Origin of the sequence: Geminicoccus roseus DSM 18922 (assembly GCF_000427665.1) — a bacterium.
In the GTDB taxonomy this organism is placed as follows: Bacteria; Pseudomonadota; Alphaproteobacteria; order Geminicoccales; family Geminicoccaceae; genus Geminicoccus; species Geminicoccus roseus.
Window position 1 is genome coordinate 2,202,300 of sequence record NZ_KE386572.1, and the last position, 115,343, is coordinate 2,317,642.

General features: G+C 65.0%; 93 protein-coding genes and 1 tRNA gene (2 of these 94 cut by a window edge). 43 read left to right on the plus strand and 51 right to left on the minus strand.

What is annotated here, in order from left to right; translation table 11 throughout:
• Positions 1-1,718, plus strand: partial view of a fimbria/pilus outer membrane usher protein gene (locus tag GEMRO_RS0111365; RefSeq protein ID WP_027134081.1) — the 3' portion only. The gene continues 715 nt to the left of window position 1, outside the view; only the last 1,718 of its 2,433 coding nucleotides appear in the window; its start codon lies beyond the left edge, outside the window; the stop codon is at positions 1,716-1,718.
• A complete protein-coding gene (locus GEMRO_RS0111370; protein ID WP_157505548.1) occupies positions 1,715-2,647 on the plus strand; it encodes a hypothetical protein in 933 nt (310 codons plus the stop codon). Before GEMRO_RS0111365 ends, GEMRO_RS0111370 begins: the two co-directional genes overlap by 4 nt.
• An 81-nt stretch (positions 2,648-2,728) precedes the next feature.
• On the opposite strand, the gene GEMRO_RS0111375 is transcribed toward GEMRO_RS0111370, so the two are convergent.
• The 12 genes from GEMRO_RS0111375 to GEMRO_RS0111430 all read right to left on the minus strand — a co-directional run bounded on the left by GEMRO_RS0111375 (position 2,729) and on the right by GEMRO_RS0111430 (position 16,723).
• Complete coding sequence (locus tag GEMRO_RS0111375; protein ID WP_027134083.1) at positions 2,729-4,357, minus strand: GMC family oxidoreductase; 1,629 nt, start codon at positions 4,355-4,357, stop codon at positions 2,729-2,731.
• 59 nt (positions 4,358-4,416) lie between these two features.
• Positions 4,417-5,451: a LacI family DNA-binding transcriptional regulator gene (locus tag GEMRO_RS0111380; protein WP_027134084.1), complete on the minus strand. Its 1,035-nt coding sequence runs from the start codon at positions 5,449-5,451 to the stop codon at positions 4,417-4,419.
• Between the two features lie 174 nt (positions 5,452-5,625).
• Positions 5,626-6,831 carry a glycoside hydrolase family 88 protein gene (locus GEMRO_RS29130; RefSeq protein WP_035485169.1) on the minus strand — a complete coding sequence of 402 codons (1,206 nt, stop codon included), beginning with the start codon at positions 6,829-6,831 and terminating at the stop codon, positions 5,626-5,628.
• Between the two features lie 20 nt (positions 6,832-6,851).
• A complete protein-coding gene (locus GEMRO_RS0111390; protein WP_035485171.1) occupies positions 6,852-7,880 on the minus strand; it encodes an ABC transporter permease in 1,029 nt (342 codons plus the stop codon).
• Complete coding sequence (locus GEMRO_RS0111395) at positions 7,880-8,899, minus strand: ABC transporter permease (RefSeq protein WP_205624954.1); 1,020 nt, start codon at positions 8,897-8,899, stop codon at positions 7,880-7,882. The genes GEMRO_RS0111390 and GEMRO_RS0111395 overlap by 1 nt, the downstream gene beginning before the upstream one ends.
• Positions 8,896-10,425, minus strand: coding sequence for a sugar ABC transporter ATP-binding protein (locus tag GEMRO_RS0111400; protein WP_035487081.1), 1,530 nt, complete (start codon positions 10,423-10,425; stop codon positions 8,896-8,898). Before GEMRO_RS0111400 ends, GEMRO_RS0111395 begins: the two co-directional genes overlap by 4 nt.
• A 72-nt stretch (positions 10,426-10,497) precedes the next feature.
• A complete protein-coding gene (locus GEMRO_RS0111405; RefSeq protein ID WP_027134088.1) occupies positions 10,498-11,475 on the minus strand; it encodes an ABC transporter substrate-binding protein in 978 nt (325 codons plus the stop codon).
• A gap of 86 nt (positions 11,476-11,561) precedes the next feature.
• Positions 11,562-13,169: a GMC family oxidoreductase gene (locus GEMRO_RS0111410; protein WP_027134089.1), complete on the minus strand. Its 1,608-nt coding sequence runs from the start codon at positions 13,167-13,169 to the stop codon at positions 11,562-11,564.
• A gap of 46 nt (positions 13,170-13,215) precedes the next feature.
• A complete protein-coding gene (locus tag GEMRO_RS0111415; protein WP_240476668.1) occupies positions 13,216-14,214 on the minus strand; it encodes a dihydrodipicolinate synthase family protein in 999 nt (332 codons plus the stop codon).
• Positions 14,211-15,011, minus strand: coding sequence for an SDR family NAD(P)-dependent oxidoreductase (locus tag GEMRO_RS0111420; protein ID WP_240476670.1), 801 nt, complete (start codon positions 15,009-15,011; stop codon positions 14,211-14,213). The genes GEMRO_RS0111415 and GEMRO_RS0111420 overlap by 4 nt, the downstream gene beginning before the upstream one ends.
• On the minus strand, positions 15,008-15,460 hold the full coding sequence (locus tag GEMRO_RS0111425; RefSeq protein ID WP_027134092.1) for a MaoC family dehydratase: 453 nt from the start codon (positions 15,458-15,460) through the stop codon (positions 15,008-15,010). Before GEMRO_RS0111425 ends, GEMRO_RS0111420 begins: the two co-directional genes overlap by 4 nt.
• Before the next feature lie 51 nt (positions 15,461-15,511).
• The gene (locus tag GEMRO_RS0111430; RefSeq protein WP_027134093.1) at positions 15,512-16,723 is read right to left on the minus strand and encodes a CaiB/BaiF CoA transferase family protein; all 1,212 of its coding nucleotides are present in this window, start codon (positions 16,721-16,723) and stop codon (positions 15,512-15,514) included.
• A 287-nt stretch (positions 16,724-17,010) separates the two neighbouring features.
• Between GEMRO_RS0111430 and GEMRO_RS0111435 the strand changes: the two genes are divergently transcribed.
• A complete protein-coding gene (locus tag GEMRO_RS0111435; RefSeq protein ID WP_027134094.1) occupies positions 17,011-18,210 on the plus strand; it encodes a CaiB/BaiF CoA transferase family protein in 1,200 nt (399 codons plus the stop codon).
• Positions 18,211-18,605: 395 nt separating this feature from the next.
• On the opposite strand, the gene GEMRO_RS0111440 is transcribed toward GEMRO_RS0111435, so the two are convergent.
• A tRNA-Ser gene (locus tag GEMRO_RS0111440) sits at positions 18,606-18,699 on the minus strand.
• A gap of 163 nt (positions 18,700-18,862) precedes the next feature.
• Here GEMRO_RS0111440 and GEMRO_RS0111445 point away from each other — a divergent pair.
• The 5 genes from GEMRO_RS0111445 (at position 18,863) to GEMRO_RS0111465 (ending at position 23,931) form a co-directional block, all read left to right on the plus strand.
• Positions 18,863-20,221 (plus strand): MATE family efflux transporter, encoded by a 1,359-nt coding sequence (locus GEMRO_RS0111445; RefSeq protein ID WP_051328966.1) that lies wholly within the window; start codon positions 18,863-18,865, stop codon positions 20,219-20,221.
• 31 nt (positions 20,222-20,252) lie between these two features.
• Positions 20,253-21,359 (plus strand): S-(hydroxymethyl)glutathione dehydrogenase/class III alcohol dehydrogenase, encoded by a 1,107-nt coding sequence (locus GEMRO_RS0111450; protein ID WP_027134096.1) that lies wholly within the window; start codon positions 20,253-20,255, stop codon positions 21,357-21,359.
• Between the two features lies 1 nt (position 21,360).
• Positions 21,361-21,939 (plus strand): histidine phosphatase family protein, encoded by a 579-nt coding sequence (locus GEMRO_RS0111455; RefSeq protein ID WP_027134097.1) that lies wholly within the window; start codon positions 21,361-21,363, stop codon positions 21,937-21,939.
• Between the two features lie 187 nt (positions 21,940-22,126).
• Positions 22,127-23,110: a sulfotransferase domain-containing protein gene (locus GEMRO_RS29135; protein WP_084506832.1), complete on the plus strand. Its 984-nt coding sequence runs from the start codon at positions 22,127-22,129 to the stop codon at positions 23,108-23,110.
• A gap of 437 nt (positions 23,111-23,547) precedes the next feature.
• Positions 23,548-23,931, plus strand: coding sequence for a hypothetical protein (locus GEMRO_RS0111465; RefSeq protein WP_157505549.1), 384 nt, complete (start codon positions 23,548-23,550; stop codon positions 23,929-23,931).
• 35 nt (positions 23,932-23,966) lie between these two features.
• Here the strand turns inward: GEMRO_RS0111465 and GEMRO_RS0111470 are convergent, their stop codons facing one another.
• The 4 genes from GEMRO_RS0111470 to GEMRO_RS32615 form a co-directional block, all read right to left on the minus strand.
• Entirely contained in the window at positions 23,967-25,628 is a 1,662-nt protein-coding gene (locus GEMRO_RS0111470) for an ArnT family glycosyltransferase (RefSeq protein WP_027134099.1), read from the minus strand.
• Between the two features lie 70 nt (positions 25,629-25,698).
• Positions 25,699-26,841 (minus strand): glycosyltransferase family 4 protein, encoded by a 1,143-nt coding sequence (locus GEMRO_RS0111475; protein WP_027134100.1) that lies wholly within the window; start codon positions 26,839-26,841, stop codon positions 25,699-25,701.
• 400 nt (positions 26,842-27,241) lie between these two features.
• A complete protein-coding gene (locus GEMRO_RS33440; protein WP_084506834.1) occupies positions 27,242-28,201 on the minus strand; it encodes a sulfotransferase family protein in 960 nt (319 codons plus the stop codon).
• 823 nt (positions 28,202-29,024) lie between these two features.
• Positions 29,025-31,100, minus strand: coding sequence for an ATP-binding protein (locus tag GEMRO_RS32615; protein ID WP_169728364.1), 2,076 nt, complete (start codon positions 31,098-31,100; stop codon positions 29,025-29,027).
• Between the two features lie 929 nt (positions 31,101-32,029).
• Between GEMRO_RS32615 and GEMRO_RS29145 the strand changes: the two genes are divergently transcribed.
• Positions 32,030-33,034, plus strand: a complete 1,005-nt coding sequence (locus tag GEMRO_RS29145; RefSeq protein ID WP_051328968.1) for a crotonase/enoyl-CoA hydratase family protein — start codon at positions 32,030-32,032, stop codon at positions 33,032-33,034.
• 54 nt (positions 33,035-33,088) lie between these two features.
• On the opposite strand, the gene GEMRO_RS29150 is transcribed toward GEMRO_RS29145, so the two are convergent.
• Entirely contained in the window at positions 33,089-35,605 is a 2,517-nt protein-coding gene (locus GEMRO_RS29150) for an ATP-binding protein (protein ID WP_169728365.1), read from the minus strand.
• A 419-nt stretch (positions 35,606-36,024) separates the two neighbouring features.
• On the opposite strand from GEMRO_RS29150, the gene GEMRO_RS0111505 reads away from it, so the two are divergent.
• Positions 36,025-36,741, plus strand: a complete 717-nt coding sequence (locus tag GEMRO_RS0111505) for a ribonuclease activity regulator RraA (RefSeq protein ID WP_027134102.1) — start codon at positions 36,025-36,027, stop codon at positions 36,739-36,741.
• Positions 36,738-37,541, plus strand: a complete 804-nt coding sequence (locus tag GEMRO_RS29155) for a FadR/GntR family transcriptional regulator (RefSeq protein WP_084506836.1) — start codon at positions 36,738-36,740, stop codon at positions 37,539-37,541. The genes GEMRO_RS0111505 and GEMRO_RS29155 overlap by 4 nt, the downstream gene beginning before the upstream one ends.
• Before the next feature lie 202 nt (positions 37,542-37,743).
• On the opposite strand, the gene GEMRO_RS0111515 is transcribed toward GEMRO_RS29155, so the two are convergent.
• Positions 37,744-39,465, minus strand: a complete 1,722-nt coding sequence (locus GEMRO_RS0111515) for a dihydroxy-acid dehydratase (protein ID WP_027134103.1) — start codon at positions 39,463-39,465, stop codon at positions 37,744-37,746.
• 348 nt (positions 39,466-39,813) lie between these two features.
• Between GEMRO_RS0111515 and GEMRO_RS0111520 the strand changes: the two genes are divergently transcribed.
• The gene (locus GEMRO_RS0111520; protein WP_035485175.1) at positions 39,814-40,773 is read left to right on the plus strand and encodes a phosphate acetyltransferase; all 960 of its coding nucleotides are present in this window, start codon (positions 39,814-39,816) and stop codon (positions 40,771-40,773) included.
• 85 nt (positions 40,774-40,858) lie between these two features.
• Here GEMRO_RS0111520 and GEMRO_RS0111525 read toward each other — a convergent pair whose 3' ends face one another.
• The 4 genes from GEMRO_RS0111525 to GEMRO_RS0111540 all read right to left on the minus strand — a co-directional run bounded on the left by GEMRO_RS0111525 (position 40,859) and on the right by GEMRO_RS0111540 (position 44,107).
• On the minus strand, positions 40,859-41,623 hold the full coding sequence (locus tag GEMRO_RS0111525; RefSeq protein WP_027134105.1) for an SDR family NAD(P)-dependent oxidoreductase: 765 nt from the start codon (positions 41,621-41,623) through the stop codon (positions 40,859-40,861).
• Positions 41,624-41,625: 2 nt separating this feature from the next.
• Entirely contained in the window at positions 41,626-42,933 is a 1,308-nt protein-coding gene (gene hisD, locus GEMRO_RS0111530; protein WP_027134106.1) for a histidinol dehydrogenase, read from the minus strand.
• Between the two features lie 156 nt (positions 42,934-43,089).
• Positions 43,090-43,635, minus strand: a complete 546-nt coding sequence (locus GEMRO_RS0111535) for a TetR/AcrR family transcriptional regulator (RefSeq protein ID WP_027134107.1) — start codon at positions 43,633-43,635, stop codon at positions 43,090-43,092.
• A 4-nt stretch (positions 43,636-43,639) separates the two neighbouring features.
• Positions 43,640-44,107, minus strand: coding sequence for a nuclear transport factor 2 family protein (locus tag GEMRO_RS0111540; protein WP_027134108.1), 468 nt, complete (start codon positions 44,105-44,107; stop codon positions 43,640-43,642).
• Positions 44,108-44,574: 467 nt separating this feature from the next.
• Here GEMRO_RS0111540 and GEMRO_RS29160 point away from each other — a divergent pair, with 467 nt between their 5' ends.
• Positions 44,575-46,173: a galactose oxidase early set domain-containing protein gene (locus GEMRO_RS29160; RefSeq protein WP_157505552.1), complete on the plus strand. Its 1,599-nt coding sequence runs from the start codon at positions 44,575-44,577 to the stop codon at positions 46,171-46,173.
• Positions 46,174-46,365: 192 nt separating this feature from the next.
• Here GEMRO_RS29160 and msrA read toward each other — a convergent pair whose 3' ends face one another.
• Both msrA and msrB read right to left on the minus strand, forming a co-directional pair.
• Positions 46,366-46,887: a peptide-methionine (S)-S-oxide reductase MsrA gene (gene msrA, locus GEMRO_RS0111550; RefSeq protein ID WP_027134109.1), complete on the minus strand. Its 522-nt coding sequence runs from the start codon at positions 46,885-46,887 to the stop codon at positions 46,366-46,368.
• Positions 46,884-47,333 (minus strand): peptide-methionine (R)-S-oxide reductase MsrB, encoded by a 450-nt coding sequence (gene msrB / locus GEMRO_RS0111555; RefSeq protein ID WP_027134110.1) that lies wholly within the window; start codon positions 47,331-47,333, stop codon positions 46,884-46,886. Before msrB ends, msrA begins: the two co-directional genes overlap by 4 nt.
• A gap of 393 nt (positions 47,334-47,726) precedes the next feature.
• Here msrB and GEMRO_RS29165 point away from each other — a divergent pair, with 393 nt between their 5' ends.
• The 4 genes from GEMRO_RS29165 to GEMRO_RS0111575 all read left to right on the plus strand — a co-directional run bounded on the left by GEMRO_RS29165 (position 47,727) and on the right by GEMRO_RS0111575 (position 54,021).
• Complete coding sequence (locus GEMRO_RS29165) at positions 47,727-48,629, plus strand: sigma-70 family RNA polymerase sigma factor (protein WP_035485177.1); 903 nt, start codon at positions 47,727-47,729, stop codon at positions 48,627-48,629.
• Positions 48,630-48,696: 67 nt separating this feature from the next.
• Positions 48,697-51,411: a DNA polymerase I gene (gene polA / locus GEMRO_RS0111565; RefSeq protein ID WP_027134111.1), complete on the plus strand. Its 2,715-nt coding sequence runs from the start codon at positions 48,697-48,699 to the stop codon at positions 51,409-51,411.
• Between the two features lie 497 nt (positions 51,412-51,908).
• Positions 51,909-52,706, plus strand: a complete 798-nt coding sequence (locus GEMRO_RS29170; protein WP_035485179.1) for a gamma-glutamyl-gamma-aminobutyrate hydrolase family protein — start codon at positions 51,909-51,911, stop codon at positions 52,704-52,706.
• Positions 52,681-54,021, plus strand: coding sequence for a glutamine synthetase family protein (locus GEMRO_RS0111575; protein ID WP_027134112.1), 1,341 nt, complete (start codon positions 52,681-52,683; stop codon positions 54,019-54,021). Before GEMRO_RS29170 ends, GEMRO_RS0111575 begins: the two co-directional genes overlap by 26 nt.
• On the opposite strand, the gene GEMRO_RS35245 is transcribed toward GEMRO_RS0111575, so the two are convergent.
• Positions 54,018-54,419, minus strand: coding sequence for a hypothetical protein (locus tag GEMRO_RS35245; protein WP_240476860.1), 402 nt, complete (start codon positions 54,417-54,419; stop codon positions 54,018-54,020). The two genes, GEMRO_RS0111575 and GEMRO_RS35245, sit on opposite strands and share 4 nt — an antisense overlap.
• On the opposite strand from GEMRO_RS35245, the gene GEMRO_RS0111580 reads away from it, so the two are divergent.
• The 6 genes from GEMRO_RS0111580 (at position 54,324) to GEMRO_RS0111605 (ending at position 61,076) form a co-directional block, all read left to right on the plus strand.
• Positions 54,324-55,649 carry an aminotransferase gene (locus GEMRO_RS0111580; protein ID WP_240476799.1) on the plus strand — a complete coding sequence of 442 codons (1,326 nt, stop codon included), beginning with the start codon at positions 54,324-54,326 and terminating at the stop codon, positions 55,647-55,649. The genes GEMRO_RS35245 and GEMRO_RS0111580 overlap by 96 nt on opposite strands.
• A 15-nt stretch (positions 55,650-55,664) precedes the next feature.
• Positions 55,665-56,138: a heme-degrading domain-containing protein gene (locus GEMRO_RS0111585; RefSeq protein WP_027134114.1), complete on the plus strand. Its 474-nt coding sequence runs from the start codon at positions 55,665-55,667 to the stop codon at positions 56,136-56,138.
• A gap of 165 nt (positions 56,139-56,303) precedes the next feature.
• A complete protein-coding gene (locus tag GEMRO_RS0111590) occupies positions 56,304-57,083 on the plus strand; it encodes an MBL fold metallo-hydrolase (RefSeq protein ID WP_027134115.1) in 780 nt (259 codons plus the stop codon).
• 364 nt (positions 57,084-57,447) lie between these two features.
• Complete coding sequence (locus tag GEMRO_RS0111595) at positions 57,448-58,938, plus strand: SulP family inorganic anion transporter (RefSeq protein ID WP_027134116.1); 1,491 nt, start codon at positions 57,448-57,450, stop codon at positions 58,936-58,938.
• 12 nt (positions 58,939-58,950) lie between these two features.
• Positions 58,951-59,808 carry a universal stress protein gene (locus GEMRO_RS0111600; protein WP_027134117.1) on the plus strand — a complete coding sequence of 286 codons (858 nt, stop codon included), beginning with the start codon at positions 58,951-58,953 and terminating at the stop codon, positions 59,806-59,808.
• A gap of 80 nt (positions 59,809-59,888) precedes the next feature.
• Entirely contained in the window at positions 59,889-61,076 is a 1,188-nt protein-coding gene (locus GEMRO_RS0111605) for an acyltransferase family protein (protein ID WP_027134118.1), read from the plus strand.
• Positions 61,077-61,082: 6 nt separating this feature from the next.
• Here the strand turns inward: GEMRO_RS0111605 and GEMRO_RS29175 are convergent, their stop codons facing one another.
• Positions 61,083-62,534 (minus strand): class I SAM-dependent methyltransferase, encoded by a 1,452-nt coding sequence (locus tag GEMRO_RS29175; RefSeq protein WP_157505553.1) that lies wholly within the window; start codon positions 62,532-62,534, stop codon positions 61,083-61,085.
• Positions 62,515-62,787, minus strand: a complete 273-nt coding sequence (locus tag GEMRO_RS29180; protein WP_035485183.1) for a hypothetical protein — start codon at positions 62,785-62,787, stop codon at positions 62,515-62,517. Before GEMRO_RS29180 ends, GEMRO_RS29175 begins: the two co-directional genes overlap by 20 nt.
• A 214-nt stretch (positions 62,788-63,001) precedes the next feature.
• Here GEMRO_RS29180 and GEMRO_RS0111620 point away from each other — a divergent pair, with 214 nt between their 5' ends.
• Positions 63,002-64,600: a sulfatase-like hydrolase/transferase gene (locus tag GEMRO_RS0111620; RefSeq protein ID WP_084506838.1), complete on the plus strand. Its 1,599-nt coding sequence runs from the start codon at positions 63,002-63,004 to the stop codon at positions 64,598-64,600.
• 41 nt (positions 64,601-64,641) lie between these two features.
• Positions 64,642-65,010 carry a 4a-hydroxytetrahydrobiopterin dehydratase gene (locus GEMRO_RS0111625; protein WP_027134120.1) on the plus strand — a complete coding sequence of 123 codons (369 nt, stop codon included), beginning with the start codon at positions 64,642-64,644 and terminating at the stop codon, positions 65,008-65,010.
• Between the two features lie 283 nt (positions 65,011-65,293).
• Here the strand turns inward: GEMRO_RS0111625 and GEMRO_RS0111630 are convergent, their stop codons facing one another.
• The 7 genes from GEMRO_RS0111630 to GEMRO_RS0111660 all read right to left on the minus strand — a co-directional run bounded on the left by GEMRO_RS0111630 (position 65,294) and on the right by GEMRO_RS0111660 (position 73,578).
• Positions 65,294-67,075, minus strand: coding sequence for a hydantoinase B/oxoprolinase family protein (locus GEMRO_RS0111630; protein ID WP_027134121.1), 1,782 nt, complete (start codon positions 67,073-67,075; stop codon positions 65,294-65,296).
• An 11-nt stretch (positions 67,076-67,086) separates the two neighbouring features.
• Positions 67,087-69,159, minus strand: a complete 2,073-nt coding sequence (locus GEMRO_RS0111635; RefSeq protein WP_027134122.1) for a hydantoinase/oxoprolinase family protein — start codon at positions 69,157-69,159, stop codon at positions 67,087-67,089.
• Positions 69,160-69,297: 138 nt separating this feature from the next.
• Positions 69,298-70,272 carry a 5-oxoprolinase subunit C family protein gene (locus GEMRO_RS0111640; RefSeq protein WP_027134123.1) on the minus strand — a complete coding sequence of 325 codons (975 nt, stop codon included), beginning with the start codon at positions 70,270-70,272 and terminating at the stop codon, positions 69,298-69,300.
• Positions 70,262-71,137, minus strand: a complete 876-nt coding sequence (locus tag GEMRO_RS0111645; protein ID WP_027134124.1) for a 5-oxoprolinase subunit B family protein — start codon at positions 71,135-71,137, stop codon at positions 70,262-70,264. Before GEMRO_RS0111645 ends, GEMRO_RS0111640 begins: the two co-directional genes overlap by 11 nt.
• Positions 71,138-71,140: 3 nt before the next feature.
• The gene (locus tag GEMRO_RS0111650; RefSeq protein ID WP_027134125.1) at positions 71,141-72,523 is read right to left on the minus strand and encodes an acetyl-CoA carboxylase biotin carboxylase subunit; all 1,383 of its coding nucleotides are present in this window, start codon (positions 72,521-72,523) and stop codon (positions 71,141-71,143) included.
• Between the two features lie 6 nt (positions 72,524-72,529).
• Positions 72,530-72,772, minus strand: coding sequence for an acetyl-CoA carboxylase (locus GEMRO_RS0111655; RefSeq protein WP_027134126.1), 243 nt, complete (start codon positions 72,770-72,772; stop codon positions 72,530-72,532).
• Between the two features lie 20 nt (positions 72,773-72,792).
• Positions 72,793-73,578: a 5-oxoprolinase subunit PxpA gene (locus GEMRO_RS0111660; RefSeq protein ID WP_027134127.1), complete on the minus strand. Its 786-nt coding sequence runs from the start codon at positions 73,576-73,578 to the stop codon at positions 72,793-72,795.
• 238 nt (positions 73,579-73,816) lie between these two features.
• On the opposite strand from GEMRO_RS0111660, the gene GEMRO_RS0111665 reads away from it, so the two are divergent.
• Positions 73,817-75,856 (plus strand): hydantoinase/oxoprolinase family protein, encoded by a 2,040-nt coding sequence (locus tag GEMRO_RS0111665; RefSeq protein ID WP_027134128.1) that lies wholly within the window; start codon positions 73,817-73,819, stop codon positions 75,854-75,856.
• A 2-nt stretch (positions 75,857-75,858) separates the two neighbouring features.
• Entirely contained in the window at positions 75,859-77,820 is a 1,962-nt protein-coding gene (locus GEMRO_RS0111670) for a hydantoinase B/oxoprolinase family protein (protein ID WP_027134129.1), read from the plus strand.
• A gap of 52 nt (positions 77,821-77,872) precedes the next feature.
• Here GEMRO_RS0111670 and GEMRO_RS0111675 read toward each other — a convergent pair whose 3' ends face one another.
• From GEMRO_RS0111675 to GEMRO_RS0111695, 5 genes are read right to left on the minus strand one after another with little or no spacing between them, the layout of a single operon-like run.
• The gene (locus GEMRO_RS0111675) at positions 77,873-78,265 is read right to left on the minus strand and encodes a hypothetical protein (protein ID WP_027134130.1); all 393 of its coding nucleotides are present in this window, start codon (positions 78,263-78,265) and stop codon (positions 77,873-77,875) included.
• A 32-nt stretch (positions 78,266-78,297) separates the two neighbouring features.
• Positions 78,298-79,386, minus strand: coding sequence for a branched-chain amino acid ABC transporter permease (locus GEMRO_RS29185; protein WP_051328972.1), 1,089 nt, complete (start codon positions 79,384-79,386; stop codon positions 78,298-78,300).
• Positions 79,383-80,297: a branched-chain amino acid ABC transporter permease gene (locus GEMRO_RS0111685; RefSeq protein WP_027134131.1), complete on the minus strand. Its 915-nt coding sequence runs from the start codon at positions 80,295-80,297 to the stop codon at positions 79,383-79,385. The genes GEMRO_RS29185 and GEMRO_RS0111685 overlap by 4 nt, the downstream gene beginning before the upstream one ends.
• The gene (locus tag GEMRO_RS0111690; RefSeq protein WP_027134132.1) at positions 80,294-81,034 is read right to left on the minus strand and encodes an ABC transporter ATP-binding protein; all 741 of its coding nucleotides are present in this window, start codon (positions 81,032-81,034) and stop codon (positions 80,294-80,296) included. Before GEMRO_RS0111690 ends, GEMRO_RS0111685 begins: the two co-directional genes overlap by 4 nt.
• Positions 81,034-81,834 (minus strand): ABC transporter ATP-binding protein, encoded by an 801-nt coding sequence (locus tag GEMRO_RS0111695; protein ID WP_051328973.1) that lies wholly within the window; start codon positions 81,832-81,834, stop codon positions 81,034-81,036. Before GEMRO_RS0111695 ends, GEMRO_RS0111690 begins: the two co-directional genes overlap by 1 nt.
• 220 nt (positions 81,835-82,054) lie before the next feature.
• Between GEMRO_RS0111695 and GEMRO_RS0111700 the strand changes: the two genes are divergently transcribed.
• Positions 82,055-83,260, plus strand: coding sequence for an ABC transporter substrate-binding protein (locus GEMRO_RS0111700; RefSeq protein ID WP_027134134.1), 1,206 nt, complete (start codon positions 82,055-82,057; stop codon positions 83,258-83,260).
• Between the two features lie 71 nt (positions 83,261-83,331).
• On the opposite strand, the gene GEMRO_RS0111705 is transcribed toward GEMRO_RS0111700, so the two are convergent.
• The 5 genes from GEMRO_RS0111705 to GEMRO_RS0111725 form a co-directional block, all read right to left on the minus strand.
• Complete coding sequence (locus GEMRO_RS0111705) at positions 83,332-85,266, minus strand: hydantoinase B/oxoprolinase family protein (protein ID WP_027134135.1); 1,935 nt, start codon at positions 85,264-85,266, stop codon at positions 83,332-83,334.
• Positions 85,267-85,282: 16 nt separating this feature from the next.
• Complete coding sequence (locus tag GEMRO_RS0111710; protein WP_027134136.1) at positions 85,283-87,319, minus strand: hydantoinase/oxoprolinase family protein; 2,037 nt, start codon at positions 87,317-87,319, stop codon at positions 85,283-85,285.
• A 43-nt stretch (positions 87,320-87,362) separates the two neighbouring features.
• Positions 87,363-88,289: a branched-chain amino acid--2-keto-4-methylthiobutyrate aminotransferase gene (locus tag GEMRO_RS0111715; RefSeq protein ID WP_027134137.1), complete on the minus strand. Its 927-nt coding sequence runs from the start codon at positions 88,287-88,289 to the stop codon at positions 87,363-87,365.
• 26 nt (positions 88,290-88,315) lie between these two features.
• Positions 88,316-90,127 carry a hydantoinase B/oxoprolinase family protein gene (locus GEMRO_RS0111720; protein ID WP_051328974.1) on the minus strand — a complete coding sequence of 604 codons (1,812 nt, stop codon included), beginning with the start codon at positions 90,125-90,127 and terminating at the stop codon, positions 88,316-88,318.
• A gap of 153 nt (positions 90,128-90,280) precedes the next feature.
• Positions 90,281-92,341 carry a hydantoinase/oxoprolinase family protein gene (locus GEMRO_RS0111725; protein WP_027134139.1) on the minus strand — a complete coding sequence of 687 codons (2,061 nt, stop codon included), beginning with the start codon at positions 92,339-92,341 and terminating at the stop codon, positions 90,281-90,283.
• Positions 92,342-92,524: 183 nt separating this feature from the next.
• Here GEMRO_RS0111725 and groEL point away from each other — a divergent pair, with 183 nt between their 5' ends.
• The 7 genes from groEL (at position 92,525) to GEMRO_RS32620 (ending at position 101,029) form a co-directional block, all read left to right on the plus strand.
• On the plus strand, positions 92,525-94,102 hold the full coding sequence (gene groEL, locus GEMRO_RS29190) for a chaperonin GroEL (protein ID WP_169728367.1): 1,578 nt from the start codon (positions 92,525-92,527) through the stop codon (positions 94,100-94,102).
• Between the two features lie 285 nt (positions 94,103-94,387).
• Entirely contained in the window at positions 94,388-95,452 is a 1,065-nt protein-coding gene (locus GEMRO_RS34195) for an ABC transporter ATP-binding protein (RefSeq protein WP_027134140.1), read from the plus strand.
• Between the two features lie 54 nt (positions 95,453-95,506).
• Entirely contained in the window at positions 95,507-96,724 is a 1,218-nt protein-coding gene (locus GEMRO_RS0111740) for a type 2 periplasmic-binding domain-containing protein (protein WP_157505555.1), read from the plus strand.
• 65 nt (positions 96,725-96,789) lie between these two features.
• A complete protein-coding gene (locus GEMRO_RS0111745; RefSeq protein ID WP_027134142.1) occupies positions 96,790-97,710 on the plus strand; it encodes an ABC transporter permease in 921 nt (306 codons plus the stop codon).
• The gene (locus GEMRO_RS0111750) at positions 97,707-98,579 is read left to right on the plus strand and encodes an ABC transporter permease (RefSeq protein ID WP_027134143.1); all 873 of its coding nucleotides are present in this window, start codon (positions 97,707-97,709) and stop codon (positions 98,577-98,579) included. The genes GEMRO_RS0111745 and GEMRO_RS0111750 overlap by 4 nt, the downstream gene beginning before the upstream one ends.
• A gap of 109 nt (positions 98,580-98,688) precedes the next feature.
• Positions 98,689-100,119, plus strand: a complete 1,431-nt coding sequence (locus tag GEMRO_RS0111755; protein WP_205624955.1) for an aminotransferase — start codon at positions 98,689-98,691, stop codon at positions 100,117-100,119.
• Positions 100,120-100,279: 160 nt separating this feature from the next.
• Positions 100,280-101,029: a GntR family transcriptional regulator gene (locus tag GEMRO_RS32620; RefSeq protein WP_051328976.1), complete on the plus strand. Its 750-nt coding sequence runs from the start codon at positions 100,280-100,282 to the stop codon at positions 101,027-101,029.
• Between the two features lie 14 nt (positions 101,030-101,043).
• Here GEMRO_RS32620 and GEMRO_RS0111765 read toward each other — a convergent pair whose 3' ends face one another.
• Complete coding sequence (locus GEMRO_RS0111765) at positions 101,044-101,802, minus strand: SDR family NAD(P)-dependent oxidoreductase (RefSeq protein ID WP_027134145.1); 759 nt, start codon at positions 101,800-101,802, stop codon at positions 101,044-101,046.
• A 47-nt stretch (positions 101,803-101,849) separates the two neighbouring features.
• Positions 101,850-102,344 carry a PCC domain-containing protein gene (locus GEMRO_RS34655; RefSeq protein WP_169728369.1) on the minus strand — a complete coding sequence of 165 codons (495 nt, stop codon included), beginning with the start codon at positions 102,342-102,344 and terminating at the stop codon, positions 101,850-101,852.
• Between GEMRO_RS34655 and GEMRO_RS34660 the strand changes: the two genes are divergently transcribed.
• Complete coding sequence (locus GEMRO_RS34660) at positions 102,336-102,725, plus strand: hypothetical protein (protein WP_169728370.1); 390 nt, start codon at positions 102,336-102,338, stop codon at positions 102,723-102,725. The genes GEMRO_RS34655 and GEMRO_RS34660 overlap by 9 nt on opposite strands.
• Before the next feature lie 74 nt (positions 102,726-102,799).
• Here GEMRO_RS34660 and GEMRO_RS0111775 read toward each other — a convergent pair whose 3' ends face one another.
• The 3 genes from GEMRO_RS0111775 to GEMRO_RS29200 are packed head-to-tail and all read right to left on the minus strand — an operon-like array spanning position 102,800 to position 106,445.
• On the minus strand, positions 102,800-104,422 hold the full coding sequence (locus GEMRO_RS0111775) for an acyl-CoA synthetase (protein ID WP_027134147.1): 1,623 nt from the start codon (positions 104,420-104,422) through the stop codon (positions 102,800-102,802).
• A complete protein-coding gene (locus tag GEMRO_RS0111780; protein ID WP_027134148.1) occupies positions 104,419-105,588 on the minus strand; it encodes an acetyl-CoA acetyltransferase in 1,170 nt (389 codons plus the stop codon). Before GEMRO_RS0111780 ends, GEMRO_RS0111775 begins: the two co-directional genes overlap by 4 nt.
• Positions 105,585-106,445 (minus strand): IclR family transcriptional regulator, encoded by an 861-nt coding sequence (locus GEMRO_RS29200; protein ID WP_205624956.1) that lies wholly within the window; start codon positions 106,443-106,445, stop codon positions 105,585-105,587. Before GEMRO_RS29200 ends, GEMRO_RS0111780 begins: the two co-directional genes overlap by 4 nt.
• A 281-nt stretch (positions 106,446-106,726) precedes the next feature.
• Here GEMRO_RS29200 and GEMRO_RS0111790 point away from each other — a divergent pair, with 281 nt between their 5' ends.
• The 3 genes from GEMRO_RS0111790 (at position 106,727) to GEMRO_RS0111800 (ending at position 109,573) form a co-directional block, all read left to right on the plus strand.
• On the plus strand, positions 106,727-107,689 hold the full coding sequence (locus GEMRO_RS0111790; protein ID WP_051329601.1) for a DctP family TRAP transporter solute-binding subunit: 963 nt from the start codon (positions 106,727-106,729) through the stop codon (positions 107,687-107,689).
• Between the two features lie 77 nt (positions 107,690-107,766).
• Positions 107,767-108,255: a TRAP transporter small permease gene (locus GEMRO_RS29205; protein ID WP_035485191.1), complete on the plus strand. Its 489-nt coding sequence runs from the start codon at positions 107,767-107,769 to the stop codon at positions 108,253-108,255.
• Positions 108,248-109,573 (plus strand): TRAP transporter large permease, encoded by a 1,326-nt coding sequence (locus GEMRO_RS0111800; RefSeq protein WP_027134150.1) that lies wholly within the window; start codon positions 108,248-108,250, stop codon positions 109,571-109,573. Before GEMRO_RS29205 ends, GEMRO_RS0111800 begins: the two co-directional genes overlap by 8 nt.
• On the opposite strand, the gene GEMRO_RS0111805 is transcribed toward GEMRO_RS0111800, so the two are convergent.
• Positions 109,544-111,223: an alcohol dehydrogenase catalytic domain-containing protein gene (locus GEMRO_RS0111805; protein ID WP_027134151.1), complete on the minus strand. Its 1,680-nt coding sequence runs from the start codon at positions 111,221-111,223 to the stop codon at positions 109,544-109,546. The two genes, GEMRO_RS0111800 and GEMRO_RS0111805, sit on opposite strands and share 30 nt — an antisense overlap.
• 210 nt (positions 111,224-111,433) lie before the next feature.
• On the opposite strand from GEMRO_RS0111805, the gene deoC reads away from it, so the two are divergent.
• The 4 genes from deoC to GEMRO_RS0111825 all read left to right on the plus strand — a co-directional run.
• Positions 111,434-112,123: a deoxyribose-phosphate aldolase gene (gene deoC / locus GEMRO_RS0111810; RefSeq protein ID WP_027134152.1), complete on the plus strand. Its 690-nt coding sequence runs from the start codon at positions 111,434-111,436 to the stop codon at positions 112,121-112,123.
• 177 nt (positions 112,124-112,300) lie between these two features.
• Entirely contained in the window at positions 112,301-113,269 is a 969-nt protein-coding gene (locus tag GEMRO_RS0111815) for a sugar ABC transporter substrate-binding protein (RefSeq protein WP_027134153.1), read from the plus strand.
• A gap of 100 nt (positions 113,270-113,369) precedes the next feature.
• Positions 113,370-114,881 carry a sugar ABC transporter ATP-binding protein gene (locus tag GEMRO_RS29210; protein WP_051328979.1) on the plus strand — a complete coding sequence of 504 codons (1,512 nt, stop codon included), beginning with the start codon at positions 113,370-113,372 and terminating at the stop codon, positions 114,879-114,881.
• A protein-coding gene (locus tag GEMRO_RS0111825) for an ABC transporter permease (protein WP_027134154.1) crosses the window boundary here: on the plus strand, positions 114,878-115,343 show its 5' portion. 524 nt of this gene lie beyond the right edge of the window; only the first 466 of its 990 coding nucleotides appear in the window; it begins with the start codon at positions 114,878-114,880; its stop codon lies beyond the right edge, outside the window. Before GEMRO_RS29210 ends, GEMRO_RS0111825 begins: the two co-directional genes overlap by 4 nt.

Consider the following 115,343-nt stretch of genomic DNA (forward strand, 5'->3'; position numbering starts at 1 on the left):
TCTCGGTCAGCCGCAGCTATGCCGACCTGCAGCCGACCCGCAGCGTGCGTCCGACCGGTGCCCGCAGCCTGAGCATCGACCGTCCCTCCAATGTCGAGATCTACCAGAACGGCCAGCTCACCCGGCGCCTGCGCCTGCCCCCGGGCAACTACCAGATCGAGGACATCACCGCGCAGCTTGGCGCTACCGACATCCGGATCGTGGTCGAGGACGATGCCGGCCTGCGCCAGGAAATCGACTTCTCCCTGTTCTCCGACCTTTCCCTGCTGGAGGCGGGGATCGACGAGTTCGACCTGACGGTGGGTGTCCTGTCTGATCAGGTGGACGGCAGCCTGGAGTATGGGGAGGACGGCTATGTGGCGAGCGGGTTCTACCGCCGCGGCATCACCGAGAACCTGACGGCCGGGATCGAAGCCCAGGCGGACCGGGAGGTACGCCAGCTGGGCGCGGGACTGGTCCAGGCGACGCCGCTCGGCATCTTCGGGGTGGATCTGGCGGGCAGCCTGGCCGACGCAGGCGAGGCCGGCTACGCGCTGCGCCTGGACTATCGCAGCTTCCAGGATACGGCGGCCGACAGCATCAACCAGAGCCTGCAGGCATCCTTCGAGATCAGGTCCCGCGATTTTCGCACGATCGGCCTGTTTGGTAGTGCGCCCGAGGGCGACGAAATGCAGGCCGCCTTTTCCTATGGGCGCGCCCTCGGCGACCGGCTCTACGGCTCGCTGTCCGGTCGCTACAGCGCCCAGGTTGACGGCGGCGACGAAACCTATGGTGCCGACGCCACGCTGAGCTGCTCGTTCGGCCGGGCCTGGTCGCTGACCACCACGCTGGGCTACGGCCACGGCGATGACGATCCGGGGTTCCGGCTGTTCGCGTCGCTGATCTACAATTTCGACTACCGGACGCAGCTGCGCGCCGATCATGACACGAGGAGCGGCCGCTCTAGGCTCGCCTTCACCCGCAGCGGGACCGGCAATGTCGGCAGCTACGACCTCGATCTCGAAGCCGAGCAGGTCGACGACGAGGCAGGCCTGGTCGGCAGCATCTCCTACTATGCCAATCGCGGGGAGGTCGGCGCCAGCCACCGCATCGCCATGCTGCCCGAGGGGGACGGCTTCGACCAGCGGACGTCGCTGCGCGCCGCTACCGCCGTGGCGTTCGCGGGCAGCACCTTCGCCGTCGGCCGGCCCATCGCCAACAGCTTCGCGCTGGTGGAACTGCATCCCACGCTGGACGGGCGGACCGTGGCGATCGGGCCCTCCCAGGAGCAGGTCGACGCCACGGGCGATGCAATGATGCCGGCGCTCGTGCCATCGCTGTCGTCCTATGCGCCGCAGCGGCTCGTCTACGACGTCGACGACCTGCCGCTCGGCTATGACCTGGGTGCCGGCGTGTTCGACCTGTTCCCGCCCTACCGCGCCGGCTATGCGGTGACGGTTGGGTCGGACTACACCATCACCGCGCTCGGCACCCTGCAGGATCGTGAGCAGGTGCCGGTTGCACTGGTGTCGGGGCAGGCGATCGAGTTGGCCGAGCCGGATCGGCCGCCGGTGCCGTTCTTCACCAACGCCACCGGCCGGTTTGTTGTCCAGGGGCTGCGGCCAGGGCGTTGGCGCCTGCAAGTGGATGGCAGTGCGGGAGTGGCGGCGGAGATCGTGATCCCGGAGGGCGGCATGGGGCTGGTCGAGCTGGGCGAACTGCAGGCGGGACTGCCATGACCAGCACACGAGCAATCTTTCGGCAGGCAGCGGCGGCTGGCGCGGTGCTGTGTCTGGCCGTGCTGGCTGGATCGCCCGCCGCGACCGCCTGTGAGAGCACAGTCCAGATCAATCCGAGCGTTCGGCCATTGCCCTATGACCCGTTCGAATCCGGCGACACGGTGATGCAGGCCTCGATCCTGGTGCGCCAGGATGGGCCGGAGCCCTGCCCATTGCGGCTGGGATTCTACCGGTCGCCGGATGTCGACATCTCGATGCGGCAGACATCCGGGGCATCGTCCGGCAATGGCCCGCTGCGCTACGATCTCACCAGCAATGGGCGGAGGCTGATCGCCGACTGGCCGCAGAACAGCAAGCCGCCGATCTTCGTGATCGTCCCGCCCGTCGGACACAGCGGGCAGGGTGCCGAGGTGACCTACCAGTTGCGTATTCCACGCGGGCAGCTGGCAGCGCCGGGAAGATACACGGACGAGGTCGAACTGCGCGTCTACGAGGTCAACGGCAAGGACCTGCTTGCCCTGCGCGTCCTCATCCTGGAGGCAGAAGTCAGTTCGGTCGTCAGCCTGAACCTGGTGGGCGCCGACGTGTCCAGCCCGTACAGCTACACCATGGACTTCGGCACGCTGGAATCCGGCGAGCGCCGCTCGATCGGCATCGAAGCCCGCTCCAACGGCCGCTACCGGCTGGAGGTGCGGTCGCGCGAGGGGGGCGTCCTGCGGCTGGCCCCACCATTCGACGACTGGACCGTCGACTATGCGGCCTCCATCGCCGGCCAGACAGTGAACTTCCCCGCCAGCCTCGGCAGCTTTTCGCCCACCGCGGCAAGCGGGGCGGTTCTCCCGCTCCAGGTCGTCATCGGCGACGTCGCCCGCAAGCGCGCCGGCGTCTACCGCGACGAGATCACGGTCTCGATCGAACCAGCACCCTGAGGGGCTGCGTCGCCTTTCACCTCCGCAGGATGCTCCTGCACTGCCGGGGCGACCGCTGCCCAGCCGCCTCCGGTGACGCGCTCAGTGGCTCGTCGATTTCATGATGAAGTCGACACAGCGGTCGCCGAGCATCATGGCAGGGGCATTGGTGTTGCCGGCATTGATGTCCGGAACAGCCGACATGTCGCAGACCCGCAGCCCTTCGACCCCACGCACCCGCATCCGCGAGTCCAACACTGCCATCGGGTCGCCATCGGCGCCCATCCTGCAGGTGCCGGCAGGATGGTAGTTGGTCTTGACGAAGCGCCGGCAGTGGCTGCGCAAGGCCGCGTCGTCCGGCTCCGGCATGTCCGGCAGGGCCACGCGCTCGATCCGCTCGGCGACCGGACTGGTCTTGAAGGCGCGCAGGAAGAAGCGCTGGCCGGCCACCATGGTGCGCATATCCTCTTCGTCCTTCAGCAGGTGCGGCGAGACCAGCGGCATGTCGGCCGGGTCGGCCGACCGCAGCTTCACCGTTCCCCGCGACTTCGGCTTCACCACCACGGTCGTGATGGTGAGGCCGTAGGTGTCCTTGATGGTGTTGCGGGTGTCCCGGTCCAGGTAGACAATCGGCACGCAGAAGGCCTGGATCGTCGGCGGCGCCTCCGGGTCCTCGGGGTTCACGAAGGCGCCCGCCTCGACGCCGGCGGATGTCACGGGCCCGCTGCCGAACAGCTTGAACTGCAGGCCGTTGCGCAGCATGCGCCAGCCCACCCCTTCCTTGAAGTAGCCATGGCGACCGTTGGCGATCGCGGTGATGGGCACTTCGGGATGGTCGATCAGGTTGGCACCCACGCCCGGAAGATCGACCTGGCAGCGGATCCCATGGCCCTCGACATGCTCCGCCGGCCCGATCCCGGACAGCATCAGGAGCTTCGGCGTGACCAGCGCGCCCGCGCTGGCGATGATCTCGCCGGAGGCGTACGCCGTATGCTCCTCGCCGTTCTGCCGGTAGACGACCGCGACGGCCCGGCCATTCTCGACGATGATCCGCGAGACCTCGGCATTCAGCTGCACCGTCAGGCGCGGGTCGCGCATCAACGGCTCGATGAAGGCATAGGCCGCGCTGCTGCGTTTCCCGCTCCGGTTCGTGAACTGGTAGAGGCCGACGCCGCGCTGGCTCGGGCCGTTGAAGTCGTGGTTGTAGGGAACGCCCATGGACTGCAGCGCCTGCAGGAACCAGCGGGAGAACTCGTTGACGTGGCCAGGGTCCGAGACGAGGAGCGGGCCATCGATGCCGTGCCGCTCGTCGCACAAGCGATTGTTCGCCTCCATGCCCCGGAAATGGGGCAGCACGGCGTTCCAGCTCCAGTCGGCGCCATCATTGTTGCCACGCAGGATCTCGTGCCAGCCATCGTAGTCGGCCGGGCGGCCGCGGATATAGACCTGCGCGTTCACCGACGAGCCGCCACCCAGCACGTTGCCCTGCGGGATATCGTGGGCCCGCCCTTCCAGATGCTCCTGCGGCACCGTGGTGTGGTAGCGCATGTACTTGCTGCCGTTGATCATCTTGAAGATGCCCGGCGGCATGTCCAGGAGCGGATGACGGTGGGAGTGGCCTGCCTCGAGCAGGAGGACCCTATACCCGCCCGCGCTCACCAGGCGCGCGGCGGCCACGCAGCCGGACGATCCTCCGCCGACGACGATGTAGTCGAACTCAGCTCGTGCCATCAGGCTCCCTCATCTGACTCGATCCTGCTTGTGCTTTCCCGGATAGCGGTACGCTGGGTTCACGTCGGGGAGCGCACCCTGTCCGTCGAGTCGCGGACAATCAGGGGGGCGTCCAGTCTTGTGCTCATCGGGATCTGGCCGCCCTCGACGACGCTCACCAGATAGTCGGCCGCGATCCGCCCGATCTCATCGGCAGGCACGTTGACCGTGGTGAGCGGCGGATCGCCCTCCGCGGCGATCTCGATATTGTCGAAGCCCACGATGGAAAGGTCCCTTGGCACGTTCAGGCCCATCCGGCGCGCCTCCGAGGAAGCCCCCACGGCCACGGCATCGTTGGTGCAGAGCACGGCGGTGATGGCGGGATCGGTCGCGAACAGGCCCGACAGCGCGCGGCGCCCATAGGCGATGGAGGGCAGGGCGACCTCCACGATCCGGTCTGAGGGCAACCGGATCCCGGCCTCGGCAAGCGCCAGCACCATGCCGTCGAGGCGCGCCTTGGAACGGTCGTTCGGCAGGGCGGTGTTCGCGATGATCGCGAACTCGCGATGTCCGAGTTCGAGGAGGTATCGGGTCATCTTGCGGGTAGCCTGGCGGTTGTCGATCCCGACAGCCGGGATCCCCTGGCCGGAGGTGCAGACATAGGTGGTGACCAGCGGCACCCCATGCTGGCGAACAAGCGGCAGGACCTCCGGCGCGAACGAATCGCCCACCAGCACCAGCCCGTCGACGCCATGCTCAAGAAAGGCCCTGATCTCCTGCTCCTCCTTGCGCGGGTCGTACTGCGAGTTCGCGAGGAGCAGCGTGTAGCCGCGGGCCGCCAAGCGGTCCTGCAGGGCCTCGACCCCGTCGGCGAAGATCGCGTTTCCCAGGGTCGGTACCACCGCACCCACGATGTGGCTCCGGCCGGAACTCAGCGCGCGCGCCATCCGGTCGGGCGAATAGCCCAGCAAGCGCACCGCTTCCTCGACCCGCCGCCGGATGGGCTCGCGGACAATCTCGGGCTGATTGAGCGCCCGCGAGGCGGTGGCCAGCGAGACATTGGCCGCCCGGGCGACATCCACGAGTTTCACGCGGCCGCCGTCGCGATGCGACATGGGTATGGATGCGTCCCTGGACATGTGTTTGCCGGCAATGCTCGTATGCAGGGCCGCCTTCACCTTCAGATCGCGTGGGGCAGCAAGCCAGGATACCGGGTGGACTGGCGGCTGTCTCTCCGGGCAGCTGCCTTGGGGGTCAGGCCGGGCTCCAGCCGCTCGGCAAGGGGCCGCTCATCGGCGTGTGCCGCCGCCGCCAAGCGGTTCCAGCTGCCGAACCAGCTTTCCCGGGTGGAGTACCCGCATCAGGGCCTCGACGAAGTAGTAGTCGCCGAACAGCACCGCAGCATCGGGTCCGATATTGTGCGGCTTCGAGTAGCAGCCATGCATCAGCAGTCCCCGGTGAACCGGATCACGGGCGAGGTAGTCGCGGGCAAGACCGGATAGGAGACGCATCGCGGTCGACCTCCAGCGCTGGCGCTGGTCTTCGTCTGAATGCAGGTCTCCCAGGTCGAGCAGCGCCGCCACCATGATCGCGGCTGCCGCCGAATCCTCGACCGGCTGGCTGCTCGGATCATCGAAATCCCAGGGTGGGCAGGTACGATCCCCCAGTTGCTCCAGCCACCGCTCCGCCAGCCTCACCGCAAGATCCAGGTAGTGTCGCTGGCCGGAGACCGCCGCGGTTGCGGCATAGCCATAGACCGCCCAGCCTGTTCCGCGCGACCAGGACGATCCGTCAGCATAGCCCTGGAACGTGTAGCCGCGCTGGCGGGCGCCTGTGACCGTGTCGTACTCGACCGCGTGGAAGAGGGTGTCGTTCTCCCGGACGAAGCCTTTCTCGGTCATCCGGGCATGCGCCTCGGCCGCCAGGCGGAAGCTGGCGTCGCCGCTCTGTTCTGCCGCCCAGTAGAGCAGGGGGATGTTCGCCATGGTGTCGATCGCCGAAGCCGCACGGCCGCGCGGATCGCTGAGCGGCCCCCAGGACGACACATAGGAGCCTGTCTCGGTCACCACGACGCGGGCACGCAGCCTGTCGGCCGCACGCAGGGCAAGATCGGCATAAATCGGATCGCTGGTCAGGCGGTGGAGCGGAACGGCCGAACTCCAGAAAATGAAGCCGATGTCGTGGGTATTGGGATCGTCCGCCCGCTGCGCCACGAGAAGCATGCGCTGCTTCGCCAGGTCCAGGTAGCGATCCTCGCCGGTATGGACATGGGCGGCGGCGAGCAGTCCCACCCAGAACCCGCAGAACCAGTTGCCGTGGCTCCAGTCCTCGCCGTCGTAGCCGGCCGAGCGGGAGGCCAGCATGGTGTCCCAGCTTCCATCCGGACGCGTCACGTACGGAAAGCTGATCCCCAGGCGAGGCTCGTCTTCGTCGAGCTTGCGGCCGAGGAGGTCCAGGGCCTCGGCGAGGGCGCCGAGGTCGGTGGAAGAGGACATGCTCGCTCTCCGGTGGAAGATCAGGCTGCCTGAACCCGCCGCGCCAGCCGGCTCTGCAGGAGCACGACCACCAGAAGGAAGGCGCCGCGCACGACCGACTGCCAGTAGGCGCTCAGGCTGATCCAGCCCATGCCGTTCTCGAAGTTCAGGATGGTGAAGATGATGCCAAGCAGGAGAGTCCCCGCCAGGGTCGCGCCGACGGAGCCGTTGCCGCCGGTGAGCAGCGTGCCGCCGACCACCACCGAGGCGATGGCGAACAGCTCCCAGCCCACCCCCTCGATCGGCTGCCCGGCCCCGAACTGCGCGGCCAGGATCACGCCTGCCAGACCCGCCAGCAGGCCCGACAGCAGGTAGACCTGGAAGACGGTGCGGTCGGTCGGCAGGCCCATGAGGCGCGAGGCCTCCTCGCCGCCGCCCACGCCCAGGACGTGGCGACCGAACGCCGTGTGGTTGAGCAGGATCCAGCCGCCGAGATAGGCCGCGAGCATGATCCAGGCTGGGGTGGGGAAGCCCAGGACGAAACCCAGGAGGGTGCCCGTCCAGCCGGCATCCTCGGCATCCACCCATTCCGGCCGGAAGGCGGAAAGAAGGTCGCCCTGTCCCAGTTCGACGAAGCCACTCTCGTAGGAGACCGACACCGACTGGTTGTTGGCGAGAAGGAGCGCCGTACCGGACGCGGCGAGCATCACCGCCAGCGTGGCGATGAACGGCATGATCTTCATCCGGGTGATGATGAAGCCGTTCAGCGCACCGGCAAGGCCACCCGCAGCAAGACCCGCCAGCAGGCCCGCCAGAACACCATAGGGACTGAGGTAGGCAGCCACGACGCTGGACAGGGCGGCCACCGAGCCCACGGACAGGTCGATGCCGCCGGTCATGATGACGAAGCACATGCCCAGCGCCACCAGCGCGAACATCGAGTTGTACCGCAGCACCGAGAGAATGTTGTAGCTGCTCATGAAGCCGTCATAGCGCCAGGCGCCGAACAGCATGAGCAGGACCAGGGCAATGATGACGCCGAGGCTGGCCGTGCGGGTGAGACGAGGCATCAGGCGCGATCCTGTCGCTGGAGCCAGACCGCCAGGATGATCAGGGCGGCCTTGACCACGAGGGCTGCCGGGTCGGGCACGCCGTTGGCGAGCAGCGTGTAGCGGACGAGCTGGATGATGAGGGCACCCAGCAGAGTGCCGATGATGGTGGCCCTGCCGCCGGACAGGAGCGTGCCGCCCACCGCGACCGCCGCGATGGCGTCGAGTTCCATCCCCATGCCGATCAGGTTGGCATCGGCGGCGGAGTTCATCGCGATGACGATCAGTCCGGCAATGCCGCTGCAGACCCCGGAGACGACGTACACGAGGCAGATGACGCGCCGGGACGGCACCCCGGCCAGTCGTGCGGCCGGCGCGTTGCCGCCCACCGCCAGGATCTGTCGGCCGAACACGGTCTTGCGCAGAACCCACGCCGCGATCACCACGACCGCCAGCATGATCCAGACCTGGAAAGGCACGCCCAGGACCCGGCCGATCGCGATCGCCTGCATCTCCGGGACCTTGAAGACCTGCAGGTCGCCATTGGTCCAGACCTGGGCGATGCCGCGCCCGGCGATGAACAGGATCAGCGTGGCGATGATGGGCTGAATGTTGAAGCTGGAGATCAGCCAGCCGTTGAACAGGCCGAACAGCCCGGCGACTGCGATCGGGATGACGATGCCGAGCGCGATCCCGGTGTAGAGGTCCGGGACCGGGAAGAGCGTGCCCTGGAAGATCCCGGGCGAGAGCGCGCCGGCGATCGCCATGAGCGAGCCGACGGAGAGGTCGATCCCGCCGGTGGCGATCACCAGGGTCATGCCGACCCCCACGATCACGATCGTGCAGACCTGGGTGAGGTTCACCGACAGGGTCTGGGCCGTCGCGAAGTTCGGAGTGAAGGCGAGATTGAACAGGATCAGCAGGATCAGGGCGATCAGCGTGCCGAAGCGGCGCACGGCCAGCCTTGTGCCGAACAGTTGCCGGAAGCGGCCGCCCGGCTGTTCGCCCACGGGCATCCCGGTCTGCACGGCCGACTTCATGGATGATCTCCGTGTCCGTGCGCCATGGCATCCATCAGCGCCGGCTCGCTGATCGCGTCCTTGTCGAGCTGCGCCACGTTTCTTCCGTCACGCAGAACGAACACCCGGTCGGCGCCCTCGACGATCTCCTCCAGTTCGGAGGAGATCATCAGGACGCCCAGCCCTTCCTCGGCCAGCTTGCGGATCAGGCGCTGGATCTCCGCCTTGGCGCCCACGTCGATGCCGCGGGTCGGTTCGTCCAGGATCAGCAGCTTCGGGTTCATGCACAGCCAGCGGGCCAGGAGCACCTTCTGCTGGTTGCCGCCTGACAGCTCGCGGATCGGCTGCTCGGGACTGGCGCACTTGATCCCGATCTCCTTGATGAAGCGGTCGACGACCTGGCGCTGGCGCGCCTCGTCGACGATGCCCGATCGCGAGAGGGAGGGCAGGAGGGCTAGGGTCAGGTTCTCCCGGACCGACATCGCGGGGATGATGCCCTCGTGCTTGCGGTCCTCGGAGCAGAAGCCGAGGCCTGCCTTGATCGCGTCGATCGGCTCGCTGAAGCGGACGGCGCTGCCCTGATAGCGGATAATGCCTTCATCGGGATGATCGGCGCCGAAGATGGCCCGGGCCGTCTCGGTGCGGCCGGAACCAAGGAGCCCGGCCAGACCGACGATCTCGCCCTGGCGGATGGAGAGGCTGACGTTGCGCACCCGGTGGCCGGCAGCGAGGCCATCGGCATCGAGCAACTCGCCGCCGATCGCGTGGGCGCCGCCTGCGAAGGCCGTTGCGCCTCGCTTGGTGACCTCGGCGAGGTCGCGCCCCAGCATCGTTGCGACGAGCTCAAGCTTGGTCATCTCGGTCATGGGCGAAACCGCCACCGTGCGGCCGTCGCGCATTACGGTGACCCGGTCGCAGATTTCGTAGAGCTCGTCGAGCTTGTGGCTGACGAAGACGACGGCGACGCCTTGGGCCTTCAACTGGCGGATGGTCTGAAACAGGATCGCGACCTCGTGCTCGTCCAGGGAGGAGGTCGCCTCGTCCATGATCACCAGCTTGGCTTCGCAGGAGACGGCGCGGGCGATCGCCACCATCTGCTGGACGGCGGTGCTGAACTCGTGGAGCGGCCGGCGGACGTCGACCTGGATGTCGAACTGCCGGAGCAGGGCGCTGGCGCCTTCGTGCATCCGCTTCCAGTCGAGCAGGCCGCCCCATTTCTTGAACTCACGGCCGAGATAGATGTTCTCGGTCACCGAGCGCAGCGGAATGAGGTTGATCTCCTGGAAGATCGTGCTGATGCCGCCCTGCTGCGCCATCTGCGGGGAGGTCACCGACCAGGGCTGTCCGGCAAATGTGATCTCGCCGGCATCCTTGGGAAAGTAGCCGTTCAGCACCTTGATCATCGTCGACTTGCCGGCGCCGTTCTGACCGATCAGGGCCATCACCTCGCCCGCCTCGACCTCGAGCGAGGCATCGATGAGCGCCGGGACATGGCCGAAACTCTTGTCGATCCCGCGCATGGACAGGAGGGGATCCCGGACGATCATCAGCAACGCTACCCGATGACTGGTTGAAAGACGCAAGCGGGCGCCCGGTCTTCCAGGCGCCCGCTCATCAGATCAATACGCCTCGGGCAGGTACTCGGCGGCGTTCTCCTGGGTGAACACGCGGTCGACGTTCACCACCCAGGTTGGGATCTCCTCGCCCTTCCCGTACTTCTCGATCGATTCGAATGCCTTGGGCCCGAAGTTCGGGTTGCACTCGACCACGACCTCGATCTTGCCGTCCATGAGCGCCTGGGTGGCATCCTTGGTGCCATCGATCGAGGCGATGATCAGGTCCTTGCCGGCCACCTTGCCCGCGGCCTCCATGGCCGCGATGGCGCCCATGGTCATCTCGTCATTGTGCGAATACAGCGCGGTCGCGTCGGGGTGCGCCTGGTAGAGCGTCTCGAACACCTGCCGGCCCTTGTCGCGGGCGAAGTCGCCGGACTGGGACGCGATGATCTGCATCCCCGGGTGGTCCTTGATGTAGTCGGCGAAGCCCTTCATCCGATCGTTGGCCGGGGACGAGCCGATCGTACCCTGAAGCTCGATGATCTTGGCCTCGCCGTTCATGGCCTTGGTCAGGATCTCGGCAGCCTGCTGGCCTTCCTTGACGAAGTCGGAACCGATGAAGGCGACATAGTCCTCGCCGGCCTTGGCGAGGTTGGCATCGACGTTGCGGTCGATCAGGAACAGCGGGATCCCGGCGCGCTTGGCTTCCATCACCGCCGGAATCAGCGGCTTCTCCTCGCGGGGGGCCAGCAGGATCACGTCGACCCGCTGGGCGATCATCGAGCGCACGTCGGCAACCTGCTTGGCGGCTGAGCCGGCAGCGTCGGTATAGACGAGCTGCCAGCCGCGCTTGGCCGCCTCGTCGCGCATGCTCTTGGTCTGCGCGAGGCGCCAGGGGTTGTTGCTCTCGGTCTGGGCGAAACCGACCTTGTAGGTGTCCTTCTGCTTCAGCTTCGGCAGGGCCGCCAGGGCCTGGCTGCCAAGGGTCACCAGGGTGATGCCGCCTGCCGTGGTCGACAGGAGCGAGCGTCGCGTGAACATTTCGATCTCCCTCAAGCGAGCCTTCTTCGCGGGCCCATCGCGTCGTGTGAACTATCGCGGACGCCGGAACGGCGTCTATACCTACGTTAAGCCGCGTCGGCGCGCTGCCCGGAGGCATCCTGCTGGATCATGTCCGCCCCCTTCTCCGCGATCATGATCGTGGCGGCATTGGTGTTGGCGCTGACCATGACGGGCATGATGGACGCATCCACGACCCTGAGGCCATCAAGCCCGTGCACCCTGAGACGCTGATCCACCACCGCCAGCGGGTCCGGGCCCATCTTGCAGGTGCCGACCGGGTGGTACTGTGTATGGCAGTTGTGGCGGAGGAAGGTGTCGATCTCCGCGTCGGTACGCACGCCCGGACCGGGGGTCAGTTCCTCGCCTCGGTAGGGATCGAATGCCTTCTGGGCCAGGATCTCGCGGGTGAGCTTGATCCCGTCCCGCAGGACCCGCACGTCCTCAGGCTCGGCCAGGTAGTTCGGGTCGATCGCCGGCGCCTGCAGCGGATCGTCAGAGCGGATCAGGACCGTGCCGAGGCTGGCCGGGCGCTGGACGTTGACCAGCGGTTGGTAGCCGTGCTGCCTGTGCAACTGCCGGCCATGGTCCCCATACATGACCATGATGAAGTGGATCTGCACATCCGGCGCCACGACTTCCGACCGGGTCCTGATGAAGCCTACCGCCTGGATGCCCGGATGCGCCACCGGGCCGGTCCTGAACATGGCATACTGGAGCAGCGACTTTGCCATGTTGAGCGGCTGCATCTCGCGCAGCAGCGAGATCGGCTGTCGACAGACCTGCTGGATTTCGGCGGCGACGTGGTCGGACAGGTTCTGGCCGACCCCCTTGAGGTCGTGAACCACCTTGATACCGATGGAGCGCAGGTGCTCAGCATCGCCGATGCCGGAAAGCTGCAGGAGTTGCGGCGAGTTGATGGCGCCTCCGGACAGGATCACCTCGCGCTCGGCGCGCAGCACCCGGGTCTGGCCATCCTGGATGTATTCGACCCCGGTCGCCCGCCCGCCCTCGACGATGACCCTGGCGGCATGGGCCCGGGTGATCACCGTCAGGTTCGGCCGCTTCATGGCTGGGCGAAGGTAGCAATAGGCCGTGCTGGATCGGCGACCGTCGGCGATCGTGCTGTCCAGCGGGCCGAAGCCCTCGGGCTCGGCGACGTTCACGTCGGGGATGCGCGGATACCCGGCCTGTTGCCCCGCCTCGAAGAAGGCCTGGGCCAGGGGGTGAAACGTCTTGACCCGTGATGTCCTCAAGGGGCCGCTGCCCCCATGAAACTCGTCCTCGCCAAGCTCCCACGACTCGGCTCGCTTGAAGTAGGGCAGCACGTCCGCATAGGACCAGCCCGGATTTCCCTTCTGCGCCCAGACGTCGAAGTCGGAGGCATGGCCCCGGATGTAGACCATGCCATTGATCGAACTCGATCCGCCCAGCACCTTGCCGCGCGGCCAGAAAAAGGTTCGGTTGCCGCAATGCTTCTGCGGCACGGTATGGTAGCCCCAGTCGACCGCGCCCGACATCATGAGCTGGCGATAGCCGGCCGGCATATGGATGAACGGGCTTCGGTCAGGTCCACCGGCCTCCAGCACGACGACCTTGATTGCCGGGTCTGCGCTAAGCCGGTTCGCCAGCACGCAGCCGGCGGACCCGGCCCCCACGATGATGTAGTCGGTCATGACGGCTCCCTGATCTGACTGCGGGCCTTTTTGCCGGGCCCGTCGTTCAAGCGGCCTGGTCGTGCCGCGCATCCTCCCGATCAAGCCCAGCCAGGCGGATCGCCTGCCGGAGACGCTCGATCTCGGCTGGCGGCAGCTTCACCAGGGGGGGCCGCACCACCGCGCGCGGCAGGCGCCCAAGCAGCACCAGCGCCTCCTTCATGCGGTTGTGCATGTCGAGGAAGGGCGGCGCATAGAAGGCGCGCGTCATCGGCTGCATCCGGTCGTTGACCGCCCTTGCGGCCGCCAGATCGCTCGCCTGCACGGCGCGCCACATGGCGACCTGTAGGTCTGCGATCACGCTGCCAGCGCCCGACAGGAAGCCATTGCACCCCAAAGCCAGCGAAGCCATCAGCCAGGCGCTGTGGGTCGAGAGCACGTTCACCGGGCGGGGCAGCGACTGAAGGGTGCGGATATGCACCTCATGCTGAGCCGGATCATTGCACCAGTCCTTGATCGCCCGGATGGAAGGCACCTCGTCCACGAGCCGCAGCAAGGTATCGAACGGGTAGTGGATGTTGCTCTTTTCAGGGTACTGGAAGCAGATCAGCGGCAGGTCGGTCGCATCGGCGATCGCCTTGAAGTGCGCCAACGCCATTTCCGGCCGCAGGTGGCCGCCCATGCCAAGGGTATTGGGAGGGAACACCAGGAGCGCCGAGGCGCCGGCCTGGTCCGCCATCCGCGCGATCCGCGCCGCTTCAAAGCTGCCGTCGGCATAGATGCCGGAGATCAGCGGCAGGCGGTCGCCTACCTCGTCGAGGGAAGCCTCCAGGATGGCGCGCTGCTCGTCGAAGCTGCAGGCGTGCACCTCCGAAGCGTGGCCATTTACGGTGATCGCCGAGACCCCATCCACCGCGGCCACGTCATGCAGGTGCTTGCGGCTCGACGGAAAGTCGATCGAGTAGTCGTCGAAGAAGGCGAGCAGCGTGGCGGGAATGACGCCCGCGGGCTGATAGTGCGGAAACTTGGCCATGTGTTTGTCTTCCTCATTGGCGGCGCAGGTCATTGCAGCCAAAGGCCGCCGGTGACGTTCACGGTGTGGCCGGTCATGTACGCGGCGGCGTCGCTGGCGAGGAACGTGGCAATCTCGGCAACGTCCTCGGGCTGGCCCAACCGACCCAAGGGAATGCCTGCCATGCGCGCCTCGGCGCTGGGCAGGCCCAACTGCTGCAGCTCCACCTCGGCCCGGTCGCGCATGCCGGTGCGCATGATGATGCCTGGGCAGACAGCGTTCACGGTGATGCGGTCGCCAGCCAGTTCCAGCGCCATGGTCTCGGTCAGCGAGATGATCGCGGCCTTGGAAGCGCAATAGGCGCCGTAATAGGCCTTGCCGCTCTTGCCGAGCCAGGAGGAGATATTGACGATCCGGCCACTGCCTTGGGCACGCAGGTGTGGGATGGCGGCCCGGCTGACATGGAAGAGGCCGTCGACATTGACGCGGAACGTGTCGCGCCAGTCGGCCATGCTGATTTCCTCCAGGCGGCCGAGGCGCAGGATTCCAGCGCAGTTGACCAGGATGTCGAGACGGCCCAGGTCGCGCCGGAGGCGGTCCACTGCCTGACGGGACTGTTCCTCATCCGCGACGTCGGCGACGGCCTGGCAAACTTGGCGATCAGCTGCACCGATCTCGCCTGCCACTCTCGCCAGCGCCTCCTCCTGCACGTCGATCAGGCCCACGGCACATCCGGCAGCGGCCATCCGGAGCGCGATCGCCCGGCCGATACCGGCGCCGCCGCCGGTGACAATCGCCGCTCTTCCTCGGAGGGGGTGCGGGGTCGCGACGCGGTCGCTGCCGATCGTCACGCTGCCGCTCCGGTCTCGTCCGGAACCCACTTGAGCAGGTGTTCCGCGACCGAAACCAGTTCGTCCTTCTGGTTGCGGACCTCGATCTTGGCCCGGGTGCGGCGCCGCTCCTCGTCAACCTCGCTGATCGTGTAGACCACCTCGATCGTGTCACCCAGGAAGACGGGCGCCAGGAAGCGGATGCGGTCATAGCCAAGGGAAACGGGGGTCGTGCTGATGCCTTGCGACTGGCTGCGGTCGATCATGAGGGTGGAGGCTGTCGACATGAAGCCGACCAGGAGCGCCCCATGAGCGATCCGCCGACCATACTTGGACTTCTTCATGAACTCCTCGTTGACGTGATTGCCCGAGAAGTCCCCGGTCACGCCCGCGAACAGGTAGACATCGGTCTCGCCGACGGTCTTGGCAAACCGGACGCTGTCGCCGATCTGCGCGTGCATTTCCTTCATGACTTGTTTCCCTGATCGGCCGCCGTGCCTTCCTGGCCGGCGGCACCAACGTCATTGCGGCGCCATTTCCCGGCGCTTGCCGGCGACGATGCCGTCTTCGAACAGACTGGCGATCTCGTGCAGATCGTAGCCGATCTCCGCCAGGACCTCGGCCGTCTGCGCCCCCAGCTCCTGCGGCGGCAGGCGCACCTCGGGAGCCTTGCCGTCGTAGCGGACCGGATGGCTCACCAGGGTCACCGGCGCACCTGAACTGCCGGGCACCGTCACGAAGCTCTTGTTGTGGACGACCTGCGGATCCGTCGCGACCGCCGTGTAGTCGTTCACCGGCGAGTGCCAGATGCCGCGCTCGCTGAAGCGGTCGATCCACTCCGCCGTTGTCCGGTTCTTCAGCGTCCGGCCGACGGCAGCCGCCACGTCCTCGCGCCGCTCGAACGCCTGAGCTTCCGGGACGCGCTCATCATCTGGAAGCTCCAGGGCATCGGCCAGCGCCTCCAGCGATCCCAGCGAGAGGGCGATGAAGCCGTCGCGCGTCGCATAGACGCCATAGGGCGCCCCGAAATACCAGCCTGCGATCTGGCCCGGCTGGCGGATGTCGTCCTGGCGATCGCCGTTCAGGAAGCAGACCAGCGATTCCATCTGCAGGTCGAGCGCCGCCGCCAGCAGGCTGACATCTACCCGCCCGCCCAGGCCGGTCCGCTCGCGACGCAGCAAGGCTCCCAGGATGCCTGCCGCGAACAGCGCGGCGCCATGATGGTCGACCGCCGATACCCCGACCGCGCGCGGCCCCTCGTCGCGCGTCCCCGTGATCGCGGCAAGCCCGGACATCGCCTGGATGATGAGGTCCTGACCGGGGCGGTTCACGTACGGACCATCGGCGCCAAAGCCCGAGGCGGTAGCATAGATGATGTCCGGCTTGATCTTGCGGACGTCGTCATAGCCCAGCCCGAGCTTGGCCAGCACGCCGGGGCGGTAGTTCTCGGCTACGACATCGGCCTGCGCAACCAGCCTGCGCGCGATCGCGATGCCCTCGGGGCTCTTCAGGTTCAAGGCGACGCTGCGCTTGTTCCGGTTGCCCGTGAGCTGGAGCATCGTGTGGCCATCGGCCCGCCGCCCGCCGACCCCGCCCCACTTGCGCTGGAACGCACCGTCCACCGGCTCCACCGCGATCACGTCGGCACCGAGGTCGGCCAGGAACTGAACGCCCACCGGCCCCATCAGGAAGTGGTTGAAGCTGACGATCCGAAGATCCTTCAGATGATCCACCTTGAACTCCCCCCCGACAAGCATCATTTGTGTAAGCGCTTTCAAAATGGGTTAGCGCGGTTTGCCTCCTTGTGCAACAGCAGAACATGACTTGCTCCGCCCTGACGGCCACCGGTTCATCCTGTACCTCTTGGATTACGTTGCGCTTTTGAGGGTGTCTCGTGCCCGCCCGGCTCGATCCAGATCAGAGCTGGAGCCTTCGGCAAAAGCAGGGCGGATTGACAACAAGTGGCGCAATGTAGTGAAAGCGATTTCAGAGATAACCTGGATCGGAGGAAGGTGACTTCATGCTTGAATGCATGCGCGTCGTCAGTTTCTGCCACTACTTGCAAGGACCGGCGGCCAGCCAGTACCTGGCCGACATGGGGGCGGACGTCATCAAGGTGGAGGCCCTGCGAGGCGCGTATGAGCGCCATTGGTCCGGCGGCAATGTCTATGTGGAAGATGTCAGCGGGTTCTTTCTCTGCGCCAACAGGAACAAGCGGGTCGTTGCCCTCGACCTGAAGTCACCGGCAGGCCTGGAGGCTGCCCTGCGTCTTGTTGATCGTGCCGATGCCGTCATCGAGAACTTCCGCCCCGGCGTGCTCGACCGGCTGGGGCTAGGGTATGCGGTGCTCCGGGAGCGCCGGCCCGACATCATTTTTGCCTCCGCATCCGGCTTTGGGTCGTCCGGCCCACTCCGGGACAAGCCGGGGCAGGACCTTCTCGTGCAGGCAAGGACAGGGCTGGTCGCTGCATCCGGCGGCGGCGGCACCGCGACCGGTGCTGCGATTTGCGATCAGCACGGCGGCGCCCTCCTCGCCATGGCTGTCCTAGGGGCCTATGTGCGTCGCCTGAAGACCGGCAAGGGCACCCATGTCGAGAGCAGCCTGTTCGCCGCAGGCATCGACCTCCAGGGCGAAGCGATCGTCAATTTTCTTACCGCTCAAGCCAGTTCTGCGCGCTTTGAGCGTGATCCCCATCTCGCGACATGGTTCCATCCTGCTCCTTACGGCATCTACAGGACATTCGAAGGGCGCCATCTGGCGATATCGTTGAACAGTCCTTCCAAGTTCGCTGAGGCGTTGGGGGACGACCAACTGCGTGCCCTCGTGGATATCGACACGTACCGGGAGCGCGACCGCTATGCCCAGGCTACCGCCCAGGCACTGCAGAAGCACCGCTTCGAGGAAGTCGCAGCCATGCTGGATGCCGCGGAGATCTGGTGGGCGCCGGTGCAGGATTATCAGGATCTCGCTCAGGATCCGCAGGCAAGGCATCTGGGCATCTTCGCCGAAGTGGAGGTGCGCGGCGGCAAGGCCGTCCTGGTCAGCCATCCGATCCGGTACGACGGAGAGATCCCGAAGATCCGGCACCTGCCCTTGGATATCGGCCAGCACACCGGGGAAGTACTGCAGGAACTGGGATACAGCCCCGACGAGATCGCCGACATGGCGCGTCAGGGAGCGATTGTTGGACCTGGTCTGGTCGTAGGCGAGGCCGCCTGACCAGCCCTGCGGGCAGCCTGGGCCAAGGTGTCGCCCGGAAGCGCTTCATTGCAGCGGCCGACGACCTCGTCGAGAACGAGAGTGCCAGTAGGCCGGCAGGACCAGGACGTCTCCTCCAGTGGCGTGGCAACGGCCGGGCTGGCACAAAAGGCTTCACCGGCCTCCACGGCCGTGCCCCGCCGGTGCCATCTGCCCGGGCCGGTCGGCGATGGCAACATCCAGGCTCTTGCTCGGGACGGCCTTCCAGGTACGGCTTCGACGGGCTTGGTCGGCCCAATGCCATCATCCGCCGCGGCAAGCTGCAATAAGGCCTTTGGCGAGGAGCAACGCTGGCGCCTCACGGAGCGAATATCTGCAGGGGCTGCATTGGCCTGGAAACCAGCGGAACATGGCGCTGGCGGAGGGGAAGGGATTCGAACCCTCGATAAGGCTTTAGGGCCCTATAACGGTTTAGCAAACCGCCGCCTTCAGCCACTCGGCCACCCCTCCGCAGGCGCGGTGCGAGTATCACCCCTTGCAGGTGCCGGTCAATGTATTGCCGCACGCGCAGGGACGCTCTCAGCATGTTCGCCGTCCCACGGCGCGATCGGATCTCGTGGTGCGACTGGCTCTGGAGTAGGAACCGGCCGGGCGTGAGGGGTGAGGGAAGTGCATGGCGGTCCATCGGGACCCGGGGACGATCGGCCTGGCTGCGGTGCGCAGGGAGGCGTGGCGGCTGGCAGTGCCGCTGATCGCGGCCAATCTGTCGGTCCCGCTGCTCGGCATGGTGGACACGGCGGTGGTGGGGCATCTGCCGCGCGCTGCCGATCTCACCGCCGCAGCCCTTGCCGCATTCCTGGTCTCGGTAGTTTGGTTCCTGTTCGGCTTCCTGAGGATGGGCACCACCGCCCTCGCCGCCCAGGCGGTGGGAGCGGGCGATCCGGTGATGCTGCAGGCTACCGCGGTGCGGGCGCTGGTCACGTCGCTGGCAATCGGCGGCGCGCTCCTGTTCATAACCTGGCCCCTGCAGATCCTCGGCCATCTGCTCTTCCAGCCTGATGCGGAGGTGGCCGCCGGGTTCGACAGCTTCCTGGCAATCCGCCTCCTGGGCGCCCCGGCCGCGCTCGGGCAGTTTGCCCTGACCGGCTGGCTGCTCGGCCGCCAGGACGGGAGAGGTCCCCTGGTGGTGGCCCTCTGTGCCAACGTCCTGAACGGACTGCTCGATGTCTGGTTCGTGTTCGGGATGGGCCTGGGGCTGCACGCGGTCGCGGCTGCGACCTCCATCTCCGAATATGCCGGACTGGCCGTCGCAGCGTGCCTGGCGGCGCGCCATGGACTGCCGGGCCGGGCGGCTGTCGCCGCTGCCTTGCGTGACCGTCCGGCGTTGGCTCGGCTCTTCCGTGTGAACCGCGACCTGTTCCTGCGCTCCTGCTTCCTGGAAGCCTCCTTCATCGTGTTTGCCGTGGCGGCAGCGCGGCTGGGCGAGACCTTCGTCGCCGCCAACGCCATCCTGCTGACCTTCTTCACGGCATCAGCCTGGCTCCTGGATGGCCTCGCCCAGGCCTGCGAGACGATGGTCGGCAGGGCTACCGGAGCCCGTTCGGCGACAGGCATGCATCTGGCGATCCGGGCGTCATTCGAGCATGGCGCTGTGGTCGCATTGCTGTTGACCCTTCTGTTCGCGCTGGCGGGCGACTGGCTCATCGATCTGATGACCCATCATCCAGCAGTGCGGGAACTGGCCAGGGCCCATCTGCCGTTCATCGTTGCCCTGCCGCTGGTATCGGTCTGGGCTTTCGTTCTGGACGGCATCTTCTTCGGCACCGGCCGTGCCGATGTCCTGCGCAACGCGATGGCCCTCATCCTCGCCCTGTTCGTGTTGACAGCGCTGGTGCTCGTGCCGCTGCTCGGCAGCACCGGGCTGTGGCTGGCGTTCCTCCTGTTCCTGGCAGGTCGTGGGCTGGTGCTTGCCCTGTCGTTCCGGTGGATCGGCGGCAGCAGGACACTGGCAGGCTCGCTGTTGGCGGGGTAGGGACACTCTCTCCATCCTGGGAGATGTCGCAATGAAGGTGCAGGCCGCCGTCGCATGGGAAGCGGGCAAGCCGCTGGAGATCGAGACCGTCGACCTCGAAGGCCCGAAGGCATTCGAGGTCCTGGTCGAACTCAAGGCTACCGGGATCTGCCACACCGACGAGTTCACCCGCTCCGGCGCGGATCCGGAGGGCATCTTTCCAGCCATTCTCGGTCATGAAGGGGCCGGGGTCGTAGTCGAGTGCGGCCCGGGCGTGACTTCGGTGCAGCCGGGCGACCATGTGATCCCGCTCTACACGCCCGAATGCCGGCAGTGCAAAAGCTGCCTGTCGCGAAAGACCAACCTGTGCACCGCGATCCGCGCGACCCAGGGCAAGGGCCTGATGCCGGACGGCACCACGCGCTTCTCGCTCAAGGGCAAGCCGATCCACCACTACATGGGCTGCTCGACCTTCGCGAACTTCACGGTGATGCCGGAGATCGCCCTGGCCAAGGTCCGCACCGACGCTCCGTTCGACAAGATCTGCTATATCGGCTGCGGTGTGACCACAGGTGTCGGCGCCGTGATCCACACGGCCAAGGTTGAGGTCGGCAGCAACGTGGCGGTGTTCGGCCTGGGCGGGATCGGGCTGAACGTCATCCAGGGTGCTAGGCTCGCCGGGGCGGACAAGATCATTGGCGTTGACCTGAACCCGGCGCGCGAGGAGATGGCCCGCCAGTTCGGCTTGACCCACTTCGTCAACCCGAAGGAGGTGGGCGACGTCGTCCAGCACATCGTGCAGCTGACCGATGGCGGGGCAGACTACAGCTTCGAGTGCGTCGGCAATGTTGGCCTGATGCGGCAGGCATTGGAATGCTGCCACCGCGGCTGGGGCGTCTCGACCATCATCGGTGTGGCTGGCAGCGGCCAGGAGATCGCCACCCGGCCGTTCCAACTGGTCACCGGGCGGGTCTGGAAGGGTACCGCCTTCGGTGGTGCCCGCGGCCGGACCGACGTGCCGAAGATCGTCGACTGGTACATGGACCAGAAGATCCAGATCGATCCGCTGATCACCCACACGATGCCGCTCGAGAAGATCAACGACGCCTTCGACCTGATGCACGAAGGCAAGTCCATCCGATCGGTGGTGCTGTATTGATATGAGCACGGTCTGGTTCATCACCCATTCCGACGTCCAAATCGACGCGAACGTCCCGGTGCCGCGCTGGCCTTTGTCGGAGCGCGGCCGCGTCCGGATGAGGATGTTCCTGGCCAAGGACTGGGTGGCGGGGCTGGCCGCCATCTGGTCCAGCACCGAGCAGAAGGCCATCGACGGCGCGACGATCCTTGCGGAGGGGCGCGGTATTCCTCGCCATGAGCTGGAAGAACTCGGCGAGAACGACCGCAGCGCAACCGGCTATCTCGCCCGGACCGAGTTCGAGGCCACGGCAGACCAGTTCTTTGCGAGACCGCATGAATCGGTGCGCGGCTGGGAACGGGCGGTAGATGCTCAGGCACGCATCGTCCAGGCGGTGGACCAGGTCATCCGCCTCCATGGCACCACCAGCGACGTCGCAATCGTGGCCCATGGCGGAGTGGGTACCCTGCTGCTCTGCCACCTGAAAGGCTGCCCCATCCAGCGCTCGGAAGACCAGCCCCCCAACAATGGCGGCAACTACTTCTCATTCGATGCGCAAGGTCGAACCCTGCATCATGGATGGCGGGCAGTAGACGCCTGAATGTGAGCCGTAGAGAAGCGGCTGGCCGCTTCTGTATTCGTCTTTTTGGTCCCATGGCCGGTGATTTTCGTCACGCCTGTTCCTGCCCAGGCTGTAAATATTCATGGCTACCGGCCTAGCGGCCGGGATCGGCCGAGGCCGGCGATCGTGCCGGCTCATGTGCCTGTCATGCAGGGGACAACCAGCCATGGACCAGAAGGCAGCAGAGTGGCCGCGGAAGACGCGCGACCTGCACAATCATCACATGGATTCGACAATCTGGGACAAGCTCGACTTCAGGGATGACGACATTGTCATCGCGACCTATGCCAAGTCAGGTACAACCTGGGTTCAACAAATTGTCGGTCAGCTTCTATTTCAGGGTGCTCCGGATGTTGCCGTAGCCGAGATGTCGCCGTGGCTCGACTTGCGGGTGCCGCCCCAGGATGTGAAGCTTGAGGCGGTCGAGGCGCAGCGGCACCGTCGCTTTCTGAAGACCCACCTTCCCGTAGATGCCCTGACCTTCTCGCCGAAGGCAAAGTACCTTTATATCGGTCGGGATGGCCGCGACGTGGTCTGGAGTCTCTACAACCACCACGTTCAAGCCAACGAGTATTGGTATCAGGCGCTGAACGATACTCCGGGCAGGGTCGGCCCACCTATCGCGCGCCCGCCTTCGGACATCTGCCAGTACTTCAATGAATGGCTGGATAGGGACGGCCTTCCGTTCTGGTCGTTCTGGGAGAACATCCGGAGTTGGTGGACGATCCGGCAGCTGCCGAACCTGATGCTGCTGCACTTCGCCGACCTCAAGGCGGATCTGCCGGGGCAAATCCGCCGGATCGCCACCTTCCTGGAGATTCCAATCGATGAGCGGCGCTGGCCTTCGATCGTTGAGCATTGCAGCTTTGACTACATGAAGGCGAACGCACGCTTCAGCGCGCCGGCGGGAGGCATCTTCTGGGAAGGAGGAGCTCCGACCTTCGTGCACAAGGGGACGAACGGACGCTGGCGCGAGGTGCTCAGCGCCGCCGATAGCCGCCGCTACGAAGAAGCGGCGCGGCGGGAACTTGGCGATGCCTGTGCGCATTGGCTGGCGAGTGGAGAGATAGTGACGGAGACGGAGCCATTGCCGGTCGTCCGGCCGCTGGCTGCGAGCAGCGGCACGTCTGCGACGACGATATCCGTCTAGCGTCGGCGCCGGTCTCTGAAGCGGCTGCTGTCCTACCGGCCGGCAGAGTGAAGCGACACCCATGATTGGCATGCGGGGCGGGGCGAGCTGTGCCTCGTCCCCCCTATCGCTCGGCTGCGGCATCCTGGTGCATCAGGTTGGCTGCAGTGCTGCTTGTGCTGGCAGACCCCGAATGCGATCAATTGCTATAGGCGGAAGTGGTTCCATGCAGAGGGCGGCAATCCAGCTATTCGCCTCAAAGGATCACATCGCTCATATATCAACGTTTTTCTGGAAATTATAAAGCATTGGGAACCTGTTTGGGTCCTGGTGATTTTTTGCGAATGCAGTGGCAGCGGAACGTCGATCAGCGCCAGGCTTGGTTCTCAAGCAAGGTCGAGAGGCATGACCGCGGTTGCGCAAGGTGGCTTTGGGAAAGGTGAGGAGCCGTGCACGGCTTGCGCTTGGGCTTGGCTCTGCTGGCTGCTTCAGTCGCGTATGTCTCCGACAGCGGCGCGGCCAGCGAACGCCATTTCGATCTGCGAGTCACTGTCCCGGTCGTCTGTTCGATCGACCGTCTTGAGGCCAATGCGCCTGGGCTCCTGATGTTCGAGGAGTTCTGCAATGCCGCCACAGGTTACCGCCTGTTCGTTCAGCACAGCCCAGGTGGCGCCGGCGACGCCTTGTACTTCCGCTATGGCGGGCGATGGGTGCCGGCCAACCCGAGCGGTGTAACCCTGATTTCCGAGGAGCCCAAGGCTGGGCGCTATCGGCGCAGCCTGGAAGTTCGGCCGCACCGGCTGGCCGCCGCCGGGATCACGCTTTCGATCGTCCCGCGCTGAATGTTGGCTGTCTGCTCCGGCCACCGGGACCGTTCCTACCAGCTTTTTCTGGCCTCTTCCCGAGCGCCTGCCGGGGTCTCTGAACTGGCAGATGGGCCGGAGCATGCTGATCGGTCCGCAGTGGGTTCATGGCGCCACGTGTAGGCCATCACCCGACTAGCTTGAGGCAGGAGAACCGGCTTGGCTGAGCGCACAATCATGTCGGCGACGTCATTGTCCAGCATTGGTGCATGACGCCAACGATAGATGGACGTGATGACGATGCCTGTCCGGTGACAGGCCATTACCTGAGCGAGTGCTTCCGCTGTGCTGATGATCGGCCGGCCCGTGCGCGGGTCGACCGAAAACTGCGGAGTGTCCGAACCGGGACGCTCGTCGAGCCGGCTCCTGCTGACCAGGACGTCGTAATCCCCAAGGAAATACAGGGCGTCAAGTTCGGAAGTCACTACGACAACATCCGCTGCGCGGATGAGGGGAGCCAGCACGGGCTTTGCCAGATCCCAGCGGGTCGGCGGCAGCTCGGGCGGAATGGTGACATTTGCCAGCATCAGCAGGCTGCGCACCGAGGCTGCATTGGCGGCCACGATCCAGGCACCTGACAGGAACAAGACGATGAGCCCGAGGATGCCTTTTGGATGGGCTGGGTAAAGGCGCGCGAACAAGGTGCCTGTCTGCTCACGGGCAAAACGCACGATAGCCGAAAGGATGCTCGCAAGCCCGATGCCCCAGAGCGCAAACAGGAAGGGCATGATATAATAGACGTAGCGCAGGCTCTTCGAGCCGGCAAAACTGTGAAGTACCAGCCCCACGCCTGTCATGACAAACAAGAAGAAGCCAGTTTGTGGTCGAGCCGACAATGCCCCTACGAGGAGGATTGGAAGGAGCGACCATAGAGTTGGATAATACAGAATCATCCAGGCATGGTAGTAAGCGGCGTTGTCGGCATTATCCGCAGACCAGAGCGGCGTGCTTCGGTACATTCCGAGCAGCTTCGCCAGCATGCCTGTTGAGCCAGCCGCCGCTATGGCCAGACCCAGAAGGACAACCGTCAGGATGATGAAGGCCAGGCGCCGGCCCCGTGGTACGTTCCTGGACAGGAGCCAGGGGCCCACAAGCTGCAGAACCAGCCACGCTCCCAATGCCGCCAGTCCGATCAGCGTGGTGATCTGAAACATGATAGCGGCTGCGAATGCCGCGCTGGCGATGACGCCCCGGATCAGGCGGACACGAGGTGCAGCCGGATGGGTCACCAGATCGTAGATGCAGATGGAACCGAGCAGGAACGCCAGTCCATGGAAGGCGTAGAACCGGGCGAAATGGGCAATGTCTAGAGAGAAGGGGGAGACCGCGAAGAGCAGCACTGCGATCAGGGCCGCTCGGTTTCCGGCCTCACGGCGCAGCCAGACGTACAGCAACGTGACAGTGGACGCGACGCAGAGCAGCGACGGGAGCCGCGCTATCCACACATCGTCTCCCAAGAGCCCGAAAAGAGCAGCTATGACCCGGGTGAGCGGCCATCCCCGCTCATAGATGCCGTCGGCGATCGCATAGCGCCCAGTCTCTGCAAATCCTCGTGCCGCCAGGACATGGTAGAGTTCGTCGAAGTCCGGTGGAATGTCGAGGTTGACCGCATAGAGCGCGCAGCATGCCAGGAACAGCAGGCACGGCACCGCCAGTTCGCTTCGCCAAGCGGTCATCGGTTCTCAGCCTCTTCCGGCTTTTCCCCATTGGGATAGTCGTGCCAGTTCCTGAAGAACCATCTCCAGATCACAAACTCGCAGCTTTGGAGGCAGACGCTGGCCGCGTAGCCGTGGCCGGGAGTTTGTCATTGGACAAGAGCGATCGATAGACCTCGAGGTGCAGGTCGATGGCATGATCGAGAGCGAACACTCGGGCCACGTGTTCCCGCGCGCGCTGGCCACGTTCACGCCAGCGATCCTCTTCCAGAAGCCAGGCCAAGCCTTTGGCGAAGTCGTCCTTGGCGGCGTGATACCCGAACTTGGTGGCGAACCCATCCGGATCCACAAAACTCATGATGGCACATCCGTGGGCTGCCGCTTCCAGAAAGGAGTTAGGCATCGCCTCTCGTGTGGCAGTGTTGATCATGATCCAGCTTTCACCCAGGACGTTTCCATGGGTGCCCGAGGCAAACTGGTCGACCATGCCCAGAAACTCGATGTTTGGCAGACTGCCATACTTCTTCCGCAGAGAAGCCTCATAGTTGATGTCGCGGGACTTGCCCATCGCAAGAAATCGGACCTGCGGAAACTGCGCGGCCAGATCCAGGAACAGATCAGGTCGCTTCCTCCGGTCGAGTCTGGCGACGTAGCAGACCGTCGGTTGCTGGGCCTTGTGCGGCTCCGGGGGGATGGGAACTGGCGTGGGCAGGAACCGCGGCTTCACCTTTGGTCGGTACATCCGCTCGACCTTCGGAACCAGCCACTCGGCGATGGTGTAGAGAGCATCCGCCCGTCGGACGGCATAGCCCAGAGCCGGGTTGCTTTCGAACAGGTAGTTGCCGACCACCTGCAACCTGTTAAGCGATGGACGTGCGAACTCCAGCGCCCAGTCGGTCCAGTCTCGCGGATCCCGGAAGGTGATCATATGTCGGCGCTCGGGCATCGCCCGCTGCGCCAGGAGAGTCCCCAGCGAGATCTCGCACGAGTGGTACACGTCAGCGTTCACGTCACGGAACAACTGCAGCATGCATTGTGGCCGGAGCGGTGGAAACCCGAGCACGGTGATCCCGTCCAGCTTTTCCACGGGGTGTTGGCCGGGACGCTGCGGGACTACCACGAAGACCTCAACACCGCGCTTCGCCAACTCGCCTCCGATCATCCTGGTGGCGCGGCCAAACCCGCCATGCTTGCCCCAAGCGAAAATCTCGGTGGAGATCAGGCAGATCCTCATGAGCTCACGCTCGCCGGCAGTGCAGGGCCGGGCCTCGCCTGCAATCCGGTCCAACCGCCCGCCGCTAGGCCAGACGGACGTGAATCACGCTGCCACGCGACCTTGCCCATTCTAACAGTGAGGGGGGAGAAGCGTCCTGCAATTGCACCGGCCGTGGTCGTGGGTAGGAAGTCGGAGCCATGAATCTGGATAGGTAGCCAGGGTTCTCGTTCTCCGCCAAATGATAGAGAATCGATGAGCGGTCGGCGTTCATCGGCAGAAGCATGCAGATTTGGATTATGACGGACGTCCATCAGGGGCTTTAACTTCTGAGCCATCCGACTCTCCTCCGCTGCGGCTTGCCACCTTCATTCTTGAGGCATCAAATTAACGAGTTTCCGGGAGAGACTACAATCCTGGATTATTCGAGCCAATGCGACAGGTTGTGCCCGATCGTCCCCTCAAGCTTCCTGATATCAGGGCGGAATCGCGCCAGCAGCATTGTCCGAGTGTCGGATGAGAGTGGCTCCACGGCAACCGGCGTCATGGGTTTCAGAAGCAGGCGTCGTACTGTCGGCCGGATCGTCCGGTAGAGCCAGGCAGGCATTCGTGCCTGCAGGCTGGCAGACTGGAGGTAGGGACGAGCAATCAACCAGAAGAGCGGGCCAGACCGTGGAACCTGGGCCACCGCAGAGACATTGTGGCGCTCCTGCGTGTCCATCGGCACGTGCGGATCAATGTCGAGAAACCGGAAGATTGCCTGCATGCAGTCGACCGGATCGCGTCGAAGGTCCTCATAAAGCACGACGTGGATCTGCCTGGAGTCGAAGAGGTCGAAATAGGGGGCAAGTTGCTGGCCATAGAAGCCCCGCTCCATGTATAGCCAGGTTGGTGCCCAGTTTGCTCGCTTCCGCTCTGGTTCAGCGTCCACGGCATGTTCAAATCGGTCCAGCGGCTCGGCCTGGTCACGGCGCATCTGCATATACTTTGAATGCGCTCGGTCAACCGGATGCCGCAGGACGACGATGATCCTGGCATCTGGAGCCTGTTCCTTGATTCGCCGGGCAGCGTCAGGATAATACAAATAAGATGCTGATGATTCGCCTCGAAAAAATGCACCTGAGCCCTGCGAGAAGAGGTCTTCATACTCACGTTGATCCAGGATTGAAAATTGGTACTTCTCTCTGCGGATCCGGTCGCGGCGGAAGAATGATCCTGGCTCTTCTGGTGGTCCAGCAAAAGATGGCAAGACCCCGGGAAAAGCGAAGTAGTTCGGCTCCTTGACAGGCGACATGAAGACGTCTGGATGTTGTCCGAGATAATGGTGCAGGGAAGTGGTGCCGGATTTGGCCGCGCCTATGACGAACAGGTTTGGCATCATGTCGTTGGTCTCATGGTGCTGTCTACTCTCAACAAGATGCGAACAGGCCGGCCGGAGCGCCTACTGACCTGAACAGAGCGCGATCAGCCTTGAATGGCTGTAGTTTAGAGTCCTCGCCCGGGGCGAAATCTTGTCGAAGGGCGATGGTTCTTGAACAATTTTCCGTGGACTCGGGCTGAAGAGGCCGCGTCTGTCGAGCATGAGAAGGTATCACTTGAGACGTGATTATCTAATACCAAGCGATCGAACAATTAAATTTGCGCACTCGATAGCGGTCTATTATTTTGTGAGGGAACTTATCTCGGTATCTTTTGTGCTTGCTGGTGAGACTCTCTGAAATAAAAATTGGGAAACTTTCTGAGGAATGCTTATTTTCTGGGCAGAAAGACTTGAATGCCTAAGTATGATCGAAGAGTATATTGCAACAGACCGTTGTCTCTTTGTTCCTCTCATAGTTCAACAATCGGCTGTGGCCGCATGATGATTGGTCAACCCGCACACCGGCTTCAGAAGGTGGGCAGCGATGCATTCACTCATCCGATCGGTTTGTCCCCTGCGTCCCTGATGATCTCATTCAGCAGCCAGATCAGCTCTTCGTCCTGTTGAACAAAAATCTGCGAGTCATACGTGGGCGGTACCTTGAACTGCGTCCCCTGGTTGTTGTCCCGCAAGCGTCGGAGGTTTCTATCGGAGAGATTCGATGGGGCTGGGCTACCTGATGAAAGGCGGGGATGTTCGTCGGTGGCGCGATAGCTTCCGCCTGCCGATTCTGGGACGCGCGTCAGGAGGCATATTGGCAAACGAGATCGGCCGCCGCCGATCTTCAGACCCGCAGGGTGGGATGGTCAGCGCGCGCCGCGTGATGCTCCGCGATAGCCCCGAACAACTGTTCCCATTCCACTGGCTTGACCAGGACGTCATTCATTCCTGCGTCTCGGCAGCGCTGATACTCCTCCGGCAGAATGCTGGCCGTCAGTCCCAGCACCGGCACCTTGTTCCGCGGATCGGGAAGATCGCGGATGAGCCGCGTCGCCTCGATGCCGTCCATTACCGGCATCTGGACGTCCATTAGGACCATCTCGAACCTGCCTCTGACCATCATCTCGACAGCCTCGACGCCATTGCGTGCGGCTGTGACCTGATGGCCGTACCGGCCCAGCATCTGGGACACCAGCTTCCGGTTTACGGCTCCATCATCCACGACGAGCACCCGGAGGGGAGGCATGGCCGTGGCATCCAGCGGAGCCGCGTCGGGGGCCGAACCCAATTCGAGCGTTACCTGGAACCAGAAACAGCTTCCGATCCCTCGTGTGCTCGTGACGCCTATCTGCCCACCCATGGCCTCGATGAGGCGCTTGCTGATGGCGAGGCCCAGCCCGATCCCGCCATGGCTCCTCTTGGTGGAGGTCCCGTGCAGGTCGAAGGACTGGAACAGATCGGCGACCTTCTGGGCAGACATCCCGACGCCGGTGTCCACGACCTCGACGAACAACTCGACAGCAGAATCTCTTGCAAGCTTGTGGCGTACCCGCACCGTGACGCTGCCACGGTTGGTGAACTTGAGGGCGTTCCCGACGAGGTTGAGCAGAACTTGCCGAAGCCGCTTGGGGTCGCCCCGGACCACTTCCGGCAGATTCTCTTCGACCTCGAAATAAAAATCCAAGCCCAGATCGCTCACTTGCGGCATCGAAAAAGATCTTACCTGATCCAGAACCTCCCGGATCGAGAAGTCGACGGAATTGATGCAAAGCCGACCAGTTTCGCTTCTTGAATAGTCAAGCAGGTCATTGAACATTGCGAGAAGGTGTCGCCCTGAAGTCCGTATGGTTTCAAGATAACCCTTCTCGTTAGGGGACAGATCGGATTCGGACATGAGGTCGACCATGCCCAGGACTGCGGTGATCGGAGTACGGAACTCGTGCCCCATTGCCGACAGGAAATTCGCCTTCGCTCGCCTGGCCTCCGCCGCACGTTCTTCCGCTGCCTGTAAAGCCCGCGTCAGTTCCTCCCGCTTCGAGTGAGCAATCCCAGCCGCGAGCAGTGCCAAAGAGGCAACGGCGAGGAAGATTTGAGAACCGATAAGGGAAGCGTCAGATCCAAACCAACCGGTCCCGACTTTTGCCATGGCGATGACTGCCAGGGTCAGAGCGACCAGCGTCAAGGAGCCCCACGAGAAGCCATGGCGGGAAGCGACCAGAACCACCAGGGGGACGAGCAGCATTGGAAGCTGAAGATATGGCGGCGCAGCAAAGGCAGCCGCTCCCACAGCCGCCACTCCGGCGATCACAGCCGCAACTGCCGTCAAGGAGGGACCAGGATCCCGCCGCCTAGCCAGTGGGCTGCTCCAGATGAGCAGCACAGGCAGAACCACGAGCAGGCCTACCGCACGGGGTGCATAGGAAACGAGCACGTCTTGAACCGTGGGAAGGCTGCCAATGAGAATCTGTCCGGTGACGATCGAAATGGACACCGTCATGGCGGGGATCACCAGGGCTGCCAGGCTTAGGGCACCCGCTTGCCAATAGTTTCCGATATCCAGCCGGTTCTTGAAGAACCTTTGCAGGACACCGGCCGCCAGAACTGCCTCGCCGACATCCAGCCCGACCTTCTCGATGGCCGTGGCCGGCCCCAGCCCAAAAATGCTGCCGGCAGCCAGGATCGCGGCGGCACCTGAGAAGGCCAGGATCGGCCATGCACGAACGTCATGCCGAAGAAAAACCCCCAGCATCACGGCGCTGACGGGGGTCAGCAGCATGCCTGCGTCAGAAGGACCCCAGAGGACCTGATCGATCAACGTCGAGAGAAATGCTGCCAGCGCGATTGCCAGGATCCAGCAGATGGACGCGGAGGCGATGACGCGGCCGCAAGCACGCGGCCTTGAAAAGGGGTTCGCAAGCACGTTGCCGGTCTTCCCTGCCTGAGTCATCAATTACCGGATATGTTTCTTATCAGTCCGCGAATCTGATACGCTGGAAAAAACAGATAAATACTACGCTCCTGCCGGCAAGCATAGTGTGGTGAATGAGCGCAGTGCCCCCTGACTGGAATGCGTAATAGATGGCAGGCGTGCAATTATCGTCTCAAAGAGTGGGGTTGATCCAGTTAAGGTCGACCCTTGGACACTCCTGCCTGAGGATAAAGCATCAAGATGCTTACCCATGTTGATGGAGGGAGGTAGGCACGCGCAATGGGTTTCAGGACAATGAACGCTCAGGTTGTGGATGTCGTGTTCGAAAGCGTGTAACGTGCAAGGCTCTTAGATCAAACTAAGGCAGCAGTGAAGCTTCCGGACATTTATTGAGATATTTCAAATATTTTACTTGAGTTTAGAAATCTTTCTATAAATCTCATTCAGTAATAGAATATTTTAGTTAAAATCATCTGCAGACAAGTGTGTTGATTAACATGCTTTGAAGCCTTCCGTCGACGGCGCTGGCATGTCGGTCAATGACATATTGGTAATGCGTGCAACTGTGGGGCGTGGCGATTCCTGCCGAAGAGCGATACGGGGCTGTATGTTGAAATGAAAACATTCTGGCGAATTGCAATCTTTTCAAAAGAAATCGGTCAGCGTTCTAGCGAAATCTATAGGTCAGGTTCTAATCCTTTTTGATGTTGGAATGAGAATCTTCCGAGAATTTTTGAATATTTCGTAAGCTCAGCATGGAGTATTTTCTATTCTTTGCAAATTTTGCTTAAATTGTTAAGTAAAACTTTAAAATATATCATTTGAGTATTCAGAATTTTAGTGTTTTTGTTGGGGGCAGAAGGAAATACATCTGAGTTTCTCGGATTGTTCCGGGAGCTCCCTAGAGTTGGGTAAAGTAAATGTCTCGTGCTCTGCGCTCCTTCCAGAATGACGTCTACTACCCTAAGCTTGCGGGCGCTGCTGCCCCGGTTGCCACGGTGACCCGCTTCCCGTCGTGGCGGAGCCGCTCGCCGGAGCTGGAGCTGGAGCATCTGAGCGTGGAGCTGGATGCCTCGGCGGGTCTGCTGTTCGCGCGGATGAAGCACCGCGCCCGGGCCTGCTACACCCCGGCCCTGATGCAGGACATGCGCCGCCTGCAGCACCACCTGGTCGAGCTCTATGCCGGCCGCCCGACCGAGGAGATCCCGTTCCGCTACCTGGTCTGGGCGTCCGAGGCGCCCAAGGCCTGGAGCCTGGGCGGCGATCTCGCCACCTTCACCGGGATGATCCGTGCCAAGGACGAGGCCGGGCTGCGCGCCTACGCCCATCTCGCCATCGACATCCTGCACGACAACCTGACCAGCCTGGGCCTGCCGATCCTGACCGTGGCGCTGATCCAGGGCGACGCGATCGGCGGCGGCTTCGAGGCGATGCTCACCGACGACCTGGTGATCGCCGAGGCTAGCGCCAAGTTCGGCCTGCCCGAGATCCTGTTCAACCTGTTCCCCGGGATGGGCGGCTACAGCTTCCTCAAGCGCAAGCTGGGCGCCGCCCTGGCCCGGCAGATCCTGGAGGACGGCCTGTCCCGCTCGGCGGCCGAGGTCAAGGCGCTGGGCCTGGTCGACCTGGTCTGCGCCGAGGGCCAGGCCGAGGCGACCTTGCGCGGCTACGTCGCCGACAACGCCCGCCGCTTCAAGACCCTGCTCACCCTCAAGCAGGTCCGCGAGCGCGCCGACCCGCCCTGCAAGGCCGAGCTGGTCGACATCGTCGACCTGTGGGTCGACCTCGCCCTTGAGCTTGGCGAGGACGAGCTGCGCCGCATGGACTGCCTCGCCCGCGTCCAGGAAAAAAAGAGGGCGCTGGCTGGGCAGGCTGTCCGCGAGGAGGTCAGCCTCAGCAAGATGGCCGTGGGCGCGAAGTGGTAATGATGCCCCAACGGGCGACGATACCCACTTCTTCCGGTCGAACGTGCGGCATCGTCATCTGGCTGTCCGACGATGCCTGCTTTCGGGAGGGCGATACGCTCGCAGCAGGCCTATGACGGCATGCACTTCAGCCTCCAGGGCATGAACAGCTTGGAGATCGTCGCCAAGAAGGTCTTCGTCGGTTCGATCCTGCCATGCCAGCAGCGTCCCGTGCAAAGCTGACGCTCCCACATAAGCAGCGCTGCCGCACAGCTTGTGGGCGAGATATCGCATCCTTGCAGGATCACGACTTTTCGCAGACTCCCGCATGGCGCCGATCGACTCCTCGGCTTCGGTGATGAAGGTGGCGATCAGCTCCTCCGCAAAGCCATCCTCCATATCCGGCCCCGCCCACGCATCGAGCCTGCGCCGGTCGAGGACTGGAACGGCAGCCGCATCGGTGGATGGTTTTCCTGAGCTGATAACAGCCCCCTGGCCTGGTGTAGCCGGGTGGACGACGCGCAGGCTGGCGGCGGGGGCCGGGGGTGGACTGGCGGGGGGGTGGGGGCGGACGCGGTTCTCGACCAGGCGGTCGATCTGGGCCAGCAGGATGGGCGCGTCGATCGGCTTCACGGCATGGCCGGCAAAGCCGACCTGGCGGCATTCCTCGACGGTGGCCTCGGTGACGTCGGCGGTCAGCGCCAGCACCGGCGGCAGCTCGTCCTCGACAAAGCGCAGCAGCTTGAGCGCCTCGATCCCGCTCATGCCCGGCATGTTCAGGTCCATCAGCACCAGGTCGAACGCCTCGGCGGCGATCCGGTCGACCGCCTCCTGCCCGGAGCCGACCACCACCACCTGGTGCCCGGCGCTCTCCAGGATCCGCCTGGCCACCTGCTGGTTGGTCAAATTGTCCTCGGCCACCAGCAGCCGGGCCGGATGCGCCGCCCGCACCGGCGCCGGGCGGCCGTCGGGCAGGGCCTGGTGCGGCGCCAGCGCCGCGCGCACCAGCACCGGCAGGTCCCGCTCCAGGTCCGGCGCCGCCAGCGCCGCCAGGGCAGCGTCCGGGACCGGCCGCTCCGGCGGCTGCACCAGCACCAGGTCGACGCTGCCCTCGATCCGCCGCGCCACCAGCTGGGCCAGCTCAGCCAGGTCCTCGGCCAGCGGCTCGGCCAGCACCAGCAGCTTGCGGCCATGGCCCAGGCGCAGCGCCCGCACCGCGCTGGCCAGGTCGCCGGCGGCCATGGCCGCAGCGCCGGCCGCCTCCACCGCCGCCCGGGCCCGCGCCGCCAGGTCTCCCCGGCCCAGCACCACCACGGTGCCGTGCAGCGGGAAGGACGCCACCGTCGGGGCCGGGGCCGGCGCCAGCGGCAGCACGAAGCCGAACCGGGCGCCTTCGCCCACCGCACTGGCCAGGGTCAGCCGCCCGCCCATCAGCTCCACCAGCTCCTTGGCGATGGTCAGCCCCAGCCCGGTGCCGCCATAGGCCCGGTTGGTGGTGTCCTCCGCCTGGGTGAAGCTCTCGAAGATCCGCGCCTGCAGCTCAGGCGGAATGCCGATCCCGGTGTCCTCGACCACGAAGCCGACCCCGGCCCGGCCGTCCGGCAGCGCTGCCGCCTTGGCCACCCGCAGGGTCACCCCGCCCTGTTCGGTGAACTTCAGCGCGTTGGCGACCAGGTTGGCCAGCACCTGCTGCAGGGCGGCGACGTCGCCCTGCAGGTGCGGCGGCACGCCCGGGTCCAGCACCAGGCGCAGCCACAGGCCGCGCGCCTGCGCCTGCGGCTCCAGCATGCCGCGCAGGACCCCTAACAGCGCGTGCAGGTCGAACGGCTTGGTCACCACCACGAACCGGCCGGCCTCGATCTTGGCCGCGTCCAGCACCGCGTCGACCAGCCCCAGAATGGTGCCGGCCGCGGTGCGGATCGTGCCGACCATCTCGCGGCGGTCGTCGTCGGCCTCATCCTGGCGCAGCAGGTCGGACAGGCCGATCACCGCGTTGAGCGGGGTGCGGAACTCGTGGCTCATCACCGCCAAAAACCGGCTCTTGGCCTGGTTGGCGGCCTCGGCGCGGCGGATCGCCTGCTCCAGCTTGCGCAGCAGCACCGACACGTAGGCCGGCAGCACCACCAGGGCCAGGATCATCGCCACGTCCAACGCCGGCACCTGCCGCCAGTCCGGGTTGAGCAGCACCACCAGCCCGAACAGCACCAGCGACACCGCGGCCGAGCCGAACAGATAGGGCCGGCCATAGCGGAAGCCGTGGCCGAAGATGATCCACAACAGGATCGGGTAGAACGGCGCTGCGGTCATCCCCCCCGCCAGCATCACCGCGTTCACCCCGCCGGTGTCGATCAGCATCCCCAAAACCCGGCGCACCACGCTCACCCCGGGCCACACCAGAATATGCACCAGAACCAGAACCGCCAAAACCAGCGCAACCACGCTGATCCCAAGGCCGTAGAAGAGATAGCTCGTCGTTCCATCCAGCAGCATCGTGGACAGAATGATGTAGAAGCCGATCAGCAGCGCGAACCCGATCCGGATCAAGGCCTGCTCGTGCTCGGTGTCCGGGCGCGAGGCCAGCCGATCCTTCACGCGCCCGAGCAACCTATGTCCCTCAGGTGGATGCCCTTCCGCAGCCATGGTTTCCTACATCCACGATAGGCATTCAGCTCGCCTGCGAGATATCGAAGCGACGAATTCCTTCAACATCCGGAGAAGGACATGCCTAGTCTCCGGCTGCTTCGGCATCCAGGATGGAATACGCCCTTTCGGCACTTTTCGAAGCTTCGGCACCGACCGGGGGAAAGATCATGCACTTTCCGGGATCGTGAAACGAGGTCCCTCTTGCTTCTCCTCAAGCGGTCGAGGTCAGGGCGAGGCTTGCCAAGATGGCATCCATCTCCAACGCTTTTGACAAATATTTACAAATTCCCTCTACCGCTCTACGGAGAACTGATCGGAAGACGATCCGACGCATCCATGTCGCGTTTGCCCGGTGGAGGAGAAATCTCATGACGACGCTGACCGACCAGACGCGGAACAAGCTGCTCAAGGTGAGCACCGCCACCTTGACGACGGCAATGTTCAAGCGCGGATTCAAGAACGTCTACATCCAGGGTGTCCGTCGCCTCGCCCCGGGCCCCAACATGGTCGGGCCTGCCTACACACTCCGCTACATTCCGTCTCGCGAGGACCTGGACGTGCTCAGTTCCTTCGCGGATCGCAGCAACGCCCAGCGCAAGGGTGTCGAGGAATGTCCGGCAGGGGCCGTGTTCGTGGTTGACTCCCGTGGGGATGCGACAGCGGCATCGGCAGGCTGCATTCTCGTCACGCGCTTGCAAATGCTGGGCTGCGCGGGGATCGTCTCGGATGGTGGCTTCCGTGATTCGCCCGAGATCGCCCGCCTGTCCATTCCAGCCTATCATGCCCGGCCCAGCGCTCCGACCAACCTGACCAAGCATCACGCGGTCGCCATCAATGACCCCATCGGCTGCGGGGGAGTAGCGGTATTCCCGGGGGACATCATGGTGGGGGACGATGAAGGGGTGGTCTGCCTGCCGGCGCACCTGGCTGACGAGGTCGCCGAAGACGGCTGGGAGATGACCGTCTTCGAGGATTATGTCCTGGAAAAGGTGCAGGAGGGTGCCTCGACGTTCGGTCTGTACCCGCCGACGGCACCGGAGACCCTGACCGATTTCGCTGCATGGAGGATGAAGCAGGGACGATGAGCACCGCCCTTTGCCCGGCGGATGGACGTCCGGCCAGCCCCGACTCGGCCAGAAAGCTGGCCGACCAAGTCTATGACGGAATCCTCGAGGCGATCGTCGAGGGCGAGTTTCAGGTGGGTCGCCGGCTGCCCACCGAGATGGCACTCAGCCATCGCTTCGGCGTCTCCCGCCCGATCCTTCGCCAGGCACTGGAGCGCTTGCGCGGCGACGCCCTGATCGTCTCCCGCCAGGGCTCCGGGTCCTATGTACATCGTTGCCCGGACAGGAGCGTCATGGACTTCGCGCCTGTGGGCTCGATCGCCGAAATCCAGCGCATCTTCGAGTTCCGGATGGCGATCGAAGCGGACGCCGCGGGGCTGGCAGCGCAGCGACACGACGCGCACAGCCTGGCACGGCTTCGCGAGGCACTGGAAGAACTGGATCGCTGCGTCGCGACCGGAAACCTCGGTGCCGCCGCCGACGAGAGCTTTCATGTCGCCGTCTGTGCCGCATCCGACAATCACTACTTCTTGGCCGCTCGTGCCTCGATGAAGTCCCAGATCGTCGCGGCAATGTCGCTGAACCGCGGCCTGTCGATCGCAGACCCGGTGCAGCGTCTGCACAAGGTCCAGCAGGAGCATCACCGCATCTTCCAGGCAATTGCGGCAGGGGATCGACCGGCGGCCCACGATGCCATGCGAGAGCATCTGGAGGCCGCCGGCCGGCGGATCTTTGACGCCACTCCCAGGGAGACGGTGCCGAAGCGGGAACTCGTTCCTGAGCCATCCACAGGGGCTGGTGAAACTCCGGGCCGGCGTTGAGCGGCAGTCGTGGACACAGAATCCTAGGAGGAGAGAACCTGCCGTTCCGGTTCCTGGGTCCGAAGCCGATGATCTCCGTCGTGCCATGAGGGATCGGGTGCCGCGGCACATACCTACCCGAGCAACGCCATCATGATGGCATGTACCAAGCCGGGCAGGGCAGCCTGGACAAGCAGCCGGCGAGGACGCCCGTGCGCTGGGCTCAGCTCGAAGCGAGATCGGGGTGCTGCAGTATGCGGAAGTCGCAGCCCTGGTCGGCCTGGAGGATCTGCTCCTGGTAGAAACGCGCGTACCCGCGCTCGGCGGTCTCTGCCCGATGCCTGCTCTCCGCGCGCCGGCGCTCCAGTTCGTCCTCCGCTACCAGCAATTCGATCCGGCGCTTCTGGACCGACAGGACAATCCGGTCACCGTCGCGCACCAGACCCAGAGGACCACCAGAGGCGGCATCCGGTGCCACGTGCAAGACGATGGTGCCAAATGCGGTGCCGCTCATCCTCGCATCGGATATCCGGACCATGTCCTTGACGCCGGCCTTGGCAAGCTTGGACGGAATCGGCAGGTAGCCAGCCTCCGGCATCGCGGAAGCGCTGGTGGGGCCGGCATTCTGCAGGACCAGGAAGTCATCGGGCTGGACGTCGAGATCGGGATCATCGATCCGGCTGGCCAGATCCTCGAGCGAGGTGAACACCACCGCACGCCCGGTTCGCTCGAACAGGGCGGGATCCGCTGCCGAGCGCTTCAGGATCGCGCCACGCGGAGCCAAATTGCCGAACAGCGCGACCAGACCCCCTTGCGGGTCGATCGGATCGGTCCGAGGACGAACCACCGAGCGGTCGACCCAGGCCGGCGCGGCGGCGATCCGCTCGCCTAGCGTCTCGCCGGTGATGGTCGGGCAGTCCAGGTGCAGGAGGTCGCGCAGTTCCGCCATCAGCGCCGGCACCCCGCCGGCCACGTCGAAGTCCTCCATGTAGTGCTGTCCGCTGGGCTTCAGGTCGAGCAGCACCGGGGTTGTGTCGCTCAGGATGTTCAGGCGGTCCAGGTCGATCCGGATGCCGGCGCGCCCGGCGATGGCAGTCAGGTGGATGATGCCGTTGGTGGAGCCGCCAATGGCCAGGAGCATGCGAAGGGCATTTTCTACCGACTTCTCCGTGACGATGGCAGCCGGGGTCAGATCCGAGCCGACCAGACCGGCCGCGATGCGGCCGGAGGCCTCGGCAATCCTCAGACGCTCCGCATCCACCGCCGGGACGGCTGCCGATCCGGCCGGCATCATCCCCAGCGCTTCCGCGACGATCGCCATCGTGCTGGCGGTGCCCATCACCGCGCAGGTGCCGGGGGTGGTCGCCAGCCGGCCCTCTATCTGCCGGATGTCCGCATCGCTGACCTCGCCTGCCCGATAGCGGCCCCAGAAGCGCCGGCAATCGGTGCAGGCACCCAGGCGCTCGCCGCGATAGCGGCTGGTGGACATCGGTCCCGCCACGAGCTGGATCGCGGGGATCCCGGCGGATACTGCCCCCATAAGTTGCGCCGGCACGGTCTTGTCGCAACCGCCGACCAGCACCACCGAGTCGATCGGCTGGGCGCGGATCATCTCCTCGGTGTCGATCGACATCAGGTTGCGAAACTTCAGGCTGGTCGGGTTGAGAAATACCTCGCCCAATGAAATGGTTGGGAACACGACGGGCAGGGCGCCGGAAGTGAGCACGCCGCGCTTCACCGCCTCGATCAGTTCCGGGAAATGCCGGTGGCAGTTGTTGAAGCCGCTGCGCGTGTCCACGATGCCGACGATCGGCCGGTCGAGCATTTCACGGCTGTAGCCCATCGAACTGGCGAACGAGCGACGCAGGTAGAGGCTGAATGCCTTGTCGCCATAATTGGTCAGCCCACGCGCAATGCCGCGGCTATTCTTGGTTCGATCCGTCATCCAGCCGCTCCGTCACCATCGATCCAGGGGCCGCCTCGGCCCGCGTGGCGGAATATTCCGCAGGAATGGCGTTGCGTCGATGTGGGGAAGGACAAAAGGCCGCTTTCGTCGGCCTTGTTCCTGTGAACCCTGCGGGACGCTTCGGGTCTGGCGCCACCGGTTGGCCTTGCCAGCGGCCCGAATTGGGTACCACTTGATCTCCGGCCGGTCGTGTCGAGAGAAACAGGCAGCCGATCATGTTGGCCGCATGGCTCTGGCGAGGCCGACGCTGCGTGCCGGTGGGGGCGTGGAGGGTGGCACGCCCGGAGGCACGGTCTTGCCTTCTTGATGACGGAACGGGTTGAGACGATGACCGAGATTGCGCAGCCGGTGGAGCGCCGGCATGAGAAATATGAGCGGCTGATCGAGGCGACCCGCGCGATCCCGGCGATTCCGTGCGCCGTGACGCACCCATGCGACGCCACGTCCCTCGCCGGTGCCATCGAAGCTGCGGAGGCCGGCATCATCGTGCCGATCCTCGTTGGGCCCACCGCGAAGATCAGTTCGGTGGCCAGCCGGGCAGGAATCGAGCTGGAAGGCTATGAGATAGTCGATGTGGCGCACAGCCATGCCGCGGCGGCCAGGGCGGTCGAACTGGTGCGCTCCGGCAGCGCCGACCTGCTGATGAAGGGCAGCCTGCATACCGACGAACTGATGGGGGAGGTCGTCGATAAGGCGACCGGGCTTCGAACGGAGCGCCGGATCAGCCACGTCTTCATCATGGATGTTCCCACCTATCCGGAGCCGCTGTTCATCACCGATGCGGCGATCAACATCTTCCCAGACCTGGAGACGAAAGCCGACATCGCGCGCAACGTGATCGACCTCCACCTTGGGCTGGGTCTGGGTCCGCCGCGCGTGGCGATCCTCTCCGCAATCGAGACGATCAGTTCGAAGCTGCCGAGTACCATCGAGGCGGCGGCGCTCTGCAAGATGGCCGAGCGCGGCCAGATTGTCGGCGGCTTTCTGGATGGACCGCTCGCTCTGGACAACGCAATCAATCTCGAGGCTGCCCGGATCAAGGGGATTGGCGGCGAGGTGGCAGGCAAGGCGCAGGTCCTGCTGGTTCCCGACCTGGAGGCCGGCAACATGCTGGCCAAGAACCTGTCGTTTCTCGCAGGCGCCGATGCGGCAGGAGTCGTGGTGGGTGCCAGGGTGCCGATCATCCTGACCAGCCGGGCGGACAACGTCCGGACCCGGATGGCCTCCTGCGCAGTAGCGGCCCTGTTCGCCCATCATCTTTCCGAGAGCCGCCCGGCAGCGGCATGAACAGCCGCCATGCCGCAGGCGGCGGGCATGGGGTCCGAAGCCGCCTCCCGCTTTCGAGACCCTTTGATGCCGCTTCCCTACTCAATCAGGCCGCGGTCCAGCCTCCATCCACCATCAGTGCCGAGCCGGTCATCAGGGACGAAGCATCCGATGCCAGGAACAGGATGGCTCCGGTCAGGTCCTCGACGCTGCCAAGCCGGCCGAGGGCGATCTTGCCCAGGACCTCGTCGCGAAAGCCCGGCGCGCTCAGGTAGGGGCGGGTCATCTCCGTCTCGATGAAGGTCGGGCAGATCGTGTTGACCCGGATGCCGCTCGGGCCGAGATCCAGGGCCATCGCCCTGGTCATGCCCTCGACGGCAGCCTTCGAGGCGCAGTAGACGGAGCGGTTGCGCCCACCGACATGCCCCATCTGCGACGAGATGTTGATGATAGAGCCGGGCCGGCCGGCCTCGATCAAGCGACGGGCCACTGCCTGCGCGGCGAAGAAGGCGGCGCGCACGTTCAGGCCGAAGATCATGTCGAAGTCATCGACGGTGACCTCGACGAACGACCTTGGGCGATTGGTACCGGCATTATTGACGAAAATGTCGAACGGCTCGTCCCGTGCCAGGGCCTCCGCCAGCGCATCCAGGTCGGTGACGTCCAGGGCAAGGCTGGATGCCCTTCCGCCGGCGGCGCAGATCGCCTGCGCGGCGGCATCGACCTCATGCGCCGAGCGGGCGACCAGGGTGACCGCGGCGCCGGCGTCAGCCAGCGCTGCGGCTGCAGCCAAGCCGATGCCGCGTCCGGCGCCGGTCACCAGGGCGCGCCGACCGTCGAGGCGGAATGAAGGAGGCTGGGGCAAGGGCATGGTCACTCGGCGGCGGTGGCATAGGGGATGTTGCGGCCGCCATAGCGACGCACGCGAAGGTTGGCCTGTTCGGCATGGCCGGCAAAGCCTTCCAGCATGCACAGGCGCGAACAGTACTCGCCGACCAGCGCCGAGGCCTCGTCGGTCAGGACTCGCTGGTAGGTGACGGTCTTCAGGAACTTGCCGACCCAGAGCCCACCGGTATAGCGGGCGGCCTTCTTCGTCGGCAGGGTGTGGTTGGTGCCGATCACCTTGTCGCCGTAGCTGACATTGGTGCGCGGTCCCAGGAACAGGGCCCCGTAATTGGTCATGTTCTGCAGGAAATAGTCCGGATCCCTGGTCATCACCTGGACATGCTCCGAGGCGAGCCGGTCCGCCTCGACCACCATCTCCTCGTCGCTGTCGCAGACGATCACTGCACCAAAGTCCCGCCAGGCTGCCGCGGCGATCTCTGCGGTGGGCAGGATGGTCAGGATGCGCTCGACCTCTGCCATGGTCTCGCGGGCGAGGCGCTCCGAGGTGGTGAGCAGGATGGCTGGCGAGTTCGGCCCGTGCTCGGCCTGGCCCAGCAGGTCGGTGGCGCACATTTCGGCGTCCACGCTCTCGTCGGCGATCACGAGAGTCTCGGTCGGCCCTGCGAACAGGTCGATGCCGACCCGGCCGAACAACTGGCGCTTGGCCTCTGCAACATAGGCGTTGCCCGGGCCGACCAGCATGTCGACCGGATCGATCGTCTCGGTGCCGAGTGCCATGGCGCCCACGGCCTGCACACCCCCCAGGCAGTAGATCGTGTCCGCACCAGCCAGGTGCTGGGCGGCAACGATCGCCGGGGCGGGACGGCCCTTGTAGGGAGGCGCGCAGGTGATGATCTGGGGAACGCCTGCGACCTTGGCGGTGACCACCGACATGTGCGCGGAGGCGACCATGGGATACTTGCCGCCCGGAACATAGCAGCCGACGCGACCGACTGGGATGTGCCGGTGGCCGAGCACGACGCCTGGCAAGGTCTCGACCTCGACATCCTGCATCGCAGATCGCTGATGCTCCGCAAAGCTGCGGATCTGGTCCTGGGCAAAGCGGATGTCGTCGAGGTTGCGCTGCGAAAGTTCACTCAGGCAGTCCCGTACCTCCTGGTCGGTGAGTCGGAAATCGTTCCGGTCCCAGCCGTCGAACTTCGCCGAGAGCTCCCGGACCTTCGCATCCCCACCCATGGCGATGTCGGCCAGGATCGCCTCGACGACGCCGCGTACCTGCGCGTCGTCCTGTGCGGCCGTGTTCGGGTCACGGCCTTGTTTAAGCCAGCGGGCCATGGGTGCCTCCAGGTTTTCCGCATGGCTTAGGCGGCTGGCGCTTGGATGCAAGGGCCAATGCGATCAGGACCGCGATCTGCCTGGTCCGGCAGCCGCAGGAGGACGCAGCGGACAGAGCGAGAACAGGTCGGCAGGCGGTATTCCTGCCGGCAGCGATCAGGCCTCCACCCGTGCCTGCAGCCTTGCGATGGTGCGTGAGAACACTTCCGAGTCGTAGGTCGCGCGTGCCAGCACCAGGGCACCCTGGATCGCGGCCACGATCTCCTCGGCCAGGGCCGGCTCCTTGCCTGCCCTGGTCAAGGCATTGGCCAGGGCGTCCTGCCATCTGATGAAATACTGGGTGATCCGCTGGGCAAAGCGCTCACGGGCATCGGCCAGGGCGAGCAGGCCCACCAGGCAGATGCGTCGGCCTGACTGGAAATAGGCAGTGACCGTGCTGAACATGGCCAGGATCTCGGCCATGGGATCGGCACCCTCGTGGAGCGGGCGGAACAGGTTAGCTTCGAACCAACCCTCGATCTCGGCCAGGACGGCGTTCGCCATCTCCTCCTTTCCGCCCGGAAAGAAATGGTAAAGGCTACCCTTGCCGAGCCCGGTGCGCTGGCCGATCAGGGCAAGGCTCGCCCCCTCGTAGCCATGCTCGCGGAACAGTTCGGCCAGCACCGGGACGATGTCGGGGCGCTCCTGGACAATCCGGGCCATGGTCTCAAAGGCCCAGTTCGCTCAGCCCGGGATGATCCGCTGGCCGCGGGCCAAGGGGCCAGTGGAACAGGCGCTGCTCCGGGTGGATTGGCTGGTCATTGATGCTGGCGAGACGCCGCGTCATCAGGCCGTTCCGATCAAACTCCCATTGTTCATTGCCATGGCTGCGAAACCACTGGCCGCCCGCGTCATGCCATTCATAGGCGAACCGCGCGGCGATCCGATTGCCGTGGAAGGACCACACCTCCTTGATCAGGCGGTAGTCCAGCTCGCGCTGCCATTTCCGCGTAAGGAAGGCCGCGATCGCTTCGCGCCCCTGCAGGAACTCAGCGCGATTCCGCCAGCGGCTGTCCTCGCTGTAGGCCAGAGCCACCTTGCCCGGATCGCGGCTGTTCCAGGCATCTTCCGCAAGGCGGGCTTTCTGCGCGGCGTTGGTGGCATCAAACGGTGGCAGAGGCGGGCGGCTGTTCATCGCACCTGTACCTTCCACTAAAGATTGTACTGAAAGGTACAGATGCTGCTGCCTGTTGTCCACCTCCGTGGTTGCACTGCCTGCAGAAGTATCCGGCCGCCAATCGGTCTGCTGCTGCGTCACCGAGTTGGAGCTGCCCAGGCCTGTGCGGCAAGCTTCCGGCGATGGCCCTGATTCAATGCACGTCGGAGCCTCCAGCGTTTGCCCAGCGGCTGGCAGCCGGCTCACGGCGATGCCAATCCTCCAGGACTACGCAAAGACCACTCAGATCATCGTCGGGATAGGGCACATGAGGTCAGCTCGACATCATATCGCCGCCGGAAAATGAACTAAATGCCATTGCGGCGTCCTGCCGCATGCATTAAAAAGTTTCCGTACCCAGCCGCTACTCGCACGCGGAGTGGCCGCATTGGCTTGATCAATAGCGATACGCTGAATGTTCGCCTCCGGAAGTAGGTCGCGGTCTCTTGCTGGGATCGTCGCGGCTTCCGGCAGCTCGAAATATAAGCTGCGAAAGTATTGAAATGTCTGAGCACCATGAGCCGCAGGGCAACTGCGGCAAGCCCTCGCTCGCGCGCCGGTTCTTCCTCAAGTCCGCCGTCTGCCTGGGCGCCTTTGGTTCCGCAGGACTTGTGCCGCGCCACACGCTGGCAGGAATGACGGGTGACGCGGCGCTGGGCGCCTGGGGCAGCCTGATGGATTGGCCGATCATTCCGATCCACATGGTGATGACCCGGGACGGCCGTATCATGAGCTACGGCTCGACCACGGCGGGCCAGCAATCCGGCTACTTTGTGTACGACATCTGGGATCCGAACGACGGGCCGGAGGGCTACCACCTGACCCTTCCGAACGGCACCAGCACCGACGTGTTCTGCAGTGCTCAGGTGCTGCTGCCCGATGTCGGGGACATTCTGATCGCCGGTGGCGACATGTGGACCGGAGCAAAGACGCTCAACAAGGGCATCGACAATTCGACGATCTACCTGACCCGCCAGAAAAGATTGGTGTCCGGGAGGCTGATGAACCGGGCGCGCTGGTATGCGACGGTGACGACCCTGCCAAACGGCGAGAGCTACATCCAGGGCGGCGACAAAGGCACGGATCATCCGGAGATACGTGGCCGCGACGGCTCGTTCCGCCTCCTGGAAGGCGCCGACACCAGCAAGCTCTCCTACTACTACCCGCGCAATTGGGTCGGCCCGGATGGTCTTGTGTTCGGTCTGGCCGACCGGAAGGCCTACCGAGTCGATCCCAGCGGCAGCGGCCGGGTCGAGGATCTCGGCACGATGCGTGGCACCTGGGGCAAGAGTTCCACCGAAGCGATGTTCCAGCCCGGCAAGATCCTGCGGGTGGCCGGGGGCGGGACCCGGCCTGAACCTGGCAACATGGCGAGCGTGGTCGATATCAACGGTCCGGTTCCCACCTTCACCCAGACTGAACGCCTGCCGAAAGCATTGCACTGGAGCACCGCTACCCTGCTGGCCGATGGCAAGGTCGTGGTGACCGGTGGTTCCAAGGGCTACAACGAACTGGTTGAGGTCAACTACAACGCCTTTATTTGGGATCCGAGGACCGGGCGCTGGACTTGCGGCGCCGCCACGACGTCAGGCCGGGCACGGCTCTATCATTCCGCGGCGATCCTGCTGGCCGACGCGACCGTGCTGGTTGGTGGCGGGGGAGCTTCGGGCCCGCAGAACAACCTGGACGCAGAGATCTACTATCCGCCCTATCTGTTTGACCGGAACGGACAGCGGGCGGTTCGGCCGGCCATCACCGCCACACCCCCTAGCTTGAAGGCCGGGCGCAATTTCAAGATCAACGTCGACAATGGAGCGAGGATCGCGCGGGTGACCCTGGTCAAGACCGGATCGGCGACCCACAGCTTCAACATGGACCAGCGTTTCATGGAACTGCCGTTCCAGCGGGCAGGCAACACGCTGGCGGTCACCGCGCCGAAGAACAACAGGCTGGCACCGCCCGGCTACTACCTGATGTTCGTGATCGACCAGGATGGAGTGCCATCGGTGGGCAAGGTCATGCCGATGTACATCACCGCAAATTGAGGACTCAGATTGACAGGTAGAAGTGGCGACGATCGGCTGGTGGTTGCGCACCATTGATGCCCGGCACATAGGCCGTCCAACAGGTGACCGGTCGAGATGCGCCGGCCGTTCGACGGCAGTTCGAGCGAAACATGAATGGCCAACCGTTGACGGCACCGCCGGCGTCGGCCCGGCCGGCGGTGCCGTTTTCGTTCATTCGGCTGCGGTTGCTGTCTCCGCCCGAACAGGCAGCGTCCAGTTCGGGCGGACGAAATGGCAGGTATAGCCGTTGGGATACCGTTCCAGGTAATCCTGATGCTCCGGCTCCGCCTCCCAGAAGTCGCCGATCGGACTAACCTCGGTGACCACCTTGCCCGGCCAGAGGCCGGAGGCATCCACATCCGCGATCGTGTCCAGAGCCACCCGGCGCTGCGCCTCATCAACGTAGAAGATCGCCGAGCGGTAGCTGGTCCCGATATCGTTGCCCTGGCGGTTGACGGTGGTCGGGTCGTGGATCTGGAAGAAGACCTCCAGCAAGCTACGGTAGCTGATCTTCGCCGGATCGAAGATGATCTCGATCGCCTCGGCATGGGTGCCGTGGTTGCGGTAGGTGGCATTGGGGACGTCGCCGCCCGTGTAGCCGACCCGGGTAGAGATCACCCCGGCCTTTCGCCGGATCAGGTCCTGCATGCCCCAGAAGCAGCCGCCGGCCAGAACCGCGCGTTCCTGTGTCATCGAATGTCCTCCACCTGGTCGAGATAGGCGCCGTATCCCTCGGCTTCCATGGCGGCACGCGGGATGAAGCGCAGGGAGGCCGAATTGATGCAGTAGCGCAGGCCGCCGCGATCCTGCGGGCCGTCCGGGAAGACGTGACCGAGATGGCTGTCGCCATGGGCCGAGCGCACCTCGATGCGGATCATGCCATGCGTCGTGTCGCGCCGCTCAAGCACGTTGGCCGGCTCGATCGGCTTGGTGAAGCTTGGCCAGCCGCACCCTGACTCGTACTTGTCCGAGGATGCGAACAGAGGCTCGCCGGAGACGATGTCGACATAGATGCCCGGCTCCTTGTTGGCGAGATAGGCGCCGGTGCCGGGGCGCTCGGTGCCGTTTTCCTGGGTGACCCGGCGCTGTTCGGGCGTCAGCCGGGCGATCGCCTCGGGATCCTTGCGGTAGCTGGGCATGGACTGCTCCTTGAAGATGATCCCACGTGCCTGGCCGTGGGCGGCCAGGCGCCGCAGGGGTCGCCATGGCGTCGTGGAATCGATGCTGGGACCTCTTGGAGCATAGATAGGCAGCCGAACGCATCGGCGCACGGGGGGGCGACTGCCGGGCTGAGGGGCAGGACGGTCATCATTTCCTGTCATCCTATCCCGAGTCACTTTTTGAGGGGCTGTCTCGTCCTGGTCAGGCGAAAGGACCGGATGGAGGTGAAGATGGCAGTTCTCGTGCTCGGCTGGATCGTGCGGCAGACAATGGAATGGCGAAGAATGTGCGGGTGGCTGGCCGGTAGGAGCGAATGGATGATCAGCCGGCACGGTTCCAGAACATGCGTCGCCTGCCGGCGGGGATGAGCCATGTCGTCGGCTGACGAAACCACCAGCCTGTTCGAGGAGCACCGGCCGCGGCTGCTGCGACTGGCCTATCGCATGCTCGGCACGGCCGCCGAGGCGGAGGATGTCGTGCAGGATGCATGGCTGCGCTGGCGACAGGTCAAGACCGGCACGGTGCGGGAGCCCGGCGCGTTCCTGACCCGTGTCGTGACCCGCCTGTGCCTGGACGTCATGAAGTCGGCCCGCGTCCGACGGGAAAGCTATGTCGGCAGCTGGCTGCCCGAGCCGATCGTTGAGGCAGAGGAGGAGGGACTCCGGCTGGACGAACTCACGCTCACCCTCATGCTGGCCCTGGAGCGCCTCTCGCCGCTGGAGCGTGCTGCCTTCCTCCTGCACGACGTCTTTGAGGTCCCGGCCCAGGAGGTCGGCGCCGCCCTGAATCGTGATGCCAGTGCGGTCCGCCAGCTGGCGGTGCGTGCGCGCCGGCACGTGCGTGCATCGCGTCCCCGCTATCCGGTGGATCGAGCCGAGGGTGACCGGATCGCCCAGGCCTTCTTCCAGGCGTCAGCCAGCGGCGATCTCGTCGCGCTGCGCTCCTTGCTGGCAAATACGGTGGTGCTGCACTCGGATGGAGGGGGCAAGGTGCTCGCCTCTCTCAACCCGATCTTTGGCGTCGAGCGGGTTCTGCGTCTGTTCGAGGGCCTCTCGAGAAAGTACGCGGGGGCAATGGCTAGAATGATCCGGCTCGTCCGGATCGACGGCCTGCCAGGCTATGTCAGCCTGGCGCGCGACGGATTCCTGCAAACCACGGCGCTTGCGATCGAGGATGGCCGGATCATCGCCATCTACATCACCCGAAACCCGGACAAGCTGGGAAGGATTGCGTCCATGGTCGCCACGGAAGGGCAGACGGCCCGGCTGCAGTAGCGGGCAACCCTGGTGGAAGCTCACGTCGCCTCTGTCGATCCTCGCCTGGTCCCGCTAGGTTCCGCGCATGAGCAATGCATCCCGCCTCGTCCTGGTCGACGGCTCCGGCTACATCTTCCGGGCATTCTTCGCGCTGCCGCCGATGACCCGGCCGGATGGCACGCCGGTGAACGCCGTGTTCGGCTTCGCCTCCATGCTGTTCAAGCTGATGACCGACCGGCCCGAGGACGATCTCCTGGTCGTGTTCGACCATTCGCGCGCCTCCTTCCGCAACGAGATGTACGACGCCTACAAGGCCAACCGCGACGAGCCGCCGCCGGAACTGCGGCCGCAGTTTTCGCTGGTACGGGACGCCGCCCGTGCGTTCGGCCTGCCGGTGGTGGAACTGGAAGGCTTCGAGGCCGACGACCTGATCGCCTCCTATGCCCGGCATGCGCGTGCCGAAGGGCGGGTCGTGGAGGTGGTCAGCTCCGACAAGGACCTGATGCAGCTGGTGGACGACGGCGTCTTCCTGTTCGACCCGATGAAGCAGAAGAACATCGGCAAGGACGAGGTGTTCGAGAAGTTCGGGGTAGGGCCCGAGCGGGTGCGCGACGTGCTGGCCCTGGCGGGTGATACCTCCGACAACGTGCCGGGCGTGCCGGGTATCGGAGTGAAGACTGCCGCGCAGCTGATCAACGAGTACGGGTCGCTGGAAGCGCTGCTGGCGCAGGCCGACAAGATCAAGCAGCCCAAGCGGCGCGAGACGCTGGTCAGCAATGCCGACAAGGCGCGCCTGTCCTACCAGCTGGTAGGGCTGCACGACGAGGCGCCATTGCCGCTGACCCTGGCCGAGGTCGCCCGGGCGGCGATCGACCCTGCCATGCTGCTGCCGTTCCTGCAGGAGAACGGCTTCAAGACCTTGATCTCGCGGATCGGCCTGCTCGCCGAGGCGGCGGAGGTGCACAAGGTCAAGGCGGTCCGGCAGGAGGCTCGTTACCGGGCGATCACCGAGCTCGCTGAACTCGAGGGATTCCTCGTCCGGGCAAAGGCCTCCGGCTACCTGGCGATCGACACCGAGACGACGTCGCTCAGCGTCATGGACGCCACGCTGGTCGGACTGTCGATGGCGGTCGACGAGGAAGAGGGGATCTATGTACCGCTCTGCCACGAGGATGCCTTCGGCCAGCCCTGCGAGGGGCAACTCGCTACCGACATGGTCATCGACCGGCTGCGGCCGATCCTGGCCGATCCGGCCATCCTCAAGATCGGCCACAATCTCAAGTACGACATCGGGGTCCTGGCCAAGTACCAGGCCCAAATCCAGCCCTATGACGATACGCTGCTGATCAGCTACGTGCTGGACGGAGCGAAGCACGGCCACGGAATGGATGAACTGGCCAAGCGGCACCTGGACCACGACACGATCAGCTACGACTCGCTCACCGGCACCGGCAAGGGGCGGATCGGCTTTGCCAGGGTTGCAATCGACAAGGCCACTGACTATGCGGCGGAGGATGCGCTGATCACCTTCCGCCTCTGGAAGCTGCTCAAGAAGCGCCTGGTCGAGGAGAAGATGGTCCGGGTCTACGAGGAACTGGACCGGCCGCTGCCTGCGGTGGTGGCGCAGATGGAACTTGACGGGATCGCGGTCGATCGCGACCTGCTCCGCCGGATGTCCGGCGAGTTCGGCCAGCGCATGGCGGCGTTCGAGGCAGAAGCGGCAGCCCTGGTCGGGCATGCGTTCAACATCGGCTCTCCCAAGCAGCTGGGCGAGGTGCTGTTCGACGAGATGAGCATTCCCGGCGGCAAGAAGGGCAAGGCCGGGGCCTACGTGACGGATGCCGATGTCCTGGAGCAGCTGGCCGCACAGGGCCATGAACTGCCGAAAGTCGTGCTGCAGTGGCGGCAGCTGCAGAAGCTCACCCGCACCTATACCGATGCACTTGTCGAACAGATCAGTACTGTCGATCAGAGGGTGCACACCTCCTACATGCTGGCTTCGACCTCGACCGGGCGCCTGAGCTCGACCGAGCCAAACCTGCAGAATATCCCGATCCGCACGGAGGAGGGCCGCCGGATCCGCCAGGCATTTGTCGCTGAACCTGGCTGCGTCCTGATGTCGGCAGACTATTCGCAGGTAGAACTGCGGATCCTGGCGCATATGGCGGAGGTCGATGCGCTGAAGGAAGCCTTTGCCGCCGATATCGATATTCATCGGGTCACGGCAGGCGAAATGTTTGGCGTCCCGGTGGATGAGGTCGGCGCGGACCTTCGGCGCAGCGCCAAGACCATCAACTACGGGATCGTCTACGGGATCGGCGCGTTCGGATTGGCCCAGCGCCTGGGCATCTCCCATGGCCAGGCCAAGGACTATATCGATCGCTACTTCTTCCAGTACCCTGGGATCAGGGAATACATGGACAAGACCAAGGCCCAGGCTCGTGAGCAGGGCTACGTGCTGACCGTGGATGGGCGACGTTGCTGGGTCCCTGAGATCCTGTCCAAGCTGCCGGCCAGGCGCGCCTATGCCGAGCGGGCCGCGATCAACGCTCCGATCCAGGGCTCCGCCGCCGACATCATGAAGCGGGCGATGATCCGGGTGGCGCGTCGACTGTCCGACGAGCGGGCCGGTGCCAGGCTGCTCCTGACCGTGCATGACGAGCTGCTGCTGGAAGTTCCGGAAAGCGAGGTCGCCGCGACCCAGGGACTGGTGCAGGAAATCATGCAAGGGGCGGCAAGCTTGAGCGTGCCGCTGATCGTCGAGGTCGGCAGCGGTCGAAGCTGGGGCGAGGCGCACTAGCCAAAGCTGGGGCGAATGAACGCCCTGGTTGATTTGTGGCTGGGTTCGGTTGCAGAAGCCGGTTGATCAGCCCCGTGGTGGTCAGATCATGCTGGAGGACCTCCTGCATACGCTGACTGCCACTGTCCGGTCGCCATGAGGGAAGGTGCGGGCAGATGGATGCCGACTGGCCATGCCCAGGGGAGGCAGAACGGGAACGCTCCGGAAGGCGGCGATCTCCAGCCTCGATCTCCTGGAACGGCTCGCCGTGCGTTCAAACAGGACGAACCCGCAGTTCCGGAACTCTGAAGGCGACACCCCCGGCCGGCCGGGCGGCTTCGTCCCAGGCCGGACCCATCCGCCCACCATGCCCCTTTGCGAGCGTGGCGAGCGCTGCAGGAGAAGCCCGGTGCGCCCGCGTGTCGTGGCAAGGGACGCATTGCGGCTTCAATTCGAGCGGCGACTTGCCGCCTCGGGGGAAGCTTGCCGCATATTCAACCGTAGGATACCAGTGGAACATGAGTGATCGAGCCCCCGTCCCGCTGATTGGTGTCACCGCCTGCTTCCGAGAAAGCGGGGATGGCCTGGGCGTACACAGCGTAGGTGGCAAGTATCTCCATGCCGTCCTCCAGGCCTGTCAGGGGATGCCCGTACTTGTGCCGGCGATCGGCGCAGCGGCCGACCTCGATCTCCTGATCGAGCGGCTGGACGGGCTCCTGTTCACCGGCAGTCCCAGCAACGTCGAACCGCATCATTACGGCGGGCCTTTGGCCCGCGCCGACAACATTGCCGATCCGGAGCGGGACGCCACGACCCTGCCGTTGATCCGCAAGGCGATCGACAGCGGCCTGCCGATCTTTGCGATCTGTCGCGGGTTCCAGGAACTCAACGTGGCGCTGGGAGGCACGCTGCATCAGCATGTCCACGAGGTCCCGGGTCGCTTCGACCACCGCTCGCAGAAGGATCGGCCTCCGGCACAGCGCTACGATCCGCGCCACCCGATCTCGATCACCCCAGGTGGCCTGCTGCAGGAGATCCTGGGCGGAGCCTCGACCACCCAGGTGAACACGCTGCATGGGCAAGGCATCGACCGCCCGGCCGCGCGGTTGCGGATCGAGGCGCTGGCATCGGACGGCACGCCGGAAGCCGTGAGTGTGCCGGATGCCCCAGGCTTCGTGCTGGGCGTGCAGTGGCATCCGGAGTGGCGGGCCATGGACAATCCCGACAGCGTGATGATGTTCCGGGCCTTTGGGGACGCCTGTCGTGCCCGCGCCCAAACCAAGGTGCCGCATGCTCAATATCTCCGAGTGGCTTGAAGAACGCCACATCACCGAGGTCGAATGCCTGATCGTCGACATCAATGGCATCGGCCGGGGCAAGGTGCTGCCCGCCTACAAGTTTCTGAAATCACTGGAAGACGATACGCTCCGCATTCCGGAGAGTGTCTTCATTCAGACCGTGACCGGCGATTATCCGGAAGAAGACGTGATCGACCCGGCGGACCGGGACGTCCGCCTGCGTCCGGATCATGACTCGCTGCGCTTGGTACCCTGGTATGATGAACCTACGGCCCAGGTGATCTGCGACGCATTCCATCACGACGGCAATCCCGTGATGATCGCTGCCCGACAGGTCCTGCGCCGGGTCGTGAAGCTCTATGAGGAGCGCAACTGGAAGCCGATCGTGGCGCCGGAACTGGAGTTCTTCCTTACCAAGATCAACACCGACCCGGACTATCCGCTGGAGCCGCCGATCGGCCGCTCCAAGCGGCCGGAAACCGGCCGGCAGAGCTTCGGCATCGATGCCCTGAACGAGTTCGATCCGATCTTCGAGGATGTCTACGCTTGGTGCGAGGCGCAGGAGATCGACGTGGACGGCATGACCCACGAGGCTGGTGCCGCCCAGATGGAGATCAACTTCGCCCACGGCGATCCGCTCGACCTCGCCGACGAAGCATTCCTGTTCAAGCGTACGCTCCGGCACGCTGCCCTCAAGCACGACATCTACGCCACCTTCATGGCCAAGCCCATGGAGCGGGAGCCGGGCTCGTCGATGCATATCCACCAGTCGGTGGTGGACGTCAGGACAGGGCAGAATCTGTTTTCCGCCGGTGAGGACGGCTACTCGGAACTGTTCCTGTCGCACATCGCCGGGCTGCAGAAATACCTGCCGCATTGCATGCCGCTCTTGGCGCCGAACGTGAACAGCTACCGAAGGCTGCGGCGCTTCTCGACCGCGCCCATCAACGTCCACTGGGGGATCGAGAACAGGACCGTCGGCCTGCGCGTGCCGGCATCCTCGTCCGACTCCCGACGGATCGAGAACCGTATCGCCGGGGCCGATGCCAATCCCTATTTGGCGATCGCTGCCTCTCTGGCCTGTGGCTATCTCGGGATGATCCACAAGCTTGAGCCGACGAAGGCAATTTCGGGCAGCGCCTATCGCCTCTCCCATTCGCTGCCTACCCAGCTGGGCGAAGGACTGGAGAAGCTTGCCGCATCCAAGGCGATGCGGGAGACGTTGGGCGAGGAGTTCGTCGAGGTCATGCTGGCGGTCAAGGAGACCGAACACGCGGCCTATCAGTCCGTGATCAGTTCCTGGGAGCGCGAGCATCTCCTGCTGAACGTCTAGCTTGAGGGCAGCCTGCCGTGGGCGACCGGCCGGGCCAGCCCCGGTCCGGCCAGGTCAGCATGCATCCGCTGCGGGAGAGATTGGTCACCCATGATCGTGCCAAGCTGGATCGTGGGCAGCTTGGGGGGTGGCGGGCATCCTGGCGAGCATGGCAGGATGATCTGGCCGAGGTTCGGCATCATCAGACAGGCGAGAAGGGCAAGACGTCCCGCCGGCAGGCAAGGCCGGCGGACCTTGAAAGGTGGATCATGGATCTTCAGGTCGCGATGCAGCGTTGGCAGGAGCTCGATGCCGAGCACCACCTGCATCCGTTCAGCACCCACCACCAGCTGGCGGAAAAAGGCACGCGCGTCATCGATCGCGGCGAAGGATGCCATATTTGGGAAGCAGACGGCCATAAGCTCATCGACGGCATGGCCGGCTTGTGGTGCGTCCAGGTGGGCTACGGGCGGGAACGGCTGGCCAGGACAGCCTACGAACAGCTCAAGCAGCTCAGCTACTACAACAGTTTCTTCCAGTGCGCCTCGATCCCCTCGATCGAGCTTTCGGCGAAGCTTGGAGAGATCCTGCCGGCCGGCATGAAACGGGTCTTTTTCGCTTCCTCCGGTTCCGAGGCCAACGATACGGTCATCAAGTCCGTCTGGTACTACTGGAACCTGATGGGCAAGCCCGGCAAGAAGCACTTCATCTCGCGCAAGCTCGGCTATCATGGAGTAGGTATCGGCTCTGCCAGCTTGACCGGCATGTCGTTCATGCACGGCATGTTCGACCTGCCGCTGCCGCGCTTCCACCACATCATGAACCCGTATTGGTGGGGCGAAGCCGAAGAAGGCGAGACCGAGGAGCAGATCGGCCAGCGTGCCGCCCAGGCGCTCGAGGACAAGATCCTGGAACTGGGGGCGGAGAATGTCGCAGCCTTCGTCGCCGAGCCGATCCAGGGCGCTGGCGGGGTGATCATTCCGCCGGACAATTACTGGCCGGCAATCCAGGCGATCTGCCGAAAGCACGACATCCTGCTGGTCGCCGATGAGGTCATCTGCGGGTTCGGCCGGACCGGCGCCTGGTGGGGCAGCGAGACCTACGGGATCCAGCCGGACATCATCGCGATGGCCAAGGGACTCTCGTCCGGCTACGTGCCGATCTCGGCGGTGGCCTTCGGCGCCAGGGTCGGCGATGCCATCTTCAATGGCGAGAAGGAATATGCCCACGGCGTCACCTATGCCGGTCATCCGGTGGCGGCTGCCGTGTCGCTGGAGAACATCCGGATCATCGAGGAGGAAGGGCTGGCGACCCGGGCCGCCGGTCCGATCGGTGCCTACTGGAGGGAGGTCCTAACCGAGACCTTCAAGGACCATCCCATGGTCGGCCAGATCCGCACCAAGGGGCTGCTGGCCTGCCTGGAACTGGCCGAAGATCGCAGCAGGCGGAAGCGTTTCGACGAGAAGCGCGAGGTCGGCTCCACCTGCCGGGACCTGTCGGTGAAGAACGGGCTGGTGATGCGGGCGGTCCGGGATGGCATGGTGTTGTCGCCGCCCCTGATCGTGACCGAGGCGCAGGTCGACGAGATCGCCGCCAAGGCCAGGAAATCGATCGATGAGACGATGACTGCGGTCGGGTTCAAGGGCTGAAAGAGGATAGGGACGATGGCGGACCATGAGAACCTGCAGGATCTCCTCGCTGACGAGGAGCGGCTGCAGTTCGCCAGATTCGATAGCGACACTGCCCTGGCGCTCGGAATGTTCATCCTGGAGCAGGCACGTAGCCGCGGTCACGCCGTCACCATCGACGTGACCCGGGGCGCGCAGCAGGTCTTCCACGCGGCCATGTCTGGTACCAGCGCCGATAACGACGCCTGGGTTCAGCGCAAGGCTCGCGCAGTCCGGCGGTTCGGGCACAGCTCGTGGTACCTGGGCTGTCTGGCCCGGGCGAAGGGCTACGACTTCAATCAGAAGTTCCTGCTGGAGCCTGCCGAATATGCGGCTCACGGCGGCAGCTTCCCGGTGTTCGTTCGCGGCACCGGGATGGTGGGGACCGTGACCGTGTCGGGCCTGCCGCAGAAGGAGGACCACATCTTCCTCACCGAGGTTCTGGATGCCTTCCTGGCAGCACAAGCCTGACCGGAACCGGACCTCGGGACCTTCGGCAGTTCTTGAGACAGGGCGCCTTTCCTCGTCCATTGATCTTTAGCTTCAGTCGGTGAGCGACATCCTGCATCATGAGCCTGGGCCTCTGTCTTGGTGGCATGATGCAGAGATCCCGGGATGATGTGGGTGGGGCTGAGGATGGTGTCGAAGCTGACATTCTTGGGCACGGGCAGCGCGTTCACGGTCGGCGCAGCCAACTGGCAGTCCAATATGCTCATCGAGAGCGAGGAAGGGCGAAGGCTGCTGATCGATTGTGGCGGTGACGCCCGCTTGGCCCTGGCCGAGAGGGGGCTTGAAGCCAGGGACATCGATGCGGTCTACATCAGCCATCTGCACAGCGATCATGTTGGTGGGCTGGAGTGGCTTGGCTTCTCGACCTATTTCGATGCCGGAGCGGCTAGGCCCGCCTTGTTCATCGAGGAGAACAAGGTCGCCCGGCTTTGGACCAACAGCCTGAGCGGCAGCATGGCTCGCAGCGGCCTTGCGACCCTTGACGATTATTTCGAGGTACGGCCCGTATCTGGCGATGGTGGTTTCGTGTGGGAGGGGCAGCGCTTCGACCTCACCGGCATGCTGCACTGCATGGATGGCAGCGTTCCGCTCATCAGTTTCGGCCTGCGTTTCGAGACTGATATCGGCCGCTTTCTGATCACCAGCGACACGAGGTTCGAGCCGCAACGCTGCGCCAGCCTCTATGCCTGGGCAGAGATCATCTTTCATGATTGCGAAACTAGCTATGCTGCAGATGGCACGCCCGCCCGCTCTGGCATTCATGCTCATTACGAGGACCTGAGAACTCTCCCTTCGGACGTACGGGCCAAGATGTGGCTCTACCACTATCAGCCGGGTCCGCGGCCGGACGCCCAGGCTGAAGGTTTTCGCGGGTTTGTCGCCAAGGGACAGGTATTCGGCCTCTGATCGCCTTTCGCTCTGGATCGAGTCCAGGTGCGGCAGCGGAGCCGGCAGCGCTCGCTCATCGTCGCAATGCAGGGGCGGGTGAGGCATCATGTATCATGTGCAGGGTTGCCCTGTGCATTGCTGCCCACTAACCTCCTGGCCGTGCTGCATTGCAGCGCCGCAGCCCCAGGTTGGGTCCATCTCCTCGCGTCAGGGCCAATGTAGGATCTGCTACCACCGCACGTCCGCTCCGGGATGCCCATACCACGGTATGCGGCACTGATGGTGTACGTGCGTCGATCCTTCGAGGTAATTCGTCCGCGTCCCTGACGACGTCCCTTATTGTTCCCGTCTGCTTTGGCGGGATTTCCCATCGGGTAGATCCATGAGCACCGTTTCGGTGACCACTCTGCGTGAGCAGTGGTTCGGTAACATTCGCGCTGACGTGCTGGCGGGCCTTGTTGTTGCGCTCGCTCTCATCCCGGAGGCGATCGCGTTCTCGATCATTGCCGGGGTCGACCCCAAGGTCGGGCTCTACGCCTCCTTCTCAATCGCTGTCATCACGGCGATCGTGGGTGGTCGTCCGGGCATGATCTCGGCTGCCACGGCAGCTACCGCCGTGCTGATGGTTGACCTGGTGCGGGATTACGGCCTGCAATATCTTCTGGCTGCGACCGTGCTGGCCGGGATCCTGCAGGTCATCGCCGGCATCTTCCGGCTGAATTACGTGATGCGCTTCGTGTCACGATCCGTGATGACCGGGTTCGTCAACGCCCTGGCAATCCTGATCTTCATGGCGCAGCTGCCCGAGATGATCAACGTGCCGCTGCTTACCTACCCGATGATCGCAGCCGGGTTGGCGATCATCTATCTCTTCCCCCGCCTGACCACCGCGGTACCCTCGCCATTGATCTGCATCCTGGTGCTGACGGCCCTGTCCCTGGCGCTGGGCTTCGACCTGCGCACGGTCGGTGACATGGGAGAACTGCCCGACAGCCTCCCGGTGTTCCTGATCCCCGACGTGCCGCTCAACCTCGAGACCCTGCTCATCATCCTGCCGTACTCGGCAGGCGTGGCGGCGGTTGGCCTGCTCGAATCGCTGATGACCGCCCAGATCGTCGACGACCTCACCGATACCTCGAGTGACAAGCGTCGCGAATGCGTTGGCCAGGGCGTCGCCAACTTCTTCACCGCCTTTATCGGCGGGATGGCTGGCTGCGCCATGATCGGCCAGTCGGTGATCAACGTGAAGTCAGGTGGGCGGCAGCGGCTTTCCACCTTCTGCGCCGGGATCTTCCTCCTGTTCCTGATCGTGGTCCTGGGTGACCTGGTCGCGATGATCCCGATGGCAGCACTGGTCGCGATCATGATCATGGTCTCGATCGGCACGTTCAGTTGGCAGTCGATCAAGAACCTGCGGACCCACCCCCGCAGTTCCAGCGTGGTGATGCTGGCGACGGTGGCCGGGGTGGTGATCACCCATAACCTCGCGATCGGCGTGGTGATCGGCGTGCTGCTGTCCGGCATCTTCTTCGCGTGGAAGATCGCCCAGATCTTCCGCGTGACATCGACGCTCTCGCCTGATGGCAGCGAGCGGACCTATGTGGTCGAAGGGCAGGTGTTCTTTGCCTCGGCCGACGACTTCGCCGCGGCCTTCGATTTCCGGGAGTCGCTGGAAAAGGTCACGATCGACGTCAGCCGGGCGCATATCTGGGACATCTCCAGCGTGGCGGCCCTCGATCGGATCATCCTGAAGTTCCGGCGCGAAGGTGCAGAGGTGGTGATGGTCGGCCTCAACAAGGCGAGCGAGACCATTGTCGATCGCCTGGGTGAGCACGACAAGCCGGGGGCGCTCGAACGCCTCGCGAGCCACTGAGGGAGGTCGTTCATGTCCAACAAGATCATCGCGCTGATCGATGGTTCGACATACGGCAAGAGCGTCTGCGAGCTTGCGGCCTGGGTGGCCGCCCGCACCGGACGTTCGGTCGAAGTCCTGCACGTGCTCGGGCGGCGGGACGTTTCCAGCCATCCAACCGATTTCAGCGGCAACCTCACCATCGACGAGCGAGACAATCTTCTTTCCGAACTGGTCAGCCTGGATGAACAGAAGGCCAAGCTCGCGCACAAGCGGGGCCGGCTCATTCTCGATCAGGCGACCGAGTGCCTGAAGCAGGCCGGACTGACGGGGTTCTCGACCAAGCTGCGCAACGGAGACCTGCTCGACACCGTCCGCGAGTTCGAGACGGATGCCGACCTGATCGTCATCGGCAAGCGAGGCGAGGCCGCCGACTTCGCGAAGCTGCATCTGGGCTCCAACCTGGAACGGGTCGTCAGGGTGGCGCACAAGCCGGTGCTGGTCGCCGCCCGTGCGTTCAAGCCGATCGAGCGGGTCATGATCGCCTTCGACGGGGGCGCCAGCTCCATGAAGGCCGTGTCGCACATCACCACTGGCTCGCTGTTCAAGGGTCTCCCCTTGCACCTGCTAATGGCCGGGACGGAGACCCGGGAGGCGAAGGAGCAGGTCGCTCAGGCCTCAGGGTTGCTGGAGAAGGCGGGCTATGCGGTCGAGGCGCGGGTCCTGCCGGGCGAGGCCGATGCGGTCATCGCCCGGGAGGTCCAGGACCGGCAGATCGATTTCCTGGTGATGGGCGCCTATGGCCATTCGCGGCTGCGCAACCTGATCATCGGCAGCACCACCACCGAAATGATCCGATCGTGCAAGGTCCCAATCCTGCTGTTCCGCTGATCTTTCCATGTCCTCCTGCTGATCCTTCCCGCGAACCCACCTTGAACGCCTGACCGCTCGGCGCAGAGGAACCAATCAACATGGCGCATTCCGTCAGCCTAGTTTCGGGTGCCGACAGGATTGCCCAGTCCGAGGCGCCGCCGGCCCATGGCCGGCTGGTGCCGCTGGATGGACTGCGCGGGATCGCGGTATTCCTGGTGCTGCTGTTCCACTGGAAGTACCTGCCGTTCGGCTGGAGCGGCGTCTGGCTGTTCTTCACCCTCTCCGGCTTCTTCATCTTTCGGAACCTGCTGGCGACCCGCCAGTCCCGGCCGGACATGAAGCTCGGGCCATTCTATGGCCAGTTCATGGTGCGGCGCTGCCTGCGCCTCCTGCCCCTCTACTACCTGCTCCTGTTGGTGATGGTCGTCGTGGTGACGATCCTGCAGCGCTGGGACCTGCTAGGCTACACGGTGCCCGGCCTGGCGCTGTTCATCCACAACCTGGTCAAGCCGTTCTCCACGATCCAGCATACCCTGTACTATGACCATTTCTGGAGCCTGGGCGTCGAGATGCATTTCTATCTCGTCGCGCCGCTGCTGGTGTTCTTTCTGAGCCGCCGGGCTTTGCAGGTTCTTCTGGTGGCGATCGTCCTAGTCAGTCCCATTCTTCGCCAGACGGCGCTGGAGATCCTCAGCGCCGATCCAGGAGCGCTGACGATCCGACCCGGCGGGTTCATCTACTTCTTCTCGCTGTTTCACTTCGATGCATTCGCCCTGGGTGGTCTGGCCGCCATGCATGAGCGGGACCTGGTGCGGCTGGGCCAGAAGACGTGGTGGCTCCTGCTCGTGCCGGGCACGTTGTTCATCGCCTATTTTCTGGGGGTGGGGCTCTTGTTTCGCGACGTGCCGTATCAGTTGTTCATGGCCGACCATCTGCAGGCGAGCCTGGGCTATACGCTGCTGATCCTGGGTTGCACCGGACTGATCTGCGTTGGGCTGGTCGACCATGGTCTCCTGCACCGGTTCCTCACCCTGCCGCCGCTGCTCCTGCTCGGCCGGATCTCCTACGGAGTCTACCTGATCCACGGGGCGATCCTGATGCTGACCTTCCAGATCTGGGACAGCTATTTCCCCGGCCTTGGGCGCTTCAGCCCGCAGATCCTGGCCGTGTTCTGCGTCTACCTGCTGGTGACGGTCGGCCTTGCCTGGCTGTCGTTCACCTATTTCGAGAGCCGGTTCCTGGCGCGGCCCAAGCTGATCTCGGCCCGCGCCATGGGAGGCGGCTGACTTCGGTCAGTCGCCCTTGGGCGTGCAAAAATAGATGCAGCGCTTGCCACCCTTGAGAGGCTGGCTGGAGCGGATTTCATAATGCTCGGCCAAGCAGGCTTCGAAGCCTGCCTGATGATAGTCCCCATACTGGTCGTCCTTGTTCGCCAGCAGGGTCTGGACCATCTCGTCCTCGCGACTGACGAACTCAATCACCAGGGCGGTGCCGAGCCCTGCCAGCCATCCAACGAAGTCGCGCATCGGGATGTTGGCGCTGATGACGATGTGATGGATCAGCGCCAGGCAGAGGGCAAGTTCCGGTCGGCCGCGCTCGGGCAGGGAGCGCCGCTCCATCCCCCGCCAGCCCTGGGCGGGTGAGGGGTCCGACAGGTTGACCACCAGTGGCAGGATCTGCCGACGATCGGAGCGGCCCTTCTGCTCCTGGTAAAGGTGCTCGATCGCCATCCAGTCGCCATCCATGGCGACCACATGATCGGCGTGTTCCGCCACGATCCGCGAGAAGGTGCCGGTGTTGCAGCCCAGGTCCCAGGCCAGCCGCCACTGCCGGTGACCGGCGGCCTTCCGCACGAAGTCGCATTTGGCCTCGAACTCGGGCGCCTCGTAGCTGTGGGTGCGGTGGTAGTCGGCCCAGACCGTCTTGGAGCCGCCCGGCTTCAGGCCGGACACGATCTTGCGCAAGCCTTCGACGTTGCGGACGATGAACTGCTTGTCGAAGCCCGCCTTGGCGATCGAGCTGCGAACCCCCTGCGGCTTGCCGGCGTAGCGGCGCTGCAGGCTGTCCTGCGCCAGCACGTGCAGGAGCACGCCCGGCCGCACCATGTCGCGGGCGGAGAGGAGGGCGCGCAGGCCGGCGGCAGGAATACCGTCGATCTGCCCACGCAGCCAGGGACGATAGTCGACGCCTTTGTAGGCCTGAAGAAACAGTGGGTAGAGGAACAACTCGCAGAACTGCCGATAGCCGACCCAAGGCTCGCCCTCGTGCAGTATCTCGAAAGACGGGATGTCGATGAAGACCGGCTGGGCGCCCATCCACTGGACGTTATAGGCAGATGAATCCTTCAGGATCATCCCGGCTGGCAGCGCCGCCAGCATCAGGTCCAGATGCAGCAGGGCTGCATCCTTGAGCATTCCGAAGGTCCATTCGTAGGGGTAGGAAATGAAGGGTACCGTCTCATGGCGCAGTACCGCAGCCCAGCCATCTGCCTGATTGACCTCCGGCCCGCTCTCCAGACGCTCGGTCCTGACAATGCTGCCCGCCTTTATGTGCTCCCGGAAGAAGGGAGCGGCGCTGAGGGCTTGCCAGTTGGCGAGCGCCTTCGCACTGATGCCGCGCAGGATCTGGTCGTCTCGGTAGTACACCGCGCCATTGCGATCCCGGAACGAGCCGGGTTCCGCGACAGCGGGAGCGATGCTGGGCTCGGCAGGCGCGATCAGCGTTTCACTTGCGGGTGGAAGCATCGGGCCCGACATCCTGCTGCACGCTGTGGACATGGGTCTCTGGCGCCTCGCGGCGGATACCGAGCACCGTCAGGATCCGGTGCCAATACAGCTTGCCGGCGAGGAGCAGGCCGGCGACGCCACCCAGCATGACCTGCAGGATGATGCTGCCGGTACCTGGATCCAGATAGGCCAGGGCCGATGTGGTCGAGGTTCCGACCAGGAGCGCCGCGATCAGCAGACGAAAGCCATGCGTGCCGATGACCTGAATCATGATTTCATGTCCCCTAAGCCAGGCCTAAAGGCCCAGCCGCTTTTGGCGAATCCCACGACCAGGAGACTGGCTGTCACGAGCCAGTCCGCTATTTGTCATTTAACTGTCATGGCAAGGGGGCGGCAACAAGGGCCCAGGCCGGGTTGATTGGATCGATGAGGTTTTTTTCGCGAGCCGGCGACGGTGAACGCGGGTGGAGCGGTACTGGACGACCATGAAGAATTCTCAAGGCGAAACGCCCAACCCAGCACCAGTCGAGCAGACTTCGGTCGATCAGCGGATCTATCCACTGCACCCTTTCATGCTCGCGGTTGCCTCCGTACTCGGGCTCTTCGCGAACAACGTGAAAGAGGCCGCACTCGGCGACATCCTGCCGGCTCTCGCCTCGGTACTCGGCTTTGCGCTGCTGCTGTTCCTGCTGCTCGGGCTGTTGTTCCGCGGCCTTGGCGCGCGCACGGCGCTGCTCACGAGCATCGTCCTGGTGGGCTGCCTGTTCTATGCCCGCCTATGGTTCTGGCTGGACCACAAGACGGGGGGAGTCGTGCCCTTCGGCCTGTTCGTCCTGCCGTTCATGCTGGGGTTGGCCTTGCTGTTCATCCTGGTAGCCCGGACCCGCGCCGACCTGAGGTTGCCGCATTCCATTCTCAACGGAGTCGCCTTCTTCCTGATGATCACCCCCATCGCCCAGGTCAGCTGGTACACGTGGCAGAACGCCCGACCCGGCCTTGTCGTGGCGACGTCAGAGGAGGTGGTTGCTCCGGTGGGAGACCGACCAGATATCTACTACCTGATCTTCGATCGATATGCCTCGGCGGCGACCCTCCAGCGCTATTTCGACTTCGACAATGAGCCTGTTCTGTCCTTTCTGGAGGAGCGCGGCTTCTACGTGGCCCCTGGAAGCCATGCGAACTACCTGAAGACTGCTCACTCTTTGGCCTCCACGTTCCAGATGGACTATCTGGACTTCCTGGCGGACGAAGAGGGAAGCAGGTCTAGCGACTGGCAGCCGATCTACCGCCTGCTCGGGGAGCATCGGGTGGGACGTCTGTTGAAGTCCGTGGGCTATCGCTATGTCCAGATCGGCTCCTGGTGGCGTCCGACCCAAGCCAGTTCCTTCGCCGACGTGAACCCGAGCTTCGGCTTCCGCGAGTTCACGTCGATCTATGTGCGTGACCGACTGCTCAACCCGCTGCTTCATCTGATCGCACCCGAAAGCCCGTACACGCGGAGCCTGCAATGGGACAGCGGTCAATGCCAGCGGGTGCCCTGGCAGATCGAGCAGGTCGAGAAGGCGGCTTCGGGATCCCAGCCGACCTTTGTGTTCGCTCACTTCCTGCTACCTCACGAGCCCTACGTGTTCGATGCCGAAGGAAACTGCCTCTCGCGGCCGGAGTCGCGCGAGCGTGGAACGAAGCAGGGTTATGTCGAGCAGGTCCGATATGCCAACAAGGTGATCCGCGACCTGGTGACGACCCTGCAGGCGAAGAAGGACAGACGCTCGGTCATCATCATCCAGGCAGACGAGGGACCGTTTCCCGAAACGGATGTCGGACATACGCGCACATGGCGAGAGGCGACAGAAGACGAGTTGAATATCAAGATGGGTATACTGAATGCCTACTACTATCCTGATCAGGATTATGATCTTTTATATCCTACCATCACGCCAGTGAATTCCTTTCGAATGCTGTTCGACAAATACTTCGACGTCGGTTTGGGGCGGCTGCCGGACCGGCTGGTTGGTTTTCCGAACATCTTCCGGATCTACGAGTTTTTCGACATCACGGGTGCGGTACGGGCTACCCAGGACTAATCTTTTCTCTGAATGGGTGTTCTGCCTTCAGGAGGACGATCATGTCTGACGCTTCAGACCAACTCGTTGCCCAGTCCTGCACGCCTTGCCGAGGAGGCGTGCCGCCGCTCGATCCTGAAGAAGCGGAAAGCTATCTGGCGCAGACTCCTGGATGGTCTCTGCACGATCAGGCCCATCGGATCGAGCAGACCTACCGCTTCAAGAACTTTGCTGCTGCCTATGAATTCGTGAAGCGGGTGGCTGCGCTGAGCGAGGCCGAAGGACATCATCCCGACATCGGATTCGGCTGGGGCTATGCGACCATCTCCCTGCAGACCAAGAAGATCAGGGGCCTGCACCAGAACGACTTCATCCTGGCAGCGAAGATCAACCGACTGTCCAATGAGGGAGGGTCGTCTTCATCGGCATGACGACCTCGCATGGCCATGCTTGCGGGGCCTTCCGAGGACGAACTGGATTGCTCGTCCTCGGAGAAGCCGGCACGCGAGGTCGAGGGAGGCGGGCTCCGTGGCCCAGGATGGCGCTGGAGGTGGCTAAGGGAATACCCCGCGGCCGGAATCAGCGTTCAGGCACAGCGACGATGATCCTGGCTGAGGTGCGTGCCCGCCTGTCGCCACACCTCCTCCTGTACTGCAGGCGCTCAGCGCAGAACCACGTGGGTTTGGCCGGACCCAGACGACTGGAGCGTTTCACTCAAGCACTCCGCCGCCTGGCCGTTGCCGCCTCGTCGACGGCCAGGCTCTGGTCGTCCAGGGAGCCCGTCAGGACGACGCCATAGATATCGGCCGCACGCTCGATCGTCTCGAAGCCATCGATCACGTCCTTGAGGACCCGGGCCGCCGGGCGCTCCATGGGATCACCATAGCCTCCGCCTGAGGTGTGGTGCCCACGCACCCGCTCCCCCTTCACCAGCCTCTCGACCACGATGTTCGGGAGTTCGGTCTCGCTGCCATCGGCCGCGATCTTGAAGTGCCGCGCGGTGACGCCGTCCTGGCCCCCGCGAACGCCCTTGGGTGGGAAATGGGTGCCGTCGCATGGCCAGAGCACGTCCATCGGGTGCTCCTTGGGACCGTACTCGAACTCCAGGGCGGGGGCGCCACGCTGCCGCCCGGCTCCACCGGTGCCGGGCTTCAGGCGCATGAAGCGGACCTCGATCGGGTGCTTGAGCTCGTCGATCTCGACGGAATCCCGATACATCAGCCCGGCGATCACCGGGATGCCGTAGGTCGGCCAGCCGTCGGCTGCGGGCGCGCCGGGACCGCCGGAACTGCCAAGGTGAAGCTGGTTGATGTAAGGGCTGTCCGCGTAGCGGTGATCCTTGCCCGACACCACGGCCATGCCTCCGCCGAGGCCGACCCCGCCTTCGGCCAGACCCCAGCCATCGCCCAGCTGGGCCATGGCCGACTGGGTCAGGTTGACCAGCCGGTCGGCGACGTTGGTGGTGGCCACCGAGCAGCTGTGGGGGAACTCTGGGCGCCCGCAGACCGCGCCGTCGCGCAGGTGCATGACGATACGGCGAAACGACCCGGAGTTGCGCGGGATGGTCGGGTCGATCGAGTTGAAGATGCCGGCGATGCTGGCGGCGGTAGCGCAAGCCTCGCTCTCGTTGAACCCGCAGTCGACGTTGTCCACGTTGTCGGTCAGATCGAGTTCGACCATCGCCTGGTCCGGATCGATCTGCACGGTGACGTTCAGCGGAATGCCGTCCGGCAGGAGTACGCCGAAGGGATCGTGGGCGCCACTGGTCGACAGCTTAGCGTGCGGCAGCTTGCGGATCGCCTGGACCATCCGCTGCTCGGAGTAATCCAGCCAGTCGCGGACGAAGGTCTTGACCTGCGCCTTCCCGTACTTGGCGCACAGTTCCTTCAGGCGCCGCTCGGCCACCCGTGCAGCGCCGATGCCGGCCAGGAAGTCGCCATACCACTGATCAGGCACGCGGATGCGGGCACGGCACATCCGCACCACGTCCTCGATCATCTGGTGGTCGCGCTGGACCCGCACGGACGGGAAGATCAGGGAGCCCTCGGCGTACTGATCCTTCGCTCCGGCCATGTAGGTGGTCGGCAGGGAGTTGCCGGTATCGGCCTGATGGGCCTTGGCGACGGTGGTGAACAGATGCTCACCTTCGAAGAATACCGGCACAAGGAAGGTATGGTCGGCCGCGTGGGTATTGCCGCTGTATGGGTCGTTGTGCAGGTAGCAGTCGCCCTCCCTCAGGTCGCCGGCATGGGCGAGGCGCATGGCCTTGGCCTGCATGTGGCTGCCGAAGATATGGATCGGCAGGCCTTCGGCCGAGGCTAGGAGCTGGTCGTCGGCCGTGCAGATCGAGCAGGAGAAGTCCCGGGCGCTGTTGATCACCGCGGAGCGGGCGGCACGCAGCAGCGTGTTGGTCATCTCCCGGACGATGCCGTCGATCCGGTTGGCGATAATCGCGGTCATGTAGGGATCGAAGCGGGTCTCGTCGGTCGCCGTCATGGCAGGGGTCCTCAAGCGACGTGGAGCAGATAGTTGCCAGCACCGCTGACCACCGCCGACATGCCCGGATAGATGACCAGGGTGGTGGTCGGCTCTTCGACGATGGCGGGCCCCAGGATGAGCTGGCCGGGCTCCAGGTCCTCGGAGCGGAAGATGCCGGTGTGCACCGGCTCGGCACCGCCGAAGTAGCAGTTGCGATGCTCGCGCGAAGTACCCGCGGGCTTTTCTGTCATTTCGGGAGAGACGACCGGCGGAGTGGCGAGATGCACGACCAGCCGCATTCGCCAGTTCACGATCTCGACCGGCGAGGATATGTCCCTCACCGCAAAGACCCGCTCGTGGACCTGATGGAAGCTCTCGACCAGGGCCGCGACGTCTTCCGGCCCGTCGAAGCGACGCTTGGGCAGAGGCGTGTCGAGTTCCCAGACCTGCGAGAGGTAGCGAGCTTCGGCGATGCACTCGACCGTCCAGTGGTCGTTGCTGCCGGCAAGCCCGGTCCGGAACGCCTCGAGCTTCGCCGCAAGCCCATCCAGCATCGCATTGATGCTCTCGATATCGAAGCTGGTGGAGAGCGTGACCAGGCTCGCCGCCTCCTCGGCCACGATGTCGGCATGCTGCATGCCGGCGGCGGACAGCGCCGAGGCGACCTTGGGCAGGACGACGCGCCGGCAGCCCAGTTCCTCGGCTATCTTCATGATGTTGAGGCCTGCGGCACCGCCGCCTGCCACGATCGTGCTCTCGCGGGGGCTCACACCTTCGTTGATGGTGATGTCGCCGACTGCGCGCATCATCAGGTCGCTGGCAAGGCTGACGATCCGGTAGGCCGCCTCCTCAAGGGACAGCCCGATCCGTTCAGCCACGCTCGCGACCGCTCTCCGGGCGGCTTCCACGTCCAGGCGCATCCGGCCGCCCAGGAAGTTGTGCGGATCGAAATAGCCCAGGACCGTGGCGGCATCGGAGACCGTCGGCAGGGTGCCGCCCCGGCCGTAGCAGGCGGGACCAGGCATGGAGCCCGCCGACTGCGGACCGACCCGCATCAGCCCGCCTTCGTCGATCCAGGCAATCGAGCCGCCTCCGGCGCCGATGGAACGCATGTCGACCGCGGCGATGCCGAGCAGGTCGCCGGTGTACATCGGGCCCAGCCACGTATCGCGGCTGAAAGTCAGGCGGCCATCGCGGATCAGGCCCACGTCGAAGGTCGTCCCGCCCGTGTCGCAGACGATGACGTTGTCGCCGAGGTCTTCCTGGCGCGAGAACACCAGCCCGGCCAGCGGTGCCATCGCCGGGCCGGAACCAACCGTGTAGATCGGCTTCTCGGTGGCCGCATCGATATGGCCGCAGCCACCGGCCGTCGTGCTGATCAGGATCTCGCCCAGGTAGCCGGCAGCACGCAGGTCGCGCTCCAGGCCCTTGAGGTGCGCCTGCATCAAGGGCTTGAGCGACGCGTCGATCGCGGTCGCCGAGGCCCGGCGATACTCGCGCACCACCGGGATCAGCTGATGGGACAGGGTGGCCGGCACGTCCGGCAGGATCTCGGCGATCAACTCGCCGATGCGCCGCTCGTGGGCGGGATTGGCGATCGACCATAGAAGGCAGACCGCGATCGCCTCGAAGCCACGCGCCCTGATCTTCTCCAGCGTGGCCCTCGCGCTGGCCTCGTCCAAGGGAACTGAAACCGTCCCTTCCGAACTCATCCGCTCCGGGATCTCGAAGGTATGGCTGCGCGGGATATAGGGCTCGGGGAAGTCCTTGCTGAAGTCGTGGGGATTGAACTTGCCGCCTTCCTTCAGGAGCAGGACGTCGGGAAAGCCCTGGGTGGTCAGGAACGCGGTCTTGGCGACCCGCTTGGTGACGATCGCGTTGGTGGCGCGAGTGGTGCCGTAGATCAGGAGTTCCGTCGCGGCGAGCAGGCGGTCGCGCTCGGTGCCAAGCTGTTCCGCAGCGTTGCCGATCGCCTCGTTCATGCCCTCGAAGATGCGCTCGTGGGTGGTCAGGGCCTTGCCGACCGTCATGGCGCCGTCGGCATCGGCAACGACCACGTCAGTGAAGGTGCCGCCGGTATCGACGGAGATGCGGTATGCCATGACAATCCCGTGCTTGCCTCTGCGCGACCCCGATGGCCGGGGCTGGATCCAGCCGTATCCCCTGCGTGTCTTCAGGCCGGCGGACGCCTGCCTTCGGCGACGTTCGCCGGCCTGAGGACTGTCGCAGGGGATGATCGACTAGGTGAGCGCTGCCTTGATGGCCTCGATGTTCCTGCGGCGCTCGGCGCGTGCGTCCAGGGCTTCCTCCATGCCCACCTCGACGAAGCGGACGGCTTTGTGCGGCTGGAGCTGGGCGATCTGGTCCATGTCGGCCGAAATCACCGTGCCCAGCATGAAGTAGCCGCCGCCGGACACCGCGTCGCGGTGCAAGACGATGGGTTCGGTGCCGCCCGGCACCTGGATGGAGCCATAGGGATAGCAGGCATCCACGATGTTCGATGGGTCGGAGCCGGCCCCGAAGGGCGGCTCGCGCGGCACGAACTCCAGTGTTGCGCCACCCTTGAAGCGGTAGCCGATACGGTCCGCCTCGGGCGCCACCTTCCAGGTGTCGGCGAAGAACTGCTTGCCGGCGGCCTCGGTGATCCGGTGCCAGTAGAGCCCAGGCAGCATCCGGATCATGGCGGGCTCCGCCACTCCGCGGCGCAAGGCCGGATCGAGGGCGTGTCCCTCTGCCACGCTGCGCTGGGGAGCGCCCACGTCCAGGACATCACCTGCAGCGAGCTTGCGGCCCTGGTGCCCGCCAAGAGCGCCCAGCGCGTAGGTCGAGCGACTGCCCAGGACGACCGGCACGTCGATGCCGCCGGCCACTGCCAGATAGGCCCGCGCTCCCTGCCGCAGGAAGTCGAAGCTGAGTGTCTGGCCGGCCTTGACCTTGATGGCGGTCCAGGTCGGCTGGGCTTGGCCATCGAGCTTGGGCGGCAACTCGGCGCCGGTCACCGCGATCACCGCGTCGTCCTGGAAGACAAGTTCCGGGCCCATGAACACGAGCTCGAGTCCCGCAGCACCCTCGTCATTGCCGACGATCAGGTTGGCAGCGATCAGCGCCTCCTGGTCCATGGCCCCCGACAGCGGGATGCCCAGATGGTAATAGCCCGGCCGCCCCAGATCCTGGACGGTGGTGGCGAGCCCGGGTTTCTTGACCTCAAACGCCATGGAGCAGGCCCTCCATCTTCTTGGTGTAGGTGCCTGGATCGGCCTTGAACTCCTCCAGGGCGAAGCGCGTCTCCCGCACGATCGGGAAGAACCGATGGTCCTCCACCTCGGCCAGCGCCGTGTCGTAGGCCTCTCGGTCGATCGGCTTGTACTTCACGATGTCGCCCGGCTTGAAGAAGACCATGAACTCCCTGAGGTAAGGGGTCTCCTGCCTGGGGTCGTAGATCGGCATCGGGGTGATGCCGAACATCTGATACCCGCCAGCACCCCGCACCGAGTAGATCGCGCCGAAGCAGCCGCCATGCCCGACCGTCAGCTTGGGCGTATCGGTCCGTGGGCGCAGATATTTCGGCGATTCGATCTGCTTGTCGCGCTCCACCATCTGGTAGAGGAACGGCAGGCCCGAGACGAAGCCGACCATGGAAACAAACCATGGTGCGCCGGCATGGGCGGCGATGAAGTCTGCCGTCGAGGCGTAGCCGTTAATCCTGGCGGTATAGGCGATGTCGGTCGAGGACGGGTCCTGGTGGCGCTCGCGGAAGCGCATCTGGGTCTCGTAGGTCCAGGGATCCTCGTAGAAGACGGGCAGCTCGACGATCCGGGTATCGATCTCGGCAGCGCCATGCGTGGCCTGCTCTTCGAGTTTCTTGATCTCGGCCAGCATGTCGGCCGGCTTGATCACATCCGGGTCAAACTTCACCTGGAAGGAGGCGTTGGCCGGACAGATCTCGGTAACGCCCTTGATCCGGCTCTCGCGCACGGCGGTCGTGATCGACAGGCTCTTGAAGAAGGCATCGAGCGACATCTCCTCCTCGACCTCGACGAAGATGTGCTCGTCGCCACCGAACGAATAGCGTGTGGCCATTCCTCACTTGCTCCCTGGTTGTGCGCCGAGCGTCGCCGCATGGGTCTCGAGCCAGTGCTCGAGGAAGTTGGTATCGAACCGTCCGGCCCGCACGTCCGGGTCACGGACGAGCGCCTGGTGCAGCGGCCGGGTGGTAGGCACGCCCTGAACCTCCAGCCCGGACAGGGCCGCTTCGATGCGTGCCAGCGCCTCGTCGCGGCTGGCGCCATGGACGATCAGCTTGCCCAGCAGCGAGTCGTAGAACGGCGGCACCATGTAGCCTTCGAACAGATGGCTATCGAACCGCACGCCCTCTCCGCCAGGCACGACAAGACTGCTGATCAGCCCTGGGGCGGGCATGAAGTTGCGGGCCGGATCCTCGGCATTGATCCGGCACTCGATCGCATGGCCGCTGAGCTTGACCTCCGCCTGGGTGATCGGCAGCGGCTTTCCCTGGGCGATCTCGATCATCAGCGCCACCAGATCGAGACCGGTCACCATCTCGCTGACCGGATGCTCGACCTGGATGCGGGTGTTCATCTCGATGAAGTAGAAGGCGCGCCGCTGCTCGTCGTACAGATATTCAAGCGTGCCTGCGCCGCGATATCCGACGTGGCGGGCAAGCCGCACCGCCGACTCGCAGAGTTCCGCCCGGGTCGCCGGATCCAGGGACGGTGAGGGTGCCTCTTCCCAGACCTTCTGCCGACGACGCTGCAGGGAACATTCCCGTTCGAAGGCATGGATCGCGTCCTTGCCATCGCCCAAGATCTGCACCTCGACGTGACGTGCCTTCTCGATGAACGCTTCCAGATAGACGCCACCGTCGCCGAAGGCAGCCTTGGCCTCGCCCTGGGCGGTGGAGAGCTGCTGCACGAAGTCGGCATCCTCGCGCACGATCCGGATGCCGCGTCCGCCGCCGCCCGCCGATGCCTTGATCAGCAGCGGGAAGCCGATCGCGGCGGCCGCGGCGCGCGCCTCCTCCAGCCCCTCGATCCTGCCCTCGCTGCCCGGCACCACCGGCACGCCCGCCATGGCCGCGGCCCTGCGCGCCTTCACCTTGTCGCCCATCATCGCGATGGTGTCGGGGGTGGGGCCGACGAAGGCGATGCCTTCCGCTTCGACGGCCTGGGCGAACGCCGCATTCTCGGCGAGGAACCCGTAGCCGGGATGGACGGCGCCGGCACCGGTGGCCTTTGCCGCCTCGATGATGTTGGGGATCGCCAGATAGGACTTGGATGCCTGCGGCGGGCCGATCTCCACGGCCTCGTCTGCCAGCCGCACCGGCAGAGAATCCGCATCCGCCTTGCTGTAGGCCTGGATCACCTTCAGGCCCAGGCTCTTGGCGGCCCGGTTGATGCGCAGCGCGATTTCGCCACGGTTGGCGATCAGGATCGAATCGAAGCTCATCGCCGTTCAGCTGCCAAGCTCGACGAGGGGCTGGCCGGGCATGACCGCATCCTCGTCCTCGGCCAGGAACGCCGTGATGGTGCCGGCTTCCTCGGCGACGACCTGGTTGAAGCTCTTCATCACCTCGACGATCCCTACCACGTCGCCCACCGCGACCTGATCGCCGACCTCCTTGAAGGGCGGCTCGTCGGGGGAGGGCTTGCGGTAGAAGGTGCCGGGCAGCGGCGAGAGGATCTGCTTGGGAGCCATGTTCTTCTTCTTTCTGATGGTCAGGAAGCGGCCAGCACCTCAGGCAGCGGGACGACCCGGATCCCGGCATCGTCCAGTGCCTTGCGGATCGCCTTGATGATGTCGAGCGAACCCGGGGTGTCGGAATGGAAGCAGATCGATTCGAACGGAAGCTCGATCGTCTCGCCGTCCACGGTCTCGACAACGCCTTCCTGACAAGCCCGGACCACACGGGCGGCAAGCGCCTGCGGGTCCGGCCGAGCGACCTGGCGGGCGAACACGATCCGTCCGGAGCGGTCGTAGCCGCGATCGGCATAGAACTCGCGCACGTAGGGCTGGCCCTTTTCCTGGGCGATCCGGCAGGTCACTGCTGCGTGCATGCCGTAGGCGGGAAGATCAGGGTCGACCGTGCGCAGCATGTCGATGAACGCCTCGGACAGCGCCTCGTCGACCGCCGAGTCCACCGCCAGCGCGCCGTGCAGCTTGACGTGCTGCACCGGCACGCCATGGCGCCGCGCGAACTCACGCACGGCGCCCATCTGGTAGATCACGTCGTTGATCAGCTCGGCCGGAGGCGCCTTGATCGTGCGCCGGCCGAAGCCCTGGAGGTCGCCGTAGCCCGGATGGGAGCCCAGGCCTACGCCGTGCTGCTTGGCCAGCTGCACCGACCGGTCGATGTGGTTCGGGTCGCCGGCGTGGAAGCCGGCAGCCACGTTGGCGCTGGTGATCAGCGGGTAGAGGGTGGCGTCGTCGGTCTCGCCCAATCGCCAGGCGCCGAACGCTTCTCCCATGTCGCAATTGATGTCGATCTTGCTGCGGTAGGTCAAAGCCCGCCTCCACCCATCATTGGCCCCTCTGTCATGCACGGTCCGTGCCGGACCGTGCTGCATCGTTGCGCGATGTCCTTGGCGGGAAGAATGGAGCGGAAATCGGCGTACGGATAGAGCGGGTTGATGAATGTGTGATCACGATGCACACCATCCCAGCCGAGCGGTCGCCGGACAGGCCGTGGCATGAACGTTGCCCTCAGCTGGCCGGGCAATGACACAGAAGAAGGATTAAGCGATGACAGGTCAGGGCTTGAGGGTCGCCGTGGATATCGGGGGGACGTTCACCGATATCTGCATCCTGGATGAGGCCACCCGGACGCTGCGCGTCTTCAAGACGGCGTCGACCCCCGACCCGATCGACGGCGTCCTCAAGGGGATCGGCGATGCCGGCATCGACTTGGCCGACGTGGTCCTGTTTTCCCATGGCACCACGGTCGCCACCAACGCACTGATCACCCGCCGCCTGCCACCTGCGGCGATGGTGTGCACCGCGGGCTTCCGGGACGTGCTGGAAATCCGTCGTGCCAACAAGGAAGACCTCTGGGACGTCTACAAGGACGTCGCTCCGCCCTACATCCGGCGCCGCGACCGTCTCACTGTGCCGGAGCGGATCGATTCGGATGGCAAGGTCGTCACGCCGCTCGACGAGGATGCCACCCGCGAGGTGGCAAGGGTCCTCTGCGCGCGCGGAGTGTCCGCTGTAGCGGTCTGCTTCATCAACGCGTTCATCAATCCAAGTCACGAACAGCGTGCGAAGGAGATCTTCGAGGAGGAGCTGCCGGGCGTCGCTATCTCGACCTCGTCCGAGGTCCTGCCGGAGATCTTCGAGCACGAGCGCTTCTCCACCACGGTGGTCAACGCGATCCTGCGGCCGGTCGCGGGCGACTATATCGGCCGCCTGAGCGACCGGCTCGCGGAGGGCGGCCTGAAGAGCGACCTTCTCCTGCTGCACTCGGGCGGCGGCGTGATGACCGCCAAGACGGCCAAGGATTTTGCTGGAAGGCTGGCCGGCTCAGGCATCGCCGCGGGTGCGATCGCCAGCCGGCACATCGCCATGCTGTGCGGCTACCAGAACTCGATCGGCGTCGACATGGGCGGCACCAGCGCCGACGTGTCGCTGGTCCATGACGGGGTGAGCCGGGTCACCAAGGACTGGCACATCCAGTTCGGCTACCCGATCCGCTTTCCTTCCATCGAGGTACTGACGATCGGCGCTGGGGGCGGCTCGCTCGCCTGGATCGACGCCGCGGGCGGTCTGCACAACGGCCCGCAGTCGGCCGGCGCCAATCCCGGCCCCTGCTGCTACGGCAACGGCAACCAGGTCCCGACCAATACCGACGCCAACGTGACCCTCGGCCGCCTCGGAACCGACCTCGCCGGTGGCGAGATCCACCTGGAACGTGATCTCGCAGTCAGGAGCGTCGAGACCGGCGTGGCGCAGCCTTTGAAGCTCTCCACCAACGAGGCGGCCAAGGCGATCCTCAGCGTGGCCAACGCCAACATGGCCGATGCGGTCCGGCTGATCTCGATCAGCCGTGGCTACGACCCGCGCGACTTCGCCCTGGTGGCATTCGGCGGGGCCGGTGCCCTGCAGGGTGTGGCGCTGGCCAAGGAACTTTCGATCCCGACCGTGATCGTGCCGCCCAACCCGGGGGTGACCTCGGCGCTAGGCTGCCTCCTGGTCGACATCCGCCACGACCTGGCGCTCAGCTACCTGGCATCGGCCTCCAGCGCGGATGCGGCGGATGTCGAGGCGCGCTTCGCGGAACTGGAGGATCAGGCCCGTGACCGCCTCGCCAGGGATGGCGTGCCGGCGGACGGGATGAGCCTGACCCGCTCGATCGACATGATGTACCAGGGACAGTGGCGCTCGCTGAGCGTGCCGGTTCCCTCGCCGATCACCTCGATCGAGGCGGCGGTGGCGGCGTTCCACGATCTGCACGAGCGCGAGTATAATTTCCGCCGGGACGGGGCGCCGGTCGGGCTGTTCCGCCTGAACCTAGTGGCAGTCGGCACCACGCCGAAAGCCGACCTTGCCGAGCACGAGCTGGGCAAGCCGCTGCCGGAGCCGCGAACTCGCCGCCCGGTCGATTTCGACGAGACCGAGCAGCCGGTGGACACCCCAATCTACTGGCGGCCCAACCTGCCGGCCGGCGCCGACATCCCCGGCCCGGCCATCATCGACCAGCTCGATTCGACCACGGTGGTGCCACCGGGCGTGACCGCGCATGTCGACAAGTGGCTGAACCTCATCCTGAAGATCTCGGAGGCCTGATCATGAGCGAGTTCGGCTCTCTCCATCCCGTCACCTTCGAGGTGCTCAAGAACGCCTACATCACCGCGGTCGACCAGATGGGCGAACAGGTGCTGCGCACCTGCTACTCGTTCGTGATCTTCAACCGCGACTTCTCCAGCGCGCTGCACGACGCCAACGGAGATTCGGTCGCCCAGGGCAATTTCGATATCGCGGTCCATGTCGGGACGCTGCACCTGACGGCGAAAGACGCGATCCGGGTCTTCAAGGACGAGATGAAGCCCGGCGACGTCTACATGGTCAACGACCCCTATGCCGGCGGCACTCACTTCTCCGACGTCCGGGTGATCCGCCCCATCTTTGTCGGCGACGAGGTAATCGCGTTCAGCCAGTCGAACGGCCACTGGTCGGACGTGGGCGGCAGCGTGCCCGGCTCCTTCGATGTGTCGGCCAGGGACATGTTCCGCGAAGGGCTGCGGATCACCCCGGTGCGGATCTTCGACGGCGGCCGGTTCTGCCACGACGTCGCCCACATGATCGCCAACAATACCCGTGATCCGGCCTCGGTGATCGGCGACATGCAGGCGCAGGCCGAGGCCACCCGGGTGGCCGAGCGGGAAATCCTTCGCCTCGTCGACAAGTACGGCAAGGACACCGTGCTGGAAGGCTTCCGCGAAGTGCAGAACTACGTGGAGCGGGCAACCCGCCAGCGCATCGCGGCGCTGCCGGACGGCACCTGGGAAACGGTCGACTACATCGACCGGGACCCCGCCGGCGGCGAGGGCATGATCCCGATCCGGGTGAAGCTCACCATCAAGGGCGACGAGGTCATCTACGACTTCTCCGGCTCGCACGCCTGCATCGGCACGCTCTACAACTCGGCCTTCGGCACGACGTTCTCGGCGGTCGTAGCGGGCATGAAGACCTTTTTCCCCGACCTGCCGCTGAACTCGGGCTTCTACCGGCCGATCAAGATCGTGGCGCCCGAGGACACGATCGTGAACGCGAAGTGGCCGATCGCGGTCACCGGGTTCCTGATGCCGTTCGAGAAGATCATGAACTCGATCTACGAGATCTGGTCGAAGATCATGCCGGAGCGGGCGATCGCCTGCGCGTTCAATCTGGAATACCTGCTGACCGGTGGCAGCGACCGCCGCCATGACGCCAAAAACATCTTCATGTTCTATGACTGGCTGCCCGGAGGCTGGGGCGGGCGCAACGGCAAGGACGGATCCAACGTCACCACCGCCTGCTTCGGCACCGGCCTGATGGCCCAGCCGGTGGAAGGCCAGGAGCGCACCAGCCCGATTCTCTGCCACGAGATGGAGATGGTCACCGATTCCGCTGGTCCCGGCAAATGGCGGGGCGGTGTCGGCCTGCGCAAGACCAGCACGCTGGGCGAGGCCGACAACGTGGTGATCTCCTATATCTGCGATCGCGAGCGTGCGGTCGTGTGGGGTATTGAAGGCGGACTCCCGGCGATGCCGCACGGCCTGGCGCTGCACCGCGGCGGCAAGGATGGCGACAAGGAGTGGCTCGGCACCATCTTCTCCGATGTGCCGATCCGCCAGGGCGACATGTTCACCCGCCCGACCTCGGGCGGCGGCGGGTTCGGCGATCCGCTCACCCGTGATCCGGCGCTGGTCGTGGAGGACGTAGCCGATGACTACGTGTCGATCGAGCGAGCGGCCAAGGATTACGGCGTGGTGATCCGCACGGTCGACAAGGACCGGGCGCTCTACGAGGTCGATGCCGATGCCACGGAGAAGCTCCGGGCGGAGATCCGCACCCAACGGAAAGGCTGGCTGGAGGAGGAGCCGGAGGCGGTGGCGCAGCTCTACCGCGATGGCAAGGTCGACCAATTGGACCTGGTGCGCCGCTACGGCGTGATCCTGGACTGGAGCACGGGCGAACTGGCAGTCAACTCGACCAACCAGTTCCGCGAGATGGTGAAGAAGCGCTCCGCGGCGCACTGGGCGGAGTGAACAGGAAAGGGGCAGGCGGCTGCCTGCCCCGTCATTGCGGGCTGCCTGTCTGTCAGACGTCGATGCCGTAGTCGGCCAGTTCCGGCAGCATCGCCTCGATCACGAAGTCGACGAAGGCCTCCGGCGCGTCCAGGAAGAACTCCCGGTCGGAATAGCTGCCGACCTGTGCCGGCAGGCCCCGGGTCGCCGTCCAGGCGGCCAGTTCCTCCAGGTCCGCCCGCGGCGTGCCGCTCAGGAACGAGACCTGCGAGGAGCGCTTGTCGGTGTCGCGATGGGTGCAGTCGCTCCGGTTGAACTGAAGATCGACGTTGCTGCCCGGCTGGCGCATCCAGATGGCCCGCTCTGTCCGGCGCAGCTCGATGAAGCCGAGCCGTTCGAGGAACATCTCGACGACGATGTCGAAGTAACGCGCATCGACCCGCTGCGCGACGTGATTGAACTTCATGGGGGCGACACCTCCGTCTCTTGGCATCCGGCTCAGCTTCCGGCCGCGGCCTCCCGCCGCGCAAGCGATTGCTCGCCGGCGGTGTCGCGTCCACTGCGGCCCGGCCACGGCAGACGCAGCTCCTTCGAGCCGGTGAGGCCGGCCGGCATGAAAATCAGAATCAGCGCCATGCCGATGCCCAATGCGATTTCCTGCGAACCCTCGGGCAGCGCGAAGGTGGAAGCGCCGACGGCGACTCCCGCCTCGAGGTAGCGGAAGAACTCCACGAAGACCGTCACCGCCAGCACGCCGACCACCGCGCCAGTGACGCTGCCCATGCCGCCGATGATCAGCATGGCGAGCGTGATGAAGGTCAGCTGCAGATAGAACATGTCGACGGTCACCACGCCCAGGAACTGTGCGTAGAGCGTTCCGCCCAGGCCCACGACGAAGGCGGAGAGGACGAAGGCTGCCAGCCGGACCCGCACGATGCTGATCCCTGAAGCCTTGGCGGCGACCGGATCGTCGCGGGTCGCCCGGAGCATCAGGCCGAACCTGGAGCCCTTGAACCAGAACGCGATCACGATCGAGACCAGGGCGAAGGCCAGGCCGATCCAGGGATCCACTACCGTCGGAATGCCGATGATCGAGCTGACCCCGGCGGTTACCGACTCCCAGTTGGAGTAGATGTTGTTGACGATCGCCAGGAAGGCAAAGGTGGCGATCGAGGCGGCGATGCCGGACAGCCGCATGATCGCCGCCCCGAACACCAGCGCCACCAGGGCCGCCAGGACAGCGCCGCCGGCCACCGCCACCAGGAACGGGTACTGGTTCTCCTGCAGGAACACTGGCAGGCCGGTGAGCATCAGCTGCTTCCACATCGGGTTGCAGGTGGCCCAGGCGGCGACATAGGCGGCGATGCACATGAAGCCGATATGGCCGAAGGACACGACACCGGAATTGCCGATGAAGATCGACAGCCCGACCACCACGGTCAGGCGGATCAGCGCCTCGGTGATCGTCAGGCTCATGTCCTCGCCGCCCAGGAAGGCGGTGACCGCGGTGATCGCGGTCAGGCCCACCAGGAGAGCCAGGACGGACAGCACGGCTCGGGTGCTGCGGGTCGTGGAGGACTGGGTCATACGCGCTCCACGAGGGCTTTGGTAGGAACGAGGCCGCTGGGGCGGACGAGGAGCATCAGGATGACGATGCCGAACACGAAGGAATCGCGGAACGGCCGGAGTTCGTCGGGCAGGTAGGCCTGCAGGAACACGGCGGTGAACGCGACGGCGAAGCCGCCGGTGGCGGCGCCGATCAGGCTGCCCATGCCGCCGACCACCGTGGCGATGAAGGCGAACAGCATGAGCTGCACGCCCATGGTCTGGCTGAGCGTGCCGGTCTGGGACAGGAGGAGAAGCGAGGCCACCGCCGCAAGCACGCCGGACAGGGCGAAGGCCAGCCCGATCACGATGTTGCCGCGCACGCCGAGATAGCGGGCCATTTTAAAGTCCTCAGCGGCGGCGCGCATCTGGATGCCCAGCGAGGTGCGCTTCAGGAGCAAGGTGAGCGCCGCCATCAGGACGACGGTGGCGACGATCGTCACGATCTGCAGCAAGGGAATGCGCAGGTCGCCAAGCTGGATCTGGTAGTTCAGGTTGGACCACAGATCGATGCTCTTCGGCCGCGAGCCATAGAACATCAGGATCAGGTTCTGGATCACGAAGCTGACCGCGAACGAAGAGATCATCAGGGTCGATGGATCGGCGCGTCGGACGTGCCGGAACACCAGGAAGTCGGAAAGCAGGGCGGCGACGACCACGATCAGCGCCACCACCAAGACCACCAGGAACCAGGGCCACGAGCCGATGAACAGGGTGGCGACCGCCTCGGTGGACGGGATGATCAGGGCATAGGCGCCAAGGGTGATCAGGTCGCCATAGGCGAAGTTGATCAGCCGCAGGATGCCGAACAGAAGGCCGATGCCCAGGGCCGCCAGCGCGTAGAGGCTGCCGAGCGACAAGGCGTCAATGAAGGTCTGGGCAAAGTTGATCATGCCGCTGCCTCCTTGTCGGCCTGAGCCTCGTCGAAGCCGAAATAGGCGCTGGCAATCGCCTCGCCGTCCTGCAGGTCGGCAGTGGCGCCGTGCAGGAGAATGCGTCCGTTGCGCAGGACATAGATGCGATCGCTGAACTTCAGCATCCGGTCGGAACTCTGCTCGTTGATCAGGAGGGTGAGGCCTCGCTCGCGCCGCAGGGCCAGGAGCGTGTCATAGACGGTGTCCACGATCATCGGGGCCAAGCCCAGCGACGGCTCGTCGACCAGCAGCAACCGCGGCCGGGTCATCAGGGCCCGGGCGATCACGAGCATCTGCTGCTCGCCCCCGGAAAGCCGGCCGGCTGGCTGCCGCCACCGCTCCTTCAGGCGCGGGAAGTAACCCAGAAGCTGCTCGGTATCCTGCGCGACATGCCGCCGGTCACTCATGGTGAAGGTGCCGATCAGCAGATTTTCCTCGACCGTCAGCGTGCCGAACACGTGCCGTCCTTCAGGGACCAGAGAGATCCCAAGCCGTGCGATGTTCTCCGGACGCATGCCCACGAGCCGCCGGCCATCGAAGGTAATCTGGCCGCGAGCCGGCGAGACGCCGCCGGCGATGGCGGCCATCAGCGTGGACTTGCCAGCACCGTTCGGACCTACCACGCAGACCGCCTCGCGTTCCTTCACGGCGACCGATACCCCAGCGAGAGCGGTCGTACCGCCATAGCTGACCGCTAGATCCTGGACCTCCAGCATCAGTGATGAGCCTCCGAATGCTCGAGCTGCCGCTCGCTTTCGCCGCCCAGGTAGGCGTGGATCACGGCTTTGTCGTTCTTGATCTCTTCGGGTGTGCCTTCGGCAATGGTGCGACCGCTGTCCAGCACGTGGATCCGGTCGCAGGTGCCCATGACCATGCGCATGTTGTGCTCAATCAGGAGGATGCCGCAACCGAACGTGCCCGGGATCGCGAGCACGATCCGGGAGAGTTCGTCGCATTCCGCGTCCGACATGCCGGCCGCCGGCTCGTCGAGCAGGATGAAGGCTGGTCCCAGCATCAGGGCCCGGGCGATGCCAACGCGGCGCTCGTCCGTGTAGGCAAGACCTCCCGCCATGACGTCCGCCTTGTCGGCCAGGCCGATCCACTGGAGCATTTCCACCGCCAGGCGGTGCGCCTGGCGCCGGCCCAGGCCCATCCCGTTGGCGGTGACCTCCACGTTCTCGGTCACCGAGAGATGCTTGAACAGCCGCCCCGCCTGGAAGGTGCGGGCGACCCCTCGATGACGGAAATGCTCTGCCGTCCAGCCATGGGTGCTGACGCCGCCGAGCAGGATGCGGCCTTCGGTGGGAGCCTGGAATCCGGTGAGACAGTTGACGAGGGTCGTCTTGCCCGCGCCGTTTGGCCCGATCAGGCCTAGGATCTTCTCCCGTTCCAGGTGCAGGGTGACACCGCCTATGGCGGTGAGACCGCCAAACTGGACCGAAATCCCTTCTGCCTTGAGGCTGGCGGCCTCCGATCGTTCGACGCCCGGGGCGCTCTTGGAAGGTACGGTGGTCATTTAGGTGCCAACCCGCTCCGCTTGTGATCACACTGGTGCTTAAGGGATCAGTTGCCGTGGCAGAAGCCAGGAAATACCGCTTGTCATCGGGGAGCAAGAAGCGTGCAATCCGTGGGCAAGCGGCCTGTCAGGAATGGCCCTCAAGCGCTGGTACGGCTCTTGCTGCCGTCCAGCCCGTGGCCTTTCCGGCGGAAGCCGCGACAATTGGGGGGAGCAGAGCATGCTCAGCACTAGGATCCTGAGCGCAGTCGCGTTCGGCGCTGCACTGACCATGGGAGCAACGTCTCCGCAGGCAGCCGAGGACGACATCGTCCTGGGCTTCGCCGTCGCCGAATCCGGCATGATGGCGGCCTACGACAGCGATTCCATGAAGATGGCAAAGCTGTGGATGGAGGAGCAGAACGAGAAGGGCGGGCTCCTCGGCAAGAAGCTCACCCAGGTGACTGCGGACACCAAGTCCGACCGCGTCGAGGGTGCCAAGGCCGGGCAGCGCGTCCTGCGTGAGGGCGCTGACCTGGTGTTTGCCACGTGCGACTATGATTATGGCGCGCCGGCGGCCCTGCAGGCGCAGCAGGCGGAGGTCATCTCCGTGTTCCTGTGCGCGGGCGATCCGAAAGCCGGGGTGATGGGCGTCGGCCCCTATTCCTTCACCTCCTCCAACGCGGCGCAGGTCGAGGGTGCCACGCTTGCCGAGTGGGGCATGGAGAAGAAGGGCTTCAAGACCGCCTATCTGCTGCTTGACGAGACACTGGAGTACAACAAGTCGGCCTGTGCCGGCTTCGAGTGGGCATTCCCCAAGGTCGGGGGCGAGATCGTCGGCCAGGATGTCTTCAAGGGCAGCGACGCCTCGATCGCCTCGCAGATCACCCGCTACCGCTCGGTGGCTGCCGAGAAGCCGGTCGACGTGTTCGTGCTGTGCTCGTCGATGCCCGGTGCCGGAAGTGCGCTGCGCCAGATCCGCGCGGCCGGCATCGACATCCCGGTGTTCGGCTCGCAGTCGATGGACGGTCTGTACTGGCAGGACGCCGTGCCCGGCCTGACCGACTTCTACGTGCCGATCCAGGCCTCGTCCTATGGCGATGACCCGCGTCCCGAGGTCAACGAGCTGACCAAGCGCTTCGAGGAGATGTACGGGTCGCCGCCGGCCAGCCAGTACGCCTACCCGATCTATGCCTGGCTGGAACTGTGGGCCAAGGCCGTGGAGAAGGCTGGCACCACCGACGCCAAGGAAGTCGTCGATGTGATGAACACCTACAAGGACGAGCCGACCCTGCTCGGGCCCAGGACGTTCACACCCATGCTGCACATCCAGGACCAGCCGCTTGAACTGATCGCCATGGTCGGCAGCGGCAAGGGCGAGGTGATCGACCAGTGGCGCATTTCCGAGCCCGTCCCGCAGGAGGTGCTCTACCGCCTGAAGAAGTGAGCTTCCGCTCCTGAAAAGAAACGCCCCCGCCGGCTGGCGGGGGCGTTTGCATCTGGACGCTGCCTGTCCCGCTATTCGGTCAGGCCATAGAAGCGGCGCGCCGCTTCCTGGCTGACAAAGCCTTCCGCCACATCCTGGAGCACCGCCTCACGATCTCGTTGCAGGGGATCGCCGTAGCCACCGCCGCCAGCCGTCACGAGTTGGATGCGATCACCAGGCTCGAACACCACGTTCGCGTACTTGCTGCTCGACACCTTGTTGTTGGTCTCGCGCACGGTGGTCCAGGTCTCGGTTCCCGCCTTCATGATCCTGGTACCGCCCGCAGCGCCGCGCTCGCCGCCGAACAGCGGGAAGGGCCCGGTCTCGTGGCGGTCGCTGCACTGCGAGCCGGTGATCGGCACGGTGGTGACGAAGAGCGTGCGCTTGAAGCCGAGGCCGCCGCGCCACTGCCCGGCGCCCCCGGAATCCTGGACAAGCTCGCAGTTCTCGACGCGCAGGGGAAAGCGGGTCTCGAACACCTCGGTCGGATTGAAGCGACAGTTGCCGTTGATGGCGTTGACGGTGTTATTGCCGTCATGACCTTTCCGGCCACCCCAGCCGCCCGACATGATATCGTAGCAGGCGAAGTACTCGTCATGGTCGGGATGGTCGCCGCCGAACACGAAGTTCGTGCTGGTCCCCGATTCCGAGGCCATCGCGCGGTCCGGCGTGCAACCGGACATGGCGCCGATCACGATGTCGGCCAGGCGCGGATGGGTCTCGGTGTTGCCGGCGACCAACGGGCCCGGGTAGTCGACGTTGGTGACATGCCCTGGAGGCGAGATCACCCGGATGGGCCGGAAGCATCCAGAGTTCTTCGGGATCGAGGCGTCGGTGACGTGCAGGATGCCATTATAGGTGGCGCCCGTGGTCACGCCGAGCGTGGCATTGATCGGACCCCTAGCCTGCTTGGAACTGCGGCCGAAGTCGGCCACGATCTCGTCGCCATGCAGATGAAGGTCGACGGCGATCTCATAGGGCGTGTTGGTGATGCCGTCGTTCTCGATCACGTCCTCGAAGGAATAGACGCCGTCCGCAAAGGCGGCGATCTCTGCCCGCATCCGCCGCTCGGCATAGTCCATCAGGTCTTCGCAGGTCTGCTTGAAGACGTCCTTGCCGTATTTCTTGACGATCTGGACGATCCGGTCGACGCCTAGATCCACGGAGCCGATCATGGCGCGCAGGTCGCCGTAGGACTGCCGGGGCGTGCGGGTGTTGGCGAGGATCAGCTTCCAGACTTCCTCGACATCCTCGCCCTTCTTCATGATCTTCACCGGGGGTACGCGCATGCCCTCGTGGAAGATCTCGGTGGCCTCGCCGCAGAAGGCACCCGGCACCATGCCGCCGATCTCGGCGATGTGACCGATGCAGACGGCAAAGCCCAGGAGCTCGCCATCCACGAAGAACGGCTTGAAGAAGGTGTGCTCGGGGCAGTGGAGGCCGCCGCGGTAAGGGTCATTGTGCAGGAGGATGTCTCCTTCGGACAGGGTCTCGAAGGGGATCTCCTGGGCGCAAGTCTTGATGAGCAGCGGCATGCCGCCGATCATGGTGGGGCAGAACTCGGCGCAGGCGATCATGTCGCCCTTGGCGTCAGCCAGCGCACAGGTGAAGTCGAGGCCCTCGTTGAAGATCGTCGAGTACGACGTCTTCATGAGCAGGATGCCCATCTCCCGGCAGATCGACACCATGGTCGAATCCAGGATGTTCATGTTGACCATGTCGAGCGGGGCCAGGCGCTCGTGCTTGGTCGGGTAGGCCGCTTCGAACGGCAGCTTCGGCTGGACGATCGGCATGATCGGGTCGTCCTCGCCCTTTGCCCGCCGCTCGGTCCACTCCACGCACCAGGGCGAGCAGAACAGGCCCTTGGGACCGGGCCCGGTGCGCTCCCCCTCGCCATAGACGAGCAGGCCGCAGCAGGCGCACTTGTTGTACTTCTCGACGTAGAAGCCGTTCTCGGACATGCGCATTGGGGAGGTGTCCTTCTCAGGCCTTGATCGTGTCGATGAGGAGATGGCCGTAGTCGTCGACCGTGAGCCGCTGACCGGGGCAGACGACAGTAACCGAGGCGGCTTCCTCGACGATCACCGGGCCGTCGAGGACATGGCCGGCGCGCAGCATGTCGCGATCGTAAACCGCTACGTCGAAGCGGCCCTGGGCATAGCCGACACTGCGCCGGCTGGTCGGCACGGGCGGGCCCATCGCCTTGTCGAGCCTGGGTACGTCGGGCACCGCCGAGTTGGAGATCGCGGTCACCCCGAAATTGACGATCTCGATGATCTCGCCCTTGGTGTTGAAGCCGAAACGCGCCTTGTGCGCATCATGGAAGGCCTGCCACAGCCGCTCGATGTCCGCGCTGGGCGAAAGCGCATCCGCGTCGACCGTCAGCTCCAGCTCATAGTTCTGCCCGAGATAACGCATCTCCAGGCTGCGCGAGACCCTGATCTCGTCGGTGAAGCCCTGCCCGGTGAGCTGGCCGGTGGCCTCTTCCACCAGCGACGTCATGATCGCCGCTGCCTTCTCCTTGTCGAAGCGGTTGCTGGTGAGCTGTGCCGTGCGCTGCCGGTCGACCCGGGCCTGGGTCATGATGAACCCGTAGGCGGAGAACTGGCCCGGATGGTTCGGGACGATGCCGCGCGGAATGCCCATCTCGCTCATCAGTTCCCCCACATGGAGCGGTCCTGCGCCGCCAAACGTGCACAGGGTGAAATCGCGCGGGTCGAGGCCGCCCTCGATCAGCACCGACCGGAGGGCGCCCACCATGTTGCTGTTGGCGATCCGCACGATCGCCAGCGCGGTCTGGTCGACGTCCTGGCCCAGCGCCTCGGCGACGCCAGTCACGGCCTTGCGGGCGCGCTCGACGTCCAGCCGCATCCGCCCGCCCAGGAAGTTGCCTGGATCAATCCGCCCAAGCAGCACGTTGGCGTCGGTGACGGTCGGCAGATCGCCCTTGCCATAGCAGGCGGGACCAGGATTGGCCCCGGCACTCTGCGGCCCGACCCGGAGCATGCCGCCTTTGTCGATCCAGGCGATCGAGCCGCCGCCGGCGCCGATCGTGCGGATGTCGATGATCGGGATCTGGATCGGCACGCCCCACTCGATCTCGAACGCCGTGGTGAAGCGCTCCTGGCCGTCCAGGATCACCGAGACGTCGGTGGAGGTACCCCCCATGTCGAGCGTGACGAGATGGTCGATGCCGGTCAGCCGCGCCACGTGGCGGCTGGCGATGACGCCGCCGGTGGGGCCGGAGACCACCAGGTTGACCGGCGCCTCGGCGGCGGCGTCGAGGGTCATCTCGCCGCCATTCGACTTGATGACGACGGTGGGCGCCTTGAAGCCGGCCTCGTCCAGCCGCTTGCGCATCGAGCCCATCTGCCGGCTTACCACCGGCTTCAGGTAGGCATCGGCGAGCACGGTGGAGGCGCGCTCGTACTCCTTCCACTTCGGCAGGACCTCGTAGGAGATCGAGATCGGCATGTCCGGGAGGACTTCCGTCAGGATCTGCTTGATGCGCTGCTCGTGGGAAGGATTGAGGTAGGAGAACAGAGTGCAGACCGCGACCGCCTGGATCTCCGTGGTGGCGGCGATCGTCTCACCCAGGGCGCGGACCTCCGCCTCGTCCAGGTCCTTCAGGACATTACCGTAGGCATCGATCCGCTCGTCCAGCTCGAAGCAGTGCCGGCGCTTGGCCAGCGGGTTCGGCTTCACCCAGCTCGCGTCGTAATGGTACTTGCGGTTGCCGCGCTGGACGAAGATGACGTCCTTGAAGCCCTTGGTGGTGACATAGGCGACTGTGGCGCCCTTCCGCTCCAGGATCGCGTTGGTGGCGACCGTGGTGCCGAGGCGGATGTGCTCGACGGCGGCGTCGCTCTCCTTGTAGCGGCCAAGGCCGCCAATGATGCCGACGACCGGGTCGGTCGGGGTGGAAAGCTCCTTCCAGACCTCGACCTTCTGCTTGTCGCGGTCGTAGGCGACGAAGTCGGTGAACGTGCCACCGACGTCGATCCCGAGGGCATGGCTCATCTTGTTCGTTCTCCTTGCCGGACAGGCGGCATCCGGAAGTGGATCAGGATTTCAGGTCGTAGTCGATCGGCGTGGCGTGCCATCCCTGCCGGCGCTTCTCCCAGAAGGTCTCGCGCAGCCTGGCCGAGATGGGCCCCGGGCGGTCGTTGCCGAGAATGCGCGAGCCCAGCCGGCTGGCGGGCATGATGCCGCCGGCGGTGGTGGAGAACAGGATTTCGTCGGCTTCCTCGAGTTCGGCTCGCGGGATCGGGCGGATCTCGAACGGGATGCCGAGTTCCTGGCAGAGTTCCTGGACCGATTTGCGGGTGATCCCCTCCAGGGCGCCCTGGGGCGGGCTGACCACGGTGCCGTTGATCACGGCGAAGGCGTTGTAGCCGGGGCCTTCCGTCAGGTAGCCCTGATGATCAAGCAGCACGGCCGTGTCAAAGCCGGCGTCGTGCGCCTCGAACAGGGCGGCCGTAAGATCGCCCCAGTGAAAGTTCTTCACGGTCGGATCGACCGAATCCGGCGGTATGCGCGGCGTCCTGGCGATCATCGCGTGCACCCCCCGAGCCTGCTGCTCTTCGGTGAACAGCCACACCCAGGGGATCGCGAAGCAGATCAGGTAGGCGCGGCCATAAGCCGGATGATAGGGCAATCCTGGCGCTGGTTTGCCGCGTGCGCAGTCCATAGCGACATAGGCTTCCTTGAGCCCGCTTCGCTGGACGAGCCTGGTCAGGATTCCCTTGATGTCCTCGTCGCTCTCTTCCGGCTTCAGGCGAAGCTTGTCCATCGAGCGGCGAAACCGCGTGACATGGTCGTCCAGGCGGAAGAACGCGCCGAAATAGACGCCGACCACGTCATAGGTGACATCGGAGCGCCGGTAGCCCCAGTCGGTGACAGGGATCCGGGCTTCCTTGATCGGTACGATCTGACCGTCGACATAGGCAGCGCCGGCTGACCAGTCGATGGAGGGAGAGGGGCTTTCCATGGCTCGGGCTCCTAAAGGCGAATGGCTCAGGCAGCCATCTGCTGGCGGAGGCTGGCGGTTGCGCTTTGGTCGACAGTCAGCGAGGAGCCGTTGCCGGTCAGGACCACCCCGTAGACTTCGCGGGCGCGCTCGACCGATACCCAGCCCTCGCGCACGTCGTGCAGCACGCGCTGGACATCGCGGTGCAGTGGCGAGCCGTAGCCGCCGCCCCCGGAGGACCTGGACACCACATATTCCCCGGGCTCCAGCTTCACGCCGTAGCAGGCAGGCAGTTCCGTCAGGGAGCCATTGAGCTCGCGCTTGTGGGCCTGCGACAAGGCGCCCGGCCCTCCGCCCCGGGTGCCGGCGGCCGGATTGATCGTGCCGTCGGCGGTGTACAGGACTTCCATCGTGCAGCCGTCGATCGGCCCGAACTCCGCATAGGCGGAGGGTGCGCCCCGGAACTCGCCGGCGCCCTCCGTGTCGGCAAGCAGGCAGCGGCGACGCACGAAGACCGGATGGTGCAGTTCGTCGACCTCGATGCTGTCCTGCCGGCAAAGCCCGGCGTTGCCGACGTGGATGATCGACAGGAAGCCGTCGGTCACCGGGGTGCCTGCCCCGCCCGTGGTGCCCAGGAAGATCTGGTTGACGAACGCGGCCCCGTCATGCCGCGGGTCCTTGCCGGAGATCACGCCCATGGCAGGGGGCATGATCGGACCGGTATCGGCCATGCCATAGCCAGGGGCGATCTCCGCGATCGCACGCTGTACCGGGTTCGAAACCCGGTCGGCGAGGTTGGTGGTGGCAACGGAGCAGGAATGGGGGTGGCGCGGGATGCCGACCACGCAGTTCTCGCGCAGGAGCACATCGACCCGCCGGAAGCTGCCGGCATTGGCGGGCACGGTGTGGTCGAGGATGCCGTTGTAGATGCCGACCATGGCAGCGGTCCGCGCGCAGCCTTCCGACAGGTTCAGGCCGCAGGGCTGGCAGTCGATGTTGTCGCGCAGATCGACCACGATCTTGCCGGCCTGGGCATCGATCTGCATGTCGACCTTGACCGGGATCCCGTCCGGCACGCCGGGGAAGGGGTCGTGCGCCGAGTGGACCGTGACCCTGCCGGAAGGCAGGCGACCGATCGCGTCGATCATCTTCCTTTCGGAATAGTCGAACCAGCCTTCGGCATATTGCTCGAGCGTGTCCCAGCCGACCTCCTTGCCGAGTTCCAGCAACTCGCGCTCGCCGATCCGCACCGCTCCAAGCGTCGCCAGATAGTCGCCCCACCACTGCTCGGGCACCCGGATGCGCGCCTTGCACATCCGGATCAGGTCGTTGTTGTCCTGATAGCCCGACTGGATCTTGGCGGCCGAGAAGATCAGGGCGCCTTCCTCGTACACGTCCTTGGCGTGGCCCATGTAGGTTGTCGGCCGCGAGTTCCCGCAATCCGCCTGATGGGCCTTGGCCAGCACGAAGAAGCGTACGATGCCGGCATCGTCGACCACGGGCACGATCAGGCAGTGATCGGCAGGATGGGAATCGCCCTCGTAAGGACTGTTGTGAAGGAAGCAGTCGCCGGCCTTCAGCTCCGGATGATAGTGACGCACCGTCCTGCACATGATGTCCGGACCGATCAGGGTGTGGATCGGCAGGCTCTCCGCGGTGGCCAGCAGGTCGCAGTCGGCGGTCAGGATCACGCAGGAGAAGTCGTGCGCGGTGTTGAGCACGCCGGAACGGGCGGTCCGGAACAGGGTGTTCTGCATCTTGCGGGCGATGCTCTCCATCCGGTTGGAGATGATCGCCATCCGGACGCCTTCGCGTGCCCAGCCCGGGCGGTTGTCGGCAACGGTTTCGTTCGAATCCATCGGACCTATCCCTTCCGTCCTGGGGCACGGCTTGTCGTGAGGCGCAGGCTTGCGGCGCTGCAGCCCGGTCCCGGCAGCTTGCACCGGTGGTCCCGCCTGCTCGAAGTGCATGGCGGGATCGTGGTGTCGGACACGTTCATCAGACCTCCACCCTCAGAACGTGACCCGCAGGCCGCCACCTTCGGTTCGCACCGCCGTCGTGCCCGGATCGACCACGACCGTGGTGAACGAGGACTCGATGATCGCGGGGCCGGTCACTGGCTCGCCCGCCTCCATGGCCTCGAACCGTGCCACCGGCGCATCGACCCAACCGGTGGCGGCGAAGTAGATCTGGCGGCGGTGCATCATCGGCCCTGCGCCCTTGGGACTGGGCAGGCGGCCGCTACCGCTCTCGCGCAACCGACAGCTCACCTTGGCGCGCCAGGTGACGAACTCGACCTCGGAATGAGGATCGCTGATCTCGAAGATGCTCTTGTGGGTGTCGTGGAACGCCTGCTTGAGCGCATCCAGTTCCGTCTGGCTGCTGATCCGGCCGGACGCCATCGGCACCTCGATCTCCCAGATCTGGTGCGGGTAGCGCGCTTCGACCGAGAACTCGGTGACGACCTCCAGGGCACCTTCGCCAGGCCCGTCCGCGAAGGCCTTGCAGCGGCGCTCCAGCTCGGACAGCACCTCGTTGACCTGCTCGAAGGGGAAGCGGTCGCTGACAGTGAACAGCATCTGCGCATAGTCGGACGAGAGCTCCGACATCAGCGCCCCCGCTGCGCTCAGCACGGCGCCGGCCTCCGGGATCAGGACGCCTGCGCAGCCCAGCCTCTTGCCGACCGCCACCGCATTCAGCCCGGCGGCGCCGCCTCCTCCGATCAGGATTGCCGTGCTCGGGTCGATCCCCTGGTTCACGGTGATCTCGTCGATGGCGCCCACCATCTTCTCGGTCGCCAGGGCCAGCACCGCCGCGGCGGTTTCCTCGACCGACAGGCCCAGCTTGTCGGAGACCTTCTCCTTCAATGCCGCCATCGCCGCGGCGCGGTCCAGCGCCATCGTGCCGCCCAGGAAGAAGTCCGGGTCGATGTAGCCCAGGATGATCGAGCAGTCGGTGACGGTCGGCTCGGTGCCGCCCTTGCCGTACGCGACGGGACCAGGCGTCGAGCCGGCGCTTTTGGGGCCGACCTGAAGAAGACCGCCGCTGTCGACCCAGGCGATCGAACCACCACCGGCTCCGATGCTCTTCACGTCGACCGAGGGGAAGCCGGTCATGTGGCCGCGGAAGCGCTGGCCCAGCCAGGTTTCACGGGTCCATGGAATGCGGCCGTCGCGGACCAGGCTGACGTCATAGCTGGTGCCACCAGTATCGGCGACGATCGCGGCTGCGTTGTCGAAGTCGCGGCTGGCATAGTAGCGGCCGGCAACAGGGGCCATGGCTGGCCCGGAGTTGATCGAGTGGATCGGGGCACGCGCCACTGCCTCGGCATCCATGATGCCGCCACCGGAGGTGACCATCAGCGTCCGGCCGGTAAAGCCTGCCTCGCGCAGCCGGTTGGTCAGGCCGTTCAGGTATTTGAACATGAGCGGCTTGAGCGAGGCGTCGATCACGGTGGCGGAGGCGCGGCGATACTCGCGCATGGTCGGGTTGAGGACGTGGGAGAGCGTCACCGAGACGTTGGGCAAATGCTCGGCCAGCATTTCGCCGATCCGCCGCTCGTGGGCGCTGTTCAGCACCGACCAGAGCAGGCAGATGCCGACTGCCTCGACCTTCTCCTCCCTCAGCTTCTCGATCACCCGCAAGACCGCGGCTTCATCAAGTTCCTTCACCACCTCGCCTTCGGCATTGATGCGCTCGGGCACCTCGAAGGTCAGGCGGCGCGGCACGTACGGCTCAGGGTAGGGGACCGTGAAGTTGAACGGCTCGATCCGGCCACCCTCGCGGATCACCAGGACATCCGGGTGGCCTTCCGTCGTCAGGAACGCCGTCTTGGCGGTGTTGCCGGTCAGGATCGCGTTGATCGCGCGGGTGGTGCCGTGAATGAACATCTGGCCGCGCGCCAGGAAGTCGCTGCGTTCCAGGCCATAATGCGTTGCCGCAAGACCAAGGGCGTCCAACACGCCGCGCACCGGGTCGTCCGGCGTGGTCGAGGCCTTGAACAGGCGGATCTCGTCCCCGTCTTCCACCACCAGATCGGTGAAGGTGCCGCCAGTATCGCAAGCGAGCCGCATTGATCTCGTCCCCCTCCTGCCCTTTTCCCGAAGGGTACGCACTGTGTGATCACAGGCGCAACCCCCGCTGTGATCACGGAGCAAGTCCCATGCCACTGGAGAGGGTTTCTCGTGATGGCACACCTCGTGCAAAGGTCTTCGGGCCGGTCCGCACGAGCGGAGGCGACAGGGGGGATTGGCGGCATGACGGCGAAGAGGATCCGGTGGGGAGCCTGTGCTGGCGAAGCGCTGGCGCGAGGTGCGGATGTCGCGGCTGATCTGGTTGGAGCTACGCTTGGACCGGCTGGCCGGTCGGTGCTGGTCGGGCGATCGTTCGCGGCCCCGTTGATGCTGCGCGGTGGCCATACGCTCCTCCAGCAACTCGAACTGGAAGATGCCGATCAGCAGATGGGCGTGCAGGCCATGCGGGAATTGGCATGGCGCACCAGCGAGGAGGTGGGGGACGGCACCAGTACCGCGATCGTGATGGCGCGGGCACTGCTGCGAGCCGGACTGAGGGCGGTGTCGGCGGGAATCGCGCCTGCCGATCTGCAGGATGCGATCGATGCCCATGCCAAGGTCGTGCTCCGGGAACTTGCAAGCGCAGGGCGACCTGTCTCCGGCCGGGATCAATTGGTTCCCCTCGCCACCCAGGCTGCCGGCGGCGATACCGCTATCGGGGCGCTGGTCGCCGACGCGCACGAGCAGGTGGGACCTCACGGGGTGGTGCAGGTCCAGGAAGGCCGGGGCAGTACGGACGAGATCGAGATCGTGCCCGGACTGCATTTCGACCAGGGCTGGATTTCGCCGCATTTTGTCGATGATCCCAAGACGCAGAGCGTCGAGATCGATGATCCCTTGATCATCATGCATCTGGGCGTTCTCAATGACCTGGGTCCCATCGTGCCGATGCTGGAGATGGTCGCCAAGGCCCATCGCGGCTTGGTACTGATCGCAGAGAACGTGGGCGGTGAGGCGCTCGCCACGCTGGTCGTCAACAAGCAGCGGGCCGGCTTCAAGGTTGCTGCCGTCAAGGCTCCGGGTGCCGGCGCCTGGCGGGCATTGATGCTGGACGACATTGCGGTCGCCACCGGCGGCGCGATGGTTGCCGAGCATCTCGGTACCCGGCTCGAGCATCTGCGCCCCCAGATGGCCGGACGCGCTGCCAGGATTCGCATTACCCGTTCCGGCACCATCATCACGGGCGGCAGGGCGGATCCTGCTGCCATTGATCTGCGCCGACGCGAGATCCGGGACGCAATCGCCCGGGAGAAGCATTTGTCGTTTGATCGCGACCAGCACCGCAAGCGCCTGGCGCGGCTGGAAGGTGGCATCGCCACCCTGCGCCTGGGTGGATCCAGCGCTATCGAGATCGCTGATCGCCAGAAGCGCGCCCAGAGCGCATCGGCAGCCGTGCAGGCGGCGCAGGAAGGCGGAGTCGTGCCAGGTGGCAGTGCAGCGCTGATTCACGCGGGGCGCCGGGCCCGTGCCGTCCTGCCGGACGACTTTCTGGGCCGACTGGTCGGGCAGGTCTTCGAAGCCGGCCTGCATGCCCCCCTTCGTATCATCGCCGACAACGCCGGCCTCGACGGCCGGATGGTGGTCCATCGCCTGGCAGCTGGGGGAGACGATACCGCTTTCGATGTGCTTGGGCAGAATACGGTTGGAAGCGATTTCCTGGGTGATCCCCTGCCGGTGCTGAACGCGGCACTCAGCAATGCCGTGTCCACGGCGTCACGCCTTCTCGGGGCCTCCGTTACGATCACTTCCGACGCTGCGTGAGCATCCCAAATAGGCGGTTGCCTGCTCTGTGATCACAGATTATTCCTTGAAGCATGGGGAGAGGGAACCGCGAGTTCCCTGAAAAACGAACGGCGCTGCAGGCTGGCACGGCTGTTGCACGCTGTGATCACTAGAATGAGTGCCGACGCTCTCGGGCAACCGGGTCTTGCTGAAAGGTTGCGCATGCCGCACGGTCAGACAGCCCTAGCATCGCGGCCTGCGGGCCGTATTGTGGAGGCACAGTCCTCAATGGCCGACCCTGGCCCAGCTCCCGCTGTCCAGCCGATGCTGGAAGTCATCGATGCCGTGCACGCCTATGGCGACGTAGTCGCGCTGGACAACGTCACGGTCACTGCCGCGCCAGGCGAATTCCTGACCATCCTCGGCGAGAGCGGGTCCGGGAAGACCACGTTGCTGCGTCTCATCTCGGGGTTGGAGAAGCCCTACAAGATCGGCGCACTGCGACTGAACGGCGTGGATGTCCGCGAGGTCCCGGCGTTCTCGCGCAATTGCACGACCGTCTTCCAGAACTACGCCCTTTTCCCGCACATGACGGTGGGCGCCAACGTCGAGTACGGGCTGAAAGTCCGCGGCGTGGCGATGCCCGAGCGGCAGGAACGCGCGCGCGAGGCGCTGAACCTGGTGCGTCTTGCCGACAAGTACGATCGCAAGATCCATCAGCTATCCGGTGGCGAGCGCCAGCGCGTGGCCCTGGCGCGGGCGCTTGTACCGCGGCCGGCCATCCTCCTGCTCGACGAGCCGCTGGGTGCCCTGGACGAGAAGCTGCGCGTCGACATGCAGGTGGAACTCATGGAGATCCACAAGACGCTCGGCATGACCTTCGTCTACATCACCCACAGCCAGGAAGAAGCGCTCACGATGAGTGACCGCATCATCCTGATGCGCAAGGGCCGGATTGAGCAGGCCGGGCCGCCGCCCGCGATCTTCGACCGACCGGTAAGCCGGTTCGTCGCTGAATTCATGGGGGTCGAAAACCTTCTCAGGGCGGAACTCGTGGCGCTGGATGGCGATCGGGCGACGGTGCAGGTAGGTGGTGCACGGCTGGACGGCCGCTGGTCCGGCAAGAGCCGGCCGCCCCTCGGTTCGGAAGTGGCTGTCGGCATGCGGGCGGAGCGACTGCACATTGCCGATCAGGCTCCGGACAACGACGCCCTGAACGTCCTGCCGGGCCGCCTCGACAGCGCGATCTACAAGGGAAAATATCTAGACCGCACCGTCCTTACCGAGATCGGGCCGATCAAGGTGCGCTTGTGGGATTCGTCCTCCACCACCAGGGACCGCGGGTTCGTCTGGTGGAAGAAGGACGACTGCATGGTCATGAGCGCCTGAGCCAGCACGGCCATCGTCAGCGACATTGCCCTCAGCCAGAGAATGGAGAAGCCGATGACCAGAGGTAAGTTCGATCCGAGCGACCCGCGCATGTCGCGGCGCAGCTTTGTGGAGAGTGCGCTCTCCCTCACCGCCCTGACCACGGCTGCGGCAACGCTGCCGGCTGCCGTTCCGGGGATGAGCCAGCAGGCCTGGGCGGCCGGAGAGGCGGTCAAAGGCTATGGCGTGACCACGGCGCAGCTGAAGGACTGGTCGATCATGACCAAGTCCATCGGCGTCGATATCGAGTACACGCCGACCAACGCCGACATCGGCGTGTTCATGCGCGATGTGATGTCGAACGACCTGGGAGCGACCCACGACATCTTCATCTTTGACGGCGGTACTGAAAAGGTCCTCGGCCCGGAGGGCTATTACGCAGAGATCATCGAGGATCAGCCGGAACTCACTTTGTGGGAGCGGACCCCGGACGCATGGAAGCGCTCGGACCTGATCCGCGCCGAAGGCAAGCAGTACGGCGTGCCGGTGATCGGCAATGGCGACGCGTTCGGCTATTTCCCTGAGGTCATCGACGCCAATCCGAACGGGATGGACGAGATACCCTGGACCACCTTCTTTGAGGGGGAGCAGGTCAAGGGACGGGTAGCGATCGATCGCAGCTGGCTGCAGTCGATGACCGAGACTGCCAACTACCTGAAACATCATGGCAAGGCGGAGATCGACGATCCGGCCGACCTGCCGCAGGAGCAGGCGCGCCAGGTGGCGGACTACCTGGTCGAGCGCAAGCGGGCCGGACAGTTCCGGACGATCTTCACGGCGTTCGAGGAACAGGTACAACTGCTTTCCAACAAAGAGATCGACATGATCAATTGTTGGGAACCGGCCACCAAGGAAGCCAACAACGCTTTAGGTGCCGGTACGGTGATCTATGCGTTCACCGTAGAAGGCTATTACAAGTGGGGCCATGGCGCCTATGTCCATACCCAGGCCATGGAGCGCGGCAACCTCGACAACATCTACAAGGTTCTGAATTATTTTCTTGGTGGCGAATATCGCGCCTATCAGGCCAAGCAGCGTGGCTATGCCGGCCCGAACATGGACCTGGGCGTTCAGTACGCCATCGAGCACGACTGGCCGCAGGAAGACATCGACCTCCTCAAGTGGACCGAGGAGAAGGTGAACCGCAAGTTCGAGAAGCCATTCTTCGGCAAGTCGACACCGACCAATGCCGACGTGATGGAAGAAGAGTGGCAACGTTTCCTGAACGCCTGACCTGAACAGGGGCCGGCCGACCTGCGGGCGGCCCCTTCATCTTGCAGCAGAGGAGGCCATTGCCGATGGCGGCAGCGCTGACGCCGACGCGACGTGCATGGGGCAAGCGGGTGCTGGACCGCCTGACGCCTACCGGTCTGGCGGTGCCGGCCTTCCTGATTGCCTGGTCGTTCCTGGTCATCGTTCCGCTGCTCGTCATCGTGATGTTCAGCTTCTTCCAGGTGAAGTCGTACCGGATCGTCTACGAGCCCTCCCTTGCCACCTGGGAGACGCTGATCGAGTCCGGTCGCTGGATCACCGCCGTGCGGACCTTGCGGATCGGGATCACCATGACGGTGATCGAACTGCTGCTGGCGTTCCCCTTCGCGCTCTGGCTGGCCAAGGGCTGCAAGTCCAAGACCGTCAAGGCGCTGATCATCACCCTGCTCACGATCCCGTTCTTCCTGGATACCTCGTCGCGGATCATTGTCTGGCGGTCGATCCTGGGCACCAACGGCTTCGTGAACACCGTCCTGATGTCGTCGGGCCTGATCGACGAGCCGATCAGCTGGCTGCTCTACTCGGAGTTCGCCGTTCATTTCGGCATGCTCGGGACCTACTTCCCGACCATGGTCTTTCCGATCTTCATGATCATGTCGCTGATCGACGACGACTACATCCAGGCTAGCAGCGACCTTGGCGGCAGTCCGGGCCAGACCCTGCTCTACGTGATCCTGCCCATGTCGCTGCCGGGCGTGGTAGCCGGGGTGGTCTTCACCCTCGTGCCGCTGATGGCCGCCTTCACCGAGCCGCAGATGCTGGGTGGCGGGTTCGTCAACCTGCTGGGCAACTCGGTCAATTCGGCCCTGCAGGAACTGAAGTATCCCACGGCAGCGGCCCTCTCGACCGTCGTCGTGGCGCTGCTCGGCCTCTGCCTCGCCGCCCTGATCATGATCACCCGAAAGCGGTTCGACATGTCCACCATGTTCCAGGCGATCCAGCGATGATCGGCTCTCCGTCCATGCCGACGATGGCGCTGATCGACGAGCGGGCGCTGGGCGAGCGCAGCCGGTTCTGGCGCCGGATCAGCCGCTGGCCGGGTTGGCCGGGGGTCGCAAGGGCGCTTGGCTTCTTCGCGATCGCGATGATCTACGTGCCGATGCTCTGGCTGGCGATCATGTCGTTTGCCGAGAGCCCCCTTTCCGGGATGCCCTATCCGCTGACTCTCGGCAATTACGGCGCCCTGGTGGAGGACGAGCGGTGGATTCCGCCCCTGCAGACCAGCTTGGTGATGAGCCTGCTGGTGGCGCTCGTCTGCATGGTGATCGCCACCATGGTCGGCCGGGCGATCACGCGGATGCGACGGCCGGGTGGCGTCCTGCTGCTCACCCTGCTCCCGCTGTTCGTGCCGGGACTGACCATGGGGGCGGCGCTGTTCATCTTCCTGCGCACCATGCTCGGCCTGACCATGGGGCTGTGGTCGATATTCCTGGCGCAGCTGATCTGGGCGCTGCCGTTCGCCCTCCTGCTGGTCCTGGTGATCGCGAGCCGCTTCGATCTGCGGCTCCTGGAGGCGGCGGAGGATCTGGGCGCGCCACCCTGGCGGCGCTTTTGGGACATTGAGATGCCGCTCCTGCGGCCGGGCGTGTTCGGTGCCGGCGTGTTCGGCTTCCTCCTCTCGTTCAATGAACTGCTGCGTTCGCTGTTCCTGCGCGGCGTCGAGACGACCATGCCGATCTACAACTGGGCGATGGCCGCCTCGCAGCAGTCGCAGGTCCCGATCATCTTCTCGCTGGCGACCATCATCCTGGTGGTCACGCTGCCGGTGATGGGCCTGTTCTTCTGGTTCCTGTTCGTCAAGCTCGACCGCAGCTGACCTGCCGTCGCAGCGTCATTGACGGTCCTGCTCGTCCAGGAGCACAACTGTGATCACACTGCGCCGCCCTCTTTCGGCGACGCTTCTTTCCCATTCATGGAGGCGACCGATGCTGGATGATCAAGCGCTGGGCGAGCGTGCCAATTACTCCTTGGAAGACATGGACCGGAACAGCCTGTTCCATCCCCTGACGTCGATCGCCACGCACATGGACAAGGGCCCTCATATCATGGGCAGCGCCAAGGGCGCCCGCCTCCGTGATCACAGTGGCAACGAGTTGGTGGATTGCTCCGGCGGGCTCTGGTGCGTGAATGTCGGCTATGGCCGGCCCGAGATCGCCGAGGCCGCCAAGCAGGCCATCCTGGACCTGAACTACTGGCATCTGTTCGGCTCGTCCTCCAACGAGGCAACGATCCGGCTTGCCGACAAGGTGCTCACCCTGTTCCATGAACAGGCGAATGCCCGGCACCTGAAGCGCGTGTTCTTCGGCACCTCCGGATCCGATGCCAATGACACCAACTACAAGCTCGTCCGCTACTACGCCAACCTGCGCGGCACCCCTGAGAAGAAGAAGATCATTTCCCGCCAGGGAGGCTATCACGGCCTGACGGCGGCGGCGGCGGCGCTCACCGGCATTCCCGTCTACCACAAGGCGTGGAGCCTGCACTCGGACGACGTCATCCACACCAGTTGCCCGCATTACTTCCGCTTCGCCCATGACGGCGAGAGCGAGGAGGCATTCTGCGACCGGATGATCGCCGAGATCGAAGGGATCATCGAGCGCGAAGGGGCGGACAAGATCGGCGCGTTCATTGCCGAGCCCATCATGGGAACCGGCGGCGTCCTGATGCCCCCCAAGGGCTACTTCGCCAAGCTCCAGCCTGTGCTGCAGAAGCACGACATCCTGCTGATCGCCGACGAGGTGATCACCGGCTTTGGCCGCACGGGCCATTGGTTCGGCACCGGTCTCTACGATCTCAAGCCCGACATCGTGACCCTCGCCAAGGGTATCACCAGCGCCTACTTCCCGGTCTCCGCCTCGGTGGTGTCCGACAGGATCTGGAACGTCCTGGAAGGCGCCTCGGCTGAGTTCGGGCCGGTGATGCACGGCTTCACCTATTCCGGGCATCCGGTCGGTGCCGCCGTGGGACTGGCCAACCTCGCCATCATGGAGAACGAGGGGATGGTTCAGAATGCCCGCATGGTGGGAACCTATCTCCGTGACGGCCTCCAGCAGCGCCTGGCCGAGCATCCGTTTGTCGGAGATGTTCGCGGCGAGGGGTTGATGATCGGCGTGGAGTTCACTGCGGATCGTGCCAAGCGGCGCCCGTTCGCCCCCGGCACCGGTGCCCACCGTGTGGCCGCGGCCAAGGCGGTGGAACACAAGCTGATGGTCCGCGCCCTGCCGTTCATCGAGGTGGTGTCGTTCTCGCCGCCGCTCTGCATCACCAAGGCGGAGTGCGACATGGCAATCGACCGGTTCGCTAGCGCCCTGAATGCGGCGACCCCGGAACTTGCACGGCTGAGCGCCTTGTCCTGATCGACGACGACGGTGGGGGCTTGTCTGGCTTCCACCGTCGCTCCTTCCGACATCATGTCGCCAGACGGTTGTCTGCCGGCGGAACCCGCGCGATAGCGGCCGGGGATGAGTGCGCTCATCAAGCCGCCGCCTATGTCGTTCCACCATATTGAAGTCACGCATGACATCCGATGGCATCGGCCCGGCCTGGCTGCTGCGGCATCGTCCAGATGCGCCCGAGCCCGACGAGAGTACGTTAGGTCAACAGGTCTATCTCGGCCTGGAAGAGCGGATCCTCACAGGCCAGCTCTTGCCGGGCGCCAAGGTCAGCCTGCGCAAGCTCGCGACCTCCCTTGAGACGAGCATGCAGCCGGTCCGCGAGGCGGTCGGACGGCTGGTGGCTGCCTCTGCCCTGGAAATGACGCCCAACCGGTCGATCCGGGTGCCCCCGGTCGACCGGGGGGTGATCGACGAGATCTGGGCCATGCGGCTGCTCCTGGAGGGAGAAGCGGCGGCCCGCTTCGCGGCCCGTCATACCCTGGCGGAAACCCGAGAACTGTTCGCACCCACCCGCACCATGCGCACCTTACGGTTCGGCGTCGATCTGGTGCCGACCATGCAGGGGCTGATGGAGTGGAACTTCCGCCTCCTGCGCGGCTCAGGCTCGCCCATTCTGATCGGCATGGTCCATGGCCTGCTCTTGCGGTACGCCCCGTTCCTCGCGCATGCGCTGACGGTGCCGACGCCCTATGACGAGGCCTTCCTGCAGTTCACCCTGCATATCCAGGACGAACTCGTGCTGGCGATCGAGGCGGGGGATGTCGCGGCGGCGCGTCACCTGCGCTGCGCCGACCTCCGGTCCTTTCAGCGGTTCCTGTACAGCCGGGTTGGCTGGCAGCCGGGAGTGGGAGACGACGTTCCGGCGGCCTGAGCGCTTCGCCCTGCTCAGTCGATGATGCCACCTGCCAGGAAGCCTCCATCGACTCCGATGACCTGGCCGGTGACATAGCTGGAGCCGTCGGGGTCGATCAGGTAGGCGATGGCGCCCGCGACTTCTTCCGGCATGCCATAGCGGCGCATGGGCACGGTGCGGTACCAGCTCTGGCGCATGCGCTTGCTATGGAAAGCTGCGACCAGCGGCGTCTCGATCGGGCCCGGTGCCACGATGTTGACCCGGATGCCGAGCGGGGCGAGTTCTACCGCCATCACCTTGGTGAGCGTGGTGATCGCGGCCTTCGAGGCGCCATACGCGGCGCGCCCGACATTGCCTGCTATCCCCGAGACGCTCCCAATGTTGACGATCGACCCGCCGCCACTCTGGGCCATCGCCTTGGCCACGGCCTTGGCGACCAGGAACGAGCCGATCAGGTTGATCTCGTAGACGCTGCGGAGCATCTGGGCGGTTGTATCGAGGAACGTCGCATCCGCGCCGACACCCGCCGAGTTCACCAGCCCTGCCACCGGCCCGCGCTCCCGCAGGGTGCGTTCGACCAGCTCGTCGATCATGGCTTCGTTGGTGACGTCGAGCAGGGCCGTCGAGAGCCTGTCACCATCATCGGCGCAACTCGCCGCCGTCCGCTCGAGCGCCTCAGGGTCGCGGTCGGCGGCGACCACCTGCCAGCCCTGGTCGAGAAGGCGCCGGACGCTCGCCTGGCCGATGCCTGAGCCGCCGCCTGTCACGATCACCGCTGGTCTCGTCGCCATCTCCCGCTCCCTTTGCGTGGGCCACACATCCGGCACCGGCCGCGTTCTCAGTCGGACGGTTCGATCACGAATTCGGCGGTGACGCAGACCGGGTTCTGTCCGCGCACCAGCACCCCTTCCGAGATCGCGCCATCCATGTCGACAATTGCGATGTCGATCCGGGCACGATGTCCTTGGGGTGTCTTCACGACCAGCCCCTCCCGGACAAGCAGTTCGGTGGCGTAGGAATCCACAACGCCGCCATCCTCGAAGCGGGCGCCGTTCAGGCTGCCGATCCCATGGATGCGAGCTCGATCGACGCCATGGCCGGCGCAGATCGCCTCAAGGGCCAGGCAGACGTCTTCGTTGGGCCGGATCGTCACTGCAAGGCCAAGGCCTTCGCGGTGGCCGAGTACGGTGGGCTTCTCGAGACGATCGGGCGTGAACAGGGTGAAGTTGGTCTCGGGATCATGAACCGCCGTGAACGCCCCCTCGATCAGGCCGATCCCCGTGACCTGGACCGATTCGGCGACCTCCGTGTCGAGCGGCAAGAGATGGCCCATGCGGCGAATGCCATCGCTTCCGGACCAGAGGCCGTGGCAGTGGATGAACGGCGCGCCATCCCGTCGCCCGACGATGGCGCCAGCTTCTTCGATCTGGACCGGGCCTTCTGGGCTATAGGTGGCGCTATACCATGCTGCATGATCCGTGCCCGGAGACCCTGCCGGGATCACGTAGTGGAAGGGCTGAAAGCGGCCGCCGCGGATCCGGATGAAGCCGCCGGCGCAGCCCGCATCAGCGAAACCATGGGCAATGGCGGCATTGACGCTCCGCCCGGGCTCGATCCGGAAGCTCAATGGTATCGCTGGGGCGGCCATGCTGGCGGATCGCTGGGCGGCCGGAGGCCCGGGATGGCGGATCCAGCGCTGCGGCGGGCTTGGTGATCCCCCACCGTCCAGGCTGCTCGGCTCCATGATGGGAGACGTCCTTCGGGCAGTTCCAGACTCCGGCGGATTCGTCACGCCGCCTTGTCCGGATCGAGCAGCCTGCGCTCCTGCAGCGTCTCCCGAATCAGCTTCTTGGTGATCTTGCCGTAGGCGGACTTCGGCATCTCGTCCAAGAAGATGAAGCGCTTGGGCATCTTGTAGCGAGCAAACTTGCCTTCAAGAAACGCCGCCAGATCGGCATCCGACACGGTGCCCTCAGCCGTGCGGACACAGACGGCGATTCCGACCTCGCCCCAGACGGGGTCTGGGACGCCTAGTACCGCGACCTCGCTGATCTCGGGATGGATCAGGATCTTCTCCTCGATCTCGCGGGGATAAACGTTGGATCCTCCGGAGATGAACATGTCAGAGGCGCGGCCGGTGATATAGAGAAAGCCGCTCTCATCGAGATGGCCTAGATCGCCGGTTCGAAACCAGCCGTTGCGGAACGCTTTCGCATTGGCTTCCGGATTGTCGTAGTAGCCGGCGAACACGGCCGGACCAGCGACGCAGATCTCGCCAGTGCTCCCTGGCGGCAGTTCGGTGCCGTCATCGCCCTGGATCGACACGCGCATGCCGGTTCGCTCGAATCCGCAGGTGCCGACACGGGCGGCCGGAATGTCCTCTTCGTGGTGCTCGCTCGGAGGCAGGACGGTGATGTTGCCGGTCACTTCGCCCAGCCCGAAATACTGCACGAGAACAGGCCCGAGCTTGGCCAGCGCCTTCTTCTGGTCCGCGCGGTACATCGGGGCGCCGGCATAGATCACGTAGCGCAGGGAGGAGTGGTCATGACGGTCGACCGCTGGATGCTCGACGAGCATCTTCAGGATGGTCGGTACCGTGAACATGTTGGAGATCCGCCACTTCTCGACGAGCGACCAGGCCATGTCGACGTCGAAGCGCTCGCCCGGCAGCAGAACCGTCTTGGCCCCTGCCGCCACCTGCACCAGCTGGTGGATGCCTGCGCCATGCGACAGCGGGGCAACCACCAAGGAGGCATCGTCCTTGCCCGTTCCAGGCATCAGGTCGCATAGATGATTGGCGATGACAAAGGCCATCTGGCCATGGGTAAGGACAGCCGCCTTGGGCCGTCCGGTCGTGCCGGAGGTGAAAAAGAACCAGCACGGATCATCCCGGTCGACCACCGTGTCCGGAACGACCGCGCCCAGATGGCGCGCTACCAGCGTGTCATGGTCGCTGGCGAAATCGGCTGCTCCGATCGAGATCGTGAAGCGGAGCTGCGGGCAGGATTGCTGGCATGTCGCGGCGTGCTGCGGAAACGACGCATTGCAGATCAGTCCCTTGGCGCCACTCGCCTGAGCGAGAAAGGCGATCTCTTCCGGGGTCTGGCGAAAATTGGCCGGAACCCACACCGCGCCCAAGCGAAAGCAGGCGAACATCGCCTCGAACATCTGGTTGCAGTTCTGCGACTGCACCAGGATCCGGTCACCCTTCTCGACGCCATAGTCGTCGCGGAGCGCGGCCGCGATCGCGTCGACCCGCGCCCCCAGTTCATTCCAGGTCCAGCGGGCCTCGCCCCAGACTAGCGCCACCTCGTCCCCAAGGCGGCGGCGCGAACGGGTCAGGAAATGGGCAAGGTTGGCGACGGTGGTCGAGACGGGCGTGATGCCGCCCCTGGGGCTGACCGCCGTCACTTCACGCGCTCCATGATCGACACGTAGTTGGCGACCGCGGCGCCGCCCATGTTGAAGACGCCGGCCAGGGTGGCGTTCGGGATCTGCATGGCGCCACCCTCGTTCATGAGCTGCATCGCCGCCATCACATGCATCGAGACGCCGGTGGCGCCGATCGGATGCCCCTTGGACTTCAGGCCGCCGGAGGGATTGACCGGGAGTCGCCCGTCCTTTGTCGTCCAGCCCTCCCGGACCGCCCGGTGCCCCTGGCCCGGCTCGACCAGACCCATCGCCTCGTACTCGATCATTTCGGCAATGGTGAAGCAGTCATGGGTCTCGACCAGGTCGAGGTCGTCCAGGCTCAGGCCCGCGTTCGAGAGCGCCTTGGACCAAGCGATTCTAGCGCCCCTGAACTCGGTTACATCGCGCCGGCTGAGCGCCAGGATGTCGTTGGCGTTGCAGCGGGCGCGAAAGCCGATGGCGCGCCGCAGACCACTTGCGGTCTCTTCATCCGCCACGATCAGGGCGGCGGCGCCGTCCGACACCAGCGAGCAGTCGGTGCGCCGGAGGGGAGGGGCGACATACGGGTTCTTCTCGGAGACCGTGTTGCAGAAGTCGAACCCGAAATCCCTGCGCATATGGGCATAGGGATTCGCCATCCCGTTGGCGTGGTTCTTGGCGGCGATCATCGCGAGCTCGGAGGACCGGTCGCCGTGCTTTTGGAAGTACTGCTGGGCGATCCGGCCGAACAGTCCGGCAAAGCCGCCTTCGACCTCGGCCTCCTCGGCGCGGTAGCAGGCGCTGAGCAGGATGTCGCCGACATCGGCCGTGGGGGTTGCGGTCATCTTCTCCGCGCCGACGACCAGCGCCACCCGGCCGCGCCCGGCTTCGATGAAGTCCATGGCGCTGTAGAGCGCAGCCGAGCCGGTGGCACAGGCGTTCTCCATGCGCACCGCCGGCACATGATCCAGCCCCTCCTGGGCCATCGCGACCAGGGCGCCCTGGAAGTCCTGCTTGGAGAAGCCGTTGTTCATGACCCCGACGAAGATCCCGTCCACCGCCTCGGTTCCGATACCGGCATGGTCCAGGGCGGCGCCGACGACCTCGGCCATCAGGCGCTCGGTCGAGGGGGCCTCCGACTTGCCGAACTGGTTGTGCGCCCAGCCAACGATCTGCGCCTTGCTCATGGAGCTAACCTTTCCAGCCTCGTCTCGATCCCGTTCTCTGCCGTGGGGATGTCCTTGGAACGGACGTCCGGTCGCCGCCCAGCAGGCTTGGCGGTGAACATGCGCCGGAGCTTGTCTTCCACCCTGGAGGCTTCCCTCTGGAGCAGCCTGCCCAGTTCCTCCTGCCGGTCCTCGCCCATCCTGCTGTCGATCGCGGCGATGCTCAGGGCTCCGGCCGGACGACCGTTCGGGTAGAGCATCGCCACCCCGATCGCCCATGAGTTCGGCAGGATCAGGCCAGGATTGATCGACCAGCCCCGCGCCCGGGTGAGAGCCACGTGGTGACGCAGGAGCGGCAGGGAGTAGCTCGGGTATTGGGCGGCCAGGACCGGTTGGTTGGCCTCCAAAACCCGTTCCACGTCCTCGTCGGGCAGCACTGCCAGAATGGCGAGGGATCCTCCTCCGACTCCGAGCGGGTGCTGGTAGCCGACCTGCAGGGCATGGATCCGGATCGGAAAGGCGCCTTCCTCCCGATGAAGGCATACAGCATGGTTGTCACGGCGCACCGAAAGGAAACTGGTGTCACCGCTTTCCCGGGCGAGCGCCGCCAGGCTCTCCATGGCGAGGTCGAGCAGGCCGAAGCGACGCGAGGCAAGGGTACCCAGCACGAAAGCTTCTTCGCCGAGGAAGTAATGGCGGGATGCTTCATCCTGCTCGACGAGGCGGGCGCGGATCAGGGCCAGGAGCAGCCGGCGCGCGGTTGGCCGGTTCAGCCCGGTCTCGGCCACGATGGTAGCAAGCCCGACGCCGCGGTCCGGATGACGGCCGACCAGTGCCAGCAGCGTCAGTGCCCGATCGACGCTCTGAGCGCCACCCACATCCCGCTGGCCTGTTGCCGTGCCCCCCACTTAGCCTCCCGATCTGTCCACCATGTGGACATTGCCTTATCACCGGCCATTGTGCGGCTGCCGAAATGACCTTGCAAGCGGCGAAGGCGGCTGCGATTTTGTCCAAGCTAGTTCGCAGAGCGCATCCACATGGTGGATACCGCCGAAGGTCATCGGGCCGCAGTGTCCGAAAGACAGATCAGGGAGACAACATCGTGCATATCAGGACGCTCGCCGCGGTCGCGGCGCTTGGTGCGTTCGCGGTCCTCTCGATGGGGGGAGCAGCGTCGGCGGAAACCCTGCGTCTGTCGCACAACACCGGAGACACCACGACCTGGCAGAAGGGCGCCGAGAAGTTCGACGAACTGGTCCGGGAGAAGACCGGCGGCGAGACCAGCATCCGCATCTTTCCCAATGCCCAGCTCACCGGTGGCGACCAGATGAAGCAGGCCGAGATGGTCGGCCGGGGCGCCCTTGATTTTGTGGTTACCTCGGCGATCAACGTCACGCCTTTGGTCCCGGAGATGGCGGTGTTCTCGCTGCCCTATCTCTATGCCGGCTACGAGGACGTCGATGCCACCACCGGGGGAGCGCCCGGCGAGCGCATGACCGAAATCATGGCCGACCATGGGATTGTGGTGCTGGCCTGGGGCGAGAACGGCTTTCGCGAGGTCACCAACAATGTCCGCCCGATCATGGCTCCTGGAGACCTGCAGGGCCTGAAGATGCGGGTCGCCGGCCCGATGTACATCGACGTGATGAACGCGTTGGGGGCCAACCCGCAGCAGATGCAGTGGACCGAGACCTTCTCTGCCCTCCAGCAGGGCGTGGTTGACGGACAGGAGAACCCGATCGGCGCGGTGATCATCCCCCAGCGGGTCTACGAGGTGCAGAAGTACATCACGACCTGGCACTACTCCTACGATCCCATCTTCGTCGGCGTGAGCCAGAAGCTCTGGGAATCCTGGGACGATGAGAAGAAGGCCACGATCCGGGCCGCGGCCGAGGAAGCCATGGACTTCCAGAAGGCGATGACGCGGGAGGATACGGAGAACGGGATCGCCTTCCTCAAGGAGAAGGGGATGGAGGTCTACGTCCCGTCCGACGAGGAGATGCAGGCGTTCCGGGATGCCACCCGATCGGCCTTCGACGCCTGGGCGGAGAAGGTCGGGCCCGACCTGGTCAAGCTCTTCCAGGACACGATCGCGACGTCCAGCGGCACGTCCGCGAACTAGCGCCGATCCGGGCGGCCGGCTATGTCCGGCCGCCTGTCCCCCCGACTGGCCTGGTCGACTTTCCGGGTGCTGCCGTGATGCGTGCTGTTCTCGACGACGCCGAGAAGCTTCTCTGCGCCCTGATCCTGCTGGCGATGACGGTTCTGGGTTTCCTGAACATCATCGTCCGCTACCTCACCAGCTATTCGTTCGCGGCGACCGAGGAAATCCTGATCAATGGCTTCTTGCTGCTGACCATCTTCGGCGCGGCCATTGCGGCCCGCCGGGGCGAGCATCTGGCCGTGACGCTGGTCTTCGACATGCTCCCGGGCCGCGGCCGCCAGGTCCTGCTCTGGCTGTCCACCGGGCTGTCGGTCCTGCTGATGTTGCTGTCCGCTTGGTACTGTTTCCAGTTGGTCCAGAACCAGTTCCAGAGCGGCGTGGTCTCGCCGGGACTGCAGGTGCCGGCCTGGTATTATACGGTCGGGCTGCCGCTGGGCTTCCTGCTGATCGTGGTGCGGCTCGTCCAGCATGCGATCCGGACATCCAGGCAGATGTCCGGCCAGGAGGCAGGCCATCATGGCTGACCTCGATGCCGGCACCCAGATGGTGCTCCTGTTCTTCCTGCTCCTGCTGGTCCGGGTGCCGGTCGCCTTCGCGCTCGGCCTCTCCTCGCTCTACGCCATGTGGCAGATCGGCTTTGGCCTGGAACTGGTCGGCGACCTGCTCTCCAGCGGGGTCGCGAAGTTCTCGCTGCTGGCGATCCCGTTCTTCATCCTGGCCGGCTCCCTGATGGGCACCGTCGGCATCGCGGAGCGGATGATCCGCTTCTTCCGGGTCCTGATCGGTTCCCTTCCAGGCGGCATGGGCATCGTCGGCACGGTGGTCTGTCTTTTCTGGGGCGCGGTCAGCGGCTCCGGGCCGGCCTCGGTCGCAGCGATCGGCCCGCTGCTCATCAAGGCGATGGCGGAGGACGGCTATCCGCGTCCGTTCGCGGCAGCCCTGGTCTGTACCGGGGCCGCCCTCTCGATCGTGATCCCGCCGTCGATCGGCCTGGTCATCTATGGCGTGATCGCGGAGACCTCGATCGCCGACCTGTTCATCGCCGCGATCATCCCGGGCCTAGTGATGGGCCTGCTCATGCTCCTGACCCTGCCGTTCGCCATGCCAGCCAGACGGGCAGCCCATGCCGCAGGCGGACTTGAGGCCCTGGCGCCGCCACCCTATGCGGGGCTGCCCTATGGCCGCCGGCTCGGCCGCGCCTTTCTGGATGCTGCCTGGGGCCTGCTTACCCCGGTCGTCATCCTCGGCGGAATCTATGCGGGCATCTTCACGCCCACCGAGGCGGCGATCGTCGCGACCGTCTACGCCCTGTTCGTGGGTCTGTTCATCTACCGGACCCTGACCTTCGCCACGCTCTATGCTTCCCTCGTCGATGCCAGCGCTTCCTCGGCGGTGGTGATGCTGGTGGTCGCCTTCGCGAGCCTATTCGGCTGGGTGGTCACGGTCGATGACCTGGTCGGCACCTATTCCGAGGCGCTGCTGGCGCTCAGCTCGAACCCATGGGTGATCCTGACGGTGATCATGGTCGTGCTGCTGGTGGCCGGTATGTTCATGGATGCGATCACCATCATGTTCATCACGCTGCCGATCTTCCTGCCGGTGGTGCGCGAACTTGCGTGGGATCCGGTCTGGTTCGGCGTGCTGCTGATGGTGAGCCTTGCAATCGGCCTGATCACGCCGCCGGTGGGGATCAACCTGTTCGTCGCGGCCAACATCACGAGGCTCCCGCTGGAGCGGATCGCGGTCGGTGCCCTGCCTTTCCTGCTGACCAGCCTGATCGGCCTCGCCATCGTGGCTGCCGTTCCCGCCCTGTCACTGTTCCTCGTGGGACTGCTGCGCTGAGGCGTCCTGGCCCTCGCCGCGGATCAGCCGCTCCTCGTCGATGCGTGACCAGCCCTGCGGGGCGCCTTCCGGGTGCAGCGTGCGGATCGTCGTCAGCGGCAGGTCCAGCCGGCCGGGATAGATCGCGATCTTGCCCGAGACCCGGCCATCCCTGACCGCCTCCAGCGCGTCGGGCAGGGCGGCGAGGCCGCCGACCGCCTCCAGGTTGCCGGTCAGGTCAAGCGTTCCATCCAGGACCCGGTCCAGCACGGCCAGCTGGTCGGCGACCGTGGAGCCGGTCGAGCCGGTGAACCGCGCACCATGCGAGGCGATCCGGCCGAGTGGCAGTCGGCAAGGCTGGCCGAACGGCATGCCGGAGAACAGGACCAGCATGCCGTCGGCCGCCATCCGGGTAGCGCCCCGCTCGATCAGCCCGACATCCGGTGCGACCACCACGACATCGTCGCAGCCGCGGGGGGCCAGCTCGTCCAGGACGGGATCAATTTCGGCATCCTTGATCACGACCAGCCGCTTGCCGGATCGCTCTGCGAGAGGCCCGAAATCGTCCTGGAGTGCCTGGCAGCGCTCCGCCTTCCGGGAGGTGGCGATGACGATCGCTGGTCCCTCGGCAAGCTCCAGGGCGCGGTGGGTATGGATCCGTCCCATGGCGCCTCCGGCCCCGAGGATCAGCATCGTGCCATTTGGCTTCAGGTCGAAGCGGTGCCGTTCAGGGGCGAACGCCTGGGCAAGCGATGGGCCGGGCGCGCCAACCAGCGACAAGGCTTGGTAGTGGATCCGGGCGGCATCCAGCGTCACCGCCTCGGCAGGCTGGTCCCCGACCAGCGCCAGCAGGCCGTCCTTCGCCAACAGGCCGGTGATCATGCTGAGCTCGTCTGTCTCCAGGCGGCCGCGCACGACGATGTCGTCGAAGGAATACCCGCTCGTCTGACGCAAGGCTTCCAGGTCCGGCAGGATCGTCGTAGGCCTTGCGCCCGCCCAGGCTCGGGCAGCGGCATCCGGCGCCACCATGGTAACCGTTCCGGCAGGCATCGGCAGATCCAGCGCAATGTGGCCACCGTCCCGACCGGTCACCAGGAGGAGGCTTCCGCCGCTCTTGAGCGCTGTCCGGCAGTTCGGCCGATAGGCGGCCTCGACGCAGGAATAAGGCTCGAGCATGGCGACGGTCGCCGAACTGACCTGTGCAGGAACCGGGAAGACATAGGGCTGGGCGCCGCTCAGGGTCCGAGCGTCCAGCCGGATATGCTGGCCGAACGCCCCTGGCAGATCCATGCCGATCGTGTGTCGCCGCCCATCGACCATGATGGCCGGCTGCAGTCCGAGCCGGTCGCCAGGGCGATAGTACCGCTGCCAGTCAGCGCCGACCGCGCAGACGGTCAGCGACATCTCATGCCCAAGCACGGCAGGGGCCGAAGTCAGGTCCCGCTCGGCAAACAGCGGATGGGCTGTGCCCATGCGGATCACCTTGATGTCCGACGAGCAAATGCAGACCGCATCGACCCGCGCGATGACCTCGTCCGCTGCCGGCGGTGCCCAGCCTTCCTCGACGAACCGCCCGCTCACGCCGATGTCGCGCACCTCGCCTCCGGAGAACGGCCAGAAATGCGTGACCAGCAGCGCCGTGCGGTCGTGGGAGTCTTGCTGCTCGGTCATTCCCTGTAACTTCTCGTGGTGGCGCAGTTGGGCAGTCGTTGTGGTCGCCATTGACGGAATCTCGTGGTTGCGCAAGCAGCGCGTGGCACGGTTGGTGATTCGAGGACCATGCGAATCCGGCTGCCGCAGGCCGGCCTGCCTCGTGACAAGCCTCCCATCTGCACCGAGCCCGGCTGGCGGGCGTGCGTCGAACAGAAAGCAAGGAACCAGATGACCAAGCCCATCGAGAACGAGAAGCTCGCCTCATTCATCGACCACACCATCCTCAAGCCGGATGCGATAGCCTCCGAGGTTGAACGCCATTGCGCCGAGGCACGCGAGCACGGCTTCAAGTCCGTCTGCGTCAACGCCGTCCACGTGGCGCAGGTGGCTCAGGCTCTCAGGGGCAGCGGAGTGCTGACCTGCGCCGTCGTCGGCTTCCCGCTGGGAGCGACTCTGCCCGCCATCAAGGCTGCGGAAGCCGCCGCGGTCATCGAAGCCGGTGCCGCGGAAGTCGACATGGTCATCAACATCGGTGCCCTGAAGGAGGGCCGGATCGACGCAGTCCGCGAGGACATCGCGGCGGTTCGCAAGGCCTGCGGAAACAAGCTCCTCAAGGTCATCATCGAGACCTGCCTCCTCGACGATGAGCAGAAGCGGCAGGCCTGTGGGGCCGCCAAGGAAGCCGGCGCCGATTTCGTCAAGACCTCCACCGGGTTCAGCAAGTCCGGCGCCACCGTCGCCGACGTGCGCCTGATGCGCGAGGTGGTGGGCCTCGACATGGGCGTGAAGGCGTCCGGCGGGATCCGCACCCGGGCGGATGCCCTGGCGATGATCGAGGCAGGTGCGACCCGCATCGGTGCCAGCGCCAGTGTCGACATCGTGGCTGGCGGTCAGCCCTCGGCCCAAGGAGGCTACTGACCGGCACTTCCCGTCCACTCCTAACCGCGAGGGCGTCCTGCGCCCTCGTTCTTACAAATGTGATGTTAGTTCAAAAATGCGCAATCGGCGCTTGACCATTTCGGAGCATGCCATCAAACAAATCCCAGGACGGGTCGCGTGAGACGCCCGTTGGATCGGGATCTGGGAGGTACGAACATGAAGCACCTGCTCTTGGGCTGTGCTGTTGCTGCGCTCATGCTGGGCGCGCCGGGTGGAGACGCCGAGGCAGCCGACTGCACCGTCGGCATCGCCATGTACACGCTGGGGGCGCCCTATTTCGCGGCGCAGGTCGCCGCCGCCCAGGACCAGGCCGAGAAGGCCGGCTGCACCGTCTATACCGCGGACGGCCAGAACGACATGGGCAAGCAGATTTCCGACGTCGAGGACATGGTCGCGCGGGGCGTCGACCTGCTGATCCTCAATCCTCGGGATCCCGAGGGCCTTGTTGCCACCGCCAGCAGCGCCACGGCTCAGGGCGTGAAGGTCGTGGTGATGGACTCCAGCATCAATCCCCGCGCCGACGTCGTCACCCAGGTGCGCTCCTCGAATGACCAGAATGGTTTTCTGGTCGGGCAGTGGCTTGCCCAGGAGATGCAGGGCAAGCCGATGAAGATCATCTTGCTGTCCGGCGACAAGGGCAACGAGGTCGGTCGTGACCGCCGTCTCGGCGTGTTCCGCGGGCTGGTCGAGGGGCAGCTGGTCAACGAGGGCCGGGCCGGCTTCGAGGTGGTCGGCCAGGGCTGGGGTGGCTGGTCGCATGAAGGCGGGCTTGCCGCCATGGAAGACCTGCTGACCGCGCATCCCGACGCCAATGTCGTCATTGGCGAGAACGACTCCATGGTGCTGGGCGCCATGAAGGCGCTGGAAGCCTCGGGCAAGAGCGACGTCCTCGTGCTTGCGGCCGCTGACGGGCAGAAGGAAGCGCTGGAGATGATCAAGGAGGGCAGCTACGGCGCGACCGGCCTGAACGACCCGGACCTGGTTGCCCGCACCGCGGTGGACATCGGGCTAAAGGCGGTCGACGGCAGCCTGCCGGCGGACTTCCCCAAGCTTGAGCTGACCACGCCCGCGGTCATCACCCAGGAAAACGTGGACGAGTACTACCGGCCCGACGCGGTCTTCTGATCCCGAGCAGGATCGGCGGCCCTGCCTGCCAGGGTCGCCGATCTCCTTGCCGTTTTTGCGCAGCAACCTGACTGCGTGCTCGACCTCCATGGATGCCGCTATGACCGAACTCGTCAGGCTCCAGGCCATCACCAAGTCGTTCGGCGGTGTCCACGCCCTGCGTGGCGTCGATTTCGATGTCCGCGCCGGCGAAGTCCATGCCCTGCTGGGTGAGAATGGAGCCGGCAAGTCGACCCTGATGCGGGTCCTGAACGGCGAATTCCCGCCGACCTCGGGGGAGATCAGGATCGGCGGACAGGCCGTAACCTTGCGGGATCCCCATGCGGCACGCGCCCTGGGCATCGCGGTGGTTCATCAGGAACTGGCCCTGGCGCCGGATCTGTCCGTGGCCGAGAACATCTTCCTTGGCGAGCTGCCGGGCGTCATCGCCTGGTCCGGCCTGAAGGCGCGGGCGCGCAAGCTGATCGAGCGGCTGGGCTTCGAGATCGACCCCGGCGCCATCGTCGGCAACCTGACCGTGGCCCACCAGCAGGTGGTCGAGATCGCCAAGGCCCTGTCGCGCGACGTCAAGATCATCGTCTTCGACGAACCGAGCGCGGTGCTGTCCGCCCAGGACGCCGACCGGCTGCACCAGATCATCGCCGACCTGCGCGGCCAGGGTGTCGGCATCGTCTACATCTCGCATCGGCTGGAGGAGATCTTCAAGATCTCCGACCGCATGACCGTGATGAAGGACGGGCAGCGGGTCGGCACCGTGGACAACGGCGACGTCACCATCGACGAGCTCATTCGCATGATGGTCGGGCGGCCACTGGCCGCCATGTTCCCGGAGAAGGGCAAGCGTGCGCTCGGCGACGAAGTGCTGCGCCTGGACCGGGTCAACGCCGGTCGCATGGTCCGCGACGTCAGCCTGTCCATCCGGGCAGGCGAGATCGTCGGCCTTGGTGGCCTGGTCGGCTCCGGCCGCACCGAAGTGGCCCGTGCCATCTTCGGCGCGGACCGGCTGGACAGCGGCACCATCCATGTGAACGGCAAGCCAGTGACCCTGCGCACGCCGGTCCAGGCAGTGAAGGCCGGGATCGGTCTGGTGCCCGAGGACCGCAAGCTGCATGGCGTGATCCTGGACAAGCCGATCCGGGTGAACGCCACCATGGCGCGACTTTCCGCCGTGGTGAACGCGCTGGGCTTCCTGCGCCATGGGCTGGAGAAGAAGATCGTCACCGATCTCGGCAGCAGCTTGCGTCTCAAGGCGTCGAGCATCGACGCTCCCGTGTCCAGCCTCTCCGGAGGCAACCAGCAGAAGGTCGTGCTGGCCAAGTGGTTTCACGCCGGCGGCGACCTGATCATCCTGGACGAGCCCACCCGCGGGGTGGATGTCGGCGCCAAGACCGAGATCTACGGGTTGGTCAACCGGCTGGCCGAGGAGGGCAAGGCGGTGCTGATCATTTCCTCCGAACATCAGGAACTGTTCGGCTTGTGCGACCGCGTGCTCGTGATGGGGCAGGGTGAACTCAAGGGCGAACTCCTGCCGGACCAGTACAGCGAGGAACGGCTGCTGGCGCTGTCGATGACCGGGCGGCCGAACACGAACGACATTGGTGAAGCAGCATGATCTCTGCGGTCGAAGCACCCTCCGAGCGTAACAACGGGGCTCGCATCGCGGCCGTCCTGCAGCGCTTTGGAACACTTGCGATCTTCCTGACGCTCGTCGTGGTGGCGACGTTCTGGTCGGACGCGTTCCTCACCACCGGCAACATCCTGAACGTGCTGCGTCAGGTGGCGTCCGGCGCCGGGATCATGGCCGTCGGCATGCTCTATGTGATCCTGACCCGCGGCATCGACCTTTCGGTCGGTTCAATCGCGGCGCTGGGAAGCGTGCTCACCGGCTATTTCGTCGCCACCTCGGGCTACGGGACGTTCACGACCATCCTGCTGGTCCTGCTCGCCGGCGGCGCCTGCGGCCTGTTCACCGGCGCCTTCGTCGCCTACCTGCGCCTGCCGTCCTTCGTCATGTCCCTGGCGATGCTGGCGATCGCACGCGGTCTGGCGCTGATCATCTCGGATGGCCGGCCGA

Excerpts from the sequence above, each read along its gene's own strand:
- groEL (WP_169728367.1), top strand. The coding sequence starts at position 92,525 with ATGACGGCGAAGAGGATCCGGTGGGGAGCCTGTGCTGGCGAAGCGCTG.
- GEMRO_RS29130 (WP_035485169.1), bottom strand. The coding sequence starts at position 6,831 with ATGTCCTCTTCCACCGACCTCGGCGCCCTCGCCGAGGCCCTGGACCTC.
- GEMRO_RS0111390 (WP_035485171.1), bottom strand. The coding sequence starts at position 7,880 with ATGCCTCGTCTCACCCGCACGGCCAGCCTCGGCGTCATCATTGCCCTG.
- polA (WP_027134111.1), top strand. The coding sequence starts at position 48,697 with ATGAGCAATGCATCCCGCCTCGTCCTGGTCGACGGCTCCGGCTACATC.
- GEMRO_RS29185 (WP_051328972.1), bottom strand. The coding sequence starts at position 79,386 with ATGACCCAGTCCTCCACGACCCGCAGCACCCGAGCCGTGCTGTCCGTC.
- GEMRO_RS0111745 (WP_027134142.1), top strand. The coding sequence starts at position 96,790 with ATGGCGGCAGCGCTGACGCCGACGCGACGTGCATGGGGCAAGCGGGTG.
- GEMRO_RS0111685 (WP_027134131.1), bottom strand. The coding sequence starts at position 80,297 with ATGATCAACTTTGCCCAGACCTTCATTGACGCCTTGTCGCTCGGCAGC.
- GEMRO_RS0111450 (WP_027134096.1), top strand. The coding sequence starts at position 20,253 with ATGAAGGTGCAGGCCGCCGTCGCATGGGAAGCGGGCAAGCCGCTGGAG.
- GEMRO_RS0111780 (WP_027134148.1), bottom strand. The coding sequence starts at position 105,588 with ATGAGCAAGGCGCAGATCGTTGGCTGGGCGCACAACCAGTTCGGCAAG.
- GEMRO_RS0111435 (WP_027134094.1), top strand. The coding sequence starts at position 17,011 with ATGCTTGAATGCATGCGCGTCGTCAGTTTCTGCCACTACTTGCAAGGA.
- GEMRO_RS29170 (WP_035485179.1), top strand. The coding sequence starts at position 51,909 with ATGAGTGATCGAGCCCCCGTCCCGCTGATTGGTGTCACCGCCTGCTTC.
- GEMRO_RS0111400 (WP_035487081.1), bottom strand. The coding sequence starts at position 10,425 with ATGATCGTCCGGGATCCCCTCCTGTCCATGCGCGGGATCGACAAGAGT.
- GEMRO_RS0111740 (WP_157505555.1), top strand. The coding sequence starts at position 95,507 with ATGACCAGAGGTAAGTTCGATCCGAGCGACCCGCGCATGTCGCGGCGC.
- GEMRO_RS29205 (WP_035485191.1), top strand. The coding sequence starts at position 107,767 with ATGCGTGCTGTTCTCGACGACGCCGAGAAGCTTCTCTGCGCCCTGATC.
- GEMRO_RS0111790 (WP_051329601.1), top strand. The coding sequence starts at position 106,727 with ATGGGGGGAGCAGCGTCGGCGGAAACCCTGCGTCTGTCGCACAACACC.
- GEMRO_RS0111575 (WP_027134112.1), top strand. The coding sequence starts at position 52,681 with ATGCTCAATATCTCCGAGTGGCTTGAAGAACGCCACATCACCGAGGTC.
- GEMRO_RS0111705 (WP_027134135.1), bottom strand. The coding sequence starts at position 85,266 with ATGCGCATGTCCGAGAACGGCTTCTACGTCGAGAAGTACAACAAGTGC.
- GEMRO_RS0111750 (WP_027134143.1), top strand. The coding sequence starts at position 97,707 with ATGATCGGCTCTCCGTCCATGCCGACGATGGCGCTGATCGACGAGCGG.
- GEMRO_RS0111595 (WP_027134116.1), top strand. The coding sequence starts at position 57,448 with ATGAGCACCGTTTCGGTGACCACTCTGCGTGAGCAGTGGTTCGGTAAC.
- GEMRO_RS0111370 (WP_157505548.1), top strand. The coding sequence starts at position 1,715 with ATGACCAGCACACGAGCAATCTTTCGGCAGGCAGCGGCGGCTGGCGCG.
- GEMRO_RS0111710 (WP_027134136.1), bottom strand. The coding sequence starts at position 87,319 with ATGAGCCATGCCCTCGGGATCGACGTCGGTGGCACGTTCACCGACTTC.
- GEMRO_RS0111505 (WP_027134102.1), top strand. The coding sequence starts at position 36,025 with ATGACGACGCTGACCGACCAGACGCGGAACAAGCTGCTCAAGGTGAGC.
- GEMRO_RS29165 (WP_035485177.1), top strand. The coding sequence starts at position 47,727 with ATGTCGTCGGCTGACGAAACCACCAGCCTGTTCGAGGAGCACCGGCCG.
- GEMRO_RS29155 (WP_084506836.1), top strand. The coding sequence starts at position 36,738 with ATGAGCACCGCCCTTTGCCCGGCGGATGGACGTCCGGCCAGCCCCGAC.
- GEMRO_RS29210 (WP_051328979.1), top strand. The coding sequence starts at position 113,370 with ATGACCGAACTCGTCAGGCTCCAGGCCATCACCAAGTCGTTCGGCGGT.
- GEMRO_RS0111765 (WP_027134145.1), bottom strand. The coding sequence starts at position 101,802 with ATGGCGACGAGACCAGCGGTGATCGTGACAGGCGGCGGCTCAGGCATC.
- GEMRO_RS29175 (WP_157505553.1), bottom strand. The coding sequence starts at position 62,534 with ATGCTTCCACCCGCAAGTGAAACGCTGATCGCGCCTGCCGAGCCCAGC.
- GEMRO_RS0111675 (WP_027134130.1), bottom strand. The coding sequence starts at position 78,265 with ATGAAGTTCAATCACGTCGCGCAGCGGGTCGATGCGCGTTACTTCGAC.
- GEMRO_RS0111425 (WP_027134092.1), bottom strand. The coding sequence starts at position 15,460 with ATGAAGGAAATGCACGCGCAGATCGGCGACAGCGTCCGGTTTGCCAAG.
- GEMRO_RS0111470 (WP_027134099.1), bottom strand. The coding sequence starts at position 25,628 with ATGACCGCTTGGCGAAGCGAACTGGCGGTGCCGTGCCTGCTGTTCCTG.
- msrB (WP_027134110.1), bottom strand. The coding sequence starts at position 47,333 with ATGCCCAGCTACCGCAAGGATCCCGAGGCGATCGCCCGGCTGACGCCC.
- GEMRO_RS32620 (WP_051328976.1), top strand. The coding sequence starts at position 100,280 with ATGACATCCGATGGCATCGGCCCGGCCTGGCTGCTGCGGCATCGTCCA.
- GEMRO_RS0111690 (WP_027134132.1), bottom strand. The coding sequence starts at position 81,034 with ATGCTGGAGGTCCAGGATCTAGCGGTCAGCTATGGCGGTACGACCGCT.
- GEMRO_RS34655 (WP_169728369.1), bottom strand. The coding sequence starts at position 102,344 with ATGGGCCATCTCTTGCCGCTCGACACGGAGGTCGCCGAATCGGTCCAG.
- GEMRO_RS29135 (WP_084506832.1), top strand. The coding sequence starts at position 22,127 with ATGGACCAGAAGGCAGCAGAGTGGCCGCGGAAGACGCGCGACCTGCAC.
- GEMRO_RS0111715 (WP_027134137.1), bottom strand. The coding sequence starts at position 88,289 with ATGGAAAGCCCCTCTCCCTCCATCGACTGGTCAGCCGGCGCTGCCTAT.
- GEMRO_RS0111515 (WP_027134103.1), bottom strand. The coding sequence starts at position 39,465 with ATGACGGATCGAACCAAGAATAGCCGCGGCATTGCGCGTGGGCTGACC.
- GEMRO_RS0111800 (WP_027134150.1), top strand. The coding sequence starts at position 108,248 with ATGGCTGACCTCGATGCCGGCACCCAGATGGTGCTCCTGTTCTTCCTG.
- GEMRO_RS34195 (WP_027134140.1), top strand. The coding sequence starts at position 94,388 with ATGCTGGAAGTCATCGATGCCGTGCACGCCTATGGCGACGTAGTCGCG.
- GEMRO_RS0111625 (WP_027134120.1), top strand. The coding sequence starts at position 64,642 with ATGTCTGACGCTTCAGACCAACTCGTTGCCCAGTCCTGCACGCCTTGC.
- GEMRO_RS0111665 (WP_027134128.1), top strand. The coding sequence starts at position 73,817 with ATGACAGGTCAGGGCTTGAGGGTCGCCGTGGATATCGGGGGGACGTTC.
- GEMRO_RS0111600 (WP_027134117.1), top strand. The coding sequence starts at position 58,951 with ATGTCCAACAAGATCATCGCGCTGATCGATGGTTCGACATACGGCAAG.
- GEMRO_RS0111380 (WP_027134084.1), bottom strand. The coding sequence starts at position 5,451 with ATGTCGCATCGCGACGGCGGCCGCGTGAAACTCGTGGATGTCGCCCGG.
- GEMRO_RS29145 (WP_051328968.1), top strand. The coding sequence starts at position 32,030 with ATGTCTCGTGCTCTGCGCTCCTTCCAGAATGACGTCTACTACCCTAAG.
- GEMRO_RS0111415 (WP_240476668.1), bottom strand. The coding sequence starts at position 14,214 with ATGACCTGCGCCGCCAATGAGGAAGACAAACACATGGCCAAGTTTCCG.
- GEMRO_RS0111405 (WP_027134088.1), bottom strand. The coding sequence starts at position 11,475 with ATGTTCACGCGACGCTCGCTCCTGTCGACCACGGCAGGCGGCATCACC.
- GEMRO_RS0111525 (WP_027134105.1), bottom strand. The coding sequence starts at position 41,623 with ATGCCCTTGCCCCAGCCTCCTTCATTCCGCCTCGACGGTCGGCGCGCC.
- GEMRO_RS0111395 (WP_205624954.1), bottom strand. The coding sequence starts at position 8,899 with ATGAAGTCGGCCGTGCAGACCGGGATGCCCGTGGGCGAACAGCCGGGC.
- GEMRO_RS0111645 (WP_027134124.1), bottom strand. The coding sequence starts at position 71,137 with ATGGCCACACGCTATTCGTTCGGTGGCGACGAGCACATCTTCGTCGAG.
- GEMRO_RS0111630 (WP_027134121.1), bottom strand. The coding sequence starts at position 67,075 with ATGACGGCGACCGACGAGACCCGCTTCGATCCCTACATGACCGCGATT.
- GEMRO_RS0111585 (WP_027134114.1), top strand. The coding sequence starts at position 55,665 with ATGGCGGACCATGAGAACCTGCAGGATCTCCTCGCTGACGAGGAGCGG.
- GEMRO_RS0111410 (WP_027134089.1), bottom strand. The coding sequence starts at position 13,169 with ATGACCGACTACATCATCGTGGGGGCCGGGTCCGCCGGCTGCGTGCTG.
- msrA (WP_027134109.1), bottom strand. The coding sequence starts at position 46,887 with ATGACACAGGAACGCGCGGTTCTGGCCGGCGGCTGCTTCTGGGGCATG.
- GEMRO_RS0111445 (WP_051328966.1), top strand. The coding sequence starts at position 18,863 with ATGGCGGTCCATCGGGACCCGGGGACGATCGGCCTGGCTGCGGTGCGC.
- GEMRO_RS0111620 (WP_084506838.1), top strand. The coding sequence starts at position 63,002 with ATGAAGAATTCTCAAGGCGAAACGCCCAACCCAGCACCAGTCGAGCAG.
- GEMRO_RS35245 (WP_240476860.1), bottom strand. The coding sequence starts at position 54,419 with ATGGCCGTCTGCTTCCCAAATATGGCATCCTTCGCCGCGATCGATGAC.
- GEMRO_RS0111755 (WP_205624955.1), top strand. The coding sequence starts at position 98,689 with ATGCTGGATGATCAAGCGCTGGGCGAGCGTGCCAATTACTCCTTGGAA.
- GEMRO_RS0111650 (WP_027134125.1), bottom strand. The coding sequence starts at position 72,523 with ATGAGCTTCGATTCGATCCTGATCGCCAACCGTGGCGAAATCGCGCTG.
- GEMRO_RS0111670 (WP_027134129.1), top strand. The coding sequence starts at position 75,859 with ATGAGCGAGTTCGGCTCTCTCCATCCCGTCACCTTCGAGGTGCTCAAG.
- GEMRO_RS0111815 (WP_027134153.1), top strand. The coding sequence starts at position 112,301 with ATGAAGCACCTGCTCTTGGGCTGTGCTGTTGCTGCGCTCATGCTGGGC.
- GEMRO_RS0111695 (WP_051328973.1), bottom strand. The coding sequence starts at position 81,834 with ATGACCACCGTACCTTCCAAGAGCGCCCCGGGCGTCGAACGATCGGAG.
- GEMRO_RS0111640 (WP_027134123.1), bottom strand. The coding sequence starts at position 70,272 with ATGGCGTTTGAGGTCAAGAAACCCGGGCTCGCCACCACCGTCCAGGAT.
- GEMRO_RS0111520 (WP_035485175.1), top strand. The coding sequence starts at position 39,814 with ATGACCGAGATTGCGCAGCCGGTGGAGCGCCGGCATGAGAAATATGAG.
- GEMRO_RS34660 (WP_169728370.1), top strand. The coding sequence starts at position 102,336 with ATGGCCCATGCGGCGAATGCCATCGCTTCCGGACCAGAGGCCGTGGCA.
- GEMRO_RS0111605 (WP_027134118.1), top strand. The coding sequence starts at position 59,889 with ATGGCGCATTCCGTCAGCCTAGTTTCGGGTGCCGACAGGATTGCCCAG.
- GEMRO_RS33440 (WP_084506834.1), bottom strand. The coding sequence starts at position 28,201 with ATGATGCCAAACCTGTTCGTCATAGGCGCGGCCAAATCCGGCACCACT.
- GEMRO_RS0111655 (WP_027134126.1), bottom strand. The coding sequence starts at position 72,772 with ATGGCTCCCAAGCAGATCCTCTCGCCGCTGCCCGGCACCTTCTACCGC.
- GEMRO_RS29180 (WP_035485183.1), bottom strand. The coding sequence starts at position 62,787 with ATGATTCAGGTCATCGGCACGCATGGCTTTCGTCTGCTGATCGCGGCG.
- deoC (WP_027134152.1), top strand. The coding sequence starts at position 111,434 with ATGACCAAGCCCATCGAGAACGAGAAGCTCGCCTCATTCATCGACCAC.
- GEMRO_RS0111540 (WP_027134108.1), bottom strand. The coding sequence starts at position 44,107 with ATGAACAGCCGCCCGCCTCTGCCACCGTTTGATGCCACCAACGCCGCG.
- GEMRO_RS0111635 (WP_027134122.1), bottom strand. The coding sequence starts at position 69,159 with ATGGCATACCGCATCTCCGTCGATACCGGCGGCACCTTCACTGACGTG.
- GEMRO_RS0111590 (WP_027134115.1), top strand. The coding sequence starts at position 56,304 with ATGGTGTCGAAGCTGACATTCTTGGGCACGGGCAGCGCGTTCACGGTC.
- GEMRO_RS0111535 (WP_027134107.1), bottom strand. The coding sequence starts at position 43,635 with ATGGCCCGGATTGTCCAGGAGCGCCCCGACATCGTCCCGGTGCTGGCC.
- GEMRO_RS0111375 (WP_027134083.1), bottom strand. The coding sequence starts at position 4,357 with ATGGCACGAGCTGAGTTCGACTACATCGTCGTCGGCGGAGGATCGTCC.
- GEMRO_RS0111805 (WP_027134151.1), bottom strand. The coding sequence starts at position 111,223 with ATGACCGAGCAGCAAGACTCCCACGACCGCACGGCGCTGCTGGTCACG.
- GEMRO_RS0111455 (WP_027134097.1), top strand. The coding sequence starts at position 21,361 with ATGAGCACGGTCTGGTTCATCACCCATTCCGACGTCCAAATCGACGCG.
- hisD (WP_027134106.1), bottom strand. The coding sequence starts at position 42,933 with ATGGCCCGCTGGCTTAAACAAGGCCGTGACCCGAACACGGCCGCACAG.
- GEMRO_RS0111475 (WP_027134100.1), bottom strand. The coding sequence starts at position 26,841 with ATGAGGATCTGCCTGATCTCCACCGAGATTTTCGCTTGGGGCAAGCAT.
- GEMRO_RS0111720 (WP_051328974.1), bottom strand. The coding sequence starts at position 90,127 with ATGGATTCGAACGAAACCGTTGCCGACAACCGCCCGGGCTGGGCACGC.
- GEMRO_RS0111700 (WP_027134134.1), top strand. The coding sequence starts at position 82,055 with ATGCTCAGCACTAGGATCCTGAGCGCAGTCGCGTTCGGCGCTGCACTG.
- GEMRO_RS0111725 (WP_027134139.1), bottom strand. The coding sequence starts at position 92,341 with ATGCGGCTCGCTTGCGATACTGGCGGCACCTTCACCGATCTGGTGGTG.